The sequence below is a fragment of the Pseudomonas fluorescens genome (genome assembly GCF_001708445.1).
Lineage (GTDB): Bacteria > Pseudomonadota > Gammaproteobacteria > Pseudomonadales > Pseudomonadaceae > Aquipseudomonas > Aquipseudomonas gorinensis.
Window position 1 is genome coordinate 1,597,812 of record NZ_CP015637.1, and the last position, 112,034, is coordinate 1,709,845.

At 60.3% G+C, this 112,034-nt stretch carries 110 protein-coding genes, 2 tRNA genes, 2 pseudogenes and 1 riboswitch (2 of these 115 cut by a window edge); of the genes and pseudogenes, 55 read left to right on the plus strand and 59 right to left on the minus strand.

Annotation, left to right across the window (positions count from 1 at the left end; translation table 11 throughout):
* From A7317_RS07165 to dapA, 9 genes are all read right to left on the minus strand, one after another.
* Window positions 1-188, minus strand: the beginning of a protein-coding gene (locus tag A7317_RS07165) for an anti-sigma factor family protein (RefSeq protein WP_069075460.1). The gene continues 580 nt to the left of window position 1, outside the view; the window shows 188 of its 768 coding nt (coding positions 1-188); its start codon is at window positions 186-188; the stop codon falls past the left edge of the window.
* Window positions 185-682, minus strand: coding sequence for an RNA polymerase sigma factor (locus tag A7317_RS07170; RefSeq protein WP_041161116.1), 498 nt, complete (start codon window positions 680-682; stop codon window positions 185-187). The genes A7317_RS07165 and A7317_RS07170 overlap by 4 nt, the downstream gene beginning before the upstream one ends.
* A 60-nt stretch (window positions 683-742) precedes the next feature.
* A complete protein-coding gene (locus tag A7317_RS07175) occupies window positions 743-1,294 on the minus strand; it encodes a tetratricopeptide repeat protein (protein ID WP_024074005.1) in 552 nt (183 codons plus the stop codon).
* Between the two features lie 43 nt (window positions 1,295-1,337).
* Window positions 1,338-1,895: a cytochrome b gene (locus A7317_RS07180; protein ID WP_069075461.1), complete on the minus strand. Its 558-nt coding sequence runs from the start codon at window positions 1,893-1,895 to the stop codon at window positions 1,338-1,340.
* A gap of 156 nt (window positions 1,896-2,051) precedes the next feature.
* A tRNA-Ser gene (locus tag A7317_RS07185) sits at window positions 2,052-2,141 on the minus strand.
* An 84-nt stretch (window positions 2,142-2,225) separates the two neighbouring features.
* Window positions 2,226-2,939 carry a phosphoribosylaminoimidazolesuccinocarboxamide synthase gene (purC, locus tag A7317_RS07190; protein WP_024074003.1) on the minus strand — a complete coding sequence of 238 codons (714 nt, stop codon included), beginning with the start codon at window positions 2,937-2,939 and terminating at the stop codon, window positions 2,226-2,228.
* Between the two features lie 27 nt (window positions 2,940-2,966).
* Window positions 2,967-3,725 (minus strand): MBL fold metallo-hydrolase, encoded by a 759-nt coding sequence (locus A7317_RS07195; protein WP_024074002.1) that lies wholly within the window; start codon window positions 3,723-3,725, stop codon window positions 2,967-2,969.
* Window positions 3,726-3,729: 4 nt separating this feature from the next.
* Window positions 3,730-4,845 (minus strand): outer membrane protein assembly factor BamC, encoded by a 1,116-nt coding sequence (gene bamC, locus A7317_RS07200; protein WP_024074001.1) that lies wholly within the window; start codon window positions 4,843-4,845, stop codon window positions 3,730-3,732.
* A 17-nt stretch (window positions 4,846-4,862) separates the two neighbouring features.
* Window positions 4,863-5,741: a 4-hydroxy-tetrahydrodipicolinate synthase gene (gene dapA, locus A7317_RS07205; protein ID WP_024074000.1), complete on the minus strand. Its 879-nt coding sequence runs from the start codon at window positions 5,739-5,741 to the stop codon at window positions 4,863-4,865.
* 273 nt (window positions 5,742-6,014) lie between these two features.
* Here dapA and A7317_RS07210 point away from each other — a divergent pair, with 273 nt between their 5' ends.
* Window positions 6,015-6,575, plus strand: a complete 561-nt coding sequence (locus tag A7317_RS07210) for a glycine cleavage system protein R (RefSeq protein WP_003172487.1) — start codon at window positions 6,015-6,017, stop codon at window positions 6,573-6,575.
* 10 nt (window positions 6,576-6,585) lie between these two features.
* The gene (locus A7317_RS07215; RefSeq protein ID WP_024073999.1) at window positions 6,586-7,059 is read left to right on the plus strand and encodes a peroxiredoxin; all 474 of its coding nucleotides are present in this window, start codon (window positions 6,586-6,588) and stop codon (window positions 7,057-7,059) included.
* Between the two features lie 103 nt (window positions 7,060-7,162).
* On the opposite strand, the gene A7317_RS07220 is transcribed toward A7317_RS07215, so the two are convergent.
* The gene (locus A7317_RS07220; RefSeq protein ID WP_024073998.1) at window positions 7,163-8,233 is read right to left on the minus strand and encodes an AI-2E family transporter; all 1,071 of its coding nucleotides are present in this window, start codon (window positions 8,231-8,233) and stop codon (window positions 7,163-7,165) included.
* Between the two features lie 32 nt (window positions 8,234-8,265).
* A complete protein-coding gene (locus A7317_RS07225) occupies window positions 8,266-8,505 on the minus strand; it encodes a sulfurtransferase TusA family protein (RefSeq protein ID WP_024073997.1) in 240 nt (79 codons plus the stop codon).
* Between the two features lie 94 nt (window positions 8,506-8,599).
* Between A7317_RS07225 and A7317_RS07230 the strand changes: the two genes are divergently transcribed.
* The gene (locus A7317_RS07230; protein WP_024073996.1) at window positions 8,600-10,033 is read left to right on the plus strand and encodes a M48 family metalloprotease; all 1,434 of its coding nucleotides are present in this window, start codon (window positions 8,600-8,602) and stop codon (window positions 10,031-10,033) included.
* A gap of 65 nt (window positions 10,034-10,098) precedes the next feature.
* Here A7317_RS07230 and A7317_RS07235 read toward each other — a convergent pair whose 3' ends face one another.
* The 4 genes from A7317_RS07235 to rpoE all read right to left on the minus strand — a co-directional run bounded on the left by A7317_RS07235 (window position 10,099) and on the right by rpoE (window position 13,951).
* The gene (locus A7317_RS07235) at window positions 10,099-11,535 is read right to left on the minus strand and encodes a DegQ family serine endoprotease (protein WP_024073995.1); all 1,437 of its coding nucleotides are present in this window, start codon (window positions 11,533-11,535) and stop codon (window positions 10,099-10,101) included.
* A 235-nt stretch (window positions 11,536-11,770) separates the two neighbouring features.
* On the minus strand, window positions 11,771-12,733 hold the full coding sequence (locus A7317_RS07240) for a MucB/RseB C-terminal domain-containing protein (protein ID WP_024073994.1): 963 nt from the start codon (window positions 12,731-12,733) through the stop codon (window positions 11,771-11,773).
* A 16-nt stretch (window positions 12,734-12,749) separates the two neighbouring features.
* Window positions 12,750-13,337: a sigma-E factor negative regulatory protein gene (locus A7317_RS07245; protein WP_024073993.1), complete on the minus strand. Its 588-nt coding sequence runs from the start codon at window positions 13,335-13,337 to the stop codon at window positions 12,750-12,752.
* Window positions 13,338-13,369: 32 nt separating this feature from the next.
* Window positions 13,370-13,951 (minus strand): RNA polymerase sigma factor RpoE, encoded by a 582-nt coding sequence (gene rpoE, locus A7317_RS07250; protein ID WP_003172477.1) that lies wholly within the window; start codon window positions 13,949-13,951, stop codon window positions 13,370-13,372.
* Between the two features lie 463 nt (window positions 13,952-14,414).
* Here rpoE and nadB point away from each other — a divergent pair, with 463 nt between their 5' ends.
* Entirely contained in the window at window positions 14,415-16,031 is a 1,617-nt protein-coding gene (gene nadB / locus A7317_RS07255; protein WP_024073992.1) for an L-aspartate oxidase, read from the plus strand.
* Here nadB and A7317_RS07260 read toward each other — a convergent pair.
* Together A7317_RS07260 and A7317_RS07265 are read right to left on the minus strand one after the other, a co-directional pair.
* Window positions 16,000-16,446 carry a protein YgfX gene (locus A7317_RS07260; protein ID WP_024073991.1) on the minus strand — a complete coding sequence of 149 codons (447 nt, stop codon included), beginning with the start codon at window positions 16,444-16,446 and terminating at the stop codon, window positions 16,000-16,002. The genes nadB and A7317_RS07260 overlap by 32 nt on opposite strands.
* Window positions 16,430-16,684, minus strand: coding sequence for a succinate dehydrogenase assembly factor 2 (locus A7317_RS07265; protein ID WP_069075462.1), 255 nt, complete (start codon window positions 16,682-16,684; stop codon window positions 16,430-16,432). The genes A7317_RS07260 and A7317_RS07265 overlap by 17 nt, the downstream gene beginning before the upstream one ends.
* A 139-nt stretch (window positions 16,685-16,823) precedes the next feature.
* Between A7317_RS07265 and A7317_RS07270 the strand changes: the two genes are divergently transcribed.
* Window positions 16,824-17,765 carry a YgfZ/GcvT domain-containing protein gene (locus tag A7317_RS07270; RefSeq protein WP_069075463.1) on the plus strand — a complete coding sequence of 314 codons (942 nt, stop codon included), beginning with the start codon at window positions 16,824-16,826 and terminating at the stop codon, window positions 17,763-17,765.
* A 36-nt stretch (window positions 17,766-17,801) separates the two neighbouring features.
* Complete coding sequence (locus tag A7317_RS07275; protein ID WP_024073988.1) at window positions 17,802-18,623, plus strand: HDOD domain-containing protein; 822 nt, start codon at window positions 17,802-17,804, stop codon at window positions 18,621-18,623.
* Here the strand turns inward: A7317_RS07275 and A7317_RS07280 are convergent, their stop codons facing one another.
* Both A7317_RS07280 and A7317_RS07285 read right to left on the minus strand, forming a co-directional pair.
* Complete coding sequence (locus tag A7317_RS07280) at window positions 18,624-20,009, minus strand: sensor histidine kinase (protein ID WP_024073987.1); 1,386 nt, start codon at window positions 20,007-20,009, stop codon at window positions 18,624-18,626.
* Window positions 20,002-20,673 (minus strand): response regulator, encoded by a 672-nt coding sequence (locus A7317_RS07285; RefSeq protein WP_024073986.1) that lies wholly within the window; start codon window positions 20,671-20,673, stop codon window positions 20,002-20,004. Before A7317_RS07285 ends, A7317_RS07280 begins: the two co-directional genes overlap by 8 nt.
* A 235-nt stretch (window positions 20,674-20,908) precedes the next feature.
* Here A7317_RS07285 and A7317_RS07290 point away from each other — a divergent pair, with 235 nt between their 5' ends.
* The 5 genes from A7317_RS07290 (at window position 20,909) to A7317_RS07310 (ending at window position 26,367) form a co-directional block, all read left to right on the plus strand.
* Window positions 20,909-22,201, plus strand: coding sequence for an OprD family porin (locus A7317_RS07290; RefSeq protein WP_069075464.1), 1,293 nt, complete (start codon window positions 20,909-20,911; stop codon window positions 22,199-22,201).
* Window positions 22,202-22,242: 41 nt separating this feature from the next.
* Window positions 22,243-23,232 carry a Bug family tripartite tricarboxylate transporter substrate binding protein gene (locus A7317_RS07295; protein WP_172831377.1) on the plus strand — a complete coding sequence of 330 codons (990 nt, stop codon included), beginning with the start codon at window positions 22,243-22,245 and terminating at the stop codon, window positions 23,230-23,232.
* Window positions 23,233-23,362: 130 nt separating this feature from the next.
* A complete protein-coding gene (locus tag A7317_RS07300; protein ID WP_024073982.1) occupies window positions 23,363-23,821 on the plus strand; it encodes a tripartite tricarboxylate transporter TctB family protein in 459 nt (152 codons plus the stop codon).
* Between the two features lies 1 nt (window position 23,822).
* On the plus strand, window positions 23,823-25,337 hold the full coding sequence (locus A7317_RS07305) for a tripartite tricarboxylate transporter permease (RefSeq protein WP_024073981.1): 1,515 nt from the start codon (window positions 23,823-23,825) through the stop codon (window positions 25,335-25,337).
* Entirely contained in the window at window positions 25,330-26,367 is a 1,038-nt protein-coding gene (locus A7317_RS07310) for an AbrB family transcriptional regulator (RefSeq protein ID WP_069075466.1), read from the plus strand. Before A7317_RS07305 ends, A7317_RS07310 begins: the two co-directional genes overlap by 8 nt.
* A gap of 118 nt (window positions 26,368-26,485) precedes the next feature.
* On the opposite strand, the gene ung is transcribed toward A7317_RS07310, so the two are convergent.
* A complete protein-coding gene (gene ung / locus A7317_RS07315) occupies window positions 26,486-27,178 on the minus strand; it encodes a uracil-DNA glycosylase (RefSeq protein WP_024073979.1) in 693 nt (230 codons plus the stop codon).
* A 136-nt stretch (window positions 27,179-27,314) separates the two neighbouring features.
* Here ung and A7317_RS07320 point away from each other — a divergent pair, with 136 nt between their 5' ends.
* Entirely contained in the window at window positions 27,315-28,427 is a 1,113-nt protein-coding gene (locus A7317_RS07320; RefSeq protein ID WP_069075467.1) for an enoyl-CoA hydratase/isomerase family protein, read from the plus strand.
* Between the two features lie 256 nt (window positions 28,428-28,683).
* Here the strand turns inward: A7317_RS07320 and A7317_RS07325 are convergent, their stop codons facing one another.
* Window positions 28,684-29,049, minus strand: a complete 366-nt coding sequence (locus A7317_RS07325) for a hypothetical protein (RefSeq protein ID WP_024073977.1) — start codon at window positions 29,047-29,049, stop codon at window positions 28,684-28,686.
* Between the two features lie 315 nt (window positions 29,050-29,364).
* On the opposite strand from A7317_RS07325, the gene A7317_RS07330 reads away from it, so the two are divergent.
* The 11 genes from A7317_RS07330 (at window position 29,365) to A7317_RS07380 (ending at window position 41,656) form a co-directional block, all read left to right on the plus strand.
* On the plus strand, window positions 29,365-30,987 hold the full coding sequence (locus A7317_RS07330; RefSeq protein WP_069075469.1) for a methyl-accepting chemotaxis protein: 1,623 nt from the start codon (window positions 29,365-29,367) through the stop codon (window positions 30,985-30,987).
* A gap of 167 nt (window positions 30,988-31,154) precedes the next feature.
* Window positions 31,155-31,256, plus strand: a riboswitch (guanidine-I (ykkC/yxkD leader).
* Between the two features lie 61 nt (window positions 31,257-31,317).
* Window positions 31,318-32,385, plus strand: coding sequence for a putative urea ABC transporter substrate-binding protein (locus A7317_RS07335; protein WP_069075470.1), 1,068 nt, complete (start codon window positions 31,318-31,320; stop codon window positions 32,383-32,385).
* Between the two features lie 12 nt (window positions 32,386-32,397).
* Window positions 32,398-33,213, plus strand: coding sequence for an ABC transporter permease (locus A7317_RS07340; protein ID WP_069075471.1), 816 nt, complete (start codon window positions 32,398-32,400; stop codon window positions 33,211-33,213).
* Window positions 33,210-33,974, plus strand: a complete 765-nt coding sequence (locus A7317_RS07345; RefSeq protein WP_069075472.1) for an ABC transporter ATP-binding protein — start codon at window positions 33,210-33,212, stop codon at window positions 33,972-33,974. The genes A7317_RS07340 and A7317_RS07345 overlap by 4 nt, the downstream gene beginning before the upstream one ends.
* Window positions 33,971-34,696, plus strand: coding sequence for an urea amidolyase associated protein UAAP1 (locus A7317_RS07350; protein ID WP_024073972.1), 726 nt, complete (start codon window positions 33,971-33,973; stop codon window positions 34,694-34,696). The genes A7317_RS07345 and A7317_RS07350 overlap by 4 nt, the downstream gene beginning before the upstream one ends.
* A 9-nt stretch (window positions 34,697-34,705) precedes the next feature.
* Entirely contained in the window at window positions 34,706-35,335 is a 630-nt protein-coding gene (locus tag A7317_RS07355; protein ID WP_069075473.1) for an urea amidolyase associated protein UAAP2, read from the plus strand.
* A 330-nt stretch (window positions 35,336-35,665) separates the two neighbouring features.
* Entirely contained in the window at window positions 35,666-39,247 is a 3,582-nt protein-coding gene (gene uca / locus A7317_RS07360; RefSeq protein WP_069075474.1) for an urea carboxylase, read from the plus strand.
* 48 nt (window positions 39,248-39,295) lie between these two features.
* Window positions 39,296-39,502 (plus strand): cysteine-rich CWC family protein, encoded by a 207-nt coding sequence (locus A7317_RS07365; RefSeq protein WP_024073968.1) that lies wholly within the window; start codon window positions 39,296-39,298, stop codon window positions 39,500-39,502.
* Window positions 39,492-40,184 carry a 16S rRNA pseudouridine(516) synthase gene (locus A7317_RS07370; protein ID WP_069075475.1) on the plus strand — a complete coding sequence of 231 codons (693 nt, stop codon included), beginning with the start codon at window positions 39,492-39,494 and terminating at the stop codon, window positions 40,182-40,184. Before A7317_RS07365 ends, A7317_RS07370 begins: the two co-directional genes overlap by 11 nt.
* Window positions 40,185-40,488: 304 nt before the next feature.
* Window positions 40,489-41,373, plus strand: a complete 885-nt coding sequence (locus A7317_RS07375; RefSeq protein ID WP_069075476.1) for an alpha/beta fold hydrolase — start codon at window positions 40,489-40,491, stop codon at window positions 41,371-41,373.
* A 209-nt stretch (window positions 41,374-41,582) separates the two neighbouring features.
* A tRNA-Gly gene (locus A7317_RS07380) sits at window positions 41,583-41,656 on the plus strand.
* Window positions 41,657-41,801: 145 nt separating this feature from the next.
* Here the strand turns inward: A7317_RS07380 and A7317_RS07385 are convergent.
* Window positions 41,802-42,311, minus strand: coding sequence for a GNAT family N-acetyltransferase (locus A7317_RS07385; RefSeq protein WP_024073965.1), 510 nt, complete (start codon window positions 42,309-42,311; stop codon window positions 41,802-41,804).
* A 9-nt stretch (window positions 42,312-42,320) separates the two neighbouring features.
* Window positions 42,321-42,689, minus strand: a complete 369-nt coding sequence (locus A7317_RS30570; protein ID WP_155766382.1) for a hypothetical protein — start codon at window positions 42,687-42,689, stop codon at window positions 42,321-42,323.
* A gap of 527 nt (window positions 42,690-43,216) precedes the next feature.
* Between A7317_RS30570 and A7317_RS07395 the strand changes: the two genes are divergently transcribed.
* Complete coding sequence (locus A7317_RS07395) at window positions 43,217-43,741, plus strand: DUF3833 domain-containing protein (RefSeq protein ID WP_069075478.1); 525 nt, start codon at window positions 43,217-43,219, stop codon at window positions 43,739-43,741.
* Window positions 43,742-43,761: 20 nt separating this feature from the next.
* A complete protein-coding gene (locus A7317_RS07400; protein ID WP_024073962.1) occupies window positions 43,762-44,067 on the plus strand; it encodes a DUF6482 family protein in 306 nt (101 codons plus the stop codon).
* A gap of 68 nt (window positions 44,068-44,135) precedes the next feature.
* Here A7317_RS07400 and A7317_RS07405 read toward each other — a convergent pair whose 3' ends face one another.
* Window positions 44,136-44,375 (minus strand): DUF6124 family protein, encoded by a 240-nt coding sequence (locus A7317_RS07405; protein WP_024073961.1) that lies wholly within the window; start codon window positions 44,373-44,375, stop codon window positions 44,136-44,138.
* A gap of 403 nt (window positions 44,376-44,778) precedes the next feature.
* On the opposite strand from A7317_RS07405, the gene A7317_RS07410 reads away from it, so the two are divergent.
* A complete protein-coding gene (locus tag A7317_RS07410; RefSeq protein ID WP_024073960.1) occupies window positions 44,779-45,021 on the plus strand; it encodes a hypothetical protein in 243 nt (80 codons plus the stop codon).
* Between the two features lie 5 nt (window positions 45,022-45,026).
* On the opposite strand, the gene A7317_RS07415 is transcribed toward A7317_RS07410, so the two are convergent.
* Together A7317_RS07415 and A7317_RS07420 are read right to left on the minus strand one after the other, a co-directional pair.
* Window positions 45,027-46,217, minus strand: a complete 1,191-nt coding sequence (locus A7317_RS07415) for an MFS transporter (RefSeq protein ID WP_069075479.1) — start codon at window positions 46,215-46,217, stop codon at window positions 45,027-45,029.
* Window positions 46,214-47,380 (minus strand): MFS transporter, encoded by a 1,167-nt coding sequence (locus tag A7317_RS07420; RefSeq protein WP_069075480.1) that lies wholly within the window; start codon window positions 47,378-47,380, stop codon window positions 46,214-46,216. Before A7317_RS07420 ends, A7317_RS07415 begins: the two co-directional genes overlap by 4 nt.
* A gap of 95 nt (window positions 47,381-47,475) precedes the next feature.
* On the opposite strand from A7317_RS07420, the gene A7317_RS07425 reads away from it, so the two are divergent.
* The 4 genes from A7317_RS07425 to A7317_RS07440 all read left to right on the plus strand — a co-directional run bounded on the left by A7317_RS07425 (window position 47,476) and on the right by A7317_RS07440 (window position 49,913).
* Window positions 47,476-48,393 carry a LysR family transcriptional regulator gene (locus A7317_RS07425; protein WP_069075481.1) on the plus strand — a complete coding sequence of 306 codons (918 nt, stop codon included), beginning with the start codon at window positions 47,476-47,478 and terminating at the stop codon, window positions 48,391-48,393.
* 48 nt (window positions 48,394-48,441) lie between these two features.
* On the plus strand, window positions 48,442-48,774 hold the full coding sequence (locus tag A7317_RS07430; protein WP_024073956.1) for a hypothetical protein: 333 nt from the start codon (window positions 48,442-48,444) through the stop codon (window positions 48,772-48,774).
* Window positions 48,775-48,875: 101 nt separating this feature from the next.
* Window positions 48,876-49,376, plus strand: coding sequence for a methylated-DNA--[protein]-cysteine S-methyltransferase (locus tag A7317_RS07435; protein WP_069075482.1), 501 nt, complete (start codon window positions 48,876-48,878; stop codon window positions 49,374-49,376).
* 111 nt (window positions 49,377-49,487) lie between these two features.
* Entirely contained in the window at window positions 49,488-49,913 is a 426-nt protein-coding gene (locus A7317_RS07440; RefSeq protein WP_024073954.1) for a low affinity iron permease family protein, read from the plus strand.
* A gap of 53 nt (window positions 49,914-49,966) precedes the next feature.
* Here A7317_RS07440 and A7317_RS07445 read toward each other — a convergent pair whose 3' ends face one another.
* The 4 genes from A7317_RS07445 to A7317_RS07460 all read right to left on the minus strand — a co-directional run bounded on the left by A7317_RS07445 (window position 49,967) and on the right by A7317_RS07460 (window position 52,654).
* A complete protein-coding gene (locus tag A7317_RS07445; protein WP_024073953.1) occupies window positions 49,967-50,494 on the minus strand; it encodes a DUF4142 domain-containing protein in 528 nt (175 codons plus the stop codon).
* A gap of 120 nt (window positions 50,495-50,614) precedes the next feature.
* A complete protein-coding gene (locus tag A7317_RS07450) occupies window positions 50,615-51,256 on the minus strand; it encodes a LysE family translocator (protein ID WP_024073952.1) in 642 nt (213 codons plus the stop codon).
* A gap of 54 nt (window positions 51,257-51,310) precedes the next feature.
* Window positions 51,311-51,721 carry a fosfomycin resistance glutathione transferase gene (fos, locus tag A7317_RS07455; protein WP_069075483.1) on the minus strand — a complete coding sequence of 137 codons (411 nt, stop codon included), beginning with the start codon at window positions 51,719-51,721 and terminating at the stop codon, window positions 51,311-51,313.
* Between the two features lie 15 nt (window positions 51,722-51,736).
* Window positions 51,737-52,654 (minus strand): LysR family transcriptional regulator, encoded by a 918-nt coding sequence (locus tag A7317_RS07460; protein WP_420492576.1) that lies wholly within the window; start codon window positions 52,652-52,654, stop codon window positions 51,737-51,739.
* 77 nt (window positions 52,655-52,731) lie between these two features.
* On the opposite strand from A7317_RS07460, the gene A7317_RS07465 reads away from it, so the two are divergent.
* Window positions 52,732-53,220, plus strand: coding sequence for a DMT family transporter (locus A7317_RS07465; protein ID WP_024073949.1), 489 nt, complete (start codon window positions 52,732-52,734; stop codon window positions 53,218-53,220).
* 20 nt (window positions 53,221-53,240) lie between these two features.
* Here A7317_RS07465 and A7317_RS07470 read toward each other — a convergent pair whose 3' ends face one another.
* Window positions 53,241-53,915: an NAD(P)H-binding protein gene (locus tag A7317_RS07470; RefSeq protein WP_069075485.1), complete on the minus strand. Its 675-nt coding sequence runs from the start codon at window positions 53,913-53,915 to the stop codon at window positions 53,241-53,243.
* A gap of 815 nt (window positions 53,916-54,730) precedes the next feature.
* On the opposite strand from A7317_RS07470, the gene A7317_RS07475 reads away from it, so the two are divergent.
* The gene (locus A7317_RS07475) at window positions 54,731-55,669 is read left to right on the plus strand and encodes an aspartyl/asparaginyl beta-hydroxylase domain-containing protein (protein ID WP_024074067.1); all 939 of its coding nucleotides are present in this window, start codon (window positions 54,731-54,733) and stop codon (window positions 55,667-55,669) included.
* 118 nt (window positions 55,670-55,787) lie between these two features.
* On the opposite strand, the gene acnA is transcribed toward A7317_RS07475, so the two are convergent.
* A complete protein-coding gene (gene acnA, locus A7317_RS07480; protein WP_069075486.1) occupies window positions 55,788-58,529 on the minus strand; it encodes an aconitate hydratase AcnA in 2,742 nt (913 codons plus the stop codon).
* Between the two features lie 195 nt (window positions 58,530-58,724).
* Between acnA and rlmM the strand changes: the two genes are divergently transcribed.
* Window positions 58,725-59,801 carry a 23S rRNA (cytidine(2498)-2'-O)-methyltransferase RlmM gene (gene rlmM, locus A7317_RS07485; protein WP_024074069.1) on the plus strand — a complete coding sequence of 359 codons (1,077 nt, stop codon included), beginning with the start codon at window positions 58,725-58,727 and terminating at the stop codon, window positions 59,799-59,801.
* Window positions 59,802-59,828: 27 nt separating this feature from the next.
* The gene (gene tusA / locus A7317_RS07490; RefSeq protein WP_024074070.1) at window positions 59,829-60,080 is read left to right on the plus strand and encodes a sulfurtransferase TusA; all 252 of its coding nucleotides are present in this window, start codon (window positions 59,829-59,831) and stop codon (window positions 60,078-60,080) included.
* Here the strand turns inward: tusA and A7317_RS07495 are convergent.
* Entirely contained in the window at window positions 60,077-61,474 is a 1,398-nt protein-coding gene (locus A7317_RS07495) for an MATE family efflux transporter (protein WP_024074071.1), read from the minus strand. The two genes, tusA and A7317_RS07495, sit on opposite strands and share 4 nt — an antisense overlap.
* A 178-nt stretch (window positions 61,475-61,652) precedes the next feature.
* On the opposite strand from A7317_RS07495, the gene pdxB reads away from it, so the two are divergent.
* Window positions 61,653-62,795: a 4-phosphoerythronate dehydrogenase PdxB gene (pdxB, locus tag A7317_RS07500; protein WP_024074072.1), complete on the plus strand. Its 1,143-nt coding sequence runs from the start codon at window positions 61,653-61,655 to the stop codon at window positions 62,793-62,795.
* 149 nt (window positions 62,796-62,944) lie between these two features.
* Here the strand turns inward: pdxB and A7317_RS30825 are convergent, their stop codons facing one another.
* Window positions 62,945-63,118: a PA1571 family protein gene (locus A7317_RS30825; RefSeq protein WP_041160865.1), complete on the minus strand. Its 174-nt coding sequence runs from the start codon at window positions 63,116-63,118 to the stop codon at window positions 62,945-62,947.
* A 250-nt stretch (window positions 63,119-63,368) separates the two neighbouring features.
* On the opposite strand from A7317_RS30825, the gene A7317_RS07505 reads away from it, so the two are divergent.
* Complete coding sequence (locus A7317_RS07505; protein ID WP_172831340.1) at window positions 63,369-65,156, plus strand: ABC transporter transmembrane domain-containing protein; 1,788 nt, start codon at window positions 63,369-63,371, stop codon at window positions 65,154-65,156.
* 335 nt (window positions 65,157-65,491) lie between these two features.
* Here A7317_RS07505 and mqo read toward each other — a convergent pair whose 3' ends face one another.
* A complete protein-coding gene (gene mqo, locus A7317_RS07510) occupies window positions 65,492-67,138 on the minus strand; it encodes a malate dehydrogenase (quinone) (RefSeq protein ID WP_024074121.1) in 1,647 nt (548 codons plus the stop codon).
* Between the two features lie 493 nt (window positions 67,139-67,631).
* Between mqo and A7317_RS07515 the strand changes: the two genes are divergently transcribed.
* Window positions 67,632-68,819: an MFS transporter gene (locus tag A7317_RS07515; protein WP_069075488.1), complete on the plus strand. Its 1,188-nt coding sequence runs from the start codon at window positions 67,632-67,634 to the stop codon at window positions 68,817-68,819.
* 100 nt (window positions 68,820-68,919) lie between these two features.
* Here A7317_RS07515 and A7317_RS30995 read toward each other — a convergent pair whose 3' ends face one another.
* Window positions 68,920-69,141 carry a hypothetical protein gene (locus A7317_RS30995; RefSeq protein WP_069075489.1) on the minus strand — a complete coding sequence of 74 codons (222 nt, stop codon included), beginning with the start codon at window positions 69,139-69,141 and terminating at the stop codon, window positions 68,920-68,922.
* Window positions 69,142-69,287: 146 nt separating this feature from the next.
* Window positions 69,288-69,578, minus strand: a complete 291-nt coding sequence (locus A7317_RS07525; RefSeq protein ID WP_069075490.1) for a DUF6124 family protein — start codon at window positions 69,576-69,578, stop codon at window positions 69,288-69,290.
* Window positions 69,579-70,111: 533 nt separating this feature from the next.
* On the opposite strand from A7317_RS07525, the gene A7317_RS07530 reads away from it, so the two are divergent.
* Window positions 70,112-70,327 (plus strand): hypothetical protein, encoded by a 216-nt coding sequence (locus tag A7317_RS07530; protein WP_069075491.1) that lies wholly within the window; start codon window positions 70,112-70,114, stop codon window positions 70,325-70,327.
* Between the two features lie 60 nt (window positions 70,328-70,387).
* Here A7317_RS07530 and A7317_RS07535 read toward each other — a convergent pair whose 3' ends face one another.
* Entirely contained in the window at window positions 70,388-71,008 is a 621-nt protein-coding gene (locus tag A7317_RS07535; protein ID WP_069075492.1) for a hypothetical protein, read from the minus strand.
* A gap of 266 nt (window positions 71,009-71,274) precedes the next feature.
* Here A7317_RS07535 and A7317_RS07540 point away from each other — a divergent pair, with 266 nt between their 5' ends.
* Window positions 71,275-73,368 carry an AAA family ATPase gene (locus tag A7317_RS07540; protein ID WP_081329160.1) on the plus strand — a complete coding sequence of 698 codons (2,094 nt, stop codon included), beginning with the start codon at window positions 71,275-71,277 and terminating at the stop codon, window positions 73,366-73,368.
* 80 nt (window positions 73,369-73,448) lie between these two features.
* On the opposite strand, the pseudogene A7317_RS29850 reads toward A7317_RS07540, so the two are convergent.
* Both A7317_RS29850 and A7317_RS31000 read right to left on the minus strand, forming a co-directional pair.
* Window positions 73,449-73,688: pseudogene (locus A7317_RS29850) on the minus strand (terminase); the annotation flags it as partial.
* Window positions 73,677-73,995: pseudogene (locus A7317_RS31000) on the minus strand (site-specific integrase); the annotation flags it as partial. The pseudogenes A7317_RS31000 and A7317_RS29850, both read right to left, overlap by 12 nt.
* 101 nt (window positions 73,996-74,096) lie before the next feature.
* Between A7317_RS31000 and dusA the strand changes: the two are divergent.
* Entirely contained in the window at window positions 74,097-75,107 is a 1,011-nt protein-coding gene (gene dusA, locus A7317_RS07545) for a tRNA dihydrouridine(20/20a) synthase DusA (RefSeq protein ID WP_069075493.1), read from the plus strand.
* 311 nt (window positions 75,108-75,418) lie between these two features.
* Window positions 75,419-76,345: a transaldolase gene (gene tal, locus A7317_RS07550; RefSeq protein WP_024074109.1), complete on the plus strand. Its 927-nt coding sequence runs from the start codon at window positions 75,419-75,421 to the stop codon at window positions 76,343-76,345.
* Window positions 76,346-76,524: 179 nt separating this feature from the next.
* Here the strand turns inward: tal and rssC are convergent, their stop codons facing one another.
* Both rssC and rssB read right to left on the minus strand, forming a co-directional pair.
* The gene (gene rssC, locus A7317_RS07555) at window positions 76,525-77,007 is read right to left on the minus strand and encodes an anti-sigma factor antagonist RssC (RefSeq protein ID WP_024074108.1); all 483 of its coding nucleotides are present in this window, start codon (window positions 77,005-77,007) and stop codon (window positions 76,525-76,527) included.
* On the minus strand, window positions 77,007-78,188 hold the full coding sequence (rssB, locus tag A7317_RS07560) for a two-component system response regulator RssB (protein ID WP_069075494.1): 1,182 nt from the start codon (window positions 78,186-78,188) through the stop codon (window positions 77,007-77,009). The genes rssC and rssB overlap by 1 nt, the downstream gene beginning before the upstream one ends.
* Before the next feature lie 277 nt (window positions 78,189-78,465).
* Here rssB and A7317_RS07565 point away from each other — a divergent pair, with 277 nt between their 5' ends.
* The gene (locus A7317_RS07565) at window positions 78,466-78,762 is read left to right on the plus strand and encodes a PilZ domain-containing protein (protein WP_024074106.1); all 297 of its coding nucleotides are present in this window, start codon (window positions 78,466-78,468) and stop codon (window positions 78,760-78,762) included.
* 61 nt (window positions 78,763-78,823) lie between these two features.
* Here A7317_RS07565 and A7317_RS07570 read toward each other — a convergent pair whose 3' ends face one another.
* A complete protein-coding gene (locus tag A7317_RS07570; RefSeq protein ID WP_024074105.1) occupies window positions 78,824-79,513 on the minus strand; it encodes a VacJ family lipoprotein in 690 nt (229 codons plus the stop codon).
* A gap of 196 nt (window positions 79,514-79,709) precedes the next feature.
* Between A7317_RS07570 and A7317_RS07575 the strand changes: the two genes are divergently transcribed.
* Complete coding sequence (locus tag A7317_RS07575; RefSeq protein ID WP_024074104.1) at window positions 79,710-80,318, plus strand: phosphatase; 609 nt, start codon at window positions 79,710-79,712, stop codon at window positions 80,316-80,318.
* Window positions 80,319-80,428: 110 nt separating this feature from the next.
* Window positions 80,429-80,695: a DUF4404 family protein gene (locus tag A7317_RS07580; protein ID WP_069075495.1), complete on the plus strand. Its 267-nt coding sequence runs from the start codon at window positions 80,429-80,431 to the stop codon at window positions 80,693-80,695.
* Between the two features lie 136 nt (window positions 80,696-80,831).
* On the opposite strand, the gene queF is transcribed toward A7317_RS07580, so the two are convergent.
* Window positions 80,832-81,662 (minus strand): NADPH-dependent 7-cyano-7-deazaguanine reductase QueF, encoded by an 831-nt coding sequence (gene queF, locus A7317_RS07585; RefSeq protein ID WP_024074102.1) that lies wholly within the window; start codon window positions 81,660-81,662, stop codon window positions 80,832-80,834.
* 65 nt (window positions 81,663-81,727) lie between these two features.
* Window positions 81,728-82,267: a cupredoxin domain-containing protein gene (locus A7317_RS07590; RefSeq protein ID WP_069075496.1), complete on the minus strand. Its 540-nt coding sequence runs from the start codon at window positions 82,265-82,267 to the stop codon at window positions 81,728-81,730.
* Window positions 82,268-82,423: 156 nt separating this feature from the next.
* Between A7317_RS07590 and A7317_RS07595 the strand changes: the two genes are divergently transcribed.
* Window positions 82,424-83,104: a heavy metal response regulator transcription factor gene (locus tag A7317_RS07595; RefSeq protein WP_024074100.1), complete on the plus strand. Its 681-nt coding sequence runs from the start codon at window positions 82,424-82,426 to the stop codon at window positions 83,102-83,104.
* On the plus strand, window positions 83,101-84,456 hold the full coding sequence (locus A7317_RS07600) for a heavy metal sensor histidine kinase (RefSeq protein ID WP_069077373.1): 1,356 nt from the start codon (window positions 83,101-83,103) through the stop codon (window positions 84,454-84,456). The genes A7317_RS07595 and A7317_RS07600 overlap by 4 nt, the downstream gene beginning before the upstream one ends.
* Before the next feature lie 53 nt (window positions 84,457-84,509).
* On the opposite strand, the gene A7317_RS07605 is transcribed toward A7317_RS07600, so the two are convergent.
* Genes A7317_RS07605 through A7317_RS07615 form a run of 3 tightly spaced genes read right to left on the minus strand, consistent with a single transcriptional unit; the run spans window position 84,510 to window position 87,756 of the window.
* Window positions 84,510-85,754, minus strand: coding sequence for a lipoprotein-releasing ABC transporter permease subunit (locus tag A7317_RS07605; protein ID WP_024074098.1), 1,245 nt, complete (start codon window positions 85,752-85,754; stop codon window positions 84,510-84,512).
* 60 nt (window positions 85,755-85,814) lie between these two features.
* The gene (gene lolD, locus A7317_RS07610) at window positions 85,815-86,498 is read right to left on the minus strand and encodes a lipoprotein-releasing ABC transporter ATP-binding protein LolD (RefSeq protein WP_024074097.1); all 684 of its coding nucleotides are present in this window, start codon (window positions 86,496-86,498) and stop codon (window positions 85,815-85,817) included.
* Between the two features lie 7 nt (window positions 86,499-86,505).
* Window positions 86,506-87,756 (minus strand): lipoprotein-releasing ABC transporter permease subunit, encoded by a 1,251-nt coding sequence (locus tag A7317_RS07615; protein WP_024074096.1) that lies wholly within the window; start codon window positions 87,754-87,756, stop codon window positions 86,506-86,508.
* A gap of 94 nt (window positions 87,757-87,850) precedes the next feature.
* On the opposite strand from A7317_RS07615, the gene A7317_RS07620 reads away from it, so the two are divergent.
* Both A7317_RS07620 and A7317_RS07625 read left to right on the plus strand, forming a co-directional pair.
* Window positions 87,851-88,435 (plus strand): PilZ domain-containing protein, encoded by a 585-nt coding sequence (locus tag A7317_RS07620; RefSeq protein WP_024074095.1) that lies wholly within the window; start codon window positions 87,851-87,853, stop codon window positions 88,433-88,435.
* Between the two features lie 43 nt (window positions 88,436-88,478).
* Complete coding sequence (locus tag A7317_RS07625) at window positions 88,479-89,201, plus strand: glycerophosphodiester phosphodiesterase (protein ID WP_024074094.1); 723 nt, start codon at window positions 88,479-88,481, stop codon at window positions 89,199-89,201.
* 42 nt (window positions 89,202-89,243) lie between these two features.
* On the opposite strand, the gene sthA is transcribed toward A7317_RS07625, so the two are convergent.
* Together sthA and A7317_RS07635 are read right to left on the minus strand one after the other, a co-directional pair.
* Window positions 89,244-90,638 carry a Si-specific NAD(P)(+) transhydrogenase gene (sthA, locus tag A7317_RS07630; protein ID WP_005786183.1) on the minus strand — a complete coding sequence of 465 codons (1,395 nt, stop codon included), beginning with the start codon at window positions 90,636-90,638 and terminating at the stop codon, window positions 89,244-89,246.
* Window positions 90,639-90,826: 188 nt separating this feature from the next.
* On the minus strand, window positions 90,827-91,837 hold the full coding sequence (locus tag A7317_RS07635; protein WP_069075497.1) for an FAD:protein FMN transferase: 1,011 nt from the start codon (window positions 91,835-91,837) through the stop codon (window positions 90,827-90,829).
* 64 nt (window positions 91,838-91,901) lie between these two features.
* Between A7317_RS07635 and A7317_RS07640 the strand changes: the two genes are divergently transcribed.
* Both A7317_RS07640 and A7317_RS07645 read left to right on the plus strand, forming a co-directional pair.
* Window positions 91,902-92,444 carry a chalcone isomerase family protein gene (locus tag A7317_RS07640; protein WP_024074091.1) on the plus strand — a complete coding sequence of 181 codons (543 nt, stop codon included), beginning with the start codon at window positions 91,902-91,904 and terminating at the stop codon, window positions 92,442-92,444.
* Between the two features lie 172 nt (window positions 92,445-92,616).
* Entirely contained in the window at window positions 92,617-93,915 is a 1,299-nt protein-coding gene (locus tag A7317_RS07645; protein ID WP_041161119.1) for an MFS transporter, read from the plus strand.
* Window positions 93,916-94,000: 85 nt separating this feature from the next.
* On the opposite strand, the gene A7317_RS07650 is transcribed toward A7317_RS07645, so the two are convergent.
* A complete protein-coding gene (locus A7317_RS07650; protein WP_024074089.1) occupies window positions 94,001-95,464 on the minus strand; it encodes a glyceraldehyde-3-phosphate dehydrogenase in 1,464 nt (487 codons plus the stop codon).
* Between the two features lie 340 nt (window positions 95,465-95,804).
* Between A7317_RS07650 and mfd the strand changes: the two genes are divergently transcribed.
* The 3 genes from mfd to A7317_RS07665 are packed head-to-tail and all read left to right on the plus strand — an operon-like array spanning window position 95,805 to window position 102,535.
* Complete coding sequence (gene mfd / locus A7317_RS07655; protein WP_069075498.1) at window positions 95,805-99,254, plus strand: transcription-repair coupling factor; 3,450 nt, start codon at window positions 95,805-95,807, stop codon at window positions 99,252-99,254.
* 11 nt (window positions 99,255-99,265) lie between these two features.
* Complete coding sequence (locus A7317_RS07660; protein WP_024074087.1) at window positions 99,266-99,832, plus strand: CsiV family protein; 567 nt, start codon at window positions 99,266-99,268, stop codon at window positions 99,830-99,832.
* Window positions 99,833-99,841: 9 nt separating this feature from the next.
* Window positions 99,842-102,535: a DEAD/DEAH box helicase gene (locus A7317_RS07665; RefSeq protein ID WP_024074086.1), complete on the plus strand. Its 2,694-nt coding sequence runs from the start codon at window positions 99,842-99,844 to the stop codon at window positions 102,533-102,535.
* A gap of 44 nt (window positions 102,536-102,579) precedes the next feature.
* Here A7317_RS07665 and nagZ read toward each other — a convergent pair whose 3' ends face one another.
* A complete protein-coding gene (gene nagZ, locus A7317_RS07670; protein ID WP_069075499.1) occupies window positions 102,580-103,590 on the minus strand; it encodes a beta-N-acetylhexosaminidase in 1,011 nt (336 codons plus the stop codon).
* A gap of 145 nt (window positions 103,591-103,735) precedes the next feature.
* Window positions 103,736-104,443: a TetR/AcrR family transcriptional regulator gene (locus A7317_RS07675; RefSeq protein ID WP_024074084.1), complete on the minus strand. Its 708-nt coding sequence runs from the start codon at window positions 104,441-104,443 to the stop codon at window positions 103,736-103,738.
* Window positions 104,444-104,706: 263 nt separating this feature from the next.
* On the opposite strand from A7317_RS07675, the gene lexA reads away from it, so the two are divergent.
* A complete protein-coding gene (lexA, locus tag A7317_RS07680) occupies window positions 104,707-105,315 on the plus strand; it encodes a transcriptional repressor LexA (protein WP_003172575.1) in 609 nt (202 codons plus the stop codon).
* Window positions 105,316-105,325: 10 nt separating this feature from the next.
* Entirely contained in the window at window positions 105,326-105,799 is a 474-nt protein-coding gene (sulA, locus tag A7317_RS07685; protein ID WP_024074083.1) for an SOS-induced cell division inhibitor SulA, read from the plus strand.
* 308 nt (window positions 105,800-106,107) lie between these two features.
* On the opposite strand, the gene A7317_RS07690 is transcribed toward sulA, so the two are convergent.
* The 6 genes from A7317_RS07690 to fadB all read right to left on the minus strand — a co-directional run.
* Window positions 106,108-106,341, minus strand: coding sequence for a hypothetical protein (locus tag A7317_RS07690; protein ID WP_010212068.1), 234 nt, complete (start codon window positions 106,339-106,341; stop codon window positions 106,108-106,110).
* 118 nt (window positions 106,342-106,459) lie between these two features.
* Window positions 106,460-106,981, minus strand: a complete 522-nt coding sequence (locus A7317_RS07695) for a DUF6586 family protein (protein ID WP_024074082.1) — start codon at window positions 106,979-106,981, stop codon at window positions 106,460-106,462.
* Between the two features lie 205 nt (window positions 106,982-107,186).
* Window positions 107,187-109,808: a type I DNA topoisomerase gene (gene topA / locus A7317_RS07700; RefSeq protein ID WP_024074081.1), complete on the minus strand. Its 2,622-nt coding sequence runs from the start codon at window positions 109,806-109,808 to the stop codon at window positions 107,187-107,189.
* Between the two features lie 114 nt (window positions 109,809-109,922).
* Window positions 109,923-110,159, minus strand: a complete 237-nt coding sequence (locus tag A7317_RS07705) for a DUF1653 domain-containing protein (RefSeq protein ID WP_010212074.1) — start codon at window positions 110,157-110,159, stop codon at window positions 109,923-109,925.
* 97 nt (window positions 110,160-110,256) lie between these two features.
* Complete coding sequence (gene fadA, locus A7317_RS07710; protein WP_024074080.1) at window positions 110,257-111,432, minus strand: acetyl-CoA C-acyltransferase FadA; 1,176 nt, start codon at window positions 111,430-111,432, stop codon at window positions 110,257-110,259.
* Between the two features lie 29 nt (window positions 111,433-111,461).
* Window positions 111,462-112,034 carry the end of a fatty acid oxidation complex subunit alpha FadB gene (gene fadB / locus A7317_RS07715; protein WP_069075500.1) on the minus strand. The gene runs 1,575 nt beyond the window's last position, so 573 of the gene's 2,148 nt are visible here — the last part of the coding sequence; its start codon lies beyond the right edge, outside the window — the gene reads right to left on this strand; its stop codon occupies window positions 111,462-111,464.

Genomic DNA, 112,034 nt, shown 5'->3' on the forward strand with positions numbered 1-112,034 from the left:
GCTTGACCCAGCACCGAGTCGAAGGCGGCCTTGAAGGGTAAGTCAGCGCACTGCAAAGCCTCCAGGCGTGCGGCCAGCACCGGGTCCGTGCGGACCTGATCGGCGATGAACGCCCGCTGCTCCACCTCCAGCTCGCCATCCAGATAAGCCACCAACCACTCATCGGACGGTACGTTAGTCTGAGTCATCGCCGTTCTCCGCTGGATTTATCCTGCTGGGCCGTAGAGGGTGTGGTCTGCACCAGTTTCAAGCGGGCGGCGGCCAACCGGCTCATCACAGTCCCGACGGGAATATGCAGCACCTCGGCAATTTCCTTGTAGGAAAGCCCTTCGACGTACGCCAGAAACACTGTTTCCCGCTGTGCTTCAGGCAACCCGTTAACGAGCTTGATCACTTGCGCGGCCAATACCTGATCCTGAGCCTGGCTCTCGCCATCGAAGGACAACGCCTGTTCCCCCTCGACAAACCCCTGCCCCTGGCGTACCCGTTGCGAACGCACCTCGTTGAGCCAGATGGAATGCATGATCGACAGCAGCCAGCGGTCCAGGCGCGTGCCGGCCGCGAACTGCCCGGCACGCTCCAATGCTCGCACACAGGTCGCCTGCACCAAGTCTTCGGCCAGATGCTTTTGCCGCGACAACACCAACCCATATCGCCATAAACGCGGCAACAACAGGCCCAGCTCGCGACGAAACTCAGCCTCTCTGGTGATGGCTGCCCCCTGTCGGTTCACTCATCGGTTTCAAGCCTGTGGCGCGGCGGCGATAGCTTCGGCGAGGTCTTGGTACTCTTCGCAGGTGGTGCTGCACAAGGCTTTGATTTTCACCAGTTGCTCTTGCGCCAGGTCGACGCGCCCTTTGATCACATAGGCCTCGCCCAGGTACTCGCGAACCTGCGCGTAGTTGGGGTCGAGCGCGACGGACTTCAGGTAATAACCGATGCCTTCATCGGTGCGCCCCAGTTTGCGCGTGGCATAGCCGCGATAGTTGAGAGCCTTGGCGGTGTTCGGGTTTTGCAGGGTATCGAGCAATGCCAGGGCTTCGTCGTAGCGCCCATCTTTGGCCAGGCGGTAGGCGTAATCGGTACGGTCGGCGTCCGAAGTGGCTTTGCTGGTTTGCAGCACGCATTTTCCGCTCTTGGTATCCCAGACCTGGCCTTTCGGGCAGTTAGGCTTGGGCGGGGCCGATTCGTCACCGGAGGCGTGAGCTGGGCCTGCGAGTAAAGCGGCGGCCAGGCAAGCACTGAAGAACAGCGCGGTGCGGTAAGTGACGGGGTGTTCGTGGCGGTTTTTCATGGTTGTCATGCTCCGTAACGATGGGGAGGTGCAACAGCGAACATCACTTTTGAAGCGCATTACCTGACCCGGGCAACATACGGCGCAGCGTGTTGTCGCCGACGACAACGTGATGCCAGAGCGCAGCCGCGGCATGCAGGCCCGCCAGCAGGATGATCGCCCATGCCACATTGTCATGCAGACCACCCAGGGCGCCCCTCCATTCGTGATCAATCACAACGGGAGCAGGAATGGGGAACAGCCCGAAGAAATTGAACGGCTCGCCTTGAGCCCAGCGAAACATAAAGCCCAGGACGATCTGCGCCAACAGCAACAGGTACAGGCAACCATGCGCCATTTTCGCCAGCAGGTTAAGCGCCCGGGGACTGTCGGACTTCGGATGATGACCCGCAATCAATCGCCAGGCGATCCGCACGACAATCAACAGCGCCATCGCAATGCCGAGCGAGATATGCAGCGATTGCAGGCCCTTGCGCAGCGGCGTGCCCTTCTCCAGGTTTTCCCAGAGATGGGCACTGGCAAACATGAAGATCACCACGGCAGCGGTGAGCCAGTGGAAGATGCGGGTCCAACGGTCGTAGCGGTCGGTCGGTATGTTCATGGGCATTCCCTGATGGTGTGAGTAGTGAACACCGCAGCGGGGAAAGTTATTCGGTGAGGCGCAAAAAAAATAGATGTGCTTCAGCCGTTGCCAAGCGAATACCCGGAAACGAAAAAGCCCCGTAGCTTATTCAGCTACGGGGCTTTTTCTATGTAATGGCGGAGAGATAGGGATTCGAACCCTAGGTACCGGTGAAGGTACAACGGATTTCGAATCCGTCCCATTCGGCCACTCTGGCATCTCTCCAACGGCGCGCATCATAACAGCCTGTTTCGTGGAAGCAAAGCTCGAATAGAGATTTTTTTCCGTGCTATCAGATGCTTGCGTCGATTACAGCGGTACGCCGAGACGATGGGCGACTTCTTCGTAGGCTTCGATCACATCACCGAGGCCCTGGCGGAAGCGGTCTTTGTCCATCTTCTTCTTGGTGTCCTTGTCCCACAGGCGGCAGCCGTCCGGGCTGAATTCGTCGCCCAGGACGATAGAGCCGTCGTGGAACACACCGAATTCCAGCTTGAAGTCCACCAGCAACAGGCCCGCGTCGTCGAACAGCTTGCTCAGCACGTCGTTGACCTTGAGGGACAACTCCTTCATGCGCGCCAGTTGCTCAGCGGTGCCCCAACCGAACGCCACGACGTGGGATTCGTTGATGAACGGGTCGCCCTTGGCGTCGTCCTTCAGGAACAGCTCGAACGTGTAAGGGTTGAGCTTGAGGCCCTCTTCCACGCCCAGGCGCTTGACCAGGCTGCCGGCGGCGTAGTTACGCACGACGCATTCCACCGGGATCATGTCCAGCTTCTTGACCAGGCACTCGTTGTCGCTCAGCAGTTTGTCGAATTGGGTCGGGATGCCGGCCGCTTCGAGTTTCTGCATGATGAAGGCGTTGAACTTGTTGTTCACCATGCCCTTGCGATCCAGTTGCTCGATGCGCTTGCCGTCGAACGCCGAGGTGTCGTTGCGAAACAGCAGGATCAGGCGGTTGGCGTCGTCGGTCTTGTACACCGACTTGGCTTTGCCGCGGTAGAGTTCTTCACGTTTTTCCATGATGGGCTCCGCTTTGAGTGAGGTGGGCTAGGCGATGTGTCGCCAGTCGAGCCCTGAATCTTGATCGGCCAGTTGCAGCCAGTCCGGGTCGCACCCAAGGGTGTCGACAAAACATTGCCGGGCAAGCGTCGGCAGGTTGTTCTTGCTGCTCAAGTGGGCCAGGACCAGGTGTTGCAGGTCTTGCCAGCCCAACTCGTACACCAGGTACGCCGCCTGGTGGTTGTTCAAATGTCCCAGTTCGCCACCCACCCGCTGCTTGAGAAAGTACGGATAGTGACCGCGAGCCAGCAGGTCTCGGCAGTGGTTGGACTCGATCATCAAGGCATCGAGGTTCCGGTAACCGTCCAGCACCTTGGCACAGTAGGAGCCCAGGTCGGTGAGCACGCCGAAGCGCCGCTCCCCATCACTGAATACATACTGCGTAGGTTCCTGGGCGTCGTGCGCCACGGCAATCACATTGATGCTCAACGCGCCAATCTGCAGTTGCTCGCCACCCGCCAGGAAACCTGCGGGTTCAACGGGTTTGCGCATCCCGCGCAACGTACCGCGACTGAGGTACACCGGAAGATTGTAGCGCCGAGACAGCAAACCCACGCCATGCACGTGGTCGGCATGTTCGTGGGTCACCAGGATCGCGCTCAGCTGCGAGGGGTGAACCCCAAGGCGCAGCAGGCGCCGCTCGGTTTCCCGCAAGGAGAAACCACAATCAACCAGCACGTACGTGTCGTCGTGGGCGACCAGCGTACCGTTCCCTTGGCTACCGCTGCCGAGAACGGCAAAACGCACCGGATCAGCCCAGGTTGTCTTGAATCACGCCCAACACTTTGCGCGCTGTTTCAGCGGGCGCAACGGTGTTGATGTTTTTCTCGACGGTGACTTGTACGGTTTCGCCAACCTTGCTCAGGCGAACCTGATAACGCTCGGCGCGGGTTTCGATCTCTTCCTTGGTCGGCTTGCTGCCGAACAACTTGCCGAAGAAACCAGGCTCGTCGTCTTTCTTCTCGGCTTTTTCAGCCACGTTGATGTAGTACAGGCCGAGGCTGCGGTTGATGTCTTCAACGCGCCAAGGGCCTTGTTCCAAAGCACGACCCACACTGGCCCAGGCACGGTCCAGGTCTTCACCCAGGTTCAGCACCACGTTGCCGCTGCCGTCCTCGGTGAGACTGACGCGGCTAGGGGTGTCGTAATCACGCGCCGCGAGCAGAGAAACGGAACCGCCCTTCTCGGAAATACGGCTCATGCTGGCCAGCATCTCGTCGACCAAGGCGGCATCGACGCCGGTGTTGACCGAGCGGTTGGTGAACTCGACGTTGGACGTGCTGCCGGCAGGACGCTCGGCGCTGACCACATAGACTTCACTGGTATTGCGCTGTACGCCAGGCTCGATGCGCACACGCACACGGGCTTCGCTGTCAGCCGCGACGCCACCGGCCTGCAGGCGCTTGGCCATGTTGGCGGACAGCTCGCTGCCTTGCTGCCATGCGGTGGTGAACTCACCGGTCTGCGGGCGCTGCTCGTCGATGCGGAAACCGTTGTCCTGGAAGAACTGCACGGCCACCGGCCAGACTTCGGCAGGTGGGCGCTGCGCCACGATCCAACGCGAGTCACCGCTCTTCTGCAAGCTGTAGTCGCTGGCATCCGCCACGGCCGAGATCGGCTGTGGACGTGGCACTACGTACTCACCCTTAGTGGTGTCGTCGGCCACGTTACGCGGGATCGGCAGCAACGGGTCAAGGCGCTTGGCAACATTGACGTCCGGTGGCAATTGCATCGGTTTGGTTGCTTGTGCTTCCAGGTAATCGCTGCCGCGGTCACGGAAGTAGCCTTCCGGGCCCCAGATCCAACCGCAGCCACTGGTGCTGGAGATAATCAAGGCAAGTGCGGAAAGTCCGGCCAATCGCTTCATGCGTAGTGCTTCCTCAATTAAACCAGGACGCCGGACTGGCGCAGGGCCTGTCGCAGCGGTTCGTGAAAGGCTTCGCTCAGACGGGTGAGCGGCAGACGGATACCGTCCGGCATCATGCCCATCTCGAACAGCGCCCATTTCACGGGAATAGGGTTGGATTCGATAAACAGTGTCTTGTTGAGTGGCATCAGCTTCTCGTGGATCGCACGGGCAGTCACGGCATCGCCAGCAAGGGCGGCTGCGCACATGTCGCTCATGGCGCGGGGGGCCACGTTGGCGGTCACGGAAATGTTGCCCTTGCCGCCCAGCAGGATCAGCTCGACTGCAGTGGCGTCGTCACCGGAATACACCAGGAAGTCGCTGCGCACGCCGGCCAGGATGTCCTTGGCACGTTGCAGGTCGCCGGTGGCTTCCTTGATGCCGATGATGTTCGGCACGGTGGACAGGCGGATCACGGTCTCAGCCTTCATGTCGCACGCGGTGCGGCCCGGTACGTTGTAGAGGATCTGCGGAATATCGACGGCTTCGGCAATGGTGCGGAAGTGCTGGTACAGGCCTTCCTGGGTCGGCCTGTTGTAGTACGGGGTCACCAGCAGGCAGGCATCTGCGCCGGCTTTCTTGGCGTTCCTGGTCAGCTCGATGGCTTCACGCGTCGAGTTGGCGCCCGTACCGGCGATCACGGCGATACGGCCCGCGACACGCTTGACCACGAATTCGATCACCTGGATGTGTTCTTCCACATCGAGGGTGGCCGATTCACCCGTGGTGCCGACCGCCACGATGGCGTTGGTGCCTTCTTGCAGGTGGAAGTCCACCAGTTTGCCAAGGCTGTCCCAGTCGAGATGACCTTGTGCATCCATGGGTGTGACCAGTGCCACCATACTGCCCGCAATCATGCAACCGCTCCTGCCGGAAAAAGAGAGCCGTAATGGTACTGGCGCCAAGATGCTTGTACAAGCGAAGTACCGCCTGAGGATGCGTTCTGGATCAACTAAACGACGGGCAATGCCATCATTGCGCGAAAGTGGAGGTCGCGGTGGGGTAAAAACCCGCCGATCACGCAATGAAAACGCCACCTCCTATCCCTTGGCGACGCTTTTCGCTACCCTTCATGCTTTGATCGATACAGCCCTCACCGTATCGACCGCTCATCGTTTTAGGAAGGCTGCATGTCCACCCCCACAGTTCGCGAACAATTCCTTGTTATCAGTGCCCTCGGCGCCAACCCCATGGAGCTGACCAACGTCCTGTGCCGCGCCAGCCATGAAAACCGCTGCGCCGTCGTGACCTCGCGCCTGACCCGCCATGGCGAGTGCAGTGCGCTGGTGTTGCAGATCTCCGGCACCTGGGACGCCCTGGCGCGCCTTGAGACTGGCCTGCCGGGCCTGGCCAAGAAGCACGACTTCACCGTCAACGTGGTGCGCAGCGCCGCCCTGGAGAACCGTCCCCAGGCCCTGCCTTATGTCGCGTATGTCAGCTCGGCCTATCGCTCGGACATCGTCAATGAGCTGTGCCAGTTCTTTATCGACCATAACGTCGAACTGGAGAACCTGACCTGCGACACGTACCAGGCCCCGCAAACCGGCGGCACCATGCTCAATGCCACCTTCACCGTGACCTTGCCGGCCGGCGTGCAGATCAGCTGGTTGCGCGACCAGTTCCTGGACTTCGCCGATGCCTTGAACCTTGACGCGCTGATCGAGCCTTGGCGCCCACAGAACCCAATGTAAGGAACCCTCCATGGCGGTAGTCATCGACAAACCCGTAGCCGATTTCGAAGCCCCGGCCACCAGCGGCCAGACCTTCAGCATCAAAGCCCTCAAGGGCAAGCAAGTGGTGATCTACTTCTACCCGAAGGACAGCACCCCGGGCTGCACCACTGAAGGCCAGGGTTTCCGTGACCAGTACGCAGCGTTCAAGGCCGCCAACACCGAGGTGTTTGGCGTGTCGCGCGACAGCGTGAAGTCCCACGAGAACTTCAAGGGCAAGCAGGCATTCCCCTTTGAGCTGATCAGCGACAAGGACGAGGCGGTTTGCCAACTGTTCGATGTCATCAAGCTGAAGAAGCTATACGGCAAGGAATACCTGGGTGTGGATCGCAGCACGTTCCTGATCGATAGCGAAGGAGTACTGCGTCAGGAATGGCGCGGCGTGAAAGTGCCGGGGCATGTGGACGCTGTGTTGGCGGCGGCGCAGGCTTTGAACAAGGCCTGATCAGCAGCGCGAGCCACTGTAACGAGGGCGCTTGCTCCCGCTGGGCTGCGAAGCAGCTCCGATAAAAAGGCAGCAAGCGCCCTCGTCACAATTCGCCCTGCCGCTATAACAAAGGCGCCACCACCGGCTCCTGCCGCGGCCACGCGTCCAGCACCGCCTTGAACAGCGTTGCCAGGGGAATCGCAAAGAACACCCCCCAAAATCCCCACAACCCGCCGAACAACAATACCGCGCAGATGATTGCCACCGGGTGCAGGTTGACGGCTTCGGAGAACAGCAGCGGCACCAGCACGTTGCCGTCCAGGGTCTGGATAATCCCGTACACCGCCATCAGGTAGATGAACTGGTCGCTCCAGCCCCACTGGAACAGGGCGATCAATGTGACCGGTACCGTCACCACCACGGCGCCGACATACGGTACCACCACGGAAATGCCGACCAGCAAGGCCAACAGCGCTGCGTAGTTCAAGTCCAGGGCGATAAAGGCGATGTAGGTCACGCCCCCACAGATAATGATCTCAATGACCTTGCCCCGAATGTAGTTGGCAATCTGCCGGTTCATCTCCTCAGCCACCCGGGTAATCAGCGCCCGCTCGCGCGGCAGGTAGCCACTGACCCAGCGACCGATCATTGCGCGGTCTTTAAGGAAGAAGAACACCAGGATCGGCACCAGCACCAGGTAGATCATGATATTGACCAGCAGCGGCAGGCTGGACAGGGAAAAAGTAAGCGCCCATTGGCCGAATTTTCCGATCTCGCCACGGGCCACTTCGATGGCCTGTAGCACCTGCTCGTCCGATACCAGGTGCGGATAGCGCTCCGGCAACAGCAGCAACAGTGACTGCCATTTGGCGAGCATGCCCGGCAGCTCGTTGAACAGGGTGATCAATTGGTGCCACAACAGCGGTACCACGATCACGATAAAGACCAGCAGCAACCCCATGAACAAGGCAAACACCAAGCCCACCGCCGCCGCGCCCGGCAAGCGCAGACGCTCCAGGGTGGTAACCAGGCCTTGCATCAGGTAGGCCAGCACCATCCCCGCCAGCACCGGCGCGAGCATGCCGCCCAAGGTGAGTACGGCGGTGAACGCGAGGAAGAGCAGGACCGCCAGCACCACGGCTTCTTCATCGGAAAAGTAACGCTGAATCCAGTCTCGTAACACCTTGAACATCAATCAACCTCAGACAATGGGGGGCAAACGGCTCAGGCCTTGCGCAACCAGTAACAGTAGACGCCGGCTGCATCTTCTTCATGCAACAACGTGTGGCCTGCCAGTTTGGCAAAGGTGCGAAAGTCACGCTGGGAACCTGCGTCCGTGGCGATCACCTTGAGTATTGCGCCACTGGCCAAACGATTGAGTTCCAACTTGGCCTTGAGCAAGGGCAACGGGCAATTGAGGCCGCTGGCATCGAGTTCGGCATCAAAGGCTACAGCGTCGGTCATGGTTTTACTCCGGGCAGCGTTCGGGGTGCTTAGAATATCTGGTCCGAAGCTCAGTGTCCGGCTACAGTAAGCTCTTTGTCCAAAGGCTCTGTGCATGACTTTCTTGCGCCCCACCCTGCTGACGCTGGCTTGCCTGCTGGCCTCTCCAGGCTTCGCTGACGACCTGCCGTCACTTGGCGACGCCAGCTCTGCCATTGTCTCGCCACAACAGGAATACCAACTGGGTCGTGCCTGGCTGGCTTACCTGCGCGGCCAGGTCTCACAGCTTAACGACCCGCAGCTCAAGGATTACGTCGAAACCAGCGTGTACAAGCTGGTGGAGACCAGCCAGGTCAATGACCGGCGCCTGGAGTTCATCCTGATCGACAGCCCGCAGCTCAACGCCTTTGCCGCACCTGGCGGCATTGTGGGGGTCAACGGCGGCCTGTTCCTGAATGCGCAGACCGAAGGTGAGTACGCTTCAGTGCTGGCTCACGAATTGGCTCACTTGTCGCAACGCCATTTCGCCCGAGGCGTGGAAGCACAGCAACGCATGCAGATCCCGATGATGGCCGCCTTGCTTGGCGGCATCATTGCTGCAGCCGCAGGTGCCGGCGATGCCGGTATTGCCGCGATCGCCGGCACCCAGGCCGCTGCGATCCAGGAGCAACGAAGGTTCTCTCGCCAGAATGAGCAAGAGGCCGACCGTATCGGCATCCTCAACCTTGAAAAAGCCGGTTACGACCCGCGCTCCATGCCGACCATGTTCGAGCGCCTGATGCGCCAATACCGCTTCGACGCCAAGCCCCCTGAATTCCTGCTGACTCACCCGGTAACCGAATCGCGGATCGCCGACACCCGCAACCGCGCGGAGCAAGCCAAGCCCGGTGGCAAGGAAGACAGTCTGCGCTATCAGTTGATTCGCGCACGGGTGCAGTTGCAATACGAAGACACGCCTGGGCTGGCCGCCAAGCGCTTTCAGGCACAGTTGGACGAGAACCCGAAGAACGATGTGGCGCGCTATGGCCTGGCCATTGCCCAGATCAAGGGCACCCAGCTCAAGCAAGCCAGGGAAAACCTGGCCCCGTTGCTGGCCAAGGCCCCCAACGACATCACCTACAACCTCGCGCAAATCGAGCTGGACATCACCAGCAATCACTTGCCGGATGCCCAGCAACGGACCGACCGGATGCTTACCCAGTACCCCGGCAACTATCCGCTGAACCAGGTGCGGGTTGACTTGCTGCTCAAGCAGAACCGCACCGCCGATGCAGAAAAAGCCCTGGACGGCTTGCTCAAGTCCCGCCCGGACGATCCGGACGTGTGGTATCAGGTCGCGGAGACGCGCGGCTTGTCCGGCAACATCATCGGCCTGCATCAGGCTCGCGCCGAGTACTTTGCACTGGTGGGCGATTTCCAGCAGGCGATCCAGCAGCTGGACTTTGCCAAGCGCCGCGCCGGCAACAACTTCCCCCTGTCATCCCGCATCGATGCACGCCAGCGCGAGCTGATCGAACAGGAACGCCTGGTCAAAGGGATGATGAGTTAAACCCATCACCCACAAAAAAGCCCCGCCTTCGCTGAACGAAGGCGGGGCTTTTTTATTGGGCTGTGTTACTCAGCCAGCTTGAAGGTAATGAAGCTGGCACGGCCCTGACGCAATACCCGCATCGATACCGTACGGTTCTTCGGCAGCGCCTTGGCGATGTCGGTGAACTGCTTGGTGTTGTCGATCGCCTGATTGTTCAGGTGAGTAATCACGTCACCTGGCTGCAGGCCAATCAACGCCGCAGGGCCGTCCTGGACTTCCTTGATCACCACGCCGCTTTTCAGGTCGAAGGTCTTTTTCTGCTCATCGGTCAGCTCGGCCACGGCAATACCCAGGCGATTGCTGCTGCGTTCGGCGCCCGGCTTGGTGTTACCCAGGGCGTCGAGGGTCGCGCCTTCTTCAGGGATCGCGCCAACGGTCAGTTCAACGTTCTGGCGCTTGCCTTCACGGATCACTTCCAGCTTGGCCTTGCTACCTGCCTTGAGTGCGCCCACCAGGTGCGGCAGGTCTGCCGACATGATGATCGGCTGGCCATTCATGCTCAGGATCACGTCGCCCACTTGCAGGCCGCCTTTGGCAGCAGGGCCGTCATCCTGGATCTGCGCGACCAGGGCACCCGCCGGTTTGTCGAGGCCGAAGGATTCAGCCAGGTCTTTGTTCACTTCCTGAATCACTACGCCCAACCAGCCACGGCTGACCTTGCCACCGCTTTTCAGCTGGTTGGAAACATCCATGGCCACGTCGATCGGGATGGCGAACGACACGCCCATGAACCCACCGGAACGGGTGTAGATCTGCGAGTTGATCCCCACCACTTCGCCGTTCAGGTTGAACAGTGGACCACCGGAGTTGCCCGGGTTGATCGGCACGTCGGTCTGGATGAACGGTACATAGTTTTCGTTCGGCAGGCTGCGACCGATGGCGCTGACAATACCCTGGGTCACCGTATGGTCAAAGCCAAACGGCGAACCGATTGCCACTACCCATTGCCCTGCCTTCAGGTCCTGGGACTTGCCCAGTTTCAGCACCGGCAGGTCCTTGCCATCGATTTTCAGCAAGGCCACGTCGGAACGAGGATCGGTGCCGACCAGCTTGGCTTTCAACTCACTGCGGTCGGCCAGGCGCACCAGAATCTCGTCAGCGTCGGCAATCACATGGTTGTTGGTGAGGATGTAGCCATCCGGCGAAATGATGAAGCCAGAGCCCAGGGATTGCGCTTCACGCTGACCGCCACCACGGGGGGATCGCTGTTGCGGCGGCATGCCACGCTCGAAGAACTCGCGCAGCATCGGCGGCAAGCCCTCCAGGTCGGGCATCTGCTGGTTCGAGACTTTGCGATCCGGCAATTTCTGCGTGGTACTGATATTCACCACGGCAGGCGAGGCTTGCTCAACCAGTTGAGTGAAGTCAGGCAGCTCGACCGCTTGCGCGGACACGGCCTGACCCAGCACCAATACCGTGGCGACTATGGATAGGTAAGACTTCAAACGTGGTATCGACATACAGCTCCCGTTACGACGAGCAGGGTTGAGCGACAGGGTTCAAAAAACGCCGGAAACTGCGACCGACATCTTTGTTCCGCGAACAAAACAAGGCCAGAGCCGACATGCCCTGACCTATAAAAAACATGAGGGATTTTTGCAAGTGAAAATGCTGATCCGGACATTTCATGTCTCTCGGCAACCAACCTGGCAGGGACTTAGAGTGAAAGGTCAGGATGAACATAAGATTAACGACTCACGGCTTGGTCACTGGCTTTTTATCACCGCGTACCGACAGCGCGATGCGCTCGGCAGTGCCAATCGGGATTTCGCCGACGACCGTCACCATCATTTCTCCCTCCACCGTGTTCAGGCGGCGAGACACAGCAACCGTAGGGCCTAGCTGTGTACGAGTTTCCGACACGCTTACGTCGCTGATCGGCTCAAGAAACACCGAAAAACGCGCCAGCCCATCTTCGTACATCAGGCTATCGACGGTTGCTTTGGTCTGGGTGTCTTTACGGGTACTGCGACTGGTCAACTGAAATCCGGGAGGCAGCCATTCAAGGTGCCAGGCCTCCGTAGCCTCGACTTCAGGCGCCTTGCTGTTGACGACTGCAATAGGCGTGCATTCGCTGCTGGGCTGCAAGTCACGGTCATCTGGCAGGACCGCAGTGTTCAGTCGCGTGAACTGGAAGCGCTCGAGTAATTGACCCTGGTCATTGAGCAGCAGGGACTTGAGCGGCAAGGCAGTCTCACGGTCCAGATGCAACTCGAACCCATAACGGTATTGGTCGCGCGGGGTGATCGACACAATCACTGCATTACGACCGGCCACGCGAGATTTGCCGATAACGGCCAGTTCGTAGAATTGAGTGAGTTTTTGCGGATCAAGCGTACGCGAAGGCGCGTCACGCGAATTACCAAGACCTGCGACCAATGTGCCACTGACGCACTGTGTCCGGCCATCTACGCGCACGACTTCCTGAGCCGAACCGTCAAGCTGCAAAAGCCGCTCACGGACTTGGCCATCCTGGACACGATGCCAGATGTCATGGGTAGAGAAACTGCCGTTACGCTCGTAGACGAACGTCCCTTGAAAGCTTTGCTGCTGCTCTGCACGCCCAAGTCGAGTCAGCCAGTCTTGGGCTTCATCGGCGTGGGCGGGGAGTGCAAACCAGCCACTAAGCAAAAGCGTAAGGAGCGGTATGGCGCGCATAGGGCTCCTTAACGGTTCAGCGGTTTTCCAGGCTTGCTGCGCGAGCGTATGGCAAAGCGCTTTCAGTGCCTTTCAAGGCCGATTCCTGGGCGTGTTGGCGCAGGTAGCCTGGAAGACGCTGGTCCTGCCAGCCGGATTGCCCTTGAAGAACGCCATTGGCCATTGGGCCAGTGGTTTCGGAGCTTTCCTTGTAGCCGGCCAGTACAGCTGGGCCCTTGACTTGGGGACCGGCCATGACCGGCTGCTGGGTCTGCTGGGCCAGTTCGGCACCGGCGATCTCGTCCTGGTTGTACAGGCGAACACCGGCCAATACGGCAACAGTCACCGAAGCAGCCACTGCCAGACGACCCAGGCTACGCCACGGTCCACGCGCAGCTTTTGCCGGAACGGCTTCATCAGCCAGTGCAGCAGAAACGGCCGCAGCAATATCCAGACGAGGGATTAGGAGATCCTTGTGCATCACCGCCCGAGCAACTTGGTAACGAGACCAGGTGTCACGGGTTTCGGCATCATCAAATGCGTTGAGCACTCGACGAAGTTCCAGTTCATCCGCTTCGTTATCCATCACTGCGGACAGCGATTCCTGCAGGGCATCACGACTCATGGCGGTTCCTCTCTTGGCTGTCGCCGCTGTCTTTAGTTTTCCTGCAACAACGGTTGCAAGGCTTTATCGATGGCTTCCCGGGCCCGGAAAATCCGTGACCTTACAGTCCCCACCGGACACTGCATGACGCTCGCAATGTCTTCGTAACTCAGACCATCGAATTCACGTAAAGTTAACGCCGTACGCAAATCTTCTGGCAGTTGCTGAATTGTGCGATGAACGGTTCCTTCGATCTCGTCGCGCAGCAATGCACGCTCCGGCGACTCGAGATCTTTGAGGCCGTGATCACCATCGTAAAATTCTGCATCTTCTGAACTTACATCACTATCCGGTGGGCGGCGTCCGCGAGACACCAGATAGTTCTTCGCCGTGTTGATGGCGATGCGATATAGCCACGTGTAAAACGCACTATCACCGCGAAAATTGCCCAGTGCACGGTATGCCTTGATAAAGGCTTCCTGTGCAACGTCCTGCGCTTCATGGGTGTCGTGCACAAACCGCACGATCAACCCGAGAATTTTGTGCTGGTATTTCAGCACTAGCAGATCAAAAGCTCGCTTGTCGCCGCGTTGAACGCGCTCGACCAGCTGCTGATCCTCTTCCTGGGTTAGCATGAACACTCCTCGTTGTACTTGAAGGAGGCTTGCATAACTAAACGATCAGGCTTGCAAACATAGACTAGGACTTTTCGCAAAAGTTCTCCCCCTCCAAGCAAGTTTCCGGCATGCACTGATTTGGCACACACGAAAAACGCAGTACGGGCAACGCCGACTGCGCGAATAATCTTGTCGTCGGTTTTCTGACGCGTCCAATGCTCCCGACGGGCCAATAAACTCAACGTTTTCCCAGCTTCCGGGCAACCTGCTATTGAGTCGGAGCTTATGCAAAAAGTTCCCGTTTCAATAACTGGCCGATTTTACCCTGGCTGTGCACCGTAATCTCACATTGCCACGAATGCGCGGCTATTGTGCCGCTCCCCCCCTCTATATACTAGTAGCCCGTGTGCCCCTTTGATTCGCCGATCCAGGCGTCCTGTTTGCGCCAATCCTTCGGATCGCTTTTTGCGGAATCCTTCCAATGAGCCAACAGTTTCAACACGATGTCCTGGTGATCGGTAGCGGCGCGGCCGGCCTGAGCCTTGCACTGACCCTCCCCAGCCACCTGCGCATTGCCGTACTGAGCAAAGGCGACCTGGCCAACGGCTCGACATTCTGGGCCCAGGGCGGTGTCGCCGCGGTATTGGACGACACCGACACAGTGCAATCCCACGTCGAAGACACCCTCAACGCGGGCGCCGGCTTGTGCAACGAAGACGCGGTGCGGTTCACCGTCGAGCACAGCCGCGAAGCGATCCAATGGCTGATCGACCAGGGCGTGCCGTTCACCCGCGATGAACACGCGGGGAGCGACGACGGTGGTTTCGAATTCCACCTGACCCGCGAAGGCGGCCACAGCCATCGACGCATCATTCATGCGGCCGATGCCACCGGCGCTGCAATCTTCAAGACCCTGCTCGACCAGGCCCGCCAACGCCCCAACATCGAATTGCTCGAGCAACGCGTCGCCGTCGACCTGATCACCGAAAAACGCCTGGGCCTGGAAGGCGAACGCTGCCTCGGCGCCTACGTACTCAACCGCACCAGCGGCGAAGTCGATACCTACGGCGCGCGTTTCACCATCCTCGCCTCGGGTGGCGCGGCCAAGGTATACCTCTATACCAGCAACCCCGACGGGGCCTGCGGCGATGGCATTGCCATGGCCTGGCGCTCAGGCTGCCGGGTGGCCAACCTGGAATTCAACCAGTTCCACCCCACCTGCCTGTATCACCCGCAGGCCAAGAGTTTCCTGATCACCGAGGCTCTGCGCGGCGAAGGCGCCCACCTGAAACTGCCGAATGGCGAGCGCTTCATGCAACGCTTTGACCCGCGCGCCGAGCTGGCGCCGCGGGATATCGTCGCCCGCGCCATCGACCATGAAATGAAGCGCCTGGGCATCGACTGCGTCTATCTCGATATCAGCCACAAGCCCGAAGCCTTCATCAAGACCCACTTCCCAACGGTCTACGAGCGCTGCCTGGCCTTCAACATCGACATCACCAAGGGCCCGATCCCGGTAGTGCCGGCCGCGCACTACACCTGCGGCGGCGTGGTGGTCGACCAACATGGCCGCACCGACGTACCTGGCTTGTACGCGATCGGCGAAACCAGCTTCACCGGCCTGCACGGCGCCAACCGCATGGCCAGCAACTCGCTGCTCGAATGCTTCGTCTACGCACGCTCGGCCGCGGCGGACATTCTGGACCAACTGCCGCGCATTCCTGTGCCCGCCGCCCTGCCCCGTTGGGACGCCAGCCAGGTTACCGATTCGGATGAAGACGTGATCATCGCCCACAACTGGGACGAGCTGCGGCGCTTCATGTGGGACTACGTGGGGATCGTGCGCACCAACAAGCGCCTGCAAAGGGCTCAACACCGGGTGCGCCTGCTGCTGGATGAGATCGATGAGTTCTACAGCAACTATAAGGTCAGCCGTGACCTGATCGAATTGCGCAACCTGGCCCAGGTTGCGGAACTGATGATCCGCTCGGCCATGGAACGCAAGGAAAGCCGGGGCCTGCACTACACCCTCGACTACCCACAGATGCTGCCCGAGGCCCGCGACACTATCCTGGTGCCAACCACCTACGGCGGCTGAATTTCAAGCGAACGCGCAGGCGCCGGTGCACATCGGCGCCCTGCGAATCCCTCGGCACGCAGGTCGAACGGACTCGCCACTCCCCCTGCACGCGATAGCGCAACACCACGATCAGCGGTAAGGCCAGGCTGTCCGGGCGCAACTGTACGCTGTGCCAGCCTCGCGCCGCGCTCCACAACTGCCAGCCGTCTTCGTCGCGGCGCAGGCCACGAATCGACGAACGGTGTGTCAGCAGGATATGGCGCGGCACAACCCAAGCCCCATGCGCCAGGCACAGCAAGCCAGCCAGGCTGGAGAACGGTAGGTCGATAACGAGCAAGGCACCCAACGCGAACAGCTGGGCCAGGAGATACACCGCCAGCATCAGCCGTGAGGCCTGCCAGCGGCATTCAAAGCGATTACTTGGGCTGGACACGGTCCAGGATCATCCGAACCATGCGTTGCAGTTCCGGGTCTTCGGACTCTGCGCGCTCCATGAACCAGCCGAACATGTCCTGGTCTTCGCATTCCAGCAGCCGCACGTAACAGGCGCGATCCACCTCGTTGAGAGTGGCGTAAACCTCTTTGACGAATGGCACCAGCAACACATCCAGTTCAAGCATGCCGCGGCGGCTGTGCCAGTAGAGGCGATTGAGTTCTACATCTTCGACCATGGAGCGCTCCTCAAATAGAGCGCAAGTATACAGGCCCGACGGCACCGGAACAGTCGGCTTTGGTCGCCCTTACAGAAACTATCCATTTGCCGGGCGCCCCTCTATGATGCACCCATGACTTTTTGACCTGCGATGACCCATGGCTGACTCTGCTTTTTTCTGCCCCCTGTCCCACGAAGGCGTTCTCGCCGTCCGCGGCTCCGACGCTGCCAAGTTCCTGCAGGGACAACTGACCTGCAACCTCAATTACCTGAGCGACACCCAGGCCAGCCTCGGCGCGCGCTGCACCCAAAAAGGGCGCATGCAGTCGAGCTTCCGCATCCTGTTGCAAGGTGACGGGGTGTTGCTGGCCATGGCGACCGAGCTGCTGGAGCCGCAACTGGCGGACTTGAAAAAGTACGCGGTGTTCTCAAAATCCAAGCTCACCGACGAAAGTGCCGCCTGGGTACGGTTCGGCCTGTCGGATGCAGACGCGGCCCTCGCCAGCCTGGGCCTGGTGCTGCCCACCGAGACCGATAGCGTGGCGCGTACCGAAGCGCTGATCGCCATTCGCGTCTCACCCGGCCGCGCTGAGCTCTGGGTACCTGCCGAGCAGGCAGAAGCCGTGCGCAGCCAATTGAGCGCTCAATTGAAAGAATCAGCCTTGAATGAATGGCTGCTGGGCCAGGTCCGCGCCGGTATCGGCCAGGTGATGGCGCAAACCCGCGAACTGTTCATTCCACAGATGCTCAATCTGCAAGCCGTTGGCGGCGTCAGCTTCAAGAAAGGCTGCTACACCGGCCAGGAAATCGTCGCGCGCATGCAGTACCTGGGCAAGCTCAAGCGCCGCCTGTACCGCCTGAGCCTGGATGCCGCTGAACTGCCCGAGCCAGGCACTCCACTGTTTGCCCCCAGCCACACCAGTGCGATCGGCGAAGTGGTAATCGCAGCAAAAGCACACCAGGGGATTGAACTTCTGGCCGTGTTGCAAGCCGAAGCAGCCGAGAGTGGCGATGTTCATGTAGGCACACTGGAAGGCCCCGGTTTGCAACTGCTTGATCTGCCTTACCTACTCGACCGGGATCGAGAGATCCAGCGCTGATCGCCGTACCCTTTTGCAACACCCTAGAGAGCATGAATGAACAAGCTGGAGGAAAAAGTCCAACAGGCTTTGGTGAAGGCCATCGACAACGATGACCTGGTTCTGCCGACATTACCGGAAGTGGCCCTGAACATTCGTCAGGCCGCTGAAGACCCGGAAATCAGCATCAGCCACTTGAGCAAGGTGATCGGTCGCGACACCGCGCTGTCGGCACGCCTGATCAAAGTGGTCAACAGCCCGCTGCTGCGCGCGACCCAGGAAGTGACCGACCTTCACACAGCCATCACTCGGCTGGGCACCAACTACAGCAGCAACCTGGCTATCGGCCTGGTGATGGAACAGATCTTCCACGCCCGCTCCGATGTGGTTGAACAGAAAATGCGCGACGTATGGCGCCGCAGCCTGGAAGTGGCCGGTGTCAGCTATGCCTTGTGCCGCAACCACAGCCAGCTCAAGCCAGACCAGGCGGCCTTGGGTGGCCTGGTCCACCAGATCGGCGTGCTGCCGATCCTGACCTACGCCGAAGACCACTACGAGTTGCTCTCAGACCCGGTCAGCCTTAACCACGTGATTGACAGCATCCACCCGCAACTGGGGGACAAACTCCTCGGTCGGTGGGACTTCCCGGAGATGCTGGCAAAACTGCCCGGCCAATACCTGGACCTGGAGCGCGACTCTGCCCACCTCGATTACGTCGACATCGTCCAAGTCGCGGTGCTGTACTGCTACCGCGGTACCGATCATCCCCTGGCCGACGTTCCCATCTCCAGCGTACCGGCGATGAAAAAGCTGCAAGTCGATCCTTACAGCGATGCCTTGCGCGCCGAGCTCGATGAAGCGCGCTCGATGTTTGATTGATCAACCGGCGATAAAACTCACCCGCACCTTCAACCCTGCCTGCTCCCCGTCGTGCAAACTGATCTGCGCCAGGTGCGCCCGACAGATCTCGCCGACAATCGCCAGCCCCAGGCCGGACCCCATGCCCTGTTGGCTACGTCGATAGAAGCGTTCGAACACCCGATCCCGTTCATCCAGCGGGATGCCAGGGCCATCGTCTTCCACTTCCAGTACCGCCGGCGCCGTGACCCGCAGGATCACATTGCCGCCGGGAGGCGTATGGGCCAGGGCGTTATCCACCAGGTTGCTGAGCAGCTCATTGAGCAACGTCGGTTCACCGCGCAACCACACCGGCTCATCCGCCTCCAAGGCCAATGCAACCCCACGCGCATGGGCCAACGGCGCCATCGCCATACCCAGTTCACGGGCCAATTGGCTGAGGTCCAGCAACTGCGCGCCGCCTTCGGCAATCGCCCGCGCGCCGTTTTCAATACGGGCCAACGACAGCAATTGATTGGCCAGATGGGTCAGGCGGTCGGTGCCTTGGGCCGCGCTTTCCAGAGTGCTACGCCAGGTCGCAGGGGCGTCGCTGCGCAGGCCCAGTTCAAGGCGGGCCTTGAGCGCCGCCAAAGGGGTCCGCAGTTCATGGGCGGCGTCGGCAATAAACTGCGCCTGGCGCTCGAACTGCCCGCGCAAGCGTTCGGTGAAATGGTTGAGCGAGCGCACCAGCGGGCCAAACTCAAGCTGCACTTCCACCAACGGTAACGGCCGCAAATCATCGGGCTGGCGCTCTTCCACGGCCGTACGCAGGCGCTCCAACGGGCGCAGCGCCGCACTCACGGCAAACCACACCAGTAGCAACGCGCCAATGCCGAGCATGCCCAGGCGCAGCAAGGTGTCGGCCATCAGGCTGCGGGCCATGCTGACCCGGGCTTCATCGGTCTCGGCCACGCGAATTTCCGCCATGCCGTTCATGTTCGGCTCGGAGACAGCCTTGAGCAGGCTGACCACACGCACGGGCTGGCCCTGGTACGTGGCGTTATAGAAGCGCGCCAACGCCGGGTAATCGTCGGTACGCGGCGTGCCGGGTGGCGGGCCGGGGAGGTTTTCATAACCGGAGATCAGCTTCTGGTCGATGTCATTGACCTGGTAATAGATGCGACCGGCGCTGTCGTAGGCAAAGGTGTCCAGGGCCACATACGGCACATTGGCGCTGAGGGTGCCATCCACCTGGGTCAAGCCGGCGGCAATGGTGCGTGCCGAGGCCAGCAGCGTGCGGTCATAGGCGGTGTCGGCGGCTTCGCGACCGTTCCAGTAGGCACTCATGCCGCTGGCGAGCATCAACAGCACCATGAGCAGTGCCAGGTTCCACAGCAACCGCCAGCGCAGGCTGCTGGGCTTATGCATCGCGGGCTTCCAGCAGGTAGCCCAAGCCACGGAAGGTCACGATGGCGATGGGTTGGCCATCGAGTTTCTTGCGCAGGCGGTGTACGTAGATTTCGATGGCATCGGGGCTGGCCTCTTCGTCGAGGCCAAAAACCTGGGAGGCCAGTTGTTCCTTGCTCATGACTCGGCCGGGCCGCGCGATCAGCGCTTCAAGCACCGCTTGCTCGCGGGAGGTCAACGTCATCAGCTCGCCGCCTACCGTGAAGCGGCGGGTGTCGAGGTCATAGACCAGCACACCGCAGGTTTGCTGACGCTCGCCGCCCAGGACGCTGCGCCGCAACAACGCCTTGACCCGCGCTTCCAGCTCCGTCAGCTCAAATGGCTTGGCCAGATAATCATCGGCCCCCAGGTTCAGGCCATGCACGCGGTCCTTCACGTCACTGCGCGCAGTCAGCATCAACACCGGCAGATTTTTCCCACGCGCCCGCAAGCGCGCCAGCACCTCAAAACCGTCCATGCGCGGAAGGCCGACATCAAGGATGGCCACTGCGTATTCCTCACTGCTCAAGGCCAGGTCCGCAGCCACCCCATCGTGCAGCACATCGACAGTCAACCCCGTGCTCTTGAGCGCTTGGGCGACACTTTCGGCCAGTTGCAGATGGTCTTCAACCAGGAGGACACGCATGGATTTCTACCTCGTTCGGGGGTGGTCGGCGCCACGCTTTGCGGGGCAGTTTACAGGCGCGGCCTGGCCTGTGAAGCCCGAAAACATTGAAAGCCAACTGAAAGGTTAGTGAAAGCTTCGCCCTTTAGCATCCAGCCACGGTAGGTCATGCCTGCCGCGCTACCTGATCCGTAGCGACCGAAAAACGCCTCGAAGCGTTTTCGCCAAAATAAGAACAATAACGGAGTGCACAACGATGCTGTCGACACAGCCCCAGGCTTTCCCGCCTGTGCGTTTTTCCCGCCTGACCCACACCGCCCTTGCCAGTGCCGCTGCCTTTGCCGGCTTTTCGCCGCTTAGCCAGGCTGCCTTCTTCGAAGACAGCAGCGCGACCCTGGAAACCCGTAACATGTACTTCAACCGTGACTTTCGCGACGGCACCAGCGCCCAGCAATCCAAGCGCGACGAATGGGCCCAGGGCTTCATGCTCAACCTGCAATCGGGCTACACCGACGGCACCGTGGGCTTTGGCGTAGATGCGCTGGGCATGCTCGGGGTCAAGCTCGACTCCAGCCCCGACCGCACCGGCACCGGCCTGTTGCCCACCCACGACGACGGCCGCGCCGCCAACGAGTACGCCAAGCTGGGCCTGACCGGGAAAATGAAGATCTCCGCCACCGAGCTGAAGATCGGTGCACTGATGCCCGAGCTGCCGATCCTCAAGCCCAACGACGGCCGCATCCTGCCGCAGACCTTCAACGGTGGCCTGGTCACTTCCAAGGAATTCAAGAACCTGGTCTTCACCGGCGGCCGCCTGGACAAAGCCAAGGACCGCGACGATACCAACTACGAGGACATCGCCCTCAACAACAAGAACAGCCGCTTCCTCAGCGGCGCCACCGGCAAGCACTTCAACTTCGGCGGCGTGGACTACAAGTTCGCTGACAAGATCACCGGCAGCTACCACTTTGCCCAGCTCGACGATGTGTACCGCCAGCACTTCCTCGGCCTGGTTGCCGCGCGCCCGATGGGCCCCGGCACCTTCGGCGCCGACCTGCGCCTGGCCGTCAGCGATGACACCGGCAGCGCGCGTGGCGGCAAGATCGACAACACCTCCCTCAACGGCCTGTTCAGCTATGCCCTCAATGGCCATAAGCTCAGCGCCGGCTACCAGCACATGTCCGGCGACAGCGCGTTTCCCTATGTGGATGGCAGCGACCCGTACCTGGTCAACTTCGTGCAGATCAACGACTTTGCCGGCGCTGAAGAGCGCTCCTGGCAGGCACGCTACGACTATGACTTCGCCAAGCTGGGCATTCCCGGCCTGAGTTTCATGAGCCGTTACCTCTCGGGTGACAACATCAAGCTCAAGAACGGCGAGACCGGCAAGGAGTGGGAACGCAACAGCGAGATCAAGTACGTGGTGCAAAGCGGCACGTTCAAGGATGTGGCCGTGCGCCTGCGCAACGCGACTTATCGCTCCAACTATTCAGCCCGTGATGCGGATGAAATGCGCCTGCTGGTCAGCTACAGCGTCGCGCTTTGGTAAGTAGTGCCTGGTAATAGCCACTCATAACAACAACGACGGAGATAACCATGACCCTTTCATTGCGAAAACTCGCCCTCGCCGCCGGCTGCATGCTGTTCGCTGGCCAACTGCTGGCCGCTGACGAACCCAAGCGCCCGGAATGCATCGCCCCGGCCTCCCCCGGCGGCGGTTTTGACCTGACCTGCAAACTGGCGCAAAGCGCGCTGGTCAACGAAAAGCTGCTGAGCAAGCCGATGCGCGTGACCTACATGCCCGGCGGCGTGGGCGCGGTGGCGTACAACGCGGTGGTCGCCCAGCGCCCGGCGGATGGCGGCACCTTGGTGGCCTGGTCCAGCGGTTCGCTGTTGAACCTGGCGCAGGGCAAGTTCGGGCGTTTCGACGAGAGCGCCGTACGTTGGCTGGCGGCAGTCGGCACCAGCTACGGCGCCATCGCAGTAAAAGCCGATTCGCCCTACAAGACCCTCGATGATCTGGTAAAGGCCCTGAAGAAAGATCCAGGCAGCGTGGTCATCGGCTCCGGCGGCACCGTCGGCAGCCAGGACTGGATGCAAACCGCGCTGATCGCCAAGGCGGCCGGGATCAACCCGCGCGAGCTGCGCTACGTGGCGCTCGAAGGCGGCGGCGAAATCGCCACGGCCCTGCTCGGTGGGCATATCCAGGTGGGCAGCACCGACATCTCCGACTCCATGCCGCATATCCTCAGCGGTGACATGCGCCTGCTGGCGGTATTCTCCGAAGAGCGCCTGGACGAGCCGGAAATGAAGAATATTCCGACCGCCAAAGAGCAAGGCTACGACATCGTCTGGCCAGTGGTGCGTGGCTTCTACCTCGGGCCAAAGGTCAGCGATGCGGACTATGCCTGGTGGAAAGACGCGTTCGACAAACTGCTGGCCTCCGACGACTTTGCCAAGCTGCGTGACCAGCGCGAACTGTTCCCGTTCGCCATGACCGGCCCGGAACTGGACACCTACGTGAAGAAACAGGTGGCTGACTACAAAGTGCTGGCCAAAGAGTTCGGCCTGATCCAGTAATCGCGCCTCTGTGGGAGCGGGCTTGCTCGCGAAAAACTTCAACGATGACGCGTGCTACCTGGATACACGCGGCGTCCTTGCGTTCTTCGTGAGCAAGCTCGCGCCGACAAGAGTCTCCAAGGAGTTTCCAATGCTCTTACAACGCATTTTCGCCGCCATGCTGCTCGTGGCATGCGCCGCGCTGGCCTTGATGGCCTGGCCGTATCAGGCGTCTTTTTCCTACGAGCCCGTGGGACCTCGGGCCTACCCGCTGCTGATGCTCGGGCTGATGAGCCTGGCGCTGATCTACATGCTGTTCCGCCCGCAGCCAACCAAGCACACCGAGGAAGAACCGGCGCTGGACCGCGCAACCCTGATCAAGATCGGCGTGTGCGTGACACTGTTGATCGTGTTTGCCACCACCTTCGAATCGCTGGGTTTCATCCTCAGCAGCATGCTGATCGGTATTCCGATGGCGCGCCTGTATGGCGGCCGCTGGGTGCCCAGCATGGTGATCGTCAGCCTGATGGCCATCGGTCTTTATCTGCTGTTCGATAAAGCCATGGATGTTCCGCTGCCCCTCGGCCTGCTCGACGTTCTGGAGAACTGATATGGATACTTTTGGCTATTTGGGCCAGGGCTTCGGCGTTGCGCTGTCCCCCTACAACCTGGTGACCGCGTTGTGTGGCACCTTGATCGGCACTGTGGTCGGCCTGCTGCCGGGCCTGGGCCCGATCAACGGCGTGGCGCTGTTGATCCCCATCGCATTTGCCCTGGGCCTGCCGCCGGAATCGGCGTTGATCCTGCTGGCAGCCGTGTACCTGGGCTGTGAATACGGCGGCCGTATCAGCTCGATCCTGCTCAACATCCCAGGCGAAGCCTCCACCGTGATGACCACCCTCGACGGCTACCCGATGGCCCGCAAAGGCCTGGCCGGCGTCGCCCTGTCGTTGTCGGCGTGGAGTTCGTTCATCGGCGCGTTCATCGCCACCTGCGGCATGGTGCTGTTTGCGCCGCTGCTGGCCAAGTGGGCGATTGCCTTCGGCCCGGCGGAATATTTCGTGCTGATGGTGTTCGCGATTGTCTGCCTCGGTGGCATGGCCGGCGACAAGCCGCTGAAGACGTTTGTGGCGGCACTGATCGGCCTGTTCCTGTCAGCGGTGGGCATCGACGCCAACAGCGGCGTGTACCGATTTACCGGGGATAACATCCACCTCACCGACGGCATCCAGTTCGTGGTGTTGGTACTCGGCTTGTTCTCCATCAGCGAGATCCTGTTGCTGCTGGAAAAAACCCACCGTGGCCAGGAAGCAGTCAAAGCCACCGGACGGATGATGTTCAACCTGAAGGAAGCGGGTTCGGTGTTCGTAGTGAACATTCGTTGCGGCCTGCTGGGCTTCATCATGGGTGTACTGCCGGGTGCCGGTGCCACCTTGGCCTCGGCCGTGGCCTACATGACCGAAAAACGCCTGGCCGGTGCCAGTGGCAAGTTCGGCCAGGGTGACATGCGCGGCCTGGCAGCGCCGGAAACCGCCATCGGTGCGTCCGCCTGCGGTGCCCTGGTGCCGATGCTGACCCTCGGCGTTCCCGGCTCGGGCACCACGGCGGTGATGATCGGCGCGCTGTCGCTGTACAACATCACCCCAGGCCCACTGTTGTTCCAACAGCAACCAGACATCGTCTGGGGCCTGATCGCTTCGCTGTTCATCGCCAACATCATGCTGGTGATCCTCAACATCCCGATGATCCGCATCTTCACACGTATCCTCGCCGTGCCGAACTGGGCGCTGGTGCCAGTGATTGCCATCATCACCGCGATCGGGGTGTACGCGGTGCACGCCACCACCTTCGACCTGTTCCTGATGGTCGGTATCGGCATCTTCGGCTACATCCTGCGCAAGCTGGACTTCCCGCTGTCGCCGGTACTGCTCGGTTTTATCCTTGGCGGCCTGATGGAGCAGAACCTGCGCCGTGCGCTGTCGATCTCCAACGGCGCGCTGGAGATCCTCTGGTCGAGCCCGATCACCTTTGGCGTGTGGATACTGACCGCCATCATGCTGTTCATGCCGCTGCTGCGTATCTGGCGCAAACGGGCGCAACAGCGTCGTACCGTGGCCGATGTCTGAGGTCACCTTCAAGCAATGGTGGGGAACACCGCTGGTCGGCTTGGCCGGCGGTTACCTGGCCAGCCTGGTGGGCTGGCCTTTGCCGTATATGGTCGGCTCGCTGCTGGCGATTATCCTGGTGCGTTGCCTGACGCCGTGGCAGTTGGCGGAGATTCCCGGCGGGCGCAAATGCGGCCAATGGGTGGTGGGTATCGGCATCGGCCTGCACTTCACCCCACTGGTGATCGAACAGGTGATGAGCCACTTCGGCCTGATCTTCTTCGGCGCGTTGGTCACCAGCCTGTCGAGCGTGGTCAGCGTGTGGTTGATGCGCCGCAGCGGTGAAGACCGCGCCACCGCGTTTTTCTCCAGCATGCCGGGCGGTTCCGGTGAAATGGTCAACCTCGGCGCGCGCAATGGCGCGGTGCTCAGCCGGGTCGCGGCGGGGCAGAGTTTGCGCGTGCTGGTGGTGGTGCTGTGTGTGCCGGCGATCTTCAAGTATCTGCTCGACGGCGGCGCACCGCAGTTTCATCCGGCGCCCGTGAGCTGGGCATGGCTGGCGTTGTTGTTCCCCATCGGCGCACTGGTGGCGTGGGGCTGGCAACGTCTACACCAGCCCAACCCATGGCTGTTCGGCCCGTTGCTGGTGAGTGCGACGGCCAGTGTGGTGTGGGACCTGCATATCGGCTTGCCCGACGGCGGCAGCCAGATCGGCCAATGGCTGATTGGCAGCGGGTTGGGCTGCCACTTCAATCGGCAGTTCTTTCGCAGCGCTCCCTCATTCATGGGCCGCACCTTGATCGGCACGGCCCTGACCATGGCGCTGGCGACATTGGCGGCGCTGGGTTTGAGCGCCCTCACCCAGCTGGACCTGCGCTCGCTGACCCTGGGCATGATGCCCGGCGGGATTGCCGAAATGAGCCTTACGGCCGAGACCCTGCAACTGTCGGTGCCGTTGGTGACGGCCATGCAGGTGATGCGGTTGTTGTTTGTGCTGTTTTTGGCGGAGCCGTTGTTTCGGCATTGGAACCGTCAGCCGGAAACAACCTAAACCTTTAAATGTGGGAGGGGGCTTGCCCCCGATGGCGGAGTGTCAGTCACTGAATGTGTTTCTGATACACCGCCATCGGGGGCAAGCCCCCTCCCACATTTTCTGCATGTGCTTGGCCTTAGAGCGGCGGTAGACGCCACTCAATCGGGGCCTCGCCATTCTGCTCCAGGAACTTGTTGGTCCTGCTGAAATGCCCGCAACCCAGAAACCCGCGATACGCCGACAACGGCGACGGGTGCACCGAGGTCAGCACCAGGTGTTTGGTCGCATCGATCAGCTTCTGCTTGCTTTGTGCATGGGCGCCCCATAGCAGGAACACCAGGTGCGGCTGGTGCTCGCTGACCACCTCGATAATCCGATCTGTAAAGAACTGCCAGCCCTTGCCCGCATGGGCGTTGGCGTTGGCCCGCTCCACGGTCATGGTGGTGTTGAGCATCAGCACGCCCTGGTCGGCCCAACTTTGCAGGTAGCCGTGGTTGGGGATGTCGATGTTCAGGTCGCGCTTGAGCTCTTTATAGATATTGACCAGCGACGGCGGCGCCGGCACCCCCGGTTGCACCGAGAAGCACAGGCCGTGGGCCTGGCCGGGGCCGTGGTACGGGTCCTGGCCGAGGATTACCACTTTGACCTTGTCCAGCGGTGTGGAGTTGAGCGCGTTGAAGATCAGTGGGCCGGGCGGGTAAATCTCTTTGCCGGCGGCATGTTCCTGGCGCAGGAACTCGCGCAACTGGCCCATGTAGGGCTTATCGAACTCATCACGCAGGGCGTGTTTCCAGCTGGGTTCGAGTTTGATACGGTCGCCTTCAGTCATGTTCGAATTGTCTTGTAAAAAAGAATGAGGCGAACCCTAGGAAAGCCGGCCCTGCTTGTCAATTGATCTGACACACCACCGGCACTTTCCCACGAAGCGATCATACTGATCCTTCACCTTCTCGATTGAGGTCACGATGAACCTGCACTTCGAAGAACTGACCGGCAGCAACGGCGCCCGCGTCGGCATCGCCAGCCTTGACGCTGAAAAGTCCCTCAACGCGCTCTCCCTGCCGATGATCCTGGCCCTGACTGATCGCCTGGAGGCCTGGGCCAAAGACCCGAACATTGTCTGCGTGCTGCTGCGTGGCAACGGGCCCAAGGCGTTTTGCGCCGGCGGCGAAGTGCGCAGCCTGGCCCAGGCCTGCCGCGAGCAGCCGGGGGAAGTGCCCGCCCTGGCCGCACAGTTTTTTGCCGCAGAATATCGCCTCGACTACCGCTTGCACACTTACCCTAAACCGCTGATCTGCTGGGGCCACGGTTACGTGCTGGGCGGTGGCATGGGCCTGCTGCAAAGCGCGGCCATACGGATTGTCACGCCGAGCAGCCGCCTGGCCATGCCCGAGATCAGCATCGGCCTGTACCCGGATGTGGGCGCCAGTTGGTTCCTGGCGCGCCTGCCGGGCAAGCTGGGGTTGTTCCTTGGCCTTACCGGCGCGCACATCAATGGCCGTGACGCGCTGGACCTGGGCCTGGCCGACCGCTTTCTGCGCGATGACCAACAGGACGAGTTGATCGAAGGCCTGCTGCAACTGAATTGGCAGGAACAGACCGCGATGCAACTCAACAGCCTGCTCAAGGCCCTGGCCCAGGAAGCTGTCGGCCAGCAACCAGAAGCCCAATGGCTGCCGCGTCGGGCGCAGATCGACGCGTGGCTGGACGTCGGTGATGTACGCAGTGCCTGGCGCGCCTTGAGCCCGCTGCGCGACCACGCCGACCCGCTGTTCAACCGCGCCGGCAAGACATTGAGCGAAGGCTGCCCGCTGACTGCACACCTGGTGTGGGAACAGATCCAGCGTGCCCGTCACCTGTCCTTGGCCGAGGTGTTCCAGATGGAATACACCTTGAGCCTGAACTGCTGCCGCCACCCGGAATTCAGTGAAGGGGTACGTGCGCGATTGATCGACAAGGACCAGACACCCCATTGGCATTGGCCGGATATCAATACCATCCCGGACGCCGTGGTGCAGGCGCATTTCACCAAGGCGTGGGAAGGCCGGCATCCACTGGCGGACTTATCCGATTACTGACGCTTTGCACCCATAAAAAAGCGGCGCCTCATGCGCGAATGCCAAGATAGAACGAGCAAACAATAAGCCTGTGGCGAGCAGGCTTGTTGTGGTGAATGGGCTTGTTGTGGCGAGCGGGCTTGCCCCGCGTTGGGCTGCGCAGCAGCCCCAAAACCTGGCGATTTAATAGGCCTGGATAAACGCGGTGGCCTTATTGGGGCCGCTTCGCAGCCCAACGCGGGGCAAGCCCGCTCGCCACAGTTATGGTATGGGCCTGTCAACGGTGACCGCCGCGGCCACCTCCACGGTCATGATCGCCACCGCGTCCATGCCCGCCATTGTTCCAACGATCACCCCAGCCCTGGTTCGGGTAAGGCCGGTAACCCGCCCTTGGTCCTGACGGGTAATAACGAGGCGCTGGCTGGTAATAACGTGGCGCTGAGTAATAACGCGGTGCCGGCGCGTAGTAGCGAGGCGACGGATAATAGTCGCGCCGGTACACAGGGCCGCCGCCGTAGTAATAAACCGGCGCCGGCGAGGTGTAGACCTCGGAACGGTAGTAGCTTTGGCCTCCATCGTAGTAAGGCACACAAGCGGAAAGGGTCAGACCGAGTAAAGCGCTGATCAGCAGTCGTCGATACATGGCGGCCTCCTGGACCGCGAAAGAGCACCTCCAGCGACGCTGGGGGGCGGCATTCAGCTTTCACCGAATGACGAAACATCTGACATCAAAAACCGAATCTGGTGCGTTTTGGTTACAAGTTGATACATCAATGCCAAATGCGGCCACACCCCTTCAGACACGTTGCGGCATAGCGCTTACCGATCACCCAGATTTATCGATTCAGTAATTTTTTCTGGCCCGAAACTTTCCCGATTGCGATGATGTCACTATGACATTGCACAGGCCAGGGAGGCTCTAACGTGCATCCTTCGCCACTTTCGCCGGATCCGAGCCATGAAAATCTCAACCAAACTGCTGCTGTCATTTCTACTCTGTGCACTGGTCACCCTCGGGGTCGGGCTGCTGGGTATCAAAAGCGTGGTCCGCCTCGCCAATGCATTGGAACTGACGTTCTCCAATAACCTGGTGTCCGTCAGCGGCACGTCCGCTACCCTCAATGGCCTGGTGGCCCACAACCGCGGTTTGTACCGTTTGATGGATGCGAGCCAAGGCGACGTCTCCCAACAAGACCGCGACCGTGTGCGCCAGGACATCACTAACGAACTCAAACGCAGCCAGAGCGCCTACGCCACCTACCGCACCACGCCCCTGGAAGACGACGAGCGGGCGGCCGGCGACAAGCTCGACCAGATCTGGCCAACCTACACCAGCAGCTCCGAACACATTATGTCGATGCTCGACAGTGGCCAGATCGAGCAGGCCCGCGCACAGCTCAACAGCACCAACAATGAATTGTTCCGCCAGGCGCGCGATTTGATCCGCGTGATGGTCGATTCCAATAACCGCCAGATCAAGGAAGGCGCTGCCGCCGCCGACGAGCTGCGCGACAGCGCATTGACCTGGATGATCAGCGGCATTGTCCTGGCCTTCATCATTGCGATCATCACCGGTGTGCTGATCACGCGCCTGATCACCCGTCCTATCGCACAAGCGGTTGAGAACGCACAGCGCATCGCCAAGGGTGACCTGACCCAAGCCATCACGACCGACCGCACCGACGAAGCGGGGCAATTGCTGATGGCTTTATCCGATATGCAAGGCGGCCTGAAAAGTACGCTGACGGAAATCGCCAACGCCTCCGACCAGCTCGCTTCGGCAGCCGAAGAGCTGAGCGCGGTCACCGATGAAAGCACCCGTGGCCTGACCCGCCAGAATGACGAAATCCAACAAGCTGCCACCGCTGTCAACCAGATGACCGCAGCGGTCGACGAAGTGGCGAGCAACGCCGTATCGACCTCGGAAGCGTCGCGCCAGGCCACCACCGAAGCCGAGGACGGCCGCCAGCAAGTCGAGCAGGCCGTGTCCGGCATGAGCGCGATGGTGGTGGAGATCAACGATTCGACCCAATCGGTCGCCGACCTCGCCGGCCAGGTGCGCGAAATCGGCAAGGTGATTGATGTGATCCGCAGTATTGCCGACCAGACCAACCTGCTGGCCCTCAATGCCGCCATCGAAGCCGCCCGTGCCGGTGAGCAAGGTCGCGGTTTTGCGGTGGTGGCCGATGAGGTGCGGGCGCTGGCCCATCGCACCCAGACCTCCACGGTGGACATCGAGAAAATGATCGGTGAAGTCCAGGCAGGCGCCAATGGCGCCGTGGCCGCCATGAACAAGAGCCTGAGCTGGGCCAACAACACCCAGACCCTGGCGCAAAATGCCGGCCAGGCGCTGGAGCGCATCACTGCCAGCGTGGCCAGTATCAACGAGCGCAACCTGGTGATCGCCTCAGCGTCCGAGGAACAGGCCCAGGTGGCCCGTGAAGTGGATCGCAACCTGCTCAACATTCAGGACCTGTCGACCCAGACCGCCGCCGGTGCCAACCAGACCAACGCCTCCAGCCAGGACCTGTCGCGGCTGGCCACCTCGTTCAATATGCTGGTCAGCAAATTCCAGCTGTAAGCGCCTCATAGCAGTGCGCCGGCGCACCCGCGTGGCGCACACCCCCCGCTTCTACGCCCTCCTCTCCCGCCCGCCCGGCTGAACAGCCGGGCATCGAAGCCACTTGGCACGACTCTCGCTTTATCTCTTGCGTGCAGGATTGATACAGGTTCGCGGCACCACAATTTGCAATGGCCGACTAGGGTTCCGGCTCGCGAAAAGCGAGTGGCTGGTCCGAGAGTTGGCGACCTCCAGTTGAGGTTACACGGCGGGATAAAAGCCCGGGAGACAAGCCACCGTTCACGGTGCCGCGTTGCTCCTGCTCGCCCTTGATCAACTGGAGAAGCCCCAATGCCCTCGATCCGTTTACCCGCCCTGCTCGCCGCCGCCTTCGCCGCCGTGCTGAGCTTCCAGACCCAAGCCGCTGCCAAAGACCACTTCAGCGTGTGCTGGACGATCTATGCCGGCTGGATGCCATGGGAGTATGCCGGCAGCCAAGGCATCCTCGACAAGTGGGCCAAGAAGTACGGCATCACCATCGACATGGTGCAACTCAATGACTATGTCGAATCGATCAACCAGTACACCGCCGGCCAGTTCGACGGCTGCACCATGACCAACATGGACGCCCTGACCATCCCCGCCGCCGGTGGCGTAGACAGCACCGCGCTGGTGATCAGCGACTTTTCCAATGGTAACGACGGCGTGGTGATCAAGGGCACCGGCAAGACCGTGGCCGACCTCAAGGGCATGAACGTCAACCTGGTGGAACTTTCGGTATCTCACTACCTGCTGGCCCGCGCACTGGAGTCGGCGGACCTCAGCGAAAAAGACCTGAAAGTGGTCAACACTTCCGACGCCGATATTGCCGCCGCCTTCAACACCGACCAGGTCCAGGCCGTCACCACCTGGAACCCGATGCTCTCGCAGATCAAGGCCAAGCCTGGCGTGAGCCAAGTGTTCGACTCCAGCAAAGTGCCCGGCGAAATCATGGACATGATGGTGGTCAACACCCAGGTCCTCAAGGACAACCCCAAGCTGGGCAAAGCACTGACCGGCGCCTGGTTTGAAGTGGTCGCCCTGATGAATGCCAAGGGCGCCGCCAGCACCGAAGCCCTGGAACATATGGCCAAGGCTTCCGGCACCGACCTTGCGGGCTTCCAGTCGCAACTGGACACCACCAAGTTGTTCGCCACGCCCAAGGAAGCCCTGGCCTTCGCCACCAGTCCACAGTTGCCCGCCACCATGGGCAAAGTCGCCGAGTTCTCGTTCAAACACGGCTTGCTGGGTGAAGGCGCCAAGGACGCCAGCGCGGTGGGTATGCGCTTCGCCAACGGCGTGACCAGCGGTGACAAAGCCAACCTCAAGCTGCAATTCGACCCCAGCTACGTGCAGATGGCCGCCGACGGCAAGCTGTAAGAGGACCTGGCCATGCGCCTGATCAACCGTGTTCCGGAGCGCTCCAGCCGCCTGCTGTTGGTCGTGCTGCCGTTCGCCCTGCTGCTGTTCGCCTACTTCGTGGGCTCGGCCGAGCGCCTGGCGGAAAACCCCAACGACAAGCTGCTGCCCGGTGCCGGGCAAATGATTGACGCAGTCAAGCGCCTGGCGTTCAACGCCGACGCCCGTACCGGTGAGTACGTGCTCTGGCAGGACAGCGCATCGAGCCTGCGCCGCCTGGCGATCGGCCTGGGCATCAGCGCCCTCGCCGGCCTGTGCCTGGGGATTGCCGCCGGCACGTTGCCGCTGTTTGGCGCGCCGTTGTCACCGTTGCTGACCGTGCTGTCGATGGTGCCGCCGCTGGCGATCCTGCCGATTCTGTTCATCGTGTTCGGGCTGGGGGAATTGTCCAAAGTGATGCTGATCGTCATCGGCGTCACCCCCTGCCTGGCCCGTGACCTGGAACAGCGCGCGCGGGAAATACCGGTGGAACTGCTGGTCAAGGCACAAACCCTCGGCGCCTCCACCTGGACCCTGATGCTGCGCGTGGTGTTGCCGCAATTGCTGCCACGCCTGCTGATCTCACTGCGACTGATGCTCGGCTCGGCGTGGCTGTTTTTGATCGCCGCTGAAGCCATCGCCTCCACGGACGGCTTGGGCTACCGGATCTTCCTGGTACGTCGCTACCTGGCGATGGACGTGATCCTGCCTTACGTGGTGTGGATCACCCTGCTCGCCTGGTTGATGGATTGGGGCCTCAAGGCCCTGACCCGGCATGCGTTCCCTTGGTACGAAGGAGCGCGCGCATGAGCTTTATCAGCGTCAACAATGTGTGGCAGCGCTACGGTGATCAAGTGGTGCTGGAAGGCTTGAACCTGCAGGTCGCCGAGGGCGAGTTCTGCACGCTGGTCGGCACTTCGGGCTGCGGCAAGTCGACGTTCCTGCGCCTGCTGCTGGGCCAGGAAACCGCGAGCAAGGGCCAGATCCTGCTGGATGGCCAACCGCTCGCCGCCGAGCCGGATGCCAGCCGTGGTGTGGTGTTCCAACGCTACTCGGTGTTCCCGCATTTGACCGTGTTGGATAACGTCGTCCTCGGCCTGGAACTGCCACGTTCTCCCTTGCTGGGCCGGCTATTCGGGAAAGCCAAGAAGAACGCCCGCGAACAGGCTGCCGCGCTGTTGCAGAAGGTCGGCCTCGGCCACGCCCTGGACAAATACCCGGCGCAGCTCTCCGGCGGCATGCAACAACGCCTGGCCATCGCCCAGGCCCTGATCATGAAGCCCCGCGTATTGCTGCTGGACGAACCCTTCGGCGCCCTCGACCCGGGCATTCGCAAAGACATGCACCAGCTGCTGCTGGAACTGTGGCGCGAAACCCGGCTGACGGTGTTCATGGTCACCCATGACCTGAGCGAAGGCTTCAGCCTCGGCACGCGCCTGCTGGTGTTCGACAAGGTGCGCGTCGACCCCCACGCCCCCGGCGCCTATGGCGCGCGCATCACCTACGACATCCCTTTGAACAGCGAACGCCGCAAGGCGCTCGCCGCCGAACTTGGAGCCACTTCCAAATGACCGATTCCACCCTACTGTTCCCACCCTTCGCCGAAGAAATGCTGCCTGGCGGCGGCCACCGTTCGTTCGTGCTCAAGCGCGGCCAACTGCTGCGCCTTACCGATCTTCGCGGCGGCGCCAACGTCAGCCTGACCCTGCTCAACGCCAACGAAAAAACCGAGCGCCTGAACCTGCCCGACAGCCTCAAATGCCAACACACCGCCAAGCTCACCACCGGCCACTGCCTGTACTCGGACATGGGCCGCGTGCTGGCCGCGATCACCGCCGACACCTGCGGCTGGAGCGACAGCATCGGCGGCGTGCTGTGCGCCGCCGAAGTCGCCGAGAAGTACGGCCAGGGCCGTTATCAGGAACTGCGCAACGGCTTCTTCCGCAACGGCACCGACAACCTGTTGGTGGAGTTGGGCAAATGGGGGCTGGGCCTGTCCGACCTGCTGATGACCCTCAACCTGTTCAGCAAAGTCACCGTGGACAGCGACGGTGGCCTGCACTTTGTGCCGGGCAATTCCAAGGCCGGCGACTACATCGAACTCTACGCGCCGATGGACACCCTGGTGGTGCTCACCGCGCTGCAACACCCGATGGACCCCAACCCGCAATACGCCCCGCAACCGCTGAAACTCAGCTGGATGAACGCCGACAAAAGTGTCGCCGAACACTGCCGCACTTCGCGCCCGGAAAACGAGCGTGGCTTTATCAACACCGACCGCCTGTTCGCCTGAGGAACTGTCATGTCTATCGCAATGAAACAACCTGATGCGGCGGTGTACCGCGCAACCATTCCCGCCGGCGAGCCGTGGCTGATGGAGGTCAAGGCCGGGCAGACCCTGCGCATCCTCGATCTTGAGGGCAACCAGGCGGTCGACACCTTGTTCTACAGCGTGAAAAACCCGCGTGAACGCTACGACGTACAGCGCACCTTGCGTCGGCAGAACAGCGTGTACCTGGGCACCGGCAGCGTGCTGTATTCCAACCTCGGCCAACCGATGCTGACCATCGTCGAGGACACCTGCGGGCGCCACGACACCCTCGGCGGCGCCTGCGCCCAAGAGAGCAACACCGTGCGCTACGCCCTGGAAAAACGCTACATGCACAGTTGCCGCGACAACTACCTGCGCGCCTGCGCCCACGATGGTCGCTTGGGCAAAGGCGACATCGGGCCGAACATCAATTTCTTCATGAATGTGCCGGTGACGGCCGACGGCGGGCTGACCTTTGAAGACGGGATTTCCGCGCCCGGCAAGTACGTCGACCTGCGTGCGCAGATGGATGTGATCGTGCTGATTTCCAACTGCCCGCAGTTGAACAACCCGTGCAACGCCTACAACCCGACCCCGGCGGAGCTGCTGGTATGGAACTGAAACTCAAGCGCCTGCGTAAATGGTTGTTTGCCCTGTGCCAATCCCGAGCCGGGCAATGCCTGCAAAAACGCTAGAGATCCAATGTGGGAGGGAACTTGCCCTAATTCACTGTAGGAGCGAGCTTGCTCGCGAAGAACTCACAGGCACTGCATTTATCCAGAATGCACGCGTTACCGTTGACGTTTTTCGCGAGCAAGAACTAGGCGTCCCCCTCGCTCCTACAGGCATTGGGCTTGCCCCCGATAGCGGTGGCCCCCTCCCACACTAACCACACACTGCGGACGACCGCAGTGCTCCCTCACTTTGCGGGACGGCCCGCAGGGTTTTGCCATGTTCGAAAAACTGTTGATCGCCAACCGTGGCGCCATCGCCTGCCGCATCCTGCGCACCTTGCGCGAGTTGCAAGTCAAAGGCATCGCCGTGTACGCCGAAGCCGATGCGGCGAGCCTGCATATCCAGCAAGCCGACGAGGCCTACAGCCTCGGTGAAGGCGCCGCAGCCGCAACTTACCTGGCGGTGGAAAAAATCCTCGCCACAGCGAAGGCCTGCGGCGCCACGGCGATTCATCCCGGCTACGGCTTTCTTTCCGAAAACGCAGCCTTCGCCGAGGCCTGTGAACAGGCAGGCATCGCCTTTGTCGGGCCCACGCCTGAACAGCTGCGGGTGTTCGGTCTCAAACACACCGCTCGTGCCCTGGCCAGGCAACATCAGATCCCTTTGCTGGAAGGCACCGAGTTGCTCGACAGCCTTGAAGCCGCCTTGCTGGCCGCTGACACCGTGGGCTACCCGGTGATGCTCAAAAGCACGGCCGGCGGTGGCGGCATCGGCATGCGCGTATGCCGCAGTGCGCCGGAGTTGGGCGAGTCGTTCGAGGCGGTCAAGCGCTTGGGGCAGAACAATTTCAGCGACGCGGGCGTGTTTATCGAGAAGTACATCGAGCACGCGCGCCACCTGGAAGTGCAGGTGTTCGGCGACGGCGTGGGTGAAGTGATCGCCCTCGGCGTGCGCGACTGCTCGGTGCAACGGCGCAACCAGAAGGTCCTCGAAGAAACCCCGGCGCCAAACCTGCCCGACGGCATGGCAGAGGCCCTGTGCACAGCCGCCATCACCCTGGCCAAGGCCGTGAATTACCGCAGCGCCGGCACCGTGGAATTTATCTATGACAGTGCTGACGGGCGCTTCTACTTCCTCGAAGTGAACACGCGCTTGCAGGTGGAACACGGCGTCACCGAACAGGTGTGGGGTGTCGACCTGGTGCGCTGGATGGTGCAACTGGCGGCGGGTGAAATGCCGCCGTTGCAGACGCTGGTCTTGCAACCCCAAGGCCATGCGATCCAGGCGCGCCTGTATGCCGAAGACCCAGGGCGGGATTTCCAGCCGAGCCCCGGCTTGCTGACCTGTGTGGATTTCCCGGTGGCCGAGGGCTTGCGGATCGACACCTGGGTGGAGGCCGGTTGTGAGATCCCGCCCTACTTCGACCCGATGATCGCCAAGCTCATCACCTGGGCGCCCACCCGCGAACAGGCGCGCCTGGATCTGCATCAGGCGCTGAGCGATAGCCAGCTCTACGGCGTGGAAACCAACCGCGATTACCTGCGCCAGATCCTGCTCGCCGCGCCCTTCGCCAATGGCCAGCCGTGGACCCGTTGCCTGGAGGATCTGGTCTACGTGGCCAACACCGTTGAAGTCATCAGTGCAGGCACGCAAACCAGTGTGCAGGACTATCCCGGCCGCCTCGGCTACTGGGCCGTGGGCGTGCCGCCGTCGGGGCCGATGGACAGCCGCGCGCTGCGCCTGGGCAATCGCCTGCTGGGCAACGCCGAGGGGGCCGCGGCGCTGGAAATCACCATGAGCGGGCCGATATTGCGCTTCAATTGCGTGGCGGTTGTTGCGGTGACGGGAGCGCAAATCCCGCTGCTGTTGAATGATCGAGCAGTGCCAATGAACACCGCGCTGTTGATTGAAGCCGGATCGGTCCTGAGCCTGGGCACCCTCGCCGGCGCCGGTGCGCGCAGTTACCTGTGCCTGCGTGGTGGGCTGCAAGTGCCAGACTACCTGGGCAGCAAAAGCACCTTTACCCTCGGCCAGTTTGGCGGGCATGGTGGGCGCGCTTTACGGGCGGGCGATGTGTTGCATCTGTTGCCGTTGGAAGACCTGAGCGCCGGGCAACAACGGGTCGCGCAAGCGCTGCCCGAGGTCCGCACGCTGCGGGTGATCTATGGCCCCCACGGCGCGCCGGAATACTTCCTGCCGGCGTACATCGACACCTTCTTCGCCACGCAGTGGGAAGTGCATTTCAACTCCAGCCGCACCGGTGTTCGGCTGATCGGGCCAAAGCCTCTTTGGGCACGTACGGATGGCGGCGAAGCGGGGCTGCATCCCTCAAACATCCATGACAACCCCTATGCCATCGGCGCGGTGGACTTCACCGGAGACATGCCGGTGATCCTGGGGCCGGATGGGCCGAGCCTGGGCGGTTTTGTGTGCCCGGTAACGGTGATCGAGGCAGACCTCTGGCAGCTCGGCCAGCTCAAGGCGGGAGACAAGATTCGCTTTGAACCGGTGGACCTCAAGACCGCCCGCGACCTTGCCCTGAAATGGGATCAAACGTGGGAGCCGGGCTTGCCCGCGACGCAGGCGACTCAGTCTCACTGTGCGATTGAATCACCGGTGGTATTGGACATCGGCCAAGCCGACACCCGCCTGGTCGCCCGCCTCGCCGGCGACACCCACCTGCTCCTGGAAATCGGCGCGCCCGAACTGGACCTGGTGCTGCGCTTTCGCGGTCATGCCCTGATGCAAGCCTTGGAAGCCCGCGCACTGGCGGGTGTGATCGACCTGACCCCGGGCATCCGCTCGTTGCAGATCCACTACCAGCCGGAACAACTGCCCCTGGCCGACCTGCTGACACTGATCGGCCGCGAATGGACCGCGGTGTGCACCCGGCAAAACCTGCAAGTGCCGTCGCGCATCGTCCACCTGCCGCTGTCCTGGGACGACCCGGCGTGCCAGCTGGCCATCGACAAATACATGACCACTGTGCGCAAGGACGCGCCCTGGTGCCCGAGCAACCTGGAGTTCATCCGCCGCATCAACGACCTGGCCAACCTCGACGAGGTGCGCCACACCGTGTTCGATGCCAGCTACCTGGTGATGGGCCTGGGCGACGTCTACCTCGGCGCGCCGGTGGCTACGCCGCTGGACCCGCGCCACCGGCTGGTGACCACCAAGTACAACCCGGCCCGCACCTGGACCGCCGAAAATTCGGTGGGCATCGGCGGCGCGTATTTGTGCGTGTACGGCATGGAAGGCCCCGGCGGTTATCAGTTTGTCGGGCGCACGTTGCAGATGTGGAACCGTTATCGCGAAGTGGCGGCGTTTGACGGCAAACCCTGGCTGCTGCGCTTCTTCGATCAAATTCGGTTCTATCCCGTGAGCGCGGATGAGCTGGTGCGGATTCGCCGGGATTTCCCCCTGGGACGCTTCGAGCTGAGCATCGAACAAAGCACGCTGAACCTGGCGGATTACCAAGCGTTTCTCGCACGGGAAGCTGCCAGCATCGGCGCGTTTCGTGAGCACCAGCAGCACGCCTTCAATGCCGAACGCGAACGCTGGATTGCCAGCGGCCAGGCGCATTTCGACAGCGAGGAGCTCGCGGCGCCAGCGGCACAAGACACGCCGCTCAAGACCAATGAACACAGCATCGACAGCCCTATCGCCGGCAATCTCTGGCAGGTGCAGGTGAGCGTGGGCGCGCGGGTGGCGGCCGGTGATGTGTTGGTGATTCTGGAGTCGATGAAAATGGAGATCCCCGTGCTGGCGCCCTTTGCCGGAGCGGTGCGGGAAATCCCGGTGCAACCGGGCAGCGGCATTGGCGCCGGGCAACGGGTCGTGGTGCTGGAACGGGACTGACCGGCGCTGTATCGTGCAGGGACTTCCGAGACCCTGCCCCCACCGACCATGACCACGCCAACCCTTTGCCCCGCCTGTGGTGCCCGCAACGATTGCACCCTGGCCGACCCACGCACCGCCGACCAGCCTTGCTGGTGCTACAGCGTCACCATCGACCCGGCGGTGCTTGAAGCGCTGCCCGATGACGTGCGCAACCAGGCCTGCCTGTGCCCGCGCTGCGCTCAGGTGGATGAGCAGCTTCGCCATGCGCGTTGACCGTTTCCTCAGCAACCTGCCGCGTTTCAATCGCCAGCAAGTGCGCGTGTTACTGGTCGAGCGGCGGGTGACGGTAGATGGCGTGGCAGTCAGTGACCCTCACCATGAAGTGCGCGAATTCAGCCGCGTGTGTGTTGACGATGAGGTGCTGCAGGCAGGCAAACCGGCGCGCTATTTCATGCTGCACAAACCCCAGGGCTGTGTCAGCGCCACCTCGGACCCGCAACACCCGACGGTCCTCGACTTGCTGGATGAACCGGACAAAAGCGAGCTGCATATCGCCGGTCGTCTGGATTTCAACACCACCGGCCTGATGCTGATCACCAATGACGGCCAGTGGTCGCGGCGCCTGACGCAACCGCAGACCAAGCTGCCCAAGGTCTATCGGGTAGAGACGGAGCAGGCCATCGGCCCCGAATACGCGGCAACCTTTGCGGCAGGCGTGTATTTCGCGTTTGAAGACCTGACGACTCAACCGGCCGAGCTGGAGCTGTTGGGGCCACGCCTGGCACGATTGAGCATCATCGAAGGCCGCTACCACCAGGTGAAGCGCATGTTCGGCCACTTCAACAACAAAGTGGTCGGCCTGCACCGTGAGCGAATGGGCCCATTGGTACTGGATGCAGCCCTGGCGCCAGGCGAGTATCGGACGCTGTCCGAGGAAGAAATCCGACAGGTCTGACGACCGTTCGGCCGGTGATGGCAAAAACCCATTTGTGTGACTTGCGGCATCCCCGGTCTACTGCTTGAATCAAATCGTCAGCCAAATTATGACTGACGAGTCGCCTATAACCTCCAAGAAACACCTTGCCCCGCCCGCGCTTGATCTACGGGCCTCCCAGGCAAACAGCCCGCCATAACAACACCCGTCGGCCAGCCGTCATCGGATCGACATGGGCCCTCATCTTCCAGGCGTATGCCTACCTGTCACAAAGCTCGTGCAGAGTGATCTGTGCGCCCTACCCGCTTGCCAGGAGTCTTACGACATGAGGCCAGAAATCGCTGTGTTGGATATACAGGGTCAGTATCGGGTTTACACGGAGTTCTATCGCGCGGATGCTGCTGAAAAGACCATCATCCTGGTCAACGGCTCGATGGCCACCACGGCATCCTTCGCCCAAACCGTGAAAAGCCTGTACCCGCAGTTCAATGTAGTTTTGTACGACCAGCCCTACGCCGGCCGTTCCAAAATCCATAACCGTCATGAGCAGATGCTGACGAAGGAAGTTGAAGGCCAGATCCTCCTGGAACTCATCGACCACTTCGCCGCCGAACACGTGCTGTCGTTTTCCTGGGGCGGAGCCGCCACCCTGGTCGCCCTCGCCGCCCGCCCGCGCCACGTGGAAAAGGCCGTGATCAGCTCGTTCTCGCCGGTGATCAACGCACCGATGCGCGACTACCTCGAGCGTGGCGTGGACTACCTCGGCAGCCTCGACCGCGACCGCGTGGGTCACCTGGTCAACAGCACCATCGGTAAACACCTGCCGTCGCTGTTCAAGCGTTTCAACTACAAGCATGTCAGCAGCCTGGCCGAGCACGAATATGGGCAGATGCACTTTCACATCAGCCAGGTGCTGCACAGCGATCGCCTGTGCTACCTCAAGGCCGCGCGGCAAATCGACGTACCGGTGTTGTTCCTGAACGGCGAATGGGACGAATACACCAGCGCCGAGGATGCCACACAGTTCGGCCAATACGTGGCCAAGAGCAGCTTCAGCACCATCCAGGCCACCGGGCACTTCCTGGACATGGAGCACAAGGCGGCGTGCCGGGACACTCGGGAGGCGGTGGTGGGCTTCCTGAAACCTGAACGCAAGGTCGGCCGATTGCGTTATCACCAAGGCCAGACGCAGCATGCCTTTGCTCTCTGAAATACCGTGCAGGAGCGAGCTTGCTCGCGAAGATCGCCAACGATGACGTGCGCTCCCTGGTTGAACGCGGCGCTCTTGAGTTATTCGCGAGCAAGCTCGCTCCTACATCGGCTCCGTTCGTCGCCAGGGCAAGTGCCTGCAACTTGCACATTTTTCGAAGAAAAACTTCAAATCCAGGCGCACATCTGGTACAAAGTCAGCCGCTCTGAGCGGGTGTCGTATAATGGCATTACTCCAGCTTCCCAAGCTGATAACGAGGGTTCGATTCCCTTCACCCGCTCCACTCAGACATAGATTCCACGCCAGCAGGGTTTTGGCGGGGAATGCATAAAAAAACCGGTCCTTGGTGGCCGGTTTTTTTATGGGTTTTCCAGAATCAGCTTTTTATTGGGGAACGCCCCTGCTTATTCTTCCTGCTCACCAGCAGCTCAAGCCAGAGCTCGGAATCCTTTTATCAGAGTTGCCGTGGACAATATCAGACGCCTGGGGTTATTCGTTGACGCCACGAAACCCAACTTAGCCTGGTAATAACTCGCAGCCCTCTGATCTTTCGCATCGACGACGACAAATGCTACGCCCGACTGTTTGGACACCGTGTAAACCCGCCTGAAGAAGTCAGACATGAGCCGCTGGCCCAGCCCCACGCCCTGCCTGCTTTTATCAATCGCCAAGCGACTCAAAAGCACCGCCGGCATGGGGTATCCGGGCATTCTTCTTTTTTGGTCTTCATTCAATTCGTCAACTGCAACAGATGCATTGGCCAAAGCGTAGTAGCCCAGCAAAATACCCTTTTCGATATACATGAAGGTTCGAGAAACGTTGCGTTTTTCGTCTTGCCCTGCATGTTGGGCGATATAAGTGTTTAGCGCTGGGTGAATTTCACAATCGAAAGCAGAACGGTCAATCGACTTGTTGAAATCAACGGTAATAAAATCCATTGAGCGGCCTTAGCGCAAGGCGAGCAATTTTTGAAGAGCCTCTGTCGGCTCCGGTGGTGTATCCAACAGTTGGTGTGCGGTACCCGCATCAAGCACAGTGACGCCGTAATGGTCCAAATCAAAAGCCATTTCTTCATGGACGACAGAGCGCACAGCCAGTGCTGCTACAACTTTCTTGAGTTCTGCCAACTCGCGTTCCACATTCGAAAGATGCATAGCACGCATTGAACGAGTCCTAAGCCCACTCGTGCGACTGAGCGCACTACTTGCCAGGCTTTTCGAGGCATGTCGCTCAACCACCGCGTCGGCGTCTGACAAAGCAGCCGACACCTTGTCGGCGGTCAGCTGCGCGCTTTTTGGTTGAACCGGTTTGTTCACGATGCATCCCTCTGTATCAGTGAATCCTAGCACATCCGACTTGACGCCTATCCTCAGGCCTCGTCTCCCGGACTTGCCCCTATTGAGTGAGGTAGAACGCGATACGCACCCATGTTCACTTCGAACGACTTCGCCCATCTGCCACAGACTTTGCACCAAACGATCACATAAGACTTTTTCCACCACTCCTCTCCCCTCTGGTGCTTTGTAAGGCCTGCTCCACCCATTCTCATTTGATCCATGGGGTTAGCAACTGCACGCAGGTGGGCAAGCGGGGTGGCTTTTTTCCGGATACCAGCACGTTCCAGATGCCCTGCATACAGCCGCGGTCAAGCGCAGGTAGTCGCTGGCAAACCATAAGTACCTCGTCCAACACGCACAACACCGACGCTTCCGATGATTGCGTAGGCAATGCCCGAAACTTCAATATCCCTCTCGCACTCAAAAACATGTACAAGCAATAAAATATGTACAAGTATCAGACCTGGGCGTTGGCATCGCGCCTCGCACGTTCAAGGAGCCTGGTCATGACGCGTCTATGGGTTTCACTGTTGCTGGCATTGAGTGTGAGCAGTTGCAGCAACGTTGAGGTCGACCACTACGCCGACCAGCAACCGAAACTGGATCTGGAGCGTTTCTTCAGTAAACCCGTGAAAGCCTGGGGCATCTTCCAGAAGCGTTCCGGGGAAGTGGCCAAGCGCTTTGAGGTGAATATTGCCAGCCGGCACGAGGGCAACGCGTTGATTCTGGATGAGCGCTTCCTGTACAGCGATGGCACACGCCAGCAACGGGTGTGGACGCTGACGCCGGACGGCCCAGGGCGCTGGCGCGGACGAGCTGGGGATGTGGTGGGCGAGGCCATCGGCGAAGTAGCGGGTAATGCGCTGCGTTGGCGCTACCGGCTCAATCTGCCGGTGGATGGCTCGGTGTATGAAGTCAGCTTTGACGATTGGATGTACCTGATGGACGAGGACACCTTGATCAACCGCTCGAGCATGTCCAAGTTCGGTGTCGAGTGGGGCCAGGTCACGTTGTTCTTTCGTCGCCAATGAACCCCGAGCGAGGGTAAATCATGAATATGCAAATGCTCACCGAGCTGGCCGAGAAAGGCGAAATACGTGAGCTGGAGTTGCTGTCCCTGGAGGGCGGTTTCTATATCGCTCGCATCAGGCTGGAGCACGTCGAGGCGACGTTACTGGACGATCACGGCAAGCCGATGCGCATTGGGTCCACCACGCATTTACGCGACCTGTTGCAGCGGGTTCCGCCGTTTCCTTGCGTACTGGTGCAACACTGCGTTCACGATGAAATGTGCGGCACGCGTGAAGGGCCTATCGGTGCGTTGCGCGTTCCGTTTTCGCTGGCGGCGACACTCTAAATGCTGGCTCCCCTCCCCCGTGGTATGGGCGGCCTGGGAAGGCAAGCCGTTTACACCGTACGGGTGACCTACGCGGCTCGGTCCACGCGGTCCTGAACAGCCTCGACCAGCAGCAGGCCCAGTTCAATCATTTGCTCAATGGCCAGGGCCAGGTAGCGCTGTTGAGAGGGCAGGCTTTCGACGAACTCGTGGGTCATGGCACCTGCACCGGCGATGGTTTCGTAGGCGTTGGCGAGCAGCGCTTGAGTGTCGATTTCGGGACGGACGCTGAACAGTTTTACGGCAGGGTTGCATGAATCAGTACACATCTGTTGATCCTCGTTAGGGACCGCATACCAGAGCTACTAAACAATGGGTGGCGGCTGTACGCAGGTTAGTAGACCGGCGAATCAACGAAACCGGCGCGCCCGAAGACGCCCTGCGTGCAGCCACCATAAGAGCAGCTGTACGCCGTTGATCGTATCGGGCTACTAAACCCGACCGCTGATGGGCAGCGGCTGACGAACCTTAAAGAGGTCGCCCAAGGCGCACAACTCGGACGAGTCTGATCGTTATGTAGGCAATGCCGCAAGGTTAAAACCCATGCTCAAAGCGTGAAGAAATTGAAGCTTTTGGCAACAAATAGCCGTTGAAGACCGTTTGAATTCAATCTACCACCCACATCATTCTCGATAGCCCCACCCCACCAAAAATGCATACGCAGGTTTAATCATGACTCAGCCATTGACCGCTTTCGATCTTGTTGACCTGCTCGACAGCGAGGAAGCCATCCACGAATACCTTTCTCAGGTTATTGCAGAGGGTGATAAATCAGAGCGCCTAAGGGCTGCCGGTTTTGCGGCCAAAGCCCGTGAGAAAATTCGGGCAGAACTGGCGATGGGTGAGTCCAGTCGAGAACCTCAGCCGTTCGACTCCGTGGCATTTAAGCAAAAAATGCCAAGTACTGGAGAGTGAGCCTTTTAAACCTCAACACCGCCCCTCTGCACCACCCACGCCAACGGCAACGTCACACACAACATCCCCGCCAACACCATCACCGCCACCGGCACGCCCAGCGCATCCCCCACTGCGCCAAACACCACCGGCGCCAGCGCGCCACCCCCAATCGTGCCGGTGTAGAACAGCGCAAACGCATGTTCGCGCTGGCCCGCGCCGGCAAGGTCGGGCACGGCGCCGTACAGCACCGAGGAGGTGCCATTCAGTACCAACCCCAGCAGCGGCAACATCACCATCAACCCGCTCAGCGGCAGATACACCGCCGCGACAATCAGCAGCGCGGTGCTGGCTTCGGTGATCCACACGGTCGTCATCATGCCGATGCGTGCGCCGAGGTAGCCGCAGAGCAGTTTGCCGAAGGCGCCGCCGATGAACAGCAGGGTCAGGGCCAGGCCGATGCCGGCGGTACCGGCGCCTTTGGCTTGCAGCAGAAACGGCAGGAAGGTGAGGAAACCCATGCGCACAGCGCTGTCGAGGGTGCCCATGAGGATCAGCGCGCGCAGGCCGGTGGCAGAGCCGTTGCCGCTGAGGGGCTTGGCTTTTTTCGTGACCGTGGACGCGGATACCTGGGTGGGGATAAGCCACCACAGCAGTCCCGCGGCCGCCAGGCCGAGCAGCCCCAGAGCGGTGGCGCTGGCCTGCCAACTGACCACGGTGAGCAGTAAGCCTACCAGGCCGGGGATCAGGGTTTTGCCGATATCGCCAGAGAAGTTGTACTGCGACAGGGCCTGCTTGACCCCGCCGCCCTCTTCATAGGCATCAGTGATCATCGAGGAAGCCAATGGATGTTGAGTACTGGCGCCGAGCCCACCGAGGAGCAGCGCGAGCAACAAGAGCGTCAACCCGGTGGCTTGGCCCACCAGCAAATAAGCGACGCCCGCGAGCGCGGTACCGCCGATCAGCATCGGTAACCGCCCCCAACGTTTGGCGGCGCGGCTGGCCATGAGTTGACACACGGCCATCGCCCCGGAGTAGGCACCGCGTAACAGGCCGACCTGAGCATAGGACAAGGCAAATTGCGCCTGCCAGATCGGCAACAGGACGTAGATGACATCGGTCAGGCCATCATGCACGGCGTGGGCGCTGCAACCGGCGATCAACGCACGGCGGCGGCGGGACGTTTCGCAAGCAGGCAAAGCGACAGTGTCGTTCATGGTGTAGGAATCAGCTCAGGTTTAAGGGGCTTCCAGCCGGTCAAGGCGATCAACAAGGTCAGCAATTGGAAAGCGATGATCAGCACCACGCAGCCGCCCCAGCCCCAGCGATCCCAGATCAGCGCCGGGACGATGGCGCCGCAACTGCCGCCCAGGTAATAACAGGTGAGATACACCCCGACAGCGCCCGTCTTGTTATCGCGCGCGGTGGCGGTGATAAACGCATTGGCGGCAGCCTGGGCCAAGAACACGCCGGTGGAACTGAGCGCCAGGCCCACTACGATGCACCACAGGGACGGCAGCAGGGTCAGGGCCGAGCCACTGACACCCAGCATGGCAGCGACACTGAGCAGTTCGGCGTGAGGGCGAGCTTTGCTGAGGCGCCCGGCGATGGGGATCACGAACAGGGCCAGCAGAAAGACCATGTAAAGCGTCCCCAACGCCGCCGGCCCAAGGTTGAATGGCGGCAGGCCCAAGTACAAACCTGCGTAGGTAAACGCCGCGACTTGCGAAAACAACACGCAGAAACCTACGGCATAAGCGGCCAGCAACGGCCGGCGAAACCCACCTGACGAAGAGCCTTTAGCCTGCTCGGTGCGTGGGCGGTTGTTGGCCGGCAACAAAAACTGGATAAAACCGCCGACCATCAAGCTCAGCACCGCGAGCAACTCAAAGGCTTCGCGCCAGCCTACATATTCGGTCATCACGCCGGTGACGAAGCGCCCGGCGAACCCACCCAATACGGTGCCTGCAACATACAAGCTGGTGACTTCAGTCACCGTGCCGCCCTGCCAGCGATCGCCGATGTAGGCCACGCTTGTGGCGAACACCACCGGAATCAACATGCCTTCGATCAAGCGCCACACCAGCACTTCGGCGAAGCTGTCTGCATAGGCCGTCATCAACGCCGGCACCGCCAACAGCAGCGCAGCCACGGCGATCACCGTGCGCTGTTCGAAGCGCCCGGTCAGACGGCTGACAAACGGCGCCGTGACGGCCACCGCCAGGGTGGTGACGGTAATGCTCCAGCCCGCGACCTTGGCGCTGATATGAAAGTACTCGGCAAACGTCTGGAGAATGCTCTGGGTCGCATAGAGGTTGAGAAACGCCGCGCAGCCACACAGGAACAGGGCAAGGCGGGCACAATGCAGGCGCGGTTTCATGAAAGCTCTCGTTTTATTTTGTGACGCTTTTATAGAATGAGCGGCATGATCGTGACCAATACCGTTTTCCGACCGATCAATACCCAAGGACCAGGATGCTCGACCTACGCAAGCTGCGTTACTTTCTGACGCTCGCCGAAGAATTGCACTTCGGCCGCGCCGCCCTGCGCCTGCACCTCGCCCAGCCGCCGTTGACCCGGCAGATTTCAGCGCTGGAGGCAGAGTTGGGCTTCAAGCTGTTCGATCGCACCAGCCGCACGGTGACGCTCACCGCCCAGGGCCGCTCGTTCCTGCCCTACGCCCGTGGCGTGTTGGAACAGGTTGAGTTGGCACAGGTGATCGCCACTAAATTGGCTGCGGGCACGGCCGGGCAACTGGCGTTGGGCTATGTGAGTTCAATCGCCCTGTCGGACCTGTTCAGCCAAGCGATCCAGGCCTTTGCCCAGCGCTTTCCCGATGTGCAACTGACCCTGGTGGAATGCGCCTCCGGCAGCCTTGGTGCGCAAGTGGCCGACGGGCGGCTGGATATCGGCTTGAGCCGGCTGTTGCCGCAAAACGACGCGGTGCAAGCGCTGTCGTTGGGCGAGGAACGCTTGGTGGCAGCGGTGTCGAGTGACAGCCCGTTGGCCAGCCAGGCCGAAATCAGCCTGGCGCGGCTCAGCGCATTTCCGTTGATTCTGTTCCCGGCCGATTACGGCTCGGGGCTGAACCAGTCCATCGAGCAGTTGTACCGCCACCACGGCGTGCCCCTGTACGCGGGGCCGACCGGGCGGCAGATCACCTCGATCATTGCGCTGGTGGCAGCCGGGCAAGGAGTGGCGCTGGTGCCGGCCTGTACGCAAAGCTTGATGAACAAGGGGGTGACGTATCGGCCACTGGTGGAGGTGGATGCCTGTGCAAAGTTATTGGTGCTGACGCGCAAGGAGGAGTCGAACCTGTCGGTCCAGGCCTTTATGGCGGTGATCGATGAGGTAGCTGCAACGCCAGCAAAGTCTGAATGCACCCACAAATGAGCACCGTAATACTGTCAACCCGTTAGCCGTGAGAGTGAGATACCCGCAATGCTTGAGCCTGAACAATCCACCCCCAAACCCGTACTGCGCCAGGTGGTCGGTTGGGTGCTGGTTCTGCCCTTCCTGGTCTCATGGGTGAGGCTGCCATTTCCCTTTGGCCTGTTCCTGGCGCTGGGAGTGATTGCAGCGTCGGCCTATGGCGTAAGGTTTGCCTGGCACCACGCCAGTCGACGCGTGACGATGTTCGCGCTGATAGTCACTCTGCTCAATGCCGTTTCATGGGTCATGCTGAGCACCGCCTCAGTACTCATGGCGCTCTACATGCTCGCGCGGCTCTACTGGTGGCCGTATTTCGCCAACTGGCTTTACTGGAATTTTTAGTCTCAAGGCGAATTTGACCGCAAGAAGCGCAGTTTCCAGACACGCCGATGGCGCTACAGTAGCGCTGAACCTTTTAACGCCGCCTGTCGAGGAGCCCACTCATGCGCTACGAATACACACTCATGCCCTCCCCCGTCGGCGAGCTCACCCTGGTGGCGCGCAATGGCAAGCTCAGCGCCATCCTGTGGGAATGCGAGCGCGCCAACCGCGTACGCCTGGGTGAATTGCATGAGGCCAATCACAACCCGGTGTTGCTGGAAACCAAGCGCCAATTGCACGAATACTTCGCCGGCAGCCGTCACCGGTTCGAGCTGGAACTGGACTTCACCGGCACCGATTTTCAGAAATCGGTGTGGCAGGCATTGCTGACGATCCCTTTTGGCGAAACCCGCAGCTACAGCCAGATCGCCCAGCAGATTGGCAACCCGAAAGCCGTGCGTGCCGTGGGAGCCGCCAATGGTCGCAACCCGATCTCGATCATTGCTCCGTGCCATCGGGTGATCGGCGCGTCAGGCGGGCTGACCGGATTCGCTGGCGGGCTGGAGGCCAAGCAATACTTGCTCGCGCTGGAAGGCGGCGGCCAGGCCGAACTGGTGTTCTGAAACGCGCCGCGGCAAAAACGTCCCCTTTGTTCAGGAGACCAGTTGTAAAAAGAAATTTCAGCACTGCGCTGCGGTCCATCACTTCATCACCTCCCCTTAAGGAAACCGGTCATGAAATTCTCCGCAGTCTCACAATCCCTGTCCCGCTGGGCTGGCAGTGCCCGGACGTTCTACGCGGCCGTCGCGCTGATTTTCCTGTGGAGCCTGAGCGGGCCGTATTTCCACTACAACGACACCTGGCAACTGATCATCAATACCTCGACCACCATCATCACCTTCCTGATGGTGTTCCTGATCCAAAACACGCAAAACCGCGATAACGACATCCTGCACATCAAGATCGATGAACTGCTGCGCGTGTCCAAGGACGCGCAAAATGCCGTGTTGAGCCTGGACGGCCTGGACCGCAAAGAACTGGAAAAGCTACGCCAGGAATACCGCAGCATTGGCAAAACCGGCAGCGTCAGCCTGAACAGCAGCTGCGGTCACGCTGCCGACGATGCGGCCCCCACCAAGACCGATTTGAACCAGGCATGAAAAACGGCGGTTGGATCAGCTCCAACCGCCGTTTTTCCTAAGCAGTAAAGGCCTCAACCATCGCCTTGATGACCTTTGCCGTAGGTGGATGCCAGGGCACGAGCCTTTTGCAGGCGCTCTTCCAGCTTGGGCAGCGTTTCATCCACCAGCGCTTTTATTTCCGGGACATCGGAAGCGGCGCCTTCGCGCTTGAACAGGGCGATGGCCTCTTCGTTTTCCTTGACCTGTTGTGCGGTGTAGGCGGCGTCGAAGGAGTCACCCTCCTTGAGTTCGGGCATCAGGGTTTCAGCTTTGTCGACGATCTTCTCCCGTGGGGCCACCGGCAAGTCGAGCTTCTTGGCAATCGCCGCCAAATGTTGGTTGGCCAGGGTGCGCTCGTTGATCACCTCGATGGTGTAGTCCTTGATTTCCTGGGACGAGGTTTTGGCGTGGGCCATGCGACTGGTCTCGATATCGGCCATACCTTTGGCCGAAGCCTGCTCGATGAACTCAGCAGGCGACTGGGCGAAAGCATTGCTGGCGCCGAGGCCCAGCAGCATCGCGAAACTGGCGGTGCGTAACCGGATAGCCATGCGGCTCATGATGGGTTCCTCCAGGGCAAAAATAGGTGCGGGGGGAATACACCCCACCCTGGATTCGAATTTTCCGGGCGGCAAAGGTTTAGAAAAAACTTGCCGTTGCGACGAACGGTCGTCGCCACCTCAAGCCGGTTTGCTGCCAAACAGCCCCGGTAACGCATGGGCCAGGGCGTTTATAGCAAAGCCGATGAACATCACGCCGCACAGTCGGGTGATCAGGATTTCATGGCGTTGATACACCGTGCGCACCCGTTGGGCACCCACCACACCGATCAGAATGGCATAGGCCAGCAGGCCACCGACGAAGCTCAGGAAGATCAACGACGGCAGCATCGACCACGTCAGCAACTCGGCACGACTGGAGAGCAGCGCAGTGAACGTGGCCACGGCCACCGGGTAAGCCTTGGGGTTGGTCAGGCCGAACACAATACCGTGCCAGAACGGATGGCGCGCCGCGCCCTGGGGGGCATCGCCGTTGCGACGCTGGGTCCGAATCGCGCGCCAGCCGAGCCAGAACAGGTACAGGCCGCTGAGCACGCCCAGCACATCGAACGCGCTGCTGCCGACTTCCCGCGCGCCGACAATCGCCACCAGCGCGGTGCTGCACCACAGCACATCGCCCAGCAGGTGCCCGCAGAGGAACCCCGCCCCGGCCCGGCGACCACGGGCGGCGCCGATGCCGAATACGGCCAGTACCCCCGGCCCCGGCGTAATCCCGTAGATAAAACCCGAAGCGAGCACAGCGAACAGCAAGGAAAGGGTCATGGGCGCGACTCTGACAGAGGATGTGGAGGTGGCTGGATTCTGCACGTTCCAGTACTAAGGGTAAAACTTCATGCCGACATAGGGTTTGTCGCGGCAGGCTTGCAGGCGCGAGGCCAGGTCGCCCACATGGGCTTCAAGCTTGTGGCCGTCGGGGTCGAGAAAATAGAACGAGGCGCCTTCGCTGCGGTTGTCGCGCCACGCCTGTACGTTGGCGGCGCACAGGCGCTCGACCAGTGCGGTGAAATTTGACGCTGCGACGGTAAACGCAGCGTGGGTGTAGTCGGCCGCCGGATTCGAGTCGCGTAAAGGATCGAGGGACAAACAGAGCCATAGGCCCGGCAATGACAAATAGGCGCCGCTGTCCCAGGTGGCCTCCAGCTTCAGTTGCAACAGCCCATGGTAGAAGCTGACGCTGCGAGGCAGATCGGTGACGGCCAGGGTCAGGTGGTTGAGGCCGGTGAGCATGTTGTTTCGTCCCTGTTAGCGGTGGTTTTCGGACAATACACCCTGCATTTGGTCTTTCAACCACTGCAACCCCGAATCCCCGCCCCGCCGCCCATGCCACACCAGCTCAAAGGCAAACGAGGGAATAGGAAACGGCGGCGGCACGGTCAGCAGGTGCTGATGGTCGATGTTGAGCAACCCCCGCGATGACACCGTCAGGATCAAGTCCGTGCCGCGAATCAACTGCGGTGCCACGCCCCAGTGCGGCAGGCTGATCGCCACATGCCGCCGCTCACGAATCGCCGTCAATGCGCGCTCGATTTCCGGCGTGCCGCTGCCCCGCATTTCCAGCAACACATGGGGCCGCGACAGGTAGGTAGGCAAGTCGAGGATGCCGCTCTCCGGCAGGCTGTCGCGGTCCACCAGGCAGGTGTAATGCTCTTCGAACAACGGCGAGCTGCGCAGTTCGGCGGGCATGTCGGGGAACACGCCAGCGGCCAGGTCGAGGTCGCCATTGAGCACGCCCTCCACCATGCCTTCGCGGCTGGCCTGGACAATCTGCAGGTCGATACCCGGCGCTTCGTGACGCAAGGTTCGCACCAGCCCCGGTAGGAAAATCGCCGCGCTGTAGTCCGACATCGCCACGCGAAACCGACGCTTGGCCGAGGCTGGGTCAAACTGATTCGGTGCCAGCAGTGCCTGCACCTGGGCCAGGGCCTCGGCCAACGGAGTCGCCAATTCCAGCGCGCGGGCAGTCGGCACCAACGTGCCTCCCTGGCGCACCAGCAAGGGATCACCGAGCACATCACGCAAGCGCGCCAACGCATGGCTGACCGCCGGCTGGCTCAGGTGCAGGCGCGCCGCCGCACGGGTGACGTGCTGCTCGGCAAGCAAGGCGTCGAGGATCACCAACAGGTTGAGGTCGATGCGCCGTAGATCATTCATCAGCTGCATGTCTGGCATAAGGAATTGGAATTTAAATTTGCATGACGAATAGCCTAGAGTCCAGCAAAACCTCTGGGAGATTCGACATGACGACGTTGCATTGGGCTGGTTTGTTGCTATTGGCGGTGATCGCCGGGGCGGTGGTGCCGTTTCAAAGTGCGATCAATGCCAACCTCGGTCGCGGTCTCGGCCACCCGCTGTGGGCGACGCTGGCGTCGTTGCTGGTGAGCATTATCGTGCTGCTGCCGGTGATCGTCGCACTGCGCCTGCCGTTGCCGAACCTGGCGTTTATCAGCAAGGCACCGCTGTGGATGTGGGCCGGTGGCGCATTGGGTGTGTGCTTTATCTCGCTGGCACTGATACTGCTGCCCAAGCTGGGTGCATCGGGGTTTATCGCCCTGGCCATGGCCGGGCAGATTCTAGCGTCGCTGCTGCTGGATCACTTCGGCCTGTTTGGCCTGGTAGAACGGCAACTGACCACGCCCCGGGTGCTGGGAGCGCTCTTGTTGATAGGCGGCGTGGCGTTGATCCAGTTCAGTGCCACACCCGCCCGCACACTGGCGACGGCAGGCTGATCCGCACGGGTGCACAGGGCTCAGGGTGTATCGCGAGCCAGTCGATTGATCTCGGCCTGTTCCACCACCGCTTGCGGCGCGCCGTTACGCACCGCCGCCAGCATCGCCCGCCCCACGGTCTCGGTGCTGACCACCCAGCCCGGCTTGATCCCACGCACCACCGACAGCAACGGCCCGAGCACCGTGTAGAACAACTGGTACAACGGCGTCTTCGAGCGCACGCCATGCAAGGGTTGGATCACCCCCGGCCGGAACAGGTACACCGCCTTGAACGGCAGGCGCAGCAAGGCGTTCTCGGTCTTGCCCTTGACCCGCGCCCACATCGACTTGCCCGCCTCGGAACTGTCGGTACCCGCGCCGGACACGTAGATAAAGGTCATCTGCGGATTAAGCCGAGCCAGGGTACTGGCGGCGACAAGGGTGAGGTCATAGGTGAGGTGGGTGTACTTGGTTTCATTCATGCCAGCCGACGAAACGCCGAGGCAGAAGAAGCAAGCATCAAAACCTTGCAACAGGTTTTCCAGGGGTTGGAAATCCAGCATGTCGCTGTGCAACACCTGATGCAGCTTGCCGTGCTCCTGGGCCAGCGGCGTGCGGCCGACGGCCACGACTTCCTGCACATCCGCGGCCAGCAGGCACTCACGGAGGACGCCCCGGCCGACCATGCCGGTGGCACCGAATAATAAGACTCTCATAAGGTTTTACCTTCAATGGCCTGCCATCAACGGCACGCTAAAGACAAATACACTAACAGCTTGTAGCGTGCTGCCAGTAGCTTAGCGCCCAAATAGGAATCGTCCGTTCTTGAAACGCACCACCACCCCGCCCGAGCTTGCAGCGCGGCCCTCCTTGCCCAAGTCGGCATCAGCCGCTATTTGCACGCGGCATCGGCGCAAGGCTCAGGCGATGGGGCGATCATGGTGTTCAACACCCGCGCACCGTTGATTTTGCAGGGGCGTATCGGGTAGAGACGTTGATGCTCAATCACTTCGTCGCGCCCACGGGGCGGCTGAAGACGATGAGTGGGGGCATGGCGAGCCTGCTGGTGACAGTTAAGAGATAGAACGAGCAAACAGTGACCTGTGGCGAGCGGGCTTGCCCTAATGCCGTTCAGTTAAGGTTTTTTTGTAGGAGCGAGGGGGACGCCTAGTTCTTGCTCGCGAAGAACTCACAGACGCCGCGTTCATTCAGGAAACACGCGTTATCGTTGACGTTTTTCGCGAGCAAGCCCCCAAAACCAGGCACCGCGGTGTGTCAGTTAAAAACACATCGCCTGTAATGGGGCCGCTTCGCGCCCCAACGCGGGGCAAGCCCGCTCGCCACAAGAGGTGGGCTTGCCATACCAAGCCCGCTCGCCACAGCAGCGTCGCTTGCAATGTTTGATTTGTGTCAGCCGGCCCGCCCGGGCCTTCTGCATAATGGCCCAAGTGTTTATCATGGCCGGCTGCTACGTCTGGTTTCCCGTTGACGGGAGGTTGCTGGCCAGGCGCTTATTTCCAGGAGTTGCTGCATGACCTTTTCTTTGGCCGCCAAACTGTCGGTGTTGCTGGTGTTTATCGGCAGCACGCTGTATGTGCATCTGCGCGGCAAGGCCCGTTTGCCGATGTTGCGTCAGTTCGTCAACCATTCGGCGCTGTTCGCCCCGTATAACGCCTTGATGTACCTGTTCTCGGCGGTGCCGTCCAAGCCGTACCTGGACCGTAGCAAGTTCCCGGAACTGGACGTGCTCAAGGACAACTGGGAAGTGATCCGCGAAGAGGCCATGCACCTGTTCGACGAGGGTTACATTCGCGCCGCTGAAAAGAACAATGACGCCGGTTTCGGTTCGTTCTTCAAGAAGGGCTGGAAGCGTTTCTACCTCAAGTGGTACGACAAACCGCTGCCATCGGCCGAGGCGCTGTGCCCGAAGACCGTGGCATTGGTCAGCAGCATTCCCAACGTCAAGGGCGCAATGTTTGCGCTGTTGCCCGGCGGCAGCCACTTGAACCCGCACCGCGATCCGTTTGCCGGGTCCCTGCGTTATCACTTGGGGCTGTCCACGCCGAACTCCGACGACTGCCGCATCTTTGTCGACGGCCAGGTCTATGCCTGGCGCGACGGTGAGGACGTGATGTTCGACGAAACCTACGTGCACTGGGTCAAGAACGAGACCGAGAAGACTCGCGTGATCCTGTTCTGCGATATCGAGCGGCCGTTGAGCAACCGCCTGATGACCCGCATCAACCGTTGGGTCAGCCAGCAACTTGGGCGCGCCACGGCACCGCAGAACCTGGATGATGAACGCGTCGGCGGCATCAACCAGGCCTACGCCTGGAGCAAGTCCTTCAGCGACAAGTTCAGCGGTGTGGTCAAGCAGTGGAAGCGCAAGCACCCGAAGGCTTACCGCATTGCGCGGCCGGTGCTGGCGGTGGTCGTCCTGGTACTGCTGTGGAAATGGCTGTTCGGCTGATCTGATGTGGGAGGGGGCTTGCCCCCGATGGCGGTGTGTCAGGCTAAATATTTTTGCCTGATCCACCGCTATCGGGGGCAAGCCCCCTCCCACATTTGATCTCCTGTGTTCTTAGTTCTTAGGACGCGATCAACTGGCGCAGCACATAGTGCAGGATGCCCCCGGCCTTGAAGTATTCCACTTCATTGAGGGTATCGATCCGGCACAACACCTCGACCTTCTCGCTGCTGCCATCCTCCCGGGTAATCACCAGCGTCAGGTTCATCCGCGGCACGATCTCCACGTTTGTGAGCCCCAGGATGTCGATCTTCTCCTTGCCGGTCAGCTTCAGCGCCTTGCGGTTCTGATCCAGCTTGAACTGCAGCGGCAGCACGCCCATGCCCACCAGGTTGGAACGGTGAATCCGTTCGAAACTCTCGGCGATCACCGCCTTGACGCCCAGCAGGTTGGTGCCCTTGGCGGCCCAGTCGCGGCTTGACCCGGTGCCGTATTCCTGGCCGGCGATCACCACCAGTGGCGTGCCGCTGGCCTGGTACTGCATGGCGGCGTCGTAGATCGACATTTTCTCGCCCGTGGGGATATACAGCGTGTTGCCGCCTTCTTCGCCACCGAGCATTTCATTGCGGATACGGATATTGGCGAACGTGCCGCGCATCATCACTTCGTGGTTGCCCCGGCGTGAGCCGTAGGAGTTGAAGTCGCGCGGTTCCACACCCTGTTCACGCAGGTAGCGGCCGGCAGGGCTGTCGGCCTTGATATTGCCGGCCGGGGAGATGTGGTCTGTGGTCACCGAGTCGCCCAGCAGCGCCAGCACGTTGGCGCTCTTGATGTCTTTGATCACCGGCAGTGGCCCGCCAATGTCATCGAAGAACGGTGGGTGCTGGATGTAGGTGGAGTCCTTCTGCCACACGTAGGTCGCGGCTTGCGGCACTTCGATTGCTTGCCACTGCTCGTCACCGGCAAACACTTCGGCGTATTCCTTGTGGAACATGACGGTGCTGACCTGGGCCACGGCGTCGGCGATTTCCTGGCTGCTCGGCCAGATGTCCTTGAGGTACACCGGATTGCCATCCTGGTCGTTACCCAAAGGCTCGCTGCTGATATCGATGCGTACCGTGCCGGCCAGGGCATAGGCCACCACCAGGGGCGGGGAGGCCAGCCAGTTGGTTTTCACCAGCGGGTGCACGCGGCCTTCGAAGTTACGGTTGCCGGACAGCACCGAAGCGACGGCGAGGTCGGCTTTCTGGATGGCTTTTTCAATCGGCTCGGGCAACGGCCCGGAGTTGCCGATACAGGTGGTGCAACCGTAGCCCACCAGGTCGAAGCCGAGCTTGTCGAGGTATTGGGTAAGACCGGCGGCCTTGTAGTAGTCGGTGACCACCTTGGAACCCGGCGCCAACGAGGTTTTTACCCAGGGCTTGCGGGTGAGACCTTTCTCCACGGCCTTTTTTGCCACCAGCCCGGCAGCCATCATCACGCTGGGGTTGGAGGTGTTGGTGCAAGAGGTGATGGCGGCGATCACCACGGCGCCGTTTTTCAGGCGATAGGTGTGGCCGTCGTCCTCATAGTCGGTTTCGCCGACCAGATCGGCATTGCCCACGGCGACACCACCGCCGCCTTCACTTTCCAGGCGGCCTTCTTCCTTGTTGGTGGGTTTGAATTGCAGGTCGAGGAAGTCACTGAAGGCTTGGCCGACATTGGGCAGCGATACCCGGTCCTGCGGGCGTTTTGGCCCCGCCAGGCTGGCCTCGACGCTGCCCATGTCCAAGGCCAGGCTGTCGGTGAACACTGGCTCCTGGCCGGCGTTGCGCCACAGCCCCTGGGCCTTGGTGTAAGCCTCGACCAATTTGACGGTTTCAGCCGGGCGACCGGATAGACGCAGGTAGTCCAACGTCACGTCGTCCACCGGGAAAAAGCCGCAGGTGGCGCCATATTCCGGGGCCATATTGGCGATGGTGGCGCGGTCCGCCAGGGGCAGGTCGGCCAGGCCGTCGCCGTAGAATTCGACGAATTTGCCCACCACGCCTTTTTTACGCAGCATCTGGGTAACGGTCAGCACCAGGTCGGTGGCGGTAATGCCTTCTTTCAGCTTGCCAGTGAGCTTGAAGCCGATCACTTCCGGGATCAGCATCGATACCGGCTGCCCGAGCATCGCGGCTTCCGCTTCGATACCGCCCACGCCCCAGCCCAATACGCCAAGGCCGTTGATCATGGTGGTGTGGGAGTCAGTCCCGACCAGGGTGTCGGGGAACGCATAGGTACGGCCGTCTTCGTCCTTGGTCCACACGGTGCGGCCAAGGTATTCGAGGTTGACCTGATGGCAGATGCCGGTGCCCGGCGGCACCACGCTGAAGTTGTCGAAGGCGCTCTGGCCCCAGCGCAGGAAGGCATAGCGTTCGCCGTTGCGCTGCATTTCGATGTCGACGTTCTGTTCGAAGGCACGGGTAGTGCCAAACTTGTCGACCATCACCGAGTGGTCGATGACCAGGTCCACGGGGGAGAGCGGGTTGATACGTTGCGGGTCGCCACCGGCCTTGGCCACGGCAGCACGCATGGCGGCGAGGTCGACCACGGCGGGTACGCCGGTAAAGTCTTGCATCAATACCCGGGCCGGGCGGTACTGGATCTCTCGGTCGGACTGGCGCTCTTTGAGCCAGGCAGCGATGGCCTTGAGGTCGGTGCCGGTGACGGTCTTGTCGTCTTCCCAGCGCAGCAGGTTTTCCAGCAGCACTTTGAGGGACATCGGCAGCTTATCCAGGTCGCCCAGGCTCTTGGCGGCTTCGGGCAGGCTGAAATAGTGATAAGTCTTATCGTCGATTTGCAGGGTTTTAAGGGTTCTCAGGCTATCAAGGGATGACATTACATGACTCCTTATGGTCCGCACGGCTACGGACCTGACGGGACTAACAGAGCTATCAAACTAGCCCTGTTTTCAGTAGCTGGCTAATTACTGGACTCTATGGACAGAACCAAGGTTCCGAACTCGGCTATCATGCGCGCGTTTTCATGACAGGCATTGCGATAGCGCAAGTCAGTTGATTCACCAGGAGAGTCGATGAACACCCTTTTTATGCACTGCCGTCCGGGGTTTGAGGGCGAAGTCTGTTCCGAGATCGCGGAGCACGCCGCACGCCTGAATGTTTCGGGCTACGCCAAGGCCAAGACCGGCAGCGCCTGCGCCGAATTTGTCTGCACCGAAGAAGACGGCGCCCAGCGCCTGATGCACGGCCAGCGTTTTGCCGAGCTGATCTTCCCCAGGCAGTGGGCGCGCGGGGTATTTATCGATTTGCCGGAAACCGATCGCATCAGCGTGATCCTCACGCACCTGCGCGATTTCCCGGTGTGCGGCAGTGTGTGGCTGGAGATGGTCGATACCAACGATGGCAAGGAACTCTCGAACTTCTGCAAGAAATTCGAAGTGCACCTGCGCAAAGCCCTGTTGGGGGCCGGCAAGCTGGTGGACGACCCGAGCAAGCCGCGCCTGCTGCTGACCTTCAAGAGCGGCCGCGAAGTGTTCATGGGCCTGGCCGAGTCGAACAACTCGGCAATGTGGCCGATGGGCATCCCGCGCCTGAAATTCCCGCGTGACGCGCCCAGCCGCTCGACCCTGAAGCTGGAAGAGGCCTGGCACCACTTTATCCCCCGCGACCAGTGGGATGAGCGCCTGCATGGCGACATGACCGGTGTCGACCTCGGTGCCGCCCCCGGTGGCTGGACCTGGCAACTGGTGAACCGTGGCATGCTGGTGACCGCCATCGACAACGGCCCCATGGCCGAAAGCCTGATGGACACCGGCCTGGTGCAACACCTGATGGCTGACGGCTTCACTTTCGTGCCCAAGCAGCCCGTGGATTGGATGGTGTGCGACATCGTCGAGAAGCCGGCGCGCAACGCCGCGCTGCTGGAAACCTGGATCGGCGAAGGCTATTGCCGTGAGGCCGTGGTGAACCTGAAGTTGCCGATGAAGCAGCGTTACGCCGAGGTGAAGCGCCTGCTCGAACGCATCGAAGAGGGCTTCAAGGCGCGTGGTATTCGGGTGGAGATCGGCTGCAAGCAGCTGTACCACGACCGTGAAGAAGTGACCTGCCACCTGCGTCGGTTGGTGGATGTGAAGAAAACCAAGGCCCGCTAAACTGAGCGCCGGTTTCAGGAGTAGACAATGAGCGATATTTTCGACACCGCCGTTGATGGCACCCTCGACGCAACGGGCCTCAACTGCCCGGAGCCAGTGATGATGCTGCACCAGCACATCCGCGACCTGCCGCCTGGCGGCTTGCTCAAGGTGATCGCCACCGACCCGTCGACCCGCCGCGATATTCCCAAGTTCTGCGTATTTCTCGACCATGAACTGGTGGAGCAGCAGGAACGGGCCGGGACCTACCTGTACTGGATTCGCAAAAAGGTTGATTAAGCCCGTGCCTTGTCCAGGCGAATGCGCCGCCGCGCGCTGCGGGCCAGGCGCACCACCAGCATCCCCGCCGCGCAGCTGAGGCCGACGATCAGCCCCTGCCACAAGCCGCTGGGGCCGTTGGGCGCGCCCAGCCATTCGGTCAGCCCGAGGGCATAGCCGACCGGCAGGCCCACGCCCCAATAGGCAAACAACGTCAGCACCATGGTCACCCGCGTGTCCTGATACCCACGCAGGGCACCGGCGGCGGTGACCTGGATCGCATCGGAAAACTGGAACAGCGCGGCAAACACGATCAGCATCGATGCCACCTGTACCACCCGTGGGTCCGCTGTATAGATCGTGGCGATCTGCTCGCGAAACAGCAGCATCAGGCTGCACGACAGGCAGGCATAGGCCAGCGCAGTGCCCATGCCGACCCCGGCCGCGAAGCGTGCCTCTCGCGGTTCCCCGCGCCCCAGGGCCTGGCCGACGCGCACGGTGACCGCCATGCTCAGGGAGTAGGGGATCATGAACACCAGCGAACTGAAGTTCAGCGCGATCTGGTGCCCGGCCACCACGGTGGCGCCGAGGCTACCGATCAACAGGGCGATCACCGCGAAGATGCTCGATTCGGCAAAGATCGCAATACCGATCGGCAGGCCGATGGCCAGTACGCGCTTGATCACCGCCCACTGCGGCCAGTCGAAACGCTTGAACAACTCGCTGCTCTGATAGGCCGGCGCCCAACGGGTCCAGGCCGCCATGCCGAGCATCATTACCCACATCACGATTGCCGTGGCCCAGCCACAGCCGACGCCACCCATGGCCGGCACGCCAAAATGGCCGTAGATGAACACGTAGTTCAGCGGAATATTCAGCGCCAGCCCGCACAGGCCCATGACCATGCTGGGGCGCGTTCGGCCCAGGCCATCGCTGAAGCAGCGCAGCACGTAGTACAGTGCGACCGCTGGCATGCCCGAGGCGATGCCATGCAGGTACCCCATGCACGGCTTGATCAGCGCGGGGTCGACGTTCATCGCGTGCAGGATCGGTTCGGCGCTGATCAGCATCAGCAACGCGGTCAAGCCGACGATCAGCCCCAGCCACAATGATTGGCGCACCAGCGGGCCGATTTCGCGGAACGTGCCCGCGCCGAAGCGCTGGGCGACTTTGGGCGTGGTGGCCAGCAGGGTGCCGGTCATCAGCAGGAACACCGGAATCCAGATCGAGTTACCCAGGGCCACGGCCGCCAGGTCCATCGGGCTGACACGCCCGGCCATTACCGCATCGACAAAGCCCATGGCAGTGGTTGCCAGTTGGCCGATCATGATCGGCAGGGCCAGGGTCAGCAGGCTGCGCACCTCGCGGTTGATGCGGGCGGGGCGGGTGAGGGGGGCGGTGATGGCAGCGTTCACGTACGGGGTGTCCAGGAAAGAGCACAGGACGGCGGATTCTACGCCTTGACGCGATAGTCAGGAAAAAACCTGTGTTAGGGATTTGTAAACGATCCTCCAGGCACTCTTCACTCCTGGGATCCACGGTGTGACACCGAGCGCATCCCTGTACACTGCTGATCCGCGAAAGGAGCCTGCCATGCTGATTGTTGCCGACGAAAATATCCCGCTGCTCGATGCCTTCTTCGAAGGGTTTGGCGAAATTCGCCGGGTACCCGGGCGCTCCATTGACCGTGCCACGGTCGAGCAGGCCGATGTGCTGCTGGTACGTTCGGTCACCAACGTCAACCGCGCCCTGCTCGAAGGTTCGGCGGTGCGTTTTGTCGGCACCTGCACCATCGGCACCGACCACCTGGACCTCGATTACTTCAAGCAGGCCGCGATCCAGTGGTCCAGCGCCCCCGGCTGCAATGCTCGCGGCGTGGTGGACTACGTCCTTGGCAGCCTGCAAACCCTGGCCGAGATCGAAGGCGCCGACCTCAATCAACGCACCTACGGTGTGGTGGGTGCCGGTGAAGTCGGCGGTCGCCTGGTCAAGGTGCTCAAGGGCCTGGGCTGGAACGTGCTGGTGTGCGATCCGCCGCGGCAGATCGCCGAGGACGGTGACTACGTCAGCCTGGAACAGATCATCGAACAGTGCGACGTGATCAGCCTGCACACGCCACTGACCAAGTCCGGCAACGGTTCCACCTGGCACCTGCTGGACCGCCAGCGGCTCAACCGCCTCAAGCCTGGCACCTGGCTGATCAATGCCAGCCGTGGCCCGGTGGTCGACAACGCAGCCCTGCGCGACGTGCTGCTTGAACGCGAGGACCTGCAAGCGGTGCTGGATGTATGGGAGGGCGAGCCGGAAGTGGACGTCGACCTGGCTGACCTGTGCGTGCTGGCTACGCCGCATATCGCCGGCTACAGCCTGGATGGCAAGCAGCGTGGCACGGCGCAGATCTACCAGGCGTTCTGTGCGCATCTGGGCCAGGAAGCGAGCATTCAACTCAGCGATTTGCTGCCGCCGCCCTGGCTGGCCGAGGTGCACTTGAATGCATCGACCGATCCCGCCTGGGCTTTGGCGACGTTATGCCGCAGCGTGTATGACCCGCGTCGGGACGACGCAGATTTCCGGCGTAGCCTCGTAGGAACCGTCGAGGAGCAGCGCAAGGCATTTGACCTGTTGCGCAAGCACTACCCTGAGCGTCGCGAGATTGACGGCTTGAAGGTGCGCATCAACGGGGAGTCGGCGGTGTTGGCGAATATCGTCCAGGCATTGGGCGCAAGCGCCCTGTAGGAACACTGTTACTGTGGCGAGGGCGCCACCTCCCGTTGGACTGCGCAGCCGTCCCATTGTTTGGGGCCACTTCGCGGCTCAATGGGAGCCAGCAGCCTGGCCACAAAAAAACCGGCCACCAGGACCGGTTTTGAAAGAGTTCAGGCGCTTCAGCCTTGCTGCGCAGGCTTGACCAGGCGTTGTTCCAACTCGCGGCACGCTTGCTGGATCATCTCTTCGGTAATCTGCACTTCGTGGCCCTTGGCGTCGATGTACGAGCAAGGCAACTGCTGCGGTTGGCGGATCACTTCAATCTTGGCATCGCTGCTATTTTGCAAGGTCATAGCCTGTCTCCTCATCAGGTTGTGTACCTACTGTAAAACCCCCGCGTGACCGCGCTGTTACAACTCCTTGCACAATCATCGGTTCGAGCCCCCAGTCCAGCAGAAACCTCCGCGGATTTCCAGCGGGACGTTAGACCGATAGCCTCTAGGCATCAGTATCGGTGGGCATAATTAATCTGACTCATTGCTGTTACGAAAGTTGTTATTTGCCCAAGTTCCCCCCATGTGGTGTACACGTTCCTCAACGGTGATGCCCTCCATGTTCTCAGTCCGACAGCGCCGCGCGATTCGCCTGGCCAGCCGCTTTATCGCGCCCTACCGCTGGCAGGCCCTCGGTGCCCTGTTGGCGCTGATCGTTACCGCCGGCATCACTTTGTCCATGGGGCAGGGCATTCGCCTGCTGGTGGATCAGGGCTTCATGACCCAGTCGCCACACCTGCTCAACCAGTCCATCGGGCTGTTCATGATTCTGGTGCTGGGCCTGGCGATGGGTACGTTTGCACGCTTCTACCTGGTGTCGTGGATCGGCGAGCGGGTGGTGGCCGATATTCGTCGCCAGGTGTTCAATCACTTGATCTACCTGCACCCCGGCTTCTATGAAAACAACCGCAGTTCGGAAATACAGTCGCGACTCACCACCGACACCACCTTACTGCAATCGGTGATCGGCTCGTCGCTGTCACTGTTCCTGCGCAATGGGTTGATGGTCATCGGCGGCATCGTGTTGTTGTTCATCACCAACCCCAAGCTCACCAGCATCGTTGTGGTCGCACTGCCGTTGGTGCTGGCGCCGATCCTGATCTTTGGCCGCCGCGTACGCAGCCTCTCGCGCCTGAGCCAGGACCGCATCGCCGATGTAGGCAGTTATGTGTCCGAGACCCTCGGCCAGATCAAGACCGTACAGGCCTATAACCACCAGGTGCAGGACGAACGACGCTTTGCCGTGACCGTCGAGGAAGCGTTCAACACCGCACGCAAACGCATCGCCCAACGCGCCTGGTTGATCACCCTGGTGATCATGCTGGTGCTGGGGGCCGTGGGCGTGATGTTGTGGGTCGGCGGCATGGACGTGATCAGTGGGCGCATTTCCGGCGGCGAGCTGGCGGCGTTCGTGTTCTACAGCCTGATTGTGGGCAGCGCCGTCGGCACCCTCAGCGAAGTGCTCGGCGAACTGCAGCGCGCTGCCGGTGCGGCGGAGCGAATCGGCGAGTTGTTGCAGTCGAGCAACGATATCCGGGCTCCCGCCACCGGCACGGTGCAGTTGCCGGCGCGGGTCAGCGGCCGCATGGAACTGCAAGACCTGCGCTTTTCCTACCCCTCGCGGCCGGACAGCTACGCCATCGACGGGTTGAGCCTGACCATCAACCCCGGTGAAACCCTGGCGCTGGTGGGGCCGTCCGGTGCCGGCAAGTCGACGATTTTCGATCTGTTGCTGCGCTTTTACGACCCCCAACAAGGCCGCATCCTGCTCGAAGGCCACCCCTTGACCGAGCTGGACCCGCTGGACCTGCGCCGCCACTTCGCCCTGGTGTCGCAAAGCCCGGCGCTGTTCTTCGGCAGCGTCGAGGAGAACATCCGCTACGGCAACCCGGCGGCGACCCGTGAGCAGGTCGAAGCCGCGGCCCGTATTGCCCACGCCCATGATTTCATCCTGCAAATGCCCGACGGCTACCAGACCCACCTCGGCGACGGCGGCATGGGCCTTTCCGGCGGCCAACGACAACGCCTGGCCATCGCCCGCGCATTGCTGGTGGACGCGCCGATCCTGCTGCTGGACGAAGCCACCAGCGCCCTCGATGCGCAGAGTGAACACCTGATCCAGCAGGCGTTGCCGCAATTGATGCAGGGCCGTACCACGCTGGTGATCGCGCATCGCCTGGCCACGGTGAAGAACGCCGATCGGATTGCGGTGATGGACCAGGGCAAGCTGGTAGCGGTGGGTACGCATCAGCAGTTGATTGCGAACAATCCGCTGTATACGCGGTTGGCGGCGTTGCAGTTCAGTGACGCCGTAGATGTCGCAAAAAACCAGGCCTAGCGTGATTGTTGTGGACAGGGGGGGCAGGCCTGTTGTGGCAACCGGGCTTGTTGTGGCGAGCGTGCGTGTTGTGGCGAGCGGGCTTGCCCCGCGTTGGGCTGCGAAGCAGCCCCAAAACCTGGCGATTTAATATGCCTGGATAAACGCGGTGGCCTTATTGGGGCCGCTTCGCAGCCCAACGCGGGGCAAGCCCGCTCGCCACAACAAGCCCGCTCGCCAAGCCCCAAACAGACGCCGGATAGATTTAAGCAAGCCAACCACATCGCCCGTTAATCAGTATTGCAAAAATGGGGGGACCATAGATTTTTTAAGCGTTACCTGATATCAGGCGTTGCTTACAGCGCCAGGTCAGACGCTGGCTTGCTCGGCGCGGCCGCAGGCTTGGCAGCCTCGGTGGCTTTTGGAGCAGTCAGTTGCGGAATCGCAGGCGGTGGGGTCAGTTGCAGGATACCGGCGGTGTAGGCCCATTCCTTGGCAACAGCCTCAGGACTGTCGTTCAGCTTGGTGCCGTAGCTTGGCACGATCTGGTGCAGTTTTGTCTGCCACTCAGGGGTCGCAACCTTGTCCTTGAACACTTTCTGCAGCACGGTCAGCATGATCGGCGCCGCAGTCGATGCGCCTGGCGATGCACCCAACAGGCCGGCAATGGTGTTGTCGGCGGAGCTGACCACTTCGGTACCGAGTTTCAGGACGCCGCCCTGCTCTTCGTCACGCTTGATGATCTGCACGCGCTGACCGGCTTGCCACAGGCGCCAGTCTTCTTTCTTGGCGTTCGGGAAGTACTCTTTCAGGGCGTTGTAGCGGTCGTCATCCGACAGCATCAGTTGGCCGGCAAGGTACTCGACCAGCGGGTATTCACGAATACCGACTTTGGTCATTGGCCAGATGTTGTGGGTGGTGGTGCTGGTCAGCAGGTCCAGGTACGAGCCTTCTTTCAAGAACTTGGTCGAGAAGGTTGCGAATGGGCCAAACAGGATCACGCGCTTGCCATCCAGCACGCGGGTGTCCAGGTGCGGAACCGACATCGGTGGCGCGCCAACCGAAGCTTTACCGTAGGCCTTGGCCAGGTGCTGCTCGGCAATGGCCGGGTTATCGGTGACCAGGAACGAGCCGCCAACCGGGAAGCCCGCGTATTCCTTGGCTTCCGGAATGCCCGACTTCTGCAGCAGGTGCAGGGCACCGCCGCCAGCGCCGATGAACACGAACTTGGCGTCGGTTTCAGTCTTGGTGCCGTCTTTCAGGTTTTTGTAGCTGACACGCCACGAGCCGTCGGCGTTCTTGGTGATGTCCTGCACTTCGCTCGACAGCTTCAGGTCGAACTTCGGCGTGGTTTGCAGGTGAGCGACGAACTGGCGGGTGATCTCGCCGAAGTTCACGTCAGTGCCGATCGGGGTCCAGGTGGCCGCGATTTTCTGGTTCGGGTCACGCCCTTCCATCATCAACGGAACCCATTTGGCGATCTGCGCCGGGTCTTCGGAGTACTGCATGCCGGCGAACAGCGGGCTCGCCTGCAGGGCTTCGTAGCGCTTCTTGAGGAACTTGATGTTGTCATCGCCCCACACAAAGCTCATGTGCGGTGTGGAGTTGATGAACGAACGCGGGTTCTTCAGCACGCCCTGCTGGACCTGCCAGGACCAGAACTGACGGGAAATCTGGAACGCTTCGTTGATCTCGACCGCTTTCGGGATCTCAACGTTGCCGTTCTTGTCTTCCGGGGTGTAGTTCAGCTCGGCCAGGGCCGAGTGACCGGTACCAGCATTGTTCCAGCCGTTGGAGCTTTCTTCGGCGACGCCGTCGAGGCGCTCGACCATTTCCATCGACCAGCCTGGTTCCAGCTCATTGAGCCATACACCCAGGGTCGCACTCATGATGCCGCCGCCGATCAGCAGCACATCGACTTTCTTTGCCTCTTCCGCGTGGACGGACGTGATCCCCATCGACAAAGCCAGCCCCAGCAGGGCCGTGTTTACTTTCTTAAACATCGGTAGCACCTATGATAAAACGCCATCCGCCCCACTGCCCCTGATGATGGGCAACCCTCGTTCACGCTGCGCCAGGCAACGCAACGTGGGGTTTGCGCATTCACTTCGAGACCGCAGGGTGGGCACACAAGGCCGACGTATCGACCTCACTTTTATGTCCCTTCTGCGCTGACTTCTTATCATTATTGGCTTCAGCTACCTGGGCGACAGCCGACCGCCGGGACGTATACGGGTGTACGTACCGGGGAAAGACCAGACCAAGATGGCGCGCAGAATATCACGCTAAACGGCGTTTATGCGTCGTTTGGCCAATTGACAGCTCTAAATCGCGGGTTTTGCCGCGCCGCTGTCAAGCGTGGCAAGCGCGACGTGGGGTCACAGGGTGTTTAATCAAACTGAACTCTGTCAAAAAAGGCTGTTCTAGACACCTTCGTCGCTGCTTGCGTAGCATCGGCGGCTGTCCTTCGTGCCGTTCATCCAAATAGAGTTACCCATGACTATCCAGCAAACACCCGGGCACGTGCTGCCCGCGCGCAGTGCCGCCAAAATGGAAGCTGCCATGGCCGTGGGCGCCTTCGCGATCGGTACTGGCGAATTCGCCATCATGGGCCTGATGCCCGACATCGCCCGCAACTTGAACCTGAGTGAACCCCAGGTCGGTCACGCCATCAGCGCCTACGCCCTGGGCGTGATGGTCGGCGCACCGCTGCTGGCCATCCTCGGCGCCAAGCTGTTGCGTAAACATATGCTGTTGTTGCTGATGGGCCTGTACGCCCTGGGCAACCTCGCCACCGCCTTCACCCCGACCTTCGGCTCGCTGGTCGCCTTCCGCTTCATCAGCGGCCTGCCCCACGGCGCCTACTTCGGCATCGCCGCCGTGGTCGCCTCCAGCATGGTGCCCAACCACAAACGCGCCGGCGCCGTGGCGCGGGTCATGATGGGCCTGACCCTGGCCATGCTGCTCGGCAACCCCATCGCGACCTTCCTCGGCCAACACCTGGGCTGGCGTTCTGCATTTGCCTTGGTCAGCGTGATAGCCCTCCTCACCATCGCCCTGGTCTGGCAATTCGTCCCCCACCGCCACGACGAACAACGCAGCGACCCGCGCAAGGAACTGCGCGCCTTCACCAAACCCCAGGTGTGGATGGCGCTGTCGATTGGCGCCATCGGTTTTGCCGGGATGTTCTGCGTATTCAGCTACCTGGCGCCGACCATGCTGGAAGTGACCAAAGTCTCGCCACAATGGATTCCATTTGGCCTGGCGGCGTTTGGCGTCGGTGGAATTATCGGCAACATCGCCGGCGGCAAGCTGTTTGATCGCATGCAGTTTCGCGCGGTGGGCTGGATTCTGGTGTGGTCGATGGCGGTGTTGTTGTTCTTCCCCTTCGCGGCCTCATCGCTATGGGGCGTGCTGCTGAGCATGGGCCTGGTGGGCACCATGGTGTCGCTGGCCGCACCGTTGCAGATCCGCCTGATGGATATTGCCCATGAGGCACCGAGCCTGGCTGCCGCGTCGAACCACGCGGCGTTCAACCTGGCGAATGCACTGGGGCCGTGGTTTGGCGGGATGGCGATTACAGCAGGGTTGGGCTGGACCAGCACTGGCTACATCGGCGCGGCTACGGCACTGGTCGGCCTGGGTATCTACCTGGTCGCGCGGCGCATGCAGGGCGGGCACTAAAACCCACAATTCTGCCCCCACCACAGATCGAATGTGGGAGGGGGCTTGCCCCCGATAGCAGTGGGTCAGTCAACACACCAACGCCTGACCCACCACCCCATCAATCATCATGCAACAACCCCGACCCATACTCCCCATAACTACTCCCCAGCCCACTGCCGCCAAAATTCATCTTCGCGGCCTTGCTGGGGCTGTGGTCACCAAACGCCTGGCACCCGCCCGAAAAGCAAGGGTCACTGCTCACGCCAGACGAACCCGAAGAGCAAGCGCCCAACAGCAACGTGCCAGCAATCATCACGACTTTGACAAGGTTCGAGATCATGTTTTCAGTTCCCTGTGGACTGGAGGCGCGGGGGGCCTCTCTTGGGGACGATCGTAGACCTCAAAGGCGAAGGGAATTATGAAACTTTACCGGGTGACAGGGAGGGTTCAGGTTGCCGCCTTGGGGTAAGGCGGCGGGGTTGGGTGTCAGGCTGTGGCCGTGCTGGCGGTAGGCGCGACGTGCTCCTGGGCTCGGCTGACGAGTAGAGCGCTCAGGTCGATTAGCTGCTGGATGCCCAGGGCGATGGCGCGATGGGGTTCATCAAGGTCGAAAGCCAGGGTTGCGGCCATTTGGTTGGCGGACGCAAGGTTTTCGGCGGCGTTGGCCAGGAGCGTTTCGGAGTCGATGTTGGGGCTGACGAGGAAGACGTTGCCAGTGGGTTGCTCGGCTGGTGCAGCGTTTGAAGCATGTGGCGGGTTAGGTGTGACCTTGTACATGGCGGAGCTCCTTTAGCGTTTAAGGAACTGCCTATCTCACTTCCACATGAGGGTGGCAGCTGTACGCAGGTGTGGAAGACCAGGGCTAAAGGACCCGGCGCACCGAAGTGCCCCGCGCACAGCCGCCATAACGCAATCATACAGACGTAAAAAAACGCCGGTAGATGTTTATGGACGATTGAGCGCCTTCAGCTTGGTCGGACTTCCACATCCGGCCGCTGGGTTGTCAGCGGCTTGAGGAGGTTAGCTATGGGTGGTCTGAGGGGCAAGCCGAGAAAAGTGTGGGACATTTCCTAGAGATTTTGGTTTGGTCCCGAAGATAACTTTATTGCTTATCTGTCGTACCGGGGATGGATTGGAGCTATTAAACCTGTAGGCCTGACACCACGGTCACCACAGCCCCACCATCAACTATCCGTACCACTTTCGTACCAACACCGATTCTAAACACTGGAAACCGACCCTTTTCTTTGCAGTCGGTGACAGACCTTGGCACTGCTATGCTTGGTTTTTTTCGAAACGAGTCGTCCACAATGGCAAGCGAATATTCACTGGCAGACGTACTGGAACGTTTTTATCAAAATCAACTGGTGTTGGAGGCAGCAGTGATGGAATTGACTCTTTGGGCTGAGCAGCAAAACGCTTTAGAGCTCGGTGAGAATGTTCGCGGAGCGCTTCATACGATTGGTGAAAACGCAGGACATATGAAGCAAGGTTTGGCTCGATTGAAGGGTTTGGATTCGCTGTAGGCACACGAAGAAATCCGTCCCGCTCTCTCACAATGCGACAGGATAACTTATTAGCTTTTATCAGTACTTCTCATGATTTATAAGATAACGAATGTGCCGTGCTTCGTTTGCGTAGCTCCTTGCCCTTCTTACGTCTACGTCCAGCCTCTCAATCGCCTCCTGCGTCTCAGGCTCTGCCGAAGACTTTTCAACCAGACGCACGAGCCTGAAAAGCGTCCATGTGGAGACTAGAACTAGGTCCTGAAAAGGTTCATCAATGTAGGCATCTCCGACAGGCTTGTTCCGCAGTTCCTGATGCCATGCAGGATTCTTCATAAACGATGGAGTGCCTCCCCCTTCAATCGCCAGAAGATAACCGTGAACAAGGCTATTGCGGTATTCATTTAGATCTTCAGCTGTCAGTGCCGCGACTTGCAGTACCGCGTTGCACTTATCGCTAAGCTTGGAGCTCCCCTGACCAAGGCGTTTGAACTGATCCTCAGATTTCATCTTTTCGGTAAAGGGTCGTACTCCAGCTACAGAACTATCTGAAAGCGTCCAGAGTGCACGCTCCAACGTCGTTTCGAATAGACCATATGCCACGATAAAGGCCCCAATCATCATTAGGTTATTTGGCATAAGGCCCAGTTGATAAAGCCGAGCTTGTATTTTTAATGACTCAGAGGGGTAGTCGTGTGGCATTTGGTTCATCCAAACTTTTAGAGAGCACACGCTTGCCAATTTAACAGGTAGCAAGAATGTCCTCCCTGGCTGCGGGAGAAATTAGCATAGCAGCGAATATAGAAACACTTCTCAATTTACTCATACACCCAGCTTACCTATGCGCAGACAACAAACTCATTTCCGGTTAGAACCCGAAAAATTTAGGATCGGTCCGGCTCATACCCATGCAAAAAAATGGCTATGAGCTATCATTCAATCTCAAACCGCTGCCAATGAGATCGAATATGGAAATCATAATTTCTAACTGCAACAATATAGATAGCGGGACTCTGCATATCGCCCCAAACAAGTTAAATATTAAATATGCGACAAACGGCAGTGGTAAAAGTACAATCGCAAAGGCGTTAGCATACTCCATCACTGACAGGCTCTCGGGCACAAGAAGACTATTAGAGCTCACATCATTTAAAAACAATCAAAACAAGGAGGCCACCCCTAAAATACAAGGAGCAGAAGATATAACAAAGCTACGAATATTTGACGAAGCTTACATTAACGACTTTGTATTCCAAGCCGATGAACTAGTAAAAGGCAGCTTTGATATATTCATACGAGACAAGGACTACGAGTCCGGCATGGAGGAAATAAAATCTTTAACCAACGACATGAAAGACCTTTTAGTTGGCGACCCTGAAATCGAAGTATTAATATCAGACCTGACAGAGCTTTCAAGCGCATTTGGCAAGCCGGTAAAAACGGGATTCCATGCTTCAAGCGGTATTTCCAAAGCACTAAAATCAGGTAACAAAGTAGCCTCAATACCGAAAGGACTGGAGAGATTCTCCAACCTAATCCAACACGAGCAAAATTATAAATGGGTAAAATGGCAACAAGAGGGCCTTCCTTTTTTAGAAATATCATCTGATTGCCCCTACTGTACGCACGATGTAAAAGACACAATCGAAATTATTAACACTGTTACTAAGACCTACGATTCCAAATCCATCGAAAGCCTCAATAAGACCGTAGCAATATTTTCAAAACTAAATAAATACTTTGCAGACAACACACGCACAAACATTGATAGCTTTATAAAAAACATCGATGGCTATACGGATGTGCAAGCAGAATACATTCGCGAGGTATGGAGCCAAATTGACCGTCTTTCTGAGAGTTTAAAAAAAGCACAAAACCTAGGGTTCTCCTCATTTAAAAATGTGGATGTGATTATTGAAGAGTTGAGAAACCATAAGATAGATCTCAATCTATTCGTTCACCTTAACTCTCAGAGCACTCAAGATAAAATTCAGCTTGTAAACAAAGGGATTGATGGCTTACTGGAAAAGGCTGGAAAACTACAGGGCAGCATAACAAAGCAAAAGAAACTTATAGAGAAACTAGTTAAAATAAACGGTACCGGAATTAACGACTTTTTGCGTAACGCCGGATACAGCTATTCAGTGAAGCTTATCGAGGACGGTGAAAACTACAAGCTCAAGTTACTGCACAACTCTACTGAGGGGGAGATTGACAACGTTCGATCCCACCTGAGCTATGGCGAGAGAAACGCGTTTTCACTAGTGCTATTCATGTATGACTGCTTAAAGACTGAAGCTGAATTAATTATACTTGACGATCCTATCTCATCATTTGACAAAAATAAAAAATACGCCATAGTCGATGCTCTATTTCGTAAAGAGAACTCTTTCCGGGAAAAAACCGTTCTACTTCTTACTCACGACTTTGAACCTGTAGTAGACATGATGCTGCATCACCCTGACCGCTTTATAAAACCTGCCGTTTACTTCTTAGAAAACAACTCTGGCCAATTAAACGAAAAAAACATAGACCGATCTGATATCAAAACCTTCATAGAGATCGCTATTAGTAACTCTAAAACTGACTGCCACGACATAAACCGCCTAGTTTACCTACGCCGATACTACGAAATCATTCAAAACAAAAAAAACAGCTTCGACATTTTGTCTAGCCTTTTCCACAAGAGAGCGACCCCCTCAAAAAAATCTGTGGATGGCACTTTTACAGAGCTGACTGAGGAAGAAATAAATGATGGAACTAAACACATCAACTTATTCGTTGAAAACTTTGAATACAAGAGATTGATCAAGCTAGTACAAGACGATGCCCAGATGAAAATACTGTACTTCTCATCAAAAAATAACTACGAAAAACTTCATATATACAGAATGTTGTTTGACGGAAAAGAGAAAGACATTGAATCTGACGTGATACGTAAATTTATCAATGAAGCTTTCCACATCGAAAATAATTACATCTATCAACTCAACCCATCTCAGTTCCAGCTCGTGCCGCAGTACGTTATAGATGAATGTGACACATTTATAGCCGGCTTATAGGTAGGTTTAATGTGTGCGGCGCACTGAACTGCCAGCGCCGCATACCGCCGCGTAAGATCTACGCGTAAGAGTAAGGAAAGCACAACGGCGCATGGACCGCTGCCCAGACCGGTGACATCGATCCCGATGTACGTCACCCAGTAGCGGTCGCAGACGGCTTTGATCACACTGGCCTGCGCCGCGAAGTCCATGCCTCGGAACTGGTGACGCTCAAGCACCCGGAACTTGCCACCTGGCACCAGCGGCAGAGCGACCACCATCAGGCCAGAACACTCGCTGAACAACCGCATGGCAAACGGCTTGTAGTGCTCGGTCAGCTCGCCTAGGTACGCCTCACCGATAGCATTGAGTGTCGCACTTGGTCTTCCCCAGTCGCCGGGCTTTCTCAACCGCTACCAGGTGGCGATTGATCATGTCTTTGAGCACGGTGCCCTTGCGAGTCGCCCGCTCGATCACACCAGGCTCATCCAGCCCCGACTCACGATTAAGCGTCCAGGCCTAGGTGGCCTGTTTTCAGGCGAAGGTCTGGCTCTCTTGGTAGACTTGCACTCCGTCGCGCTGGATGCGGATCTGAGCCGTGTAGCTCGCAGTCCCATCCGCCAGTTTTCTTGCCCTGATAGTCGCCATCGAAAGTGGTACGCGTCAGTTTTTGGGTGGTACATCTTACCAACGAGCCCTAAAACGGCCTGAAAACGCCCTAAACCCTGCCGAAAAACACGTTGAGTAAAATGGTTCAAAAACAGAGCTTTAGCCCAGCAGAATCAAGCCCCGCACTGTCTCGGCGCTTTAGCGTTGCCCCCATGATGGACTGGACCGACCGTCACTGCCGGTTCTTCCTGCGCCTGCTCTCCAAGCACGCCCTGCTCTACACCGAGATGGTCACCACCGGCGCGATCCTCCATGGCGACCACGACCGCTTCCTGCGCCATAACGAAGCCGAGCACCCTCTGGCGCTCCAGCTTGGCGGCAGTGTCCCCGCTGACCTGGCCGCTTGTGCCCGTATGGCCGAGGCCGCTGGCTACGACGAAGTGAACCTGAATGTCGGCTGCCCGAGCGATCGGGTGCAGAACAATATGATCGGCGCGATCCTGATGGCTCACCCGGCCTTGGTGGCCGATTGTGTGAAGGCGATGCGCGATGCGGTGTCGATTCCGGTGACGGTCAAGCACCGTATCGGGATCAATGGGCGGGACAGTTATGCCGAGTTGTGTGACTTTGTCGGGACGGTGAAGGACGCGGGCTGCAGCAGTTTTACGGTGCATGCTCGGATTGCGATTCTGGAAGGGTTGTCGCCAAAGGAGAACCGCGACATTCCACCCTTGCGCTATGACGTGGCGGCGCAGTTGAAGCAGGACTTCGCTGAGTTGGAGATTATTCTCAACGGCGGCATCAAGACGCTGGAGCAGTGCCATGAACATTTGCAGACGTTTGATGGGGTGATGCTGGGCCGGGAGGCTTATCACAATCCGTATCTGCTGGCGGAGGTGGATCAGCAGTTGTTTGGCAGTGAAGCGCCGGTGATCAGCCGGGCGGAGGCGTTGGCGCAGTTGCGGCCTTATATCGCTGAGCATTTGGCGGCGGGTGGGGCGATGCATCATGTGACGCGGCATGTGTTGGGGTTGGGCACCGGTTTCCCTGGGGCGCGCAGATTCAGGCAGTTGTTGTCGGTGGATATTCATAAGGCTGCGGATCCGTTGGCATTGTTGGATCAGGCTGGGGCGTTGTTGGAAGGGCGTTGATTGGATAGCTTGCAGGGCGTCGGTTGGTTATTGATGAACTGACACACTGCCATCGGGGGCAAGCCTCCTCCCACATTGGGTGCGGTGCATACCAGGGAAGGCGTCAGTTGGCATGAAGGCGCTATCCAAGTGTCATCGGGCAATTGGGTTGAACCTGTGGGCCGTTCTGGCCTCCTATTCAGCAGCAAGGCCCGTCATTCAAACGGCTGTTTTCAGGTTGTTGCCCTCGCAAACGATCGAACGCATTTGCGCCCTTGAGCGCCTGTCGGCGCTCGGGTAATGTCATCAGACCCATAGGACAGAGCACGCCCATGACTTCCAAGCTGGAACAACTCAAGCAGTTCACCACCGTCGTAGCCGATACCGGCGATTTTTCCACCCTCGCCAAGCTCAAGCCGCAAGACGCCACCACCAACCCTTCCCTGCTGCTCAAAGCCGCGTCGATTCCGGGCTATGCCAAGCTGCTGGATGAGTGTGTGCAGGACTGCAACGGTGATGTCGGCCTGGCCAGCGACCGGTTTGCGGTAGCGGTGGGTCAAGAGATTCTCAAAGTGGTACCAGGCCGTATTTCCACCGAAGTGGATGCCCGCCTGTCGTTCGACACTGACGCCGTACTCAAGCGCGCGCACCGTCTGATCGACCTGTATGACAAGGCCGGCGTCGGCCGCGACCGCGTATTGATCAAGATCGCCTCCACCTGGGAAGGCATCCGCGCGGCGGAGAAGCTCGAAAAAGAAGGCATCCAGACCAACCTGACCCTGCTGTTCTCGTTTGCCCAGGCTGTGGCTTGCGCGGAAGCGGGTGTGTTCCTGATTTCGCCATTCGTAGGCCGGATCTACGATTGGTACAAGAAAGCCAATGGCAACGACTACACCGGCTCGGATGATCCTGGCGTGCAGTCGGTGACACGCATCTACAACTACTACAAGGCCAACGGCTACAAGACCGTGGTGATGGGGGCGAGCTTCCGTAACCTGAGTCAGATCGAAGAGTTGGCTGGGTGTGATCGCCTGACGATCAGCCCGGACCTGTTGGAGAAGCTGGCGGCGGATGAAGGCAAGCTGGAGCGCAAGTTGTCGCCTGGCCATGCCGGAGAGGCGCGGGTACATTTGACTGAAGCGCAGTTCCGTTGGGAGTCCAACGAGGATGCAATGGCGACTGAGAAGCTGGCAGAGGGTATTCGTCAGTTTGCTCGGGACCAGGAGAAGCTTGAGGCGCTGTTGTCCGCCAAGCTGTAAACGGACAGAGACGGCAAAAAGGGCGGTACCCGTGAGGGTACCGCCCTTTTTTGTATCGATCGCAAGCCGATCTCAGTTCAACTGTGGGAGGGGGGGCTCCCGATGGCGGTGGGTCAGCGAGGAATACATGGCCTTACACTGTGCTATCGGGGGCAAGCCCCCTCTCACCTACAGAGGGATCAGTGACGCTCGAGGGCGTTGACGAGGTCGTGGAAGGCTTCGCGGTTGGACTCGTTGAGGCCCATCAGGATTTTGTGCGCTTCCAGTACCTTGACCCGCACAACCTCCTCGGACTGGTCCTGGACCGGCAGGTCGGTGAGGCATTCCGGGCAAGGGATCGGGCGGTCAACGATGTTGAACACCTGGTCGAAGCCCATGGACTGCAGCAGCCGGGTGATGTCTTCGTGGGTGGTGACGACGGTGGGCAACAGGCCGACCTTCTGCCGAGACAGAATGGACAACTTGGCCAACAGCCCAAGGGTGGTGCTATCGATACTGCGGGTTTCGGTCAGATCGATCACGATCGCCGAGAAGTTCAGCGCTGTGAAAATCCGCTCAATCGTCGCATCCAGCGCCGAACACAAGGTCAGGCGCACTTCACCGACAAACTTCAGGACAAAGGTCCCGTCTTGCTCGGCGAATTGGATTCTTCCGGTACTCATCAAAGATTCCTGCTCAACACCAATAGGGCGATATCATCCGGCATCTCCCCTAGCGTGGCCAATCCAAAAACCTGCCGCAGGCCATCCAGGCTGCCGCCCGCCGACTTGACCCGTTGGGGCAAGGCGGCTTCTTTCTCTTTGAGTGTAGGCTCTGGAAGAAGGTCCAGGATGCCATCGGACATCAGCGTCAGGCTGAAGGTCGGTGGCAGCTCCAGGATGTGGTCTTCATAGGTGGCTTCATTGAACAAGCCAACGGGCAGACCCCGTCCTTCCAGGTAGCGCACACTGTCAGGTGTGTACAAAACCGGCATCGGCAGGTGACCACCAATGCTGTAGGTCAAAAGACCGGTTTCTTCATCGATCACGCCGCCCACCATCGTCACGTGCTTGCCCAGCTTGCAGCTGATCAAGCCTCGGTTGATGTGGCCCAGCACCTCGGAGGGAGTGAACTCCGGCAAGGTGCCATTGCGCTTGGATTCAAACAACAGCCGTGTGGTCATGAATTTCAACAACACGGTCACAAAAGCGGAGGAAGCACCGTGGCCAGAGACATCGGCCAGGTAGAACGCCACGCGGCGCTCGTCGACACGGAAATAGTCGACAAAATCACCCGACAGGTACAACGACGGAATGATCTGGTGCGCAAACTTGAACTCGTCGATGGTCCAGGGGTTGACCGGCAGCATGTTCATCTGCACCTGGCGACCGGCGTTCTGGTCCTCCTGGAGCAGGTTCAGGCTGGCTTCGAGTTCACGGTTGGCGGTTTCGAGCTTTTCGCGGTAACGCTGGTTTTCCAGCAGCAGGCGTGCACGATCCAGGGCACGACGCACCGAGTGCTCCAGCACCGCCAGGTCTTCCAGGGGCTTGATCAGGTAATCGGCGGCGCCCAGGCGCAAGGCCTCGACAGCATCGTTCATGACCCCGGCGCCGGACACGACAATCACCGGCGTCTGCGGGGCGCGCTCGGTCACCTGGCGGATCAGCTCGAGGCCGCCCATCTGGGGCATGCGCAGGTCGCAGATCACGAGGTCGGGCTGGTCGCTCTCGAATACCTGGAGACCCTGTTGGCCATTGCTGGCCTGCAGGACGCTGAAGCCACTGTCTTCCAAATAGGCCGCAAGGCTTGCGCGCACTACTTCGTCGTCATCGATTATCAGCAGCGTGGCACTGGTTTTTTGCATGTGGGCAAACGGCGCCAGAATTAGGTTGGCGTAGGCGACTCGGCAAAGGCCGGGCTCACTCTACTGGATTCGCTTTCTAGCCTCTCTGTCCTACAAAGCATAGGCTTTTTGCCCACGCACAACTGTAAAGCAGAGGTGCCCTTCTAAGGCGCAGACGGTACTCCCATCCGCCTGGTGTTTCAAGCTCATGCCGATGGTCGCCGGGCGTCTTTACATCGCAAATCACCGGGAGTTATAAGAACCCTTAAAACCACAACACAATGTAAGGATGGAAGCTGTGAGCGAATACGAGCGCGACTACGCTGAAAAACGCGACTTCATCCGCATGCGAGTGGATGCCGACGTGGCGTTGATCCACGCGGGGCAAGAGATTGCCGGGGTTTGCGTGGACCTTTCCAGCTCCGGGATGCAGGTGCAGGCACCGCGCCAGTTCAACGTGGGAGACCTGCTCACGGTGCGCATTGATTCAGAGCACGCGGCTCTCAAGGGCCTGGAGGCTGACACCGAAGTGGTATGGACCAAAACGGCAGGCGAAGAGCAACAACTGGGGCTTAAGATCTTGAAAATGCGCTGAAACCGCACATAAAAAAGGCGACCGCCAGGGTCGCCTTTTTTTCATTTCAAAATATCACAGCTTAAAAGTCGTCGACGACCTTGCCGTCCTTGACCTTGAACTCGCGGTTCTGCAGGTAGGCGTTACGAATAAAGGTGTACTTGTCGCCGGTGATCAGCTTCTCGCTCTCGAGCAGGCTGGCGCGGGTATCGACGATATTCAGGCCCATGGTGCTGTTGCGCCAACCGATATCGTTCATATAGCGATATGGCTGGGTGTAGGTGTCCACATACTTGGACGGCGCATCGCGCAGGGTGCTTGGACCCAGCAACGGCAGCATCACGTATGGGCCACTGCCCACGCCCCAGTAACCCAGGGTCTGGCCGAAGTCTTCATCGCTGCGCTTGAGCCCCATTTTGGTGCCGACATCGATAAAGCCCAGCACGCCGAAGGTGGTGTTCATCAGCAAGCGAGCGGTGTCCACGCCAGCGGCGTGCGGCTTGAGCTGCAACACGTTGTTGGCCAGGTTGCCGACATCGCCGATGTTGCGGAAGAAATTGTGCACGCCGTCTTGCATGAATTGCGGGGTCACAAACTGATAGCCCTGGGCCAATGGCTTGAGGGCGTAGGTATCAACGGTGTCGTTGAAAGTGAAGATCGGGCGGTTGACGCTTTCCCATGGGTCATCTTCCGACGCTGCCTGTGCGGCGAATGGCACCAGCAGGACAGTGGCACACACCGACAACTGAGCGAAGTAGTGGCTCCAGCGCATAGCTTTTGCTCCTTGAATGGTCTGTCATGGGCGCTATGCCCTGAATAAGGCCGTCAGTATATGACGGAAGTGTGGATTTAGGCAGCTGCCAAGAAACGACAGGCTCTGAAATGGACAATTTTCCTACAATTAACGCCAATGTCATCGACTTGTCATCCCACCCCGATAGCGTTGGAGCTATTTCAGGGATGTAGAAATGCCTCACGCCGAAATTGCCGTCGCCACCGCTCCCGCCTTGACTGCCGTGTTATTTGGCCTGAGTGGCTGCCTGGTGGATTTCGGTTCCCAGGCACGCACCGATTCGTTCTCCCCGCATTCCGAAGCTACGCCCGGCGCGCTGAAGATTCTGCGCAGCCTGAAAGAGCAAGGCGTGCCCTGCGCCTGGCTGGATGAATTGCCACCCTCGGTGACCACCCCGCTGGCTGCGGCCCTGCCCGATTGGGTCAAGGCCGCATCCCCCTCCTCCATCCGCTGGCCGGCGCCCCATGCGTGCTGGCAAGCGCTGATGGAATTGAATATCCCACGCCTGGAAGGCTGCGTGCTGGTCAGCGGCGAGCCGCGCTTGCTGCAATCGGGCCTGAATGCCGGGTTGTGGACCATCGGCCTGGCGTCCTGCGGTTCACTGTGCGGCCTGGCGCCCGAGCAATGGCAGGCGCTGACCGAGCAGCAGCGCGAATACAAGCGCGGCAAGGCTACCGTGGCACTGTATGGGTTGGGGGTGCATTCGGTGATCGATCATCTCGGCGAGCTCGGCACCTGCCTGGCGGACATCAGCCTGCGCCAGCTCAAAGGCGAGAAGCCCTGATCGAGATCATGCACATTCGGCCCCGGTGGATTAATCTACCGATCAGTCCGTAGACCTTTCTCGGCGTGCCGTGGTCTATGCCAGTGCCTATCGATAAAAGGAAGAACGCCATGCCTGCCCGCGAAAAATTGCAAGAACAGGTCAATATCCTGCGCGAGCAACTGGAACAGGAACCGCCGCTGCCAGCCGAAAAACGTGAAGCGCTGGAAGCCTTGCTCGCCAAGTTCGAAGTACAACTGGAGCTGGAACCGGCCACCCAGCCACCCAGCATCGCTGACGATGTGAACCGTGCAGTGGAAGGTTTCGAGTTGGACCATCCAGGCATCGCGGGTACGTTGCGCAATATCGTGATCACCTTGGGCAACATCGGCATTTAAACCGGCCCAAAGCCACACGTAGAACCAAAATGTGGGAGGGGGCTTGCTCCCGATAGCGGAGTGTCAGTCACAGTCTCTGTGCCTGACCCACTGCTATCGGGAGCAAGCCCCCTCCCACACTTGTTTACTGTGAAGGTTACTGGCGCGCCAGGCGCACGTTCTGGAACGCCACATCCTCAGTACTGCGGTACGGATTGATATCCAACCCACCCCGCCGCACATAGCGCGCATACACCGTCAGCTTCTCTGGCTTGAGCAAACGCTGCAGGTCGAGAAAGATCCGCTCCACGCACTGCTCATGGAAATCTGAGTGTTGGCGAAAGCTCACCAGATATTCCAACAGGCTGGCGTGATCCAGCGCCGCCCCCCGATATTCCACCGCCACGCTGCCCCAATCGGGCTGGCTGGTGACCGGGCAGTTGGATTTGAGCAAGTGGCTGTGCACACTTTCCTCCACCACACGCGAATCGTCGCAACGCAGCAGTTCCGGGCGCGGGTGCTCGTAGTTGCTGACGCTGATATCCAGATCATCGATGCAAGTGCCCGGCAGGGCCACCACGCCTTCGGCTTCCACCTCGCCCAGGCTGCGGATGCGCACGCCCACCGGTTTGCCGGCTGCGGCGCTGAGATCGGTGCGCAACGTGGCTTCCAGGCTCTGCGTGTCGGCAAACGCGGTCTGGTTCAGCGAGTTGAGGTACAGCTTGAAGGACTTGGACTCGATGATATTCGGCGAGTCAGCCGGAATACTGAATTCACCGATGGCCACCACCGGCTTGCCCGAGGGCAGCAGCCAGGACAATTCGAAGCAGTTCCAGAAGTCCACGCCTTTGTACGGCAGGGTCTCGGCGCTCAGGCCCAGTTCGGCCCACTTGGCGGCGCGCGGAATCGGGAACAGCAACGAAGGGGTGTAGGTGGAGATGTATTCACTGGACTTGCCCAGCGGCGAATGTTCGGCAGCGGGATGCATGGCGGAAACCTGGCTAAATAAACCGCGCCAGTCTACCAGCCTTTGCCCCCGCCCTTAACAAGCGCTCATTCGACGTTGAGCTTGCCGACCATGCCCGCCTGGTAATGCCCGGGTATGTTGCAGGCGAACTCCAGGCCAGTGGCCTTGGTGAACGTCCAGGTCAGCTCGGCGGTTTTGCCGGGCTCGACCAGCACGCTGTTAGGGTCATCGTGCTTCATGCCCCCCATACCACTCATGCCGCCCATATCACCGTGCCCCATGGCGCTGTGATCCATCTTGCCCATACCGGTGGCATTCAGCATGCCGCTGGCCTGCATCTGTAGCATTTCCTTCTGATGCTCGGCATGCATCGCTGCATCACCCAGGTTGAATTCGTGGAGCAACTGGCCCTTGTTGACCAGCACAAAGCGCACGGTCTCACCGGCCTTTACGTCCAACGACTTGGGCGAAAAGGAAATATCCTGCAATGTAACTTCCACGGTGCGCGTGGCCTTGTCGGCAGCCGCTGGCTGGCCAAATGCATAGGTGTGAGCCGTTTCAGCCGCCGCCCCGAAACTCAAAGCCAACAGGCAGCCCGCTAACAACAGGGGGTTACGCAATACCATCTCAATTCTCCAAAGGTGTGGGATCAGCCTGGATAGCACTCTAAGATGACCTCGCTGCCAGCCAGCTGACTGCTAGATTACAACTTTGTCAGGTTGCGCCCCTGCCCTGCCAAGCGCGGTATAAAGCCCGTCGTGACCCGCTGCCAAGAGCTGCCCATGAAACTGCTGATCGTCGAAGACCAACCCAAGACCGGCCAATACCTGCGCCAAGGCCTGGCCGAGGCCGGTTTTACCACCGAGTTGGTGGCCGACGGCACCAGCGGCCAGCACCTGGCACTGACGGGCGACTACGACCTGTTGATCCTCGATGTGATGCTGCCCGGTCGCGATGGCTGGCAGATCCTGCAGGCGGTACGCAGCGCCGGCCTGGATATCCCGGTGCTGTTCCTCACCGCCCGCGACACGGTGGAAGACCGGGTACACGGCCTGGAACTGGGCGCTGACGACTACCTGGTCAAGCCATTCGCCTTCTCCGAACTGCTGGCGCGGGTGCGCAGCCTGTTACGCCGTGGCAGCAGCGCCCCCCAGGACACCGCACTGCAACTGGCCGACCTGCGCCTGGACCTGATCCGCCGCCGGGTTGAGCGAAGCGGCCAGCGCATCGACCTCACCGCCAAGGAATTCGCCCTGCTCGAACTGCTGCTGCGCCGTCAGGGCGAAGTGCTGCCCAAGTCGCTGATCGCTTCCCAGGTGTGGGACATGAACTTCGACAGCGACACCAACATCATCGAAGTCGCGATCCGCCGCTTGCGCCTGAAAATCGACGACAACTTCCCCACCAAGCTGATCCACACCGTGCGCGGCATGGGTTATGTACTGGAAGAACGATGCAGTTGATCAAGCGCCTGTCCCTGGCCAGTCGGCTGGCCCTGCTGTTTGCCGCCTGCACCGCCGTGGTCTCGTTGATTGCCGGGGTGCTGTTCAACCAGGCCAGCGAAGCGCACTTCGTCGAGCTGGACCAGCAACTGCTCGACAGCAAGTTGGTCGCGCTGCGCAGCACCTTGCAGGGCGTCGACTCCGTGCAGTCATTCGTACAACGCGAAGCGCAACTGCGCGCCGAACTCAACCGCCAACCCGACCTCGCCTTGCGTATCAGTGCCACTGGCCAGCGCTGGTTTGACGGCACGCCTAACATCCCCCTGCCCGAGAAGCCTGGCCTGTACAGCCTGCAAAACGCCGGAACCGACTACCGTGTGTACAACGCGCCACTGAGCCCGGGCCAACCCGACTCACCGCAACTGAGCCTGATGCTCGACATCACCCACCACCAGCACTTCCTGCAACGCATGCAACATTTGATCTGGCTCACCGTCAGCCTCTCGGCCCTGGCCACCGCACTGCTCGGCGCCTGGGCCGCGCGCAGTGGCTTGCGCCCCTTGCGGCGCATGAGTGAAGTGGCCGCCGGCGTGTCGGCCCACTCCCTGACCCAACGCCTGCCCCAGCAGCAGATGCCGGTGGAACTGGCGGAACTGGCCCAGGCCTTCAACGCCATGCTCGGCCGCCTGGACGATGCATTCCAACGCCTCTCGGCCTTCTCCGCCGACATTGCCCATGAACTGCGCACGCCCCTGTCGAACCTGTTGACCCAGACCCAAGTCATCCTGACCCAGCCGCGCCCGCTGGAGGACTACCGCGAAGCGCTGCACAGCAATCTGGAAGAGCTGCAATGGATGGCGCAGCTGGTGAATGACATGCTGTACCTGGCCAAGGCTGATCATGGGTTGCTGACGCCCAAGCGCGAGCCGTTGAGGTTGGCGGACGAAGTGGATGCGCTGCTGGAGTTCTTCGTCTTGCTGGCGGAAGACGCGCAGGTCAGCCTGGTGCGCGAGGGAACGGCCCACACCACCGGCGATCGCGGCATGCTGCGCCGGGCATTGTCGAATCTGTTGGATAACGCGCTGCGCTTTACGCCGGCGGGCGGCGAGGTGCGGGTGCATCTGGAGGAAGGTGCACAAGGCGTGACGCTGACAGTGGAGAACAGCGGCGAAGGCATACCGGCGGACGTATTACCGCGGTTGTTCGACCGGTTCTACCGAGCGGACCCGGCGCGGCATGAAGGCAGCAGCGAACATGCGGGGCTGGGGCTGGCGCTTACCCAGTCGATTGTGCGGGCGCATGGGGGGAGGATTTATTGTGAGTCTGAGGCGGGGTGGACAAGGTTTGTGATTGAGTTGCCTGCCGGAGATTGATGCACGCTGTACCGACGTTATCGGGGGCAAGCCCCCGATAGCAGTCTTGAATATTACGAATACCTCAGGGCATGCGCCGGCTCAATCTTCGCCGCCCGATACGCCGGGTAAATCGTCGCCAAAAAGCTCAACACAAACCCTGCCGAGCAAATCAACAACACATCCCCACCTTGCAGTTCTGAAGGCAGGTTACTGACGAAATACACGTCTGAACTGAAGATATGCTGCCCGGTTACCCGCTCCAGCCAGCCCACCAGCTCACTGACGTTCAGTGCCGCAATCACCCCCAACACGCCACCGATCAAGGTACCCACGATCCCGATCACGGTACCCTGCACCATGAAAATCGCCATGATCTGCCCTGGCGTGGCGCCGATGGTGCGCAGGATCGCGATGTCCGCGCCCTTATCGTTCACCACCATGATCAGCGTGGCGATGATATTGAACGCGGCCACGGCGACGATCATCAGCAACAGCAGGCCGATCATGGTCTTTTCCATTTTCATCGCACTGAACAGGCTGCCCTGGGTGTGGGTCCAGTCGTCAGCCTTGTAGGCCGCGCCCAGGCTGCTGGCAATGTCCGCCGACACCTTGGGCGCTGCGTACAAGTCCTTCACCGCCAGGCGCACGCTCTGCACCTGGTTCGGCTGCCAATGCTGGATTTCCGCGGCGTCGGCCATATGGATCAAGGCCATGGAGCCATCCAGCTCGGCGCCGACCTTGAAGATGCCGACCACATTCAAACGCTGCATGCGCGGCGTGATGCCACCTGGCGCGCTGCTGATTTCCGGAACGATCAGGGTCAGCTTGTCACCCACGTTCAGGCGAAAACGCCGCGCGGTGATCTCCCCCACCACCACGCCAAACTCGCCGGGCTTCAGGTCTTCCAGTTTGCCCTTGACGATATGCTGGGCCACGATCGACACCTTGCCTTCCTGGGCCGGGTCGACGCCACTGATCTCGATCGGCTGCATCGCCCCCTTGTAGGAAAACATACCATCCATCTGTGTGAACGGTACGGCGGCAGTCACTTCGGGATTCTTCATCGCGGCGGCGGCCACCGGCTGCCAATCGTCGATCGGGTTCACGCCGACGATAGTCGCGTGGGGCACCATGCCGAGGATGCGCGAGCTCATTTCACGCTGGAAGCCATTCATCACCGACAACACCACGATCATCGCCAGCACGCCCAAGGCGAGGCCGATCATCGAGGTCATCGAGATAAACGAAACAAAACGGTTGCGGCGCTTGGCGCGGGTATAGCGCGTGCCGATGAAAATCGATAACGGTCTGAACATTCGCTTGCACCGCCTGAAAAAATGAAAAAGCCCGGCGCCCGGCGCCAGGCTTGAAACAGGTCAGATGGCGACCAGATGACCTTCCTGCAGGTGCAATACGCGGTCCATCTGCCGGGCCATGCTCATGTCATGGGTCACCACCAGGAACGCGGTGCGCATCTGGGTGCTCAGCTCCAGCATCAAGTCCTTGATGCCCTGGGCGGTGTGGGAGTCGAGGTTGCCGGTGGGCTCGTCGAGCATCACCAGGCCTGGGTTGTTCACCAGGGCACGGGCAATCGCCACACGCTGACGCTCGCCACCGGACAATTCGGCCGGTTTGTGCTCCAGGCGGTGGCCAAGGCCGACGCGCTCCAACAGGGCCTTGGCCCGCTGGCGTGCTTCCGGGATCGCGGTCTTGCCGATCAACAACGGCATGCACACGTTTTCCAGGGCGGTGAATTCCGGCAGCAGGTGGTGGAACTGGTACACAAAGCCCAGGGAGCGATTGCGCAGTTGGCCACGGGCCTTTTCATTCAAGGCAGACAACTCTTCGCCGGCCAGCCATACGCTGCCCTGGGACGGCGTATCGAGGCCGCCCAACAGGTTAAGCAAGGTACTTTTGCCGGAACCGGAACTGCCGACGATTGCCACGCGCTCGCCGGGGTGCAGTTCAAGTTGCAGGTTGGACAGCACCACAACCGATTCCGGGCCTTCCTCGTAGGATTTGCCCAGGTTGCGGCAGCTCAGGATTGCTTTTTCACTCATGCCCGATTCACTCATAACGTAAGGCCTGTGCTGGCTGGGTACGTGCCGCGCGCCAGGCTGGATACAGGGTGGCAAGGAAACTCAGGACCAACGCGGCGCCGCCGACCATCAGCACGTCCGGGGCCTGAACCTGGGACGGCAAGTAGTCGATGAAGTAGACGTCAGCGTTGAGAAACTTGTGGCCGATCAGGGTTTCCAGACCGGCGATGGCGGCGCTGACATTCAGCGCGGCCAAGATCCCGACGACGGTACCGATCAAGGTGCCGACCACGCCGATCACCGTGCCCTGAACCATGAAGATCGCCATGATCTGCCCCGGCGTGGCACCCAGCGTCCGCAAGATAGCGATATCGCCCTTCTTGTCGTTCACCACCATCACCAGGGTGGAGATGATGTTGAAGGCCGCAACAGCGACGATCAGCAGCAGCAGCAGGCCGATCATGGCTTTTTCCATGCGGATGGCCTGGTACAGGTTGCCGTGGGTACGGGTCCAGTCGCGGGCGTAGTACTGGCTTTCGCCCAGGTGCTGGGCGATTTCCCAGGCGCCGCGCGGTGCGTCGAACAGGTCGTTGAACTTCAGGCGCAGGCCCTGCACCTGGTCTGGCTGCCAACGTTGCAGGCGAGCCAGGTCGGTGAGGTTGGTCAGGCCGAGATAACCGTCAATCTCGCCGGCGCCGACGTGGAAGGTGCCCACCACGGTAAAGCGCTTCATGCGCGGGAACATGCCGGCGGGAGTCACGGTGACTTCCGGGGCGACGAAGGTCAGCTTGTCGCCAATGCCCACGCCCAGCTTGGCCGCAGCCTTGTCACCGATCACGATGCCAAAGCTGCCGGGCGACAAGTCGTCCAGTTTGCCCTGCAACATGAACTTGTCGATGATCGAGACCTTGCGTTCCTGGACCGGATCGATGCCATTGAGCAGGATCTTCTGCACCTTGCCGTCGTTGGTCAGCAGCCCCTGCATCTGGGTGAACGGCGCAACCGCCAGCACCTCGGGGTTCTGCTTGACCTTGTCGGCCAGGCTTTGCCAGTCGCTGATCGGTTCACCCGACTCGATGGTGGCGTGGGGCACCATGCCCAGCACGCGGGTACGCATCTCATGATCGAAGCCGTTCATCACCGACAGCACCACGATCATCACGACCACGCCGAGGGCGAGACCGATCATCGAGGTCAAGGAAATAAACGACACAAAATGATTGCGACGCTTTGCACGGGTATAACGCGTGCCGATAAATACGAAGAGAGGTCTGAACATGTCGGGGCTTGTTCGGAGGAAAAGAAGACGTCCCGGTGGCGGGGTCTGGTAAGCAGCTTTACACTCAGACCATTACCGTTACCTGGGGTTCGCCATGTCGACATTAGATGAAGAAGAGCGCCGCGAATACTACCGTATCGACGACATGATCGCACTTCAAATCAAAAGCCTGTCTGCCCCGGAAGCGGCGAGCAAGGAAGTGTTGCTGGATGCTTCCCCACTATTCAATCTGCTCAGTGAACTGCACCTGAGCGAATTCGAAGCCCAGCACCTGTTACGTCAGCTCAGTGATAAAGATCGTACCCTCGCGGCCTTCCTCAAAGTCCAGAACAAACGCCTGGACCTGCTTAGCCAAATCATGGCGCAAAGCTTGCGCGATGAAGTCGGCGCCCCACAGCCGGTGATCATTTCCGAAGGCGGGATCGACTTCCAGCACCCCACGCCCCTCGCCATCGGCGCTCACCTGGCAGTCAAGCTGGTGCTGATGCCCCAGGCACTCGGCCTGCTGCTGCGCGCGCGCGTTACCCATTGCGACCCCAAGGGCGACGGTTTTGACGTGGGCACGGAATTCGAATCCATGACCGATGCCCAACGCCAATTGCTGGCGCGCTATATCCTGCAGAAGCAGGCACAGGAACGCCGCCTGGCGCGGGAACAAAGCGACGCCAAAGACACCTGAATTCGTATGACCCTGCCAGAAAACCTGGCGTAAAGGAGCAACTGTGACCCTGATCTACGGCCACCGCGGAGCCAAAGGCGAAGCACCGGAAAATACCCTGACCAGCTTCCAGCAGTGCCTCAAGCACGGTGTACGCCGCTGCGAACTGGATTTGCACCTGTCCATGGACGGTGAGCTGATGGTCATCCACGACCCAACCCTCAAGCGCACCACCGACCGGCGTGGCAAAGTCGTCGAGTATTCGGCGGCAGACCTTACGAAGATGGACGCGCGCAAAGGCGGCCCCGGCTGGGTCAACCCGTGCCCGATCCCGCGCCTGGAGGAGCTATTTGAAAAGTGCGACTTCGATCACTGGCAACTGGAAGTCAAAAGTGCCTCGCGCACCCGCGCCGCGACCACCGTGCTGGCGATTCGAGAAATGGCCGTGCGTTTCGGCATCATGGACAAGGTCACCGTGACCTCAAGCTCGCGGGAAGTATTAAAAGCGGCGGTTGAACTCACCCCAGACCTGTCACGCGGGCTGGTGGCGGAGTACGCCTGGCTCGATCCTTTGAAGGTCGCGCAAAACTACGGCTGTGAGTTTCTGGCATTGAACTGGACGTTGTGCACCCCCGAACGCCTGGAAAAAGCCCAGCGCCAGGGTTTGCACGTGTCCGTGTGGACAGTCAACGAACCTGCGCTGATGCGCAGGCTCGCCGACTTCGGCGTAGATAGCCTGATTACAGACTTTCCCGGTTTGGCCACTGCCACCCTCGAGAATTACTGAAATCGGTCTCCCCGGCCGGCTCAGGCCACCGGCCGGAGCCGCTCAAAAAAGCCGGTTGAGGCCATCATAGGCCGCTACCCGATAGGCTTCGGCCATGGTCGGGTAGTTGAAGGTGGTGTTGACGAAATACTTGAGGGTATTTTGCTCGCCCGGCTGGTTCATGATGGCCTGGCCGATGTGCACGATCTCCGAAGCCTGGTAGCCGAAGCAATGCACGCCGAGGACTTCCAGGGTCTCGCGGTGAAACAGGATCTTCAGCATGCCTTGCGGCTCACCAGCGATCTGCGCACGCGCCATGCTCTTGAAGAACGCCTTGCCCACTTCGTAAGGCACCTTGGCCTTGGTCAGTTCGTGTTCGTTCTTACCGATCGAGCTGATCTCCGGAATCGTGTAGATCCCGGTCGGTACGTCGTTCACATAACGCCAGCTGCCGTTGTCGACGATGCTGCCGGCGGCCGAACGGCCCTGGTCATGGGCGGCACTGGCCAGGCTTGGCCAGCCGATCACGTCACCGGCACCGTAGATGTTGGTCACACAGGTGCGATAATTTTCGTCCACCTCGATCTGGCCACGGCTGTTGACCTTGACCCCGATGTTTTCCATGCCCAGCTTGTCGGTGTTACCGGTACGGCCGTTGCACCACAGCAAGGCGTCGGCCTTGATCTTCTTGCCGGACTTGAGGTGCAGGATCACCCCGTTGTCCAGGCCTTCGACCCGCTCGTACTCTTCGTTGTGGCGCACAGTGATGTTGTTGTTGCTGAAGTGGTAGCTCAACGCCTGGGAGATTTCCGAGTCGAGGAAGCTCAGCAACTGGTCGCGGTTGTCGACCAGCTCGACCAGCACACCCAGGCCGCTGAAGATCGAGGCGTATTCACAGCCAATGACGCCGGCGCCATAGATGATCAGTTTGCGTGGGGTGTGACCCAGGCTGAGGATGGTGTCGCTATCGTAGATACGTGGGTGGTGGAAATCGATATCCGCCGGGCGATACGGGCGCGAGCCGGTGGCAATGATGATGTGCTTGGCCACCAGTTTCTCGACCACGCCATTGGCGCAGACCACTTCGACGGTTTGCTCGTCGGCGAAGCTGCCGGTACCGAAGAACAGGTCGACGCGGTTACGGGCGTAGTAGCCGGTACGCGAGGCGACTTGCTTGGAGATGACTTTTTCAGCGCTTTTCAACACATCCGGGAACGAGAACCAGCGCGGCTCGCCAATGGCCCGGAACATCGGGTTGGTGTTGAACTGCATGATCTGGCGAACGGAGTGACGCAACGCCTTGGACGGGATGGTACCCAGGTGGGTGCAGTTACCGCCGACCTGGCGACGGCTATCGACCATCGCCACCTTGCGCCCTGCCTTCGCGGCGTTCATCGCCGCACCTTCTCCAGCCGGGCCGGAACCCAGTACCACCACGTCGTAGTTGTAGACAGCCATGCGTACTCCTCAGAACAGGCCAGGCGTACGGTTGGACGCCTGGCTAAATCATGCCGCGGCCAGCGGTCATGAAGGACAATTTGGCTCAAGTGTGTGAACCGGGGCACAGTCTATATAAGGCTCAACGCCGCGCACATTAACCCTTGGTCGCGTCGTAGGCCAGTTTTGCCTTTACTACACAGCACTCGTTACGGTTTCACCGCCGTCAACTGCTCGAATGCGCTGTTACTGCGTGTGACGAAGCCATCCCCCTCGCGCATCACAAAAAATGCTGCCACCTGGTGCTGCTCGGCGTAGTCCCAGCCTTGCTGCGGCCCGAGGATCAGCAGCAGCGTGGACAGCCCGTCGGCCATCAGCGCCGATGGGTGCAACACGGTCACCGACGCCAGTTGATGAGTGATCGGTGCGCCGGTGCGCGCATCGAGGGTGTGGGAATAACGCCGACCATCCTGCTGGAAATAATTACGATAGTCACCCGATGTGGACACACCGAAGCCGTCAACGTTGATGATTTTTTCCGCGACCTGCAGGTCATCCCGCGGCTCTTCAAGCGCAATGCGCCACGCCGAACCATCAGGTTTTCGCCCGGCCGCCTTGAGTTCGCCGGTGGCCTCGGCCAGGTAGCTGCGGATGCCCAGGGCAGCCAGGCGCTCGGCAATGCGGTCCACCGCATAGCCGGCGGCGATACTGTTGAAGTCAATTTCGACGGCGGCGTCCTTGCACAACTGCTGGCCATCGATACGCAGGTGTTGGTAGCCGACCTGCTCGCGGGCCTGGGCCAGGGTCGCGGCGTCGGGGACTTTGACCTGGCGAGCCTGGGGGCCGAAGCCCCACAGGTTGATCAGCGGCTCGACGGTCAGGTCAAAGGCACCGTCACTGGCCTGGGACAATTGCTCGCCGGTGCGCACCAGTTGCAGGATCGATGCGGGCATGGGCTGGCAACTGTGGGCCGGCAATTGATTGAAACGCTCGATATCGGAGTCACTGCGGTAGGTCGACATCTGCCGGTCGACGGTTTGCAGGATGCTTTCCACCTCGCGCTGGACCGCCTCCGGCCCCGGGGTAGCGGATGTCCTGACGTACTGGATTGAATACGTACTGCCCATGGTCGGGCCGCCAAAGTGCTCCAGCGCGTCGCCGCCACACCCTGCCAGCAGCACACATCCCCAAAAAATCGCCAGTTGCCTCAGGTTGTCCATAAAGCGCTTCGTCGTCCAAAATTGAATTAACCTGCAGGCAGTCACCCCTTCAGGACGGGCCATTATGCGGCATGTGTTGATCTGTTTATTGTTGATGCTCACGGTCCCGGCCCAGGCCAATGAGGCAGATCGTCTCACCCTGGCAAACTTCCCCGCGCACTCCCCGACGCTGGTGCTGAAAAACCAGACGGTGCTGACGTATCTCTGGGCGGATGTCTACGCGGCCGCGCTGTATGCCCCGGCCAATGCAAGCGCCAAGCAGGCCTGGGACCAGCAACAGGACCTGCGCCTGGCGCTGTACTACTTCCGCGATATCGACCGCAACGATGTAATCAAGGCCGCCACGACCACCCTGACGCGCCAGCAGCCCCCAGACGCCCTCGCCCGCCTGAAGCCTGAGGTGGACAAGCTGCACGGCACCTTCCGCGATATCCGCAACGGTGACCGTTACGCGCTGGAGCTGCATCGAGGGCGTGGCTTGAGCCTGGAGATCAACGGCCAGGTGGTGTTCAGCAGTCGCAATGACGAGTTGGCCAAGGCTTACCTGGGCATATGGCTCGCACCAAACGGCCTGTCCGACAGTGTGCGCAACACCCTTCTCAATTGAACCCACACTGATCTCTTTCCAGCGCGACGCCTGCGGCAATTAGCCCGCTTGCCAACGGTTTCTGTTGCCTGTAGGGGCCGATACACATATTGTTACAAAACTGCTCAATATTACAGCCAGGACGAGTAGCGACCCAGGACTACCCATAAGAAAGCCAGATGAGTGAATGACCATGGCCACGACCACGGGCAAAGGCAAAGCGATCTTTCGCGTTGTCAGCGGTAACTTCCTTGAAATGTTCGACTTCATGGTCTACGGCTTCTACGCCACGGCCATCGCCAAGACCTTCTTCCCCACCGACAGCGCCTTCGCCTCGCTGATGCTGTCCCTGGCCACCTTCGGCGCCGGCTTCCTGATGCGCCCGTTGGGCGCCATCTTCCTCGGCGCCTACATCGACCGCCACGGCCGCAAGAAAGGCCTGGTGATCACCCTGGCGCTGATGGCCGCCGGTACCATCCTGATTGCCTGCGTCCCCGGGTATGCCACCCTGGGCGTCGCCGCACCCTTGGTGGTGTTGCTGGGCCGACTGCTGCAAGGTTTCTCGGCGGGTGTCGAGCTCGGCGGTGTGTCGGTGTACCTGGCGGAAATCGCCACGCCCGGCCGCAAGGGCTTTTTCGTCAGTTGGCAGTCCGCGAGCCAACAAGCGGCGGTGGTCTTCGCCGGCCTGTTGGGCGTCGGCCTGAACCACTGGCTCAGCCCGGAACAAATGGGTGACTGGGGCTGGCGCGTACCGTTCCTGATCGGCTGCCTGATTGTGCCGGTGATCTTTGTGATCCGCCGCTCGCTGGAAGAAACCCCGGAATTCCAGGCGCGTAAACACCGCCCGACCCTGCAGGAAATTGTGCGCTCGATTGGTCAGAACTTCGGCATCGTCATCGCCGGCATGGCGCTGGTGGTGATGACCACCGTGTCGTTTTACCTGATCACCGCCTACACCCCGACCTTCGGCAAGGCCGAACTGCACCTGTCAGACTTCGATGCATTGCTGGTGACGGTGTGCGTGGGCATCTCCAACTTTATCTGGCTGCCGGTGATGGGCGCGGTGTCCGACAAGATCGGGCGCAAACCGCTGCTGCTGGCGGCGACCATCCTGGCCATCCTCACGGCTTATCCAGCGCTGTCGTGGCTGGTGGCCAACCCGAGCTTCAGCCATCTGCTGATTGTGCTGCTGTGGTTGTCGTTCCTGTATGGCTCGTACAACGGCGCCATGGTGGTGGCGCTGACCGAGATCATGCCGATCGAGGTGCGCACCACCGGATTCTCCCTGGCCTACAGCCTGGCAACGGCCACCTTTGGTGGGTTTACGCCGGCAGCCTGCACTTACTTGATCCACGTGCTGGATAACAAGGCGGCGCCGGGGATCTGGCTGAGTGGCGCGGCAGTGCTGGGGTTGATTGCGACCCTGGTGCTGTTCAAGGGCAATCGGCATGAACTGCGCACGGCGCAGGCTTCGGTGGCTGGCGGCGCCTGAGCAAGAGGCCCAACCGGCTACCACAGAACCTGCAGACATGAAAAAGCCCCGAACCAGTCGGGGCTTTTTCATATTCTGCTGATGCTTAGCGCGGGAATGCCGGCGGGTTGACCCCAGCCATGTCTTCCATCACGCGAACCACCTGGCAGCTGTAGCCGAACTCGTTGTCGTACCACACGTACAGCACAACGCGGTTGTCCTGGCTGATGGTCGCTTCGGCGTCGACTACACCCGCGTGACGCGAGCCAACGAAGTCGGTCGATACCACTTCCTGCGAATTAACAAAGTCGATTTGCTTATGCAGATCGGAGTGCAGCGCCATGTAGCGCAGGTACTCGTTCATTTCTTCACGGGTAGCGGCCTTCTCAAGGTTCAGGTTGAGAATGGCCATCGACACGTTCGGCGTCGGCACACGGATCGCGTTACCGGTCAGCTTGCCAGCCAGCTCAGGCAGGGCCTTGGCAGCAGCGGTGGCAGCACCGGTCTCGGTGATCACCATGTTCAACGCGGCGCTACGGCCACGGCGATCGCCCTTGTGGAAGTTGTCGATCAGGTTCTGGTCGTTGGTGTACGAGTGAACAGTTTCGACGTGGCCGTTAACGATGCCGAACTTGTCATTCACTGCCTTCAGCACCGGCACGATGGCGTTGGTGGTGCAGGAAGCGGCGGACACGATCTTGTCGTCAGCAGTGATTTCAGTGTGGTTGATGCCGTGAACGATGTTCTTGAGCTTGCCTTTGCCAGGCGCGGTCAACACGACACGGGCGATACCCGGGCAGGTCAGGTGCTGGCCCAGGCCCTCGGCATCACGCCAAACACCGGTGTTGTCCACCAGCAGGGCGTCCTTGATGCCGTACTGGGTGTAGTCCACCTCAGTCGGGTTCTTCGCGTAGATCACCTGGATCAGGTTACCGTTGGCGGTGATGGTGTTGTTTTCTTCGTCGATGACGATGGTGCCGTTGAACGGGCCGTGTACCGAATCGCGACGCAGCAGGCTGGCGCGCTTGGTCAGGTCGTTCTCGGCGCCTTTGCGCACCACGATGGCCCGCAGGCGCAGGCCGTCGCCGCCACCGGTTTTTTCGATCAGGATGCGCGCCAGCAGGCGGCCGATACGACCGAAGCCGTACAGCACCACGTCGGTGCCTTTGCGGGCCGAGGCGTTTTGCTGGCCAACCACGTCGGCCAATTCTTCGCGGACGAACTGCTCGGCGGTACGGCCATTGCCTTCGTTGCGGAATTTATAGGCCAGCTTGCCCAGGTCCACCGAAGCCGCGCCGAGCTTGAGCTCGCTCATGGCCTTGAGCAGGGGGAATGTTTCGTGGACGGAGAGTTCGCTGTCGTCGGCAGAACGATGGCGAGCAAAGCGATGCGCCTTGAGAATCGCGATGACTGACTGGTTGATCAGGCTGCGGCCATAGATCGAGCTCACCACATTGTTATTGCGGTACAGCTGACCGATAAGCGGGATCATCGCTTCTGCGAGTGCTTCACGGTCGATCCATTCACCAAGACACTGGTCGGGCTTCTGAGTCACGGGAACCTTCCACATGTAGGGGCTGAAAAAAGGGGCTACATTATGCCGCCCGACCGCCCCCGGAGCAATGCGCCTCCTACAACAAAAAGCCCCACCCTGAAAAAGCCACCTCGCTGCAGCCCAGTAAATACGCGGGTTCCAGAAGGCCACTAGTGGAGCGAGTCAGGCGACTTGTCCGTAACCCTCCGAAAACCACGTACATTTTGGCACTACATATTGAGTCAAAACCCGGCATTGTTTGTCTTAGCCACCACATTTCCTACAAACCGTAATAGGCACAGTCAGCAACTGACAGGCGGCACCTTGGGCCGTTACAATTACCGACTTTGTCGCAACGCTTGGAGCTCAACCTTCCGTGCCCGTTCTGCGTCTACCGCTACTCCCTGCCGCGGCAGGTAAACAGCACTGGGGCAACCTGCCCGGTGCCGCCCTGAGCCTGGCCATTGCCGAGGCTGCCAGCGCAGCCAAGCGCTTTACCCTGCTGCTCACCGCCGACAGCCAAAGCGCCGAACGGTTGGAGCAGGAGCTGAGCTTCTTCGCCCCCGATTTGCCGGTGCTGCATTTTCCTGACTGGGAAACCCTGCCCTACGATCTGTTCTCGCCGCACCAGGACATCATCTCCCAGCGCATCGCCAGCCTGTACCGCCTGCCGGAACTGGCCCACGGCGTGCTGGTGGTGCCGATCACCACCGCCCTGCACCGCCTGGCGCCGACCAAGTTCCTGCTGGGCAGCAGCCTGGTGCTGGATATCGGCCAGAAGCTCGATGTGGAACAGATGCGCACGCGCCTGGAAGCCAGCGGCTACCGTTGCGTCGACACGGTGTACGAACACGGTGAGTTCGCGGTACGCGGTGCGCTGATCGACCTGTTCCCGATGGGCAGCAAGTTGCCGTACCGCATCGACCTGTTCGATGACGAAATCGAGACCCTGCGCACCTTCGACCCAGAGAACCAGCGCTCCATTGATAAAGTCGAGTCGATCAAGCTGCTGCCGGCACGGGAATTCCCGCTGCAAAAGGACGCGGTGACCCGCTTCAAGGCGCGCTTTCGTGAACGCTTCGACGTCGACTTCCGTCGCTGCCCGATCTTCCAGGACCTGAGCAGCGGGATTACCCCGGCCGGTATCGAGTACTACCTGCCGCTGTTCTTCGACGAAACATCCACCCTCTTCGATTACCTGCCTCAGGACACTCAGGTGTTCTCGCTGCCAGGCATCGAGCAAGCGGCAGAAAACTTCTGGAACGATGTGCGCAACCGCTATGAAGAACGCCGCGTCGATCCATCCCGTCCTTTATTACCGCCCGCCGAGCTGTTCCTGCCGGTGGAAGACTGCTTCGCCCGCCTGAAAAACTGGCCGCGCGTGGTCGCCAGCCAACAGGACGTGGAGCCCGGCGTCGGCCGCGAGCGCTTCCCCGCGCACGTGCTGCCGGACCTGGCGATCCAGGCCAAGGCCAACCAGCCCCTGGAAGCACTGTCCAACTTCCTTGGCGACTTCTCTGGCCGCGTGCTGTTTACCGCCGAATCCGCCGGCCGTCGCGAAGTCCTGCTTGAACTGCTCGAACGCCTGAAGCTGCGTCCGAAAACCGTCGACAGCTGGCCGGACTTCGTCGCCAGCAAGGACCGCCTGGCGATCACTATCGCGCCACTGGATGAAGGTTTGCTGCTGGACGATCCGGCCCTGGCGCTGATCGCCGAAAGCCCCCTGTTCGGCCAGCGCGTGATGCAACGTCGCCGTCGCGAAAAACGCGCCGACGCCAACAACGACGCGGTAATCAAGAACCTCACCGAGCTGCGCGAAGGCGCGCCGGTGGTGCATATCGACCACGGTGTCGGTCGCTACCTGGGCCTGCAGACCCTGGAAATCGACAACCAGGCCGCCGAATTCCTCACCATGGAGTACGCCGAAGGCGCCAAGCTCTATGTACCGGTGGCCAACCTGCACCTGATCGCGCGCTACACCGGCAGCGACGACGCCCTGGCGCCATTGCACCGCCTGGGCTCCGAAACCTGGCAGAAAGCCAAGCGCAAGGCCGCCGAACAGGTGCGCGACGTCGCCGCTGAGTTGCTCGACATCTATGCGCGGCGTGCGGCGCGCGAAGGCTACGCGTTCGCCGACCCGAAAGCCGACTACGCCACCTTCAGCGCCGGCTTCGCTTTTGAAGAAACCCCAGACCAGCAAACCACCATCGAAGCTGTGCGCGCCGACATGCTCGCGCCCAAGCCGATGGACCGCCTGGTGTGCGGCGACGTGGGCTTTGGCAAGACCGAAGTGGCCATGCGCGCAGCCTTCATCGCGGTGCACGGCGGCAAACAAGTGGCGATCCTGGTGCCCACCACCCTGCTCGCCCAGCAGCACTACAACAGCTTCCGCGACCGCTTTGCCGACTGGCCGGTGACCGTGGAAGTGATGAGCCGCTTCAAGTCGACCAAGGAAGTGAATGCCGCCGTCGCCGACCTGGCGGAAGGCAAGATCGACATCGTGATCGGTACGCACAAGCTGTTGTCGGACGATGTGAAGATCAAGAACCTGGGCCTGGTGATCATCGACGAAGAACACCGCTTCGGGGTGCGCCAGAAAGAACAGCTCAAGGCCCTGCGCAGCGAGGTGGACATTCTCACCCTCACCGCCACACCGATTCCGCGCACGCTGAACATGGCGGTGTCGGGCATGCGCGACCTGTCGATCATCGCCACGCCGCCGGCACGCCGACTGTCGGTGCGCACCTTCGTGATGGAGCAGAACAAAAGCACGGTCAAGGAAGCCCTCCTGCGCGAATTGCTGCGCGGCGGCCAGGTGTACTACCTGCACAACGACGTGAAGACCATCGAGAAATGCGCGGCCGAACTCGCCGAACTGGTGCCGGAAGCACGCATTGCCATCGGCCACGGGCAGATGCGCGAACGCGATCTCGAACAGGTGATGAGCGACTTTTATCACAAGCGCTTCAACGTGCTGATCGCCTCGACCATCATCGAGACCGGCATCGACGTGCCGAGCGCCAACACCATCATCATCGAACGCGCGGACAAGTTCGGCCTGGCACAACTTCATCAGTTGCGCGGCCGGGTCGGGCGCAGTCACCACCAGGCGTATGCCTACCTGCTGACACCACCGCGCCAACAAATTACCGGCGACGCCGAAAAGCGCCTGGAAGCCATCGCCAACACCCAGGACCTCGGTGCCGGTTTTGTGCTGGCCACCAACGACCTGGAAATCCGCGGCGCCGGCGAACTGCTCGGCGACGGCCAGAGCGGGCAGATCCAGGCCGTGGGTTTCACCCTGTATATGGAGATGCTCGAACGCGCGGTGAAAGCCATCCGCAAGGGCGAGCAGCCGAACCTCGACCAACCCCTGGGCGGTGGCCCGGAGATCAACCTGCGCCTGCCGGCGTTGATTCCCGAGGACTACCTGCCGGACGTGCATGCGCGGTTGATCCTGTACAAGCGCATCGCCTCGGCCACCGACGAAGAAGGCCTCAAGGACCTGCAGGTGGAAATGATCGACCGCTTCGGCCTGTTGCCCGAGCCGACCAAGAACCTGGTGCGCCTGACCTTGCTCAAATTGCAGGCCGAGCAACTGGGGATCAAGAAGGTCGACGCGGGGCCGCAAGGCGGGCGCATCGAGTTCGAAGCGCAGACGCCGGTGGACCCGTTGGTACTGATCAAGTTGATCCAGGGCCAGCCCAACCGCTACAAGTTCGAAGGGGCTACGCTGTTCAAGTTCATGGTGCCGATGGAGCGCGCCGAAGAACGCTTCAATACCCTGGAGGCGCTGTTCGAGCGCCTCATCCCGAAATCTGCTTGAAGGACGCCCCAATGCGCGTGTTCCGCATTCTGAGCCTGTTGTTAGTGGTACTTGCACCCTCGGCATTTGCCGACAGCCTGTACCAGGTTGAAATGATCCTGATACGCCAGAACGCGGAGCCAGAGATGAGCAACCGCGCCGCACCGGAAGATTGGGATGCCGGCGCGGTGCGCCTGGGCGACAGAATGAGCCCGCCGCGCCTGGCCAACATCGCCGACAAACTGCGCGCCGACGCCAACTACACCGTGCTCGCCCATAAAGCCTGGGAACAGAACCTGGGTGAGCAGCCGGTAAAAATCGCGATCGCCGAGGGGGCGGAACAGTTTGGCCAATTCCCCATCGAAGGGGTATTGAGCCTGCAACTGGGGCGCTTTACCGATATCGATGCCGACTTCTGGGTCAACCAGTTCGACAGCAACGGCAGCGTGATCGCCAGCGAACACCTGAGCCAGAAGGACGTGCGCACCAAGAACAACCAGCTCAACTACCTGGACGGCGGCCGCCTGGCGCTGCTGATCAAGATCACCTCGTTGACCGTCAAACAACCCAGCGCACCACCGCCCGATATTCAGGACTGATCCAGCGCCATGCCCCTGACGTCGTCGCTGACCAAACCCCTGGCCCCTTCGTGGGCCAATCGCTTCAAAGAGCAAAGCCTGGAGCGTGGGCGGCGCTACGCCCTGGAGAACCGCGTACGTATCGTCGAGTCCGGTGACAGCACGATCATCGCCAGTTGCGAAGGCTCGGGCAGCAACGTCTATCGGCAGACCATTTCACTGCGCGAGTCCGCCAAGGGCATGCTGATCCTGGTGGACAGCCGCTGCACCTGCCCGGTCCATACCAACTGCAAACATATCGCGGCGGTGTTGCTCAAGGTCCAGGAAACCCTGGCCTACCCCGCCGCCGCCCAGGATGCCGAACTGCTGGGAAAACTCCAGGCGGTGCTGGATAACCGCGTGGTACTGCCGCAGGTGGTGATGGAGGACGTGCTGCCAGTACCACGGCTGTGGCTGGCCAGCGTCGAATTCAGCGCGTTCGAGCCGCGCAACGGCAAGATGCAGCGCTATATCCAGCACCGTGCGGCACTGTCGTTCAACTATCTGGGCAACTATGTCAGCGGGCAAAAGAACGCCGACATCATCGTGCGCCAGGAAACCCAAAGCCTGCGTATCAAGCGTCATCCCGAGCTGGAACAGCCCTATCGCGAACAACTGCGCCTGCTCGGTTTCAAGATCGCCACGCGCCAGAGCAAGGCCCTGCCGGAAAGCGCCGGCGAACTGTTCGAGATGGTCAATGACAGCGCCTGGCTGAACTTCACGCTCAACTCGTCGCCGACGCTGCGCGCCGAAGGCTGGGAGTTGCAGATCGACGAGGACTTCGGCTTCGACCTCAGCCCGGTGGACGACTGGTACGCCACCGTCGATGAAGCGCCGGAACGCGACTGGTTCGACCTGGAACTGGGGATCATCGTCAATGGCGAGCGGCTGAGCCTGCTGCCGATCCTGCTCAACCTGATGCGCTCGCACACCGAGCTTCTCAACCCGGAGAAACTCGCACGGCGCCGCGACGAAGAGTTGATCCTGGTGAATATCCCCGGCCTGCCCAATGGCGGCCATGGCCCGCTGCAAGTGGCATTGCCCTATGGCCGCTTGAAACCCGTGCTGGCCACCTTGGGCGAGTTCTACCTGCAGGACCCCGGCACCACCACCCTGCGCCTGGCCAAGGCCGATGCGATTCGCCTGAACCCGCTGGAAGACCTGCCCCTGCAATGGGAAGGCGGCGAAAAAATCCGCAACTTCGCCCAGCGTCTGCGGGATATCAAGGACTTCACCTGTGTCGCGCCCGAAGGCTTGAACGCGACGTTGCGCCCCTATCAGCTGGAAGGCTTGAGCTGGATGCAGTCACTGCGCCAACTGGACGTCGGCGGGATTCTTGCCGATGACATGGGCCTGGGCAAAACCCTGCAAACCCTGGCGCATATTCTCAGCGAGAAAATCGCCGGGCGCCTGGACCGGCCTTGCATGGTGGTGATGCCCACCAGCCTCATACCCAATTGGCTCGATGAAGCCGCGCACTTCACCCCGCAACTCAAGGTGCTGGCGCTGTACGGTGCCGCGCGCAAAAAGCACTTCGCCACATTGCAGGACTATGACCTGCTGCTGACCACCTATGCGCTGTTGCCCAAGGACATCGAGCACCTCGCCACCCAGCCCCTGCATGTGCTGATCCTCGATGAAGCCCAGTACATCAAGAACCCTTCGAGCAAGGCGGCCCAGGCAGCACGTCAGCTCAATGCACGGCAGCGCCTGTGCCTGAGCGGCACGCCGCTGGAAAACCACCTGGGTGAGTTGTGGTCGCTGTTCCACTTCCTGCTGCCGGGCTGGCTGGGTGACGTTAAAAGCTTCAACCGCGATTACCGCGCGCCCATCGAAAAGCGCGGCAGCGATGTGCGACTGCAACACCTCAACGGCCGGATCAAACCCTTCCTGTTGCGCCGCACCAAGGAGCAGGTGGCGACGGAGTTGCCGCCCAAGACCGAGATCATCCACTGGGTCGACCTCAACGAAGCCCAGCGCGACGTGTACGAAACCATGCGCCTGGCCATGGATAAAAAGGTCCGCGACGAAATTACCCGCAAGGGTGTGGCACGCAGCCAGATCATCATTCTCGAAGCCCTGCTCAAGTTACGCCAAGTGTGCTGCGACCTGCGACTGATCAACGACGCCAGCCTGCCCGCCCGTGGCAGCAGTTCGGGCAAGCTCGATAGCTTGATGGAGATGCTCGAAGAGTTGTTTGCCGAGGGGCGCCGGATCCTGCTGTTTTCCCAGTTCACCTCGATGCTGGGCCTGATCGAAGCCGAACTGAAAAAGCGCGGTGTCGCCTATGCGCTGCTCACCGGCCAGACCCGTGATCGGCGCACTCCGGTGAAGGACTTCCAGAGCGGCAAGCTGCAGATTTTCCTGATCAGCCTGAAAGCCGGTGGTGTGGGCCTGAACCTGACAGAAGCGGACACGGTGATTCACTACGACCCGTGGTGGAACCCCGCCACGGAAAACCAGGCCACCGACCGGGCGTATCGCATCGGTCAGGAAAAGCCGGTGTTTGTGTACAAGATGATTGCCCGCGGCACGGTGGAAGAGAAAATTCAGCATCTGCAGAAGGAAAAGTCCGACCTGGCGGCGGGCGTGCTGGACGGTCGGACGACCGGGGATTGGCAGTTGGGCAATGACGATATCGAGGCGCTCTTTGCACCGCTGCCTAATAAGCAAGAGAAGCGCTGACGGCAAGAGCGCCATCGCGAGCACGCCCGCGATGGACGCGACACTTAATCGATCAACTGCGCATCCCGCAGCGCACCGAGCGCCACCAGCCAACGCGGGTCCTGCTTATACTCCGTCGAAGCCATCGCCTGCCCGCGCATCCGTGCAATCCGCGGCGATGGCGTGACTTTCATCCGCTGGGCCGCACTCAGCGCCAGTTCAGCCGCCGCACGATCATTACACACCAGGCCCATATCGCAGCCCGCCGTCAGCGCGGCCTCGATACGGCTGGCAGCGTCTCCCACCACATGGGCGCCGGCCATAGACAAGTCATCGCTGAAAATCACCCCGTCAAACTGCAACTCACCGCGCAGGATGTCCTGCAACCAGCGACGCGAGAAGCCGGCGGGCTGAGCGTCAACCTGCGGGTAGATAACATGGGCGGGCATCACGGCCGCCAATTGCTGGCTCAGGCGCGCGAAGGGCACCAGGTCATGGCTGCGAATCTGCTCCAGGCTGCGCTCGTCAGTAGGAATGGCGACATGGGAATCGGCTTCAGCCCAGCCGTGACCGGGGAAGTGCTTGCCGGTGGCGGCCATGCCGGCGCTGTTCATACCGCGGATAAAGGCACCGGCAAGCACCGCGGCACGCGCTGGGTCACCCTCGAAGGCGCGCGTGCCGACCACGGCACTGCGCTGGTAGTCCAGGTCCAGCACAGGGGCGAAGCTGAGATCAAGACCGACAGCCAGCACTTCAGTGGCCATGATCCAGCCACATTGTTCGGCCAGGTACTCGGCGTTGGGGTTATCCGCCAGGGCACGCATGGCCGGCAGGCGCACGAAGCCTTGGCGCAGGCGCTGCACGCGCCCCCCTTCCTGGTCGACCGCCAGCAGCAGGTCCGGGCGCACGGCACGGATCGCCGCGCTCAGCTCTCGCACCTGGCGTGGATGCTCGATATTGCGCGCGAAAATGATCAACCCGCCCACCTCCGGCTGGCGCAGCAGGTGGCGATCCTCGGCCGTCAGCCAGGTGCCGGCTACGTCGACCATCAAAGAACCTTGCAGGGCAGCAGTCATAAACCTTCCTTAAATAACGCACACAACCCGCTACCCTCACGCGGCGCGATCAACGCGGCGGGAGCAACGGGTTGTGTGTAAATAGCTGAATTCGGCATGGGCGGCTAGCTTAGCGGATGCTAGCGGCCACGCACACCCAGGGCGGTCAAACCTTGGCGGGGATGGGAATGGATTTGCTGCGCGGGCGCAATTGAGCGGCGACCATGGCAGGATCGGTGACACCGCTTTCGGCGCGCATGCCCGCGGCGAGAAAAGGCACCATCAGGCGCATCACCTGCTCGATCGAGGTGTTCACGCCAAAGTCGGTCTCGGCAATCGCACGCAACGCCTTGATCCCGGACATGCTGAACGCCGCCGCACCGAGCATGAAATGTACGCGCCAGAACAGCTCGATCGGCGGGATGCGCGGTGCGGCCTCGTTGACCAGCAACATATAGCGACGAAACACCTTGCCGTACATGTCTTCAAGGTAGCGGCGCAGGTGGCCCTGGCTCTGACTGAACGCCAGGCCCAACAGGCGCATGAAGATCGACAAGTCGTTGCCACTGCGTGGTTGAACCACCAAGGCTTGTTCGACGAGGATTTCCAGCAGGTCTTCCAGGCTTGGCTTAGGATCGGCCTTGGCCTGGCGTCGTTCGAGCTCACGGTCCAGGCTGGCGCAGAACGGCCCGAGGAAACGCGAGAACACCGCCTGGATCAGGGCCTTTTTCGAGCCGAAATGGTAGTTCACTGCGGCGAGGTTGACCCCGGCCTTGCTGGTGATCAGCCGCAATGAAGTTTCAGCAAATCCTTTTTCCGCGAACAACTGCTCGGCAGCATCGAGAATGCGTTCAACGGTTTCCGACTGGGCCATGGCTACTCCGCCTGACAAACACTTGTTTGAAACATACGTTTCAAGTTGTGTCTTGTCAAGCCTGCAGGTTCGCTTTCCGGCCGGGCAGTCATCTGTTTCGGCGCTATTTAATCACATCCTTCCAGGTCTGTAGGCAGCGCTACCTATGCCTTGTAGGACGGCTGACGAATGACCGTCCGGCGCCATGGCAGAAAAGGATGATTGCCAAGCGCAGTTCACTGTATATAATCCCAGTCACTGTATAAAAAGACAGAGCGATCAACATGCTAAAACTGACGCCACGCCAAGCTGAGATTCTGGCTTTTATCAAGCGCTGCCTCGATGACAACGGCTACCCGCCGACGCGAGCGGAGATTGCGCTGGAACTGGGATTCAAATCCCCCAACGCCGCCGAAGAGCATCTCAAGGCCCTTGCTCGCAAGGGCGCGATCGAGATGACCCCAGGCGCTTCGCGCGGCATTCGCATCCCTGGCTTCGAAGCCAAGGCCGACGAATCGACACTGCCGATCATCGGTCGCGTCGCCGCCGGTGCGCCGATCCTGGCGCAGCAGCACGTCGAGGAATCCTGCAACATCAACCCGACCTTCTTCCATCCTCGCGCCGACTACCTGTTGCGGGTCCATGGCATGAGCATGAAGGACGTGGGCATTTTCGACGGTGACCTGCTGGCCGTCCACACCACCCGCGAAGCGCGTAACGGCCAGATCGTGGTGGCCCGCATCGGCGATGAAGTCACCGTCAAACGCTTCAAGCGCGAAGGCAGCAAGGTCTGGCTGTTAGCCGAGAACCCTGAGTTCGCCCCGATTGAAGTGAACCTGAAAGACCAGGACCTGGTGATCGAAGGCCTGAGCGTCGGCGTCATTCGCCGCTAAAGGAGGCATCATGCAGCTCGTGCACACCCCACAACACACACAACTGTCGCTGTTCGAGGCCTTCATGGCCCAACCCCTTGCGCCCCTCCTCAAGGAAACGGTCGAGGCGCCCTGGAGCGCCGAGCCTGAGGCGTTCAGTGAATTGTCGTTGCGCGGTGCTGCCGGGAGCTGCCTGAGCCTGCTGGCGCCAATCCTGCGCGAACTGAGCGAGGAACAGGACGCGCGCTGGCTGACACTGATCGCCCCGCCTGCCAGCCTGACCCAGGCCTGGCTGCGGGACGCCGGCCTGAACCGCGAGCGCATCCTGCTGCTGCAACCGCGCGGCGCGCAAAGCGCCCAGCAGTTGACCTGCGAAGCCTTGCGCCTGGGTCGTAGCCATACAGTGGTGAGCTGGCTGAACCCATTGAATGCCAGCGCCAAGCAGCAGCTGATCAGTGCTGCGCGCACAGGTGATGCTCAGAGCTTGAATATTCGATTGGGATAATGCGATGAGCCTGCGGAGGGGCTCGTTGTGGCAGGCGGACTCGTTGTGGCAGGCGGGCTTGCTGTGGCAGGTGGGTTTGCTGTGGCGAGCGGGCTTGCTGTGGCGAGCGGGCTTGCCCCGCGTTGGGCTGCGAAGCGGCCCCAAAACCAGACACCGTGGAATACCTGATATACCGCATTGATCTATTTAGGACTGCTTCGCAGCCCAACGCGGGGCAAGCCCGCTCGCCACAGCAAACCCACCTGCCACAGCAAGTCCGCTCACCACGACAAACCAACCTGCCCTAGCAAGCCCGACCCTCACAGGACTCAGTGAAGAACCCGTGGGCCGTCTTCCTTCTCAGGTTCGCCTTCTGCCAAGCGGCCTGCCATCTGAACACCGACGCTCAACATGGCTTTTGCCACTTCCACGTGCTGGCCTTGCAGGAACACCTTGGCATCCTCGGAAAAATCCAGAATAACCAGAGAACCCTCGTCCTCCGCCCGGCGCAGCTCGATTCGGCCGTCAGGCAATTCAACAATTTCCAGAAAGGACGTTGGCATAAAAGTCTGTTCTCCACGAAAGGCCGGGATTATATCAGTCATCCGCCCGGCTTCGTTGAGGTTCTGAAGAGGTTTCTTTACGGCTTGATGAACGGTGTCATACGAATCCGACCAACGTTCAGCACTCGTTCAAACCTTCACGAAAGCGCAACGCCATCTTTTTCAGCTCCTGACGCCAGCCTTCCAACTCTTCACGACTCAGAGGCTTGGGCTCTTCCTCCTCCAACGCAACCGCCACGATCAAGGGCTGGGTCACATCGCCCTTGGGCACATGGGGAACACGGGGCGGCTGAAACATATCCGCATGGGCCTTGAGCAGACGCGCGACCCAGCTGTCGGGGCTCTGGGCCATTTCCACCAACTCGGCCAGTTCAGGGATCGCCATGCTTTCCAGCACTTCACGATTCATGATCATTTCCGCACGGGGCGAACCGGCCTGGGGCAAGCGGTAGAACCCCGCGATCTCATGACACAAGCCCAGTAACGCACCATACAAGTGGAACAACGCGGCTTCACGCCCAGCCTGAACCAGCGCAATCGCGTTCATCTCCTTGCCTTGCTCGGCACGGCCAAGGGCTTCCAGGGACAAACCCGCAAAGTAAATTTTCTGGTTGGTACGGGTATAGAGTTCGTTGGCCATAACGGCAATCTCCACAACGAATAAGCGTGATGCTGGCTATGTAGGAGCGAGCTTGCTCGCGAAAAACTTCAGAGCGCCGTTCGGCATCAGGTTTTTCGCGTAATCATCAACAACCTTCGCGAGTAAGGACCAAGCACCCTCCTCGATCCCGCAGCAAGCAAAAGCCGTCTATACAGACGGCTTTTAGCGTTAGCAGAGTATAGGATCAAGCGCCCTGGCGCTTGTCCTCAACCTTCCACTTACCGCCGTCGTAGAACGCCTTCCAACCGGTCGGCTTACCGTCCACTTCGGACTGCACGTACTGCTCCTTGGTCTTGCGGCTGTATCGGATCACGGCTGGGCGACCATCCGGGTCCTTCTTCGGCGCCTCACACAGGAAGTGGTACTTAGGATCAATCTCGTCCTTGTGCGGCACGATTTCCAGCACCAATGGTGCGCGGGTCTCGCGGTTTTTCGGGAACTGGCTGGCGGCCAGGAACAGGCCCGAAGCACCATCACGCAGGATGTAGGTGTCGTTGACCTTCTCGCACTTGAGTTCGGGCATCTTCACCGGGTCCATCTTCGGCGGCGCCGCATCACCGCTTTTCAGCAGTTTGCGGGTGTTCTTGCACGTCGGGTTGGTGCAACCGAAGAACTTGCCGAAGCGGCCGGTCTTGAGCTGCATCTCACTGCCGCACTTGTCGCATTCCAGGCTCGGGCCTTCGTAGCCCTTGATGCGGTAGCTGCCCTCTTCGATCTCATAGCCGTCACAATCCGGGTTGTTACCGCAGATATGCAGCTTGTGCTTCTCATCGAGCAGATAGGCATCCATCGCCGTGTTGCAGATCGGGCAGCGGTGCTTGCCACGCAGTACCAGCGATTCGGACTCCCCCTCGTCGTCGGCGGCGATTTCATCTCCCGGCACCAGGTTGACGGTGGCCTTGCAGCGCTCTTTCGGTGGCAGGCTGTAACCCGAGCAACCGAGGAAAACGCCGGTGGAAGCGGTACGGATCTGCATCGGACGGCCGCAGGTCAGGCACGGGATGTCGGTCATCACCGGCTGGTTCGCGCGCATGCCGCTCTCGGGGCTTTCGGCCACTTCGAGTTTCTTCTTGAAGTCGCCGTAGAACTCGTCCAGCACGTTTTTCCAGTCGCGCTCGCCCTGGGCCACGTCATCGAGGTTCTCTTCCATGCCGGCGGTGAAGCCGTAGTCCATCAGGTTGGAGAAACTCTCGGACAGACGCTCGGTGACGATATCGCCCATCTTTTCCGAATAGAAACGACGGTTGTGCAGGGCAACGTAGCCACGGTCCTGGATCGTCGAGATGATCGCGGCGTAGGTCGAAGGACGACCGATACCGCGTTTTTCCATCTCTTTCACCAGGCTGGCTTCCGAATAACGCGCCGGCGGCTTGGTGAAGTGCTGGGACGGGTCGAGCTTGATCAGCTTCAGCGTATCGCCCTGGGCCATGTCCGGCAGTACATCGTCGTCGCCCGGCTTGGCGATCTGCGGCATCACGCGGGTATAGCCGTCGAACTTGAGGATACGGCCCTTGGCGCGCAGCTCGAAGTCGCCAGCGCCCACACTGACGGTGGTGGACAGGTATTGCGCCGGCAGCATCTGGCAGGCCAGGAACTGGCGCCAGATCAGCTCGTAGAGGCGCTCAGCGTCGCGTTCCATGCCGCTCAGCTTGCTTGGCTCGGTGTTGGCGTCGGAAGGACGAATCGCTTCGTGAGCCTCCTGGGCGCCCTCTTTGCTGCTGTAGACGTTCGGCTTCTCCGGCAGGTACTTCTTGCCGAACTCACTTTCAATATAAGTGCGCGCCATGGCCACCGCGTCTTGCGACAGGTTGGTGGAGTCGGTACGCATATAGGTGATGTAGCCAGCTTCGTACAGACGCTGGGCCATCATCATGGTCTTCTTCACCCCGAAGCCCAGGCGGTTGCTCGCGGCCTGTTGCAAGGTAGAGGTAATGAACGGTGCCGACGGCTTGCTGCTGGTCGGTTTGTCTTCACGCTTGACGATGCTGTAGCTGGAAGCCTTGAGCTTTTCCAGCGCGGCCATGGCCTGGGCTTCGTTCAGCGGCTTGAACGCCTCGCCTTTCTCACGGGCCACTTCAAAGCGCACGTTGGCGCCCTTGGCAGTGCCCAGGTCGGCGTGGACTTCCCAGTATTCTTCGGGGTTGAACGCACGGATCTCACGCTCACGCTCCACCACCAGCTTGACCGCTACCGATTGCACACGGCCGGCGGACAGGCCGCGGGCGATCTTGGCCCACAGCAGTGGCGAGACCATGTAGCCCACGACGCGGTCGAGGAAACGACGGGCCTGCTGGGCGTTGACGCGGTCAATGTCCAGCTCGCCCGGCTTGGAGAAGGCTTCCTGGATGGCTTTCTTGGTGATTTCGTTGAACACCACACGCTTGTAGCGGCTGTCATCACCGCCGATGGCTTCCCGCAGGTGCCAGGCAATGGCTTCCCCTTCGCGGTCCAAGTCCGTTGCGAGATAGATGGTGTCAGCATCCTTGGCGAGCCGACGCAGCTCTTCGATGACCTTTTCCTTGCCCGGAAGGATTTCGTACTTGGCCTTCCAGCCATGTTCCGGATCCACCCCCATGCGCGAGACCAGCTGCTTGCGCGCTTTCTCTTTAGGGCTGAGCACCGGACCTTCGCCCGCGGCCGCCTTGCCGCGCTTGGCGGCAGGCTCCTTGCTGGCGCTAGCCGAACCGCTGGTGGGCAGGTCTCGGATATGGCCGATACTCGACTTCACCACGTACTCGTTGCCCAAGTACTTGTTGATGGTCTTGGCCTTAGCCGGGGATTCCACAATGACCAGCGATTTGCCCATGGATCGGAAAATTCCTGAATTCGAGAAGTGAAAGGCAGTTGGCGCCTGACGCGGCAACGCTATATATAGTGGCAACAAGGTGAGGTCAAGCGCAGCATTCTGCGCGGCCTGCCGTTATTGCCCTGAAAAAAGACTGGGTTCGGCCTGGACCAAAGCAAAGCGCGGGACCTGCTCGCCGTCAACTTCGACGGTCTCGAGGAACATGCTCAAGGGGCGCACCCAAAAGCCGTAATCGCCATACAGTGCTTGGTAGAACACCACTTCTTCTTCGGTCTCGGAATGCCGTGCCACGCTGAAAACGCGGTACTGCGGACCTTTATAATGTTGGTAGAGCCCTGGTTCGACTTTCATGCTCTGGCCCCCTTACAAAATTTGTTGAAAAAAAATATTAAAAATTCCAAAAAACAAAAACCGGGGCACTGGGCCCCGGCTTCCGTCAACTCAACGCTTAGACGCGTTCGAAGACGGTGGAAATGCCTTGGCCAAGACCAATGCACATGGTTGCAACCCCGAGGTTACCGCCATTTTGCTTCATCACGTTAAGCAAAGTGCCGGAAATACGCGCACCGGAGCAACCGAATGGGTGGCCCAGGGCAATCGCACCGCCGTGCAGGTTAACCTTCTCGTTCATCTTGTCGAGCACTTTCAAATCTTTCAGCACCGGCAGGGCCTGTGCAGCGAAAGCTTCGTTGAGTTCGAAGAAGTCGATATCGGAGATGGTCAGGCCCGCACGCTTCAAGGCTTTTTGTGTCGCCGGTACTGGACCATAGCCCATGATTGCGGGGTCCACACCCGCCACGGCCATCGAACGAATCACCGCCAGCGGCTGGATACCCAGGTCCTGGGCACGCTGCGCCGACATCACGATCATGCACGAGGCACCATCGGTGATTTGCGACGAAGTACCCGCCGTCACGGTGCCGCCCTTCGGATTGAAGGCAGGCTTGAGGGCCGCCAGGCTTTCCAGGGTGGTGTCCGGACGAATGGTTTCGTCGTAGTCGAACAGTTTCAGGAAACCGTTCTCGTCGTAGCCGTTCATCGGGATGATTTCATCCTTGAACTTGCCTTCCACCGTTGCCTTGTGGGCCAACTGGTGGGAGCGCAGGCCGAACGCGTCCTGGGCTTCACGGGTAATGCCGTGCATCTTGCCGAGCATTTCCGCGGTCAGGCCCATCATGCCCGAGGCTTTTGCCGCGTACAGCGACATGTGTGGGTTGGGATCGACGCCGTGCATCATGCTGACGTGGCCCATGTGCTCCACGCCACCGACCACGAACACATCCCCGTTACCCGTCATGATCGCCTGGGCGGCCGTGTGCAGGGCGCTCATCGAGGAGCCACACAAACGGCTGACGGTCTGGCCGGCGGCCGTGTGCGGGATCTGGGTCATCAGCGACGCCATGCGCGCGATGTTCCAGCCCTGCTCCAGGGTCTGGTTGACGCAGCCCCAGATCACGTCTTCGACTTCGTTCGGGTCGACCTTGACGTTGCGCTCCAGCAATTTGCTGATCAGGTGCGCCGACATATCTTCAGCGCGGGTGTTGCGGTGCATGCCGCCCTTGGAGCGGCCCATCGGTGTGCGACCGAAGTCGACAATCACGACGTCTCTTGGATTCAAGCTCATAAATATTCTCGCTCTAGTCGTCTGGGCACTTAACCGAAGAAGCTCTGGCCATTCCTGGCCATCTCACGCAGCTTCGCGGTCGGGTGGTACAGCGGGCCCAAATCAGCGTATTGATCAGCCAGGGCAACGAATTCGGCTACACCGATCGAGTCGATGTAACGCAGCGCACCACCACGGAATGGAGGGAAACCAATACCGTATACCAGGCCCATATCGGCTTCGGCAGCGGTCTCGACGATGCCGTCTTCCAGGCAACGCACGGTCTCCAGGCACAGGGCGATCATCATCCAGTTGACGATGTCCTCGTCGGACACCTCACGCTGTTCATAGATGACCGGCGCAAGCACCTCGTGGACCGACGGGTCAGCGACCTTCTTCTGCTTGCCCTTCTTGTCGGTCTCGTAGGCGTAGAAGCCCTTGCCGTTTTTCTGACCCAGGCGCTTGGCCTCGTAGAGCGCGTCGATCGCCGAGCGCCGGTCGTCTTTCATACGGTCCGGGAAGCCTTCAGCCATCACGTCGCGGCCGTGGTGGCCGGTATCGATGCCGACAACGTCCATCAGGTACGCCGGGCCCATGGGCCAGCCGAATTTTTCCATGACCTT

Bases quoted from the DNA above. Each gene is read 5' to 3' on its own strand.
- A7317_RS07175 (WP_024074005.1), bottom strand. From the start codon at position 1,294: ATGAAAAACCGCCACGAACACCCCGTCACTTACCGCACCGCGCTGTTC.
- A7317_RS07180 (WP_069075461.1), bottom strand. From the start codon at position 1,895: ATGAACATACCGACCGACCGCTACGACCGTTGGACCCGCATCTTCCAC.
- purC (WP_024074003.1), bottom strand. From the start codon at position 2,939: ATGGAAAAACGTGAAGAACTCTACCGCGGCAAAGCCAAGTCGGTGTAC.
- bamC (WP_024074001.1), bottom strand. From the start codon at position 4,845: ATGAAGCGATTGGCCGGACTTTCCGCACTTGCCTTGATTATCTCCAGC.
- dapA (WP_024074000.1), bottom strand. From the start codon at position 5,741: ATGATTGCGGGCAGTATGGTGGCACTGGTCACACCCATGGATGCACAA.
- A7317_RS07210 (WP_003172487.1), top strand. From the start codon at position 6,015: ATGTCCACCCCCACAGTTCGCGAACAATTCCTTGTTATCAGTGCCCTC.
- A7317_RS07215 (WP_024073999.1), top strand. From the start codon at position 6,586: ATGGCGGTAGTCATCGACAAACCCGTAGCCGATTTCGAAGCCCCGGCC.
- A7317_RS07220 (WP_024073998.1), bottom strand. From the start codon at position 8,233: ATGTTCAAGGTGTTACGAGACTGGATTCAGCGTTACTTTTCCGATGAA.
- A7317_RS07225 (WP_024073997.1), bottom strand. From the start codon at position 8,505: ATGACCGACGCTGTAGCCTTTGATGCCGAACTCGATGCCAGCGGCCTC.
- A7317_RS07230 (WP_024073996.1), top strand. From the start codon at position 8,600: ATGACTTTCTTGCGCCCCACCCTGCTGACGCTGGCTTGCCTGCTGGCC.
- A7317_RS07235 (WP_024073995.1), bottom strand. From the start codon at position 11,535: ATGTCGATACCACGTTTGAAGTCTTACCTATCCATAGTCGCCACGGTA.
- A7317_RS07240 (WP_024073994.1), bottom strand. From the start codon at position 12,733: ATGCGCGCCATACCGCTCCTTACGCTTTTGCTTAGTGGCTGGTTTGCA.
- A7317_RS07245 (WP_024073993.1), bottom strand. From the start codon at position 13,337: ATGAGTCGTGATGCCCTGCAGGAATCGCTGTCCGCAGTGATGGATAAC.
- rpoE (WP_003172477.1), bottom strand. From the start codon at position 13,951: ATGCTAACCCAGGAAGAGGATCAGCAGCTGGTCGAGCGCGTTCAACGC.
- nadB (WP_024073992.1), top strand. From the start codon at position 14,415: ATGAGCCAACAGTTTCAACACGATGTCCTGGTGATCGGTAGCGGCGCG.
- A7317_RS07265 (WP_069075462.1), bottom strand. From the start codon at position 16,684: ATGGTCGAAGATGTAGAACTCAATCGCCTCTACTGGCACAGCCGCCGC.
- A7317_RS07270 (WP_069075463.1), top strand. From the start codon at position 16,824: ATGGCTGACTCTGCTTTTTTCTGCCCCCTGTCCCACGAAGGCGTTCTC.
- A7317_RS07275 (WP_024073988.1), top strand. From the start codon at position 17,802: ATGAACAAGCTGGAGGAAAAAGTCCAACAGGCTTTGGTGAAGGCCATC.
- A7317_RS07280 (WP_024073987.1), bottom strand. From the start codon at position 20,009: ATGCATAAGCCCAGCAGCCTGCGCTGGCGGTTGCTGTGGAACCTGGCA.
- A7317_RS07285 (WP_024073986.1), bottom strand. From the start codon at position 20,673: ATGCGTGTCCTCCTGGTTGAAGACCATCTGCAACTGGCCGAAAGTGTC.
- A7317_RS07290 (WP_069075464.1), top strand. From the start codon at position 20,909: ATGCTGTCGACACAGCCCCAGGCTTTCCCGCCTGTGCGTTTTTCCCGC.
- A7317_RS07300 (WP_024073982.1), top strand. From the start codon at position 23,363: ATGCTCTTACAACGCATTTTCGCCGCCATGCTGCTCGTGGCATGCGCC.
- A7317_RS07305 (WP_024073981.1), top strand. From the start codon at position 23,823: ATGGATACTTTTGGCTATTTGGGCCAGGGCTTCGGCGTTGCGCTGTCC.
- A7317_RS07310 (WP_069075466.1), top strand. From the start codon at position 25,330: ATGTCTGAGGTCACCTTCAAGCAATGGTGGGGAACACCGCTGGTCGGC.
- ung (WP_024073979.1), bottom strand. From the start codon at position 27,178: ATGACTGAAGGCGACCGTATCAAACTCGAACCCAGCTGGAAACACGCC.
- A7317_RS07320 (WP_069075467.1), top strand. From the start codon at position 27,315: ATGAACCTGCACTTCGAAGAACTGACCGGCAGCAACGGCGCCCGCGTC.
- A7317_RS07325 (WP_024073977.1), bottom strand. From the start codon at position 29,049: ATGTATCGACGACTGCTGATCAGCGCTTTACTCGGTCTGACCCTTTCC.
- A7317_RS07330 (WP_069075469.1), top strand. From the start codon at position 29,365: ATGAAAATCTCAACCAAACTGCTGCTGTCATTTCTACTCTGTGCACTG.
- A7317_RS07335 (WP_069075470.1), top strand. From the start codon at position 31,318: ATGCCCTCGATCCGTTTACCCGCCCTGCTCGCCGCCGCCTTCGCCGCC.
- A7317_RS07340 (WP_069075471.1), top strand. From the start codon at position 32,398: ATGCGCCTGATCAACCGTGTTCCGGAGCGCTCCAGCCGCCTGCTGTTG.
- A7317_RS07345 (WP_069075472.1), top strand. From the start codon at position 33,210: ATGAGCTTTATCAGCGTCAACAATGTGTGGCAGCGCTACGGTGATCAA.
- A7317_RS07350 (WP_024073972.1), top strand. From the start codon at position 33,971: ATGACCGATTCCACCCTACTGTTCCCACCCTTCGCCGAAGAAATGCTG.
- A7317_RS07355 (WP_069075473.1), top strand. From the start codon at position 34,706: ATGTCTATCGCAATGAAACAACCTGATGCGGCGGTGTACCGCGCAACC.
- uca (WP_069075474.1), top strand. From the start codon at position 35,666: ATGTTCGAAAAACTGTTGATCGCCAACCGTGGCGCCATCGCCTGCCGC.
- A7317_RS07365 (WP_024073968.1), top strand. From the start codon at position 39,296: ATGACCACGCCAACCCTTTGCCCCGCCTGTGGTGCCCGCAACGATTGC.
- A7317_RS07370 (WP_069075475.1), top strand. From the start codon at position 39,492: ATGCGCGTTGACCGTTTCCTCAGCAACCTGCCGCGTTTCAATCGCCAG.
- A7317_RS07375 (WP_069075476.1), top strand. From the start codon at position 40,489: ATGAGGCCAGAAATCGCTGTGTTGGATATACAGGGTCAGTATCGGGTT.
- A7317_RS07385 (WP_024073965.1), bottom strand. From the start codon at position 42,311: ATGGATTTTATTACCGTTGATTTCAACAAGTCGATTGACCGTTCTGCT.
- A7317_RS07395 (WP_069075478.1), top strand. From the start codon at position 43,217: ATGACGCGTCTATGGGTTTCACTGTTGCTGGCATTGAGTGTGAGCAGT.
- A7317_RS07400 (WP_024073962.1), top strand. From the start codon at position 43,762: ATGAATATGCAAATGCTCACCGAGCTGGCCGAGAAAGGCGAAATACGT.
- A7317_RS07405 (WP_024073961.1), bottom strand. From the start codon at position 44,375: ATGTGTACTGATTCATGCAACCCTGCCGTAAAACTGTTCAGCGTCCGT.
- A7317_RS07410 (WP_024073960.1), top strand. From the start codon at position 44,779: ATGACTCAGCCATTGACCGCTTTCGATCTTGTTGACCTGCTCGACAGC.
- A7317_RS07415 (WP_069075479.1), bottom strand. From the start codon at position 46,217: ATGAACGACACTGTCGCTTTGCCTGCTTGCGAAACGTCCCGCCGCCGC.
- A7317_RS07420 (WP_069075480.1), bottom strand. From the start codon at position 47,380: ATGAAACCGCGCCTGCATTGTGCCCGCCTTGCCCTGTTCCTGTGTGGC.
- A7317_RS07425 (WP_069075481.1), top strand. From the start codon at position 47,476: ATGCTCGACCTACGCAAGCTGCGTTACTTTCTGACGCTCGCCGAAGAA.
- A7317_RS07430 (WP_024073956.1), top strand. From the start codon at position 48,442: ATGCTTGAGCCTGAACAATCCACCCCCAAACCCGTACTGCGCCAGGTG.
- A7317_RS07435 (WP_069075482.1), top strand. From the start codon at position 48,876: ATGCGCTACGAATACACACTCATGCCCTCCCCCGTCGGCGAGCTCACC.
- A7317_RS07440 (WP_024073954.1), top strand. From the start codon at position 49,488: ATGAAATTCTCCGCAGTCTCACAATCCCTGTCCCGCTGGGCTGGCAGT.
- A7317_RS07445 (WP_024073953.1), bottom strand. From the start codon at position 50,494: ATGAGCCGCATGGCTATCCGGTTACGCACCGCCAGTTTCGCGATGCTG.
- A7317_RS07450 (WP_024073952.1), bottom strand. From the start codon at position 51,256: ATGACCCTTTCCTTGCTGTTCGCTGTGCTCGCTTCGGGTTTTATCTAC.
- fos (WP_069075483.1), bottom strand. From the start codon at position 51,721: ATGCTCACCGGCCTCAACCACCTGACCCTGGCCGTCACCGATCTGCCT.
- A7317_RS07460 (WP_420492576.1), bottom strand. From the start codon at position 52,654: ATGCAGCTGATGAATGATCTACGGCGCATCGACCTCAACCTGTTGGTG.
- A7317_RS07465 (WP_024073949.1), top strand. From the start codon at position 52,732: ATGACGACGTTGCATTGGGCTGGTTTGTTGCTATTGGCGGTGATCGCC.
- A7317_RS07470 (WP_069075485.1), bottom strand. From the start codon at position 53,915: ATGAGAGTCTTATTATTCGGTGCCACCGGCATGGTCGGCCGGGGCGTC.
- A7317_RS07475 (WP_024074067.1), top strand. From the start codon at position 54,731: ATGACCTTTTCTTTGGCCGCCAAACTGTCGGTGTTGCTGGTGTTTATC.
- acnA (WP_069075486.1), bottom strand. From the start codon at position 58,529: ATGTCATCCCTTGATAGCCTGAGAACCCTTAAAACCCTGCAAATCGAC.
- rlmM (WP_024074069.1), top strand. From the start codon at position 58,725: ATGAACACCCTTTTTATGCACTGCCGTCCGGGGTTTGAGGGCGAAGTC.
- tusA (WP_024074070.1), top strand. From the start codon at position 59,829: ATGAGCGATATTTTCGACACCGCCGTTGATGGCACCCTCGACGCAACG.
- pdxB (WP_024074072.1), top strand. From the start codon at position 61,653: ATGCTGATTGTTGCCGACGAAAATATCCCGCTGCTCGATGCCTTCTTC.
- A7317_RS30825 (WP_041160865.1), bottom strand. From the start codon at position 63,118: ATGACCTTGCAAAATAGCAGCGATGCCAAGATTGAAGTGATCCGCCAA.
- A7317_RS07505 (WP_172831340.1), top strand. From the start codon at position 63,369: ATGCCCTCCATGTTCTCAGTCCGACAGCGCCGCGCGATTCGCCTGGCC.
- mqo (WP_024074121.1), bottom strand. From the start codon at position 67,138: ATGTTTAAGAAAGTAAACACGGCCCTGCTGGGGCTGGCTTTGTCGATG.
- A7317_RS07515 (WP_069075488.1), top strand. From the start codon at position 67,632: ATGACTATCCAGCAAACACCCGGGCACGTGCTGCCCGCGCGCAGTGCC.
- A7317_RS30995 (WP_069075489.1), bottom strand. From the start codon at position 69,141: ATGATCTCGAACCTTGTCAAAGTCGTGATGATTGCTGGCACGTTGCTG.
- A7317_RS07525 (WP_069075490.1), bottom strand. From the start codon at position 69,578: ATGTACAAGGTCACACCTAACCCGCCACATGCTTCAAACGCTGCACCA.
- A7317_RS07530 (WP_069075491.1), top strand. From the start codon at position 70,112: ATGGCAAGCGAATATTCACTGGCAGACGTACTGGAACGTTTTTATCAA.
- A7317_RS07535 (WP_069075492.1), bottom strand. From the start codon at position 71,008: ATGCCACACGACTACCCCTCTGAGTCATTAAAAATACAAGCTCGGCTT.
- A7317_RS07540 (WP_081329160.1), top strand. From the start codon at position 71,275: ATGGAAATCATAATTTCTAACTGCAACAATATAGATAGCGGGACTCTG.
- dusA (WP_069075493.1), top strand. From the start codon at position 74,097: ATGGTTCAAAAACAGAGCTTTAGCCCAGCAGAATCAAGCCCCGCACTG.
- tal (WP_024074109.1), top strand. From the start codon at position 75,419: ATGACTTCCAAGCTGGAACAACTCAAGCAGTTCACCACCGTCGTAGCC.
- rssC (WP_024074108.1), bottom strand. From the start codon at position 77,007: ATGAGTACCGGAAGAATCCAATTCGCCGAGCAAGACGGGACCTTTGTC.
- rssB (WP_069075494.1), bottom strand. From the start codon at position 78,188: ATGCAAAAAACCAGTGCCACGCTGCTGATAATCGATGACGACGAAGTA.
- A7317_RS07570 (WP_024074105.1), bottom strand. From the start codon at position 79,513: ATGCGCTGGAGCCACTACTTCGCTCAGTTGTCGGTGTGTGCCACTGTC.
- A7317_RS07575 (WP_024074104.1), top strand. From the start codon at position 79,710: ATGCCTCACGCCGAAATTGCCGTCGCCACCGCTCCCGCCTTGACTGCC.
- A7317_RS07580 (WP_069075495.1), top strand. From the start codon at position 80,429: ATGCCTGCCCGCGAAAAATTGCAAGAACAGGTCAATATCCTGCGCGAG.
- queF (WP_024074102.1), bottom strand. From the start codon at position 81,662: ATGCATCCCGCTGCCGAACATTCGCCGCTGGGCAAGTCCAGTGAATAC.
- A7317_RS07590 (WP_069075496.1), bottom strand. From the start codon at position 82,267: ATGGTATTGCGTAACCCCCTGTTGTTAGCGGGCTGCCTGTTGGCTTTG.
- A7317_RS07595 (WP_024074100.1), top strand. From the start codon at position 82,424: ATGAAACTGCTGATCGTCGAAGACCAACCCAAGACCGGCCAATACCTG.
- A7317_RS07605 (WP_024074098.1), bottom strand. From the start codon at position 85,754: ATGTTCAGACCGTTATCGATTTTCATCGGCACGCGCTATACCCGCGCC.
- lolD (WP_024074097.1), bottom strand. From the start codon at position 86,498: ATGAGTGAAAAAGCAATCCTGAGCTGCCGCAACCTGGGCAAATCCTAC.
- A7317_RS07615 (WP_024074096.1), bottom strand. From the start codon at position 87,756: ATGTTCAGACCTCTCTTCGTATTTATCGGCACGCGTTATACCCGTGCA.
- A7317_RS07620 (WP_024074095.1), top strand. From the start codon at position 87,851: ATGTCGACATTAGATGAAGAAGAGCGCCGCGAATACTACCGTATCGAC.
- sthA (WP_005786183.1), bottom strand. From the start codon at position 90,638: ATGGCTGTCTACAACTACGACGTGGTGGTACTGGGTTCCGGCCCGGCT.
- A7317_RS07635 (WP_069075497.1), bottom strand. From the start codon at position 91,837: ATGGACAACCTGAGGCAACTGGCGATTTTTTGGGGATGTGTGCTGCTG.
- A7317_RS07640 (WP_024074091.1), top strand. From the start codon at position 91,902: ATGCGGCATGTGTTGATCTGTTTATTGTTGATGCTCACGGTCCCGGCC.
- A7317_RS07645 (WP_041161119.1), top strand. From the start codon at position 92,617: ATGGCCACGACCACGGGCAAAGGCAAAGCGATCTTTCGCGTTGTCAGC.
- A7317_RS07650 (WP_024074089.1), bottom strand. From the start codon at position 95,464: ATGTGGAAGGTTCCCGTGACTCAGAAGCCCGACCAGTGTCTTGGTGAA.
- A7317_RS07660 (WP_024074087.1), top strand. From the start codon at position 99,266: ATGCGCGTGTTCCGCATTCTGAGCCTGTTGTTAGTGGTACTTGCACCC.
- A7317_RS07665 (WP_024074086.1), top strand. From the start codon at position 99,842: ATGCCCCTGACGTCGTCGCTGACCAAACCCCTGGCCCCTTCGTGGGCC.
- nagZ (WP_069075499.1), bottom strand. From the start codon at position 103,590: ATGACTGCTGCCCTGCAAGGTTCTTTGATGGTCGACGTAGCCGGCACC.
- A7317_RS07675 (WP_024074084.1), bottom strand. From the start codon at position 104,443: ATGGCCCAGTCGGAAACCGTTGAACGCATTCTCGATGCTGCCGAGCAG.
- lexA (WP_003172575.1), top strand. From the start codon at position 104,707: ATGCTAAAACTGACGCCACGCCAAGCTGAGATTCTGGCTTTTATCAAG.
- sulA (WP_024074083.1), top strand. From the start codon at position 105,326: ATGCAGCTCGTGCACACCCCACAACACACACAACTGTCGCTGTTCGAG.
- A7317_RS07690 (WP_010212068.1), bottom strand. From the start codon at position 106,341: ATGCCAACGTCCTTTCTGGAAATTGTTGAATTGCCTGACGGCCGAATC.
- A7317_RS07695 (WP_024074082.1), bottom strand. From the start codon at position 106,981: ATGGCCAACGAACTCTATACCCGTACCAACCAGAAAATTTACTTTGCG.
- topA (WP_024074081.1), bottom strand. From the start codon at position 109,808: ATGGGCAAATCGCTGGTCATTGTGGAATCCCCGGCTAAGGCCAAGACC.
- A7317_RS07705 (WP_010212074.1), bottom strand. From the start codon at position 110,159: ATGAAAGTCGAACCAGGGCTCTACCAACATTATAAAGGTCCGCAGTAC.
- fadA (WP_024074080.1), bottom strand. From the start codon at position 111,432: ATGAGCTTGAATCCAAGAGACGTCGTGATTGTCGACTTCGGTCGCACA.